We start from the raw sequence: 115,343 nt of genomic DNA on the forward strand, positions 1-115,343 counted from the left end.
AAGCTACGAGAAAACGGTATACTAGGCAAAAATCTCACGAATAAATGTAAATTCTTTGCCTCACACAAGCTTCTAATATCACATCAAAACTTGCTAAATGCGATCGCATTCCATACAAAATCCCAAAAATGCAAACTGCTCTCATCGCGCAAATTTCACATATCATCAAAAATACGATCAGAACAAGCTAAAATCAAAGACTGAACCTCTATATTTAACAACAAAATATCTAACCTATTAACAAGAAAATTGTGACTGACGAAGCCATACGTCCAGTTGCAGTTTTGATTGATTATCAAGATTGGCAAAGGATTGAGAAAATCTTACAAACCTATCAATCTGAACAACAATCAAATATTGATTTAAATCGATTTGCAGGGACAATAAATCTGACTCAAGACCCTTTAGAATATCAGCAAGAAATTAGAAATGAGCCGAGTCATAATCTACACCTTCGATTCCATAACCGACTGTGATGGTTGTAAAGATTGAGGCAAACTCCAATCAGGACGCAGATTCGCGGCTTTTCGCAAGTAAGTGTGATAAACGGGGACGGATGCAGGTAAATATGCATGAATAAGAAACCGGATGCAGCGCTCTAAACTGCCTGCAACATACATTTGCTGTACATCCAACATCGGTACACCATCCCATCCATGACGCTGACGAGCGATGGCAGCTGGGAAAATTGCGTCTAAATCCCGTGTCACCGAAAATGTGACGCTGATAATATCAGTTGGATGTAGTTGATTACGTTCTTCGAGTTCGTCTAAAAGTTCCATCACTGCTTCTTCCATTGCTGCGACTGAATTTTCAGACACCGTCGTCGCACCTCGAAGTGCCCGCATCCGCCACTCTGACTCCACGAAAAGTCCTCCTTAATTATTTGAACATTTATGTTGGATTATGACCAATTCACAATTAACCATTAACTACTAACTATACTGCGATCGGCTAAACACTTCATAGCAGTTGGAATAAACAACCTCTGCACAGGCTTTTGACTCCACCTCAGGTTAATTTGTATAACTTGCATCGAAAATAAGTGCCATTAAAAGCTAAAATCATGAAAATTTAGTTAATTTGTAGTTACAATTACAAAAAATTGTTACGCACAGAGAATAATACAGTGTTTCCAGCCTCCATAATCAAATTAGATGGCGGTTTGACCTTCATTCATCAAGAAATAACTACAACACCCGTCGTTGTGGCGGATATCTGGGTGCGAGCGGGAACTATCGAAGAGCCAAAATCTTGGTTTGGGATGGCTCACTTTCTCGAACATATGATATTTAAAGGAACTGCCAATTTAGCGCCGGGTGTATTTGACCAAAATGTTGAAAATCGTGGTGGAGTCAGTAATGCTGCCACTAGTTATGATTACGCACATTATTCCCTCACTGCTGCTGCTTCTTATTTAGAAGAAACTCTAGCACAGCTAGCAGATATGCTGTTAAATGCGGCAATCCCAGATGACGAATTTGTGCGGGAGCGGGATGTAGTATTAGAGGAAATTCGGTCTTGTTATGATGATCCAGACTGGTTAGGATATCAGCATTTAATTACTAGTATTTACCCGCAACATCCCTATGGGCGATCGATTTTAGGCAGCGAAAGCGATATTTTACAACATTCGCCCGAAGCAATGCGTTGCTTTCATCGCAGTTATTACCAACCAGAAAATATGACGGTAGTGATTGTTGGTGGAATTAGTCAAGAAAGTGCGTTGAACTTAGTTGAAAAACACTTTAAATTTCCCCAATTATCATTAAATACTTCTGTTCCAGTATTTAATGCTCAAAATAATACTCAAAATGAGCAATACGTTTGTCCTTTGCGAGAACCAACTGTAGAACCATTAATTGCGGGTGTTCGCCGTCAAGAGATTGCTTTACCGCGACTAGAAACAGCCCGGTTAATCATGGCATGGACAACACCAGGAATCGAACAATTAACTACTGCCTATGGTTTGGATTTGCTTTCGGTATTGCTAGCAGAAGGAAGAACCTCGCGTTTAGTACGCAGTTTACGTGAAGAACTGCAATTAGTACAGGGTATTTGTTGTAATTTTTCATTACAAAAAGAATCGAGTTTATTTACAATTACTGCCTGGTTGGAACCAGAAAACTTAGCCAGAGTTGAATCATTGATTTGCTTATATCTGCAAGAGTTAATTGAATATGGTGTCACGGAACAAGAACTAGGGCGTTGTCAAAGATTGTTGTGTAATGATTATGCTTTTTCCACCGAAACACCTAATCAAATCGCTGGACTTTATGGTTATTACAACACAGTAGCCAAAGCCGAATTAGCAGTTGTATATCCGCAAAAGATTTTGTCATTTGATGTGCAAAAACTGCAAAAACTAGCGCAAGATTATCTTTCTCCTCATCAATATGCAGTGACAGTGTTAAAACCTGGATAATGAATGGTTGTTGTCGATGAATTGACGTAGCTAAATAAAGTTAATTACGTAGAATTAAAACATCAAACCCTTGTCTAGAATAGAAGTTGATGTGTAATAATTATTTGCTATTAATTAATAAATAAATCATAGCTTCAAATTCAGAAATCAGAATTAATTCACTATCAATAGTAACTATTTTCGTAATCTTTGATACTATTGCTCCGCCAATATAGAGGCTGGGAGTGGAGCTATATCGATTCTAGATTTATATCTATCATTTATATTATTTATATTGATATTGTGATGATAAAAAATTGATATTTTCACCTCTCCCAAAAAAGAGTTCTATTTAATTCCTAAATTTACTTCCTAAATTTACTTTCTAATTTTCAATCTTCTATTTCCCATCACCCAAGTAAAAATCAATGACAAACTCTATAAATCAATCTCAAGTTAAGCGTACATTATTGAATAATGGCATTGTGGTTTTGGTGACAGAAAATCCTGCTGCGGATATTGTGGCTGCAAGGATGTTTTTAGCTGCGGGAAGTTGTTATGAACGAACAGAAAAAGCTGGTTTAGCGCATTTGCTTTCTGCTGTCATGACAAAAGGGTGTAAGACAAATGGAAGTGGATACAGCCAAACAACACTTTCCAGCATGGAAATAGCGGAAGCGGTAGAATCAGTTGGTGCGAGTTTGAGTACGGATAGTACCAGCGATTATTTTGTGGTGTCAGTAAAGACTGTAACGGCTGATTTCCCAGAAATTTTGGCATTGGCGGGAAACATTATGCGGTTTCCGACTTTCCCCGAACTCGAAGTAGAACTCGAACGCAAATTAGCGCTACAAGACTTACGATCGCAAAAAGAACAGCCTTTTAGCATAGCATTCGAGCAGTTACGGAAAATTATCTACCAAAATCATCCCTACGCCATGTCAGCTTTAGGTGATGAAGACACAATTAGCAACTTAACTCGCGACGATTTAGTTGAATTCCATCAAACTTATTTTCGTCCTGATACTTTAGTGATTAGCATTGCCGGTCGGATTGATGTTGATTATGCAGTAAAATTAATCGAAGATATCTTTGGCGATTGGCAAGCTCCAACCAATCAACCCCCAAAAAAATTAAGCTTACCTAAAATTGCGATCGCACCCCAACAAGTCGCCACACATCAAAATACCCAACAATCAATTCTCATGTTGGGTTATCTGGCTCCATCGGTACATTCCCCCGATTATGCAGCCCTCAAATTACTATCTACATATCTTGGTAATGGACTTTCCAGTCGTTTGTTTGTGGAATTGCGGGAAAAACGTGGTTTAGCCTACGAAGTTTCCGCACTTTACCCCACCAGATTATTTTCCTCTTCCTTCATTGTTTACATGGGAACCGCACCCGAAAATACCGAAACTGCGCTGACGGGACTACGAACAGAAGTTGATTTACTTAGCACCAGCAAATTAGCCCCTGATGCCATCCAAGCAGCAAAAAACAAGATATTAGGTCAATACGCCCTTGGTAAACAAACAAACGCTCAACTGGCACAGGTATATGGCTGGTACGAGACTTTGGGGTTAGGAATCGCCTTTGATCAAGACTTTCAAGATGCGATCGCCGCAGTCACCGCAGAAGAGGCGATCGCATCTGCGTGTAAATATTTACGGGAACCTTACATATCGCTAGTAGGTCAAGAGGAAGCGATTAGAAAAGTGCTGACTCCTGATTCTTAATTCTTAATTTCTGACTCCTGACTCAGCACTATTCCTTTCACGGTTGTGTGTAGCACATTCGCGATCGTACTATTAGCAAGAGAAATTCCGGGGGCAAAATCCATGAAAGACAAAGATAAGTTAAGTATATTTAATTACCTGAAGTCATTCATTCCATTTAGCTTCTTTCATGAAAACCAGCTTTTTGGTTTGCTTTTGTGTTCTTCCGTACCTCTACTTGTTGCTTCTCCCTCAGTAGCATCAATTACAGTTGCTCAGGAAATTGTACAGGCTTCTCCCGCAGCTATGATTAATCGCCCTAGCCTGAAATCTGGTAGTCAAGGGGAAGCAGTCACAGAATTACAAGCAGCATTAAAGTTACTTGGCTTTTACAACGGTGCAGTCGATGGGAAATATGGGGACACAACGGTGGCTGCCGTTGCCAGTTTTAAGCAAGCTGCGGGTTTAACTCCAGATGGTGTAGTTGACACAACAACTTGGCAAAGACTGTTTCCTAGCCAGGAGAATATGCCAACAATTACCTCTTCATCACTGCCAGCGCCAACAACGAGCGCGACAAATCGAATCAACACAACAACCACCACCAACATCACAAGTAATAAATTTCCTGTTCCTAGTCAAACTACTGCCAATACTGCTGCTAATTTACCAAGACCTGTAGTAGTTCCGACTTCCCAGCCAAAACCAAATAATCAACAGTTAGAAACAGTAAGAACAACCTCCGTCACTCGCACCAATACAGCAAATAGCCTTAAACCCAGTAACCGTTCGACACCTGCACAAAATTCATCTTCGACGGCAAGTGCCCGTACCCGTACCACCACAACTAGTCGTTCTGGAGGGAACACAACATCGACATCAACCAATAACCGTACTGCCGCAACAACCAACCGTTACGGACGCACTACAATGTCATCAACATCGACAACAACTACCCGTAGTCCCAGAGTTCGCCCAGAACAACAAAAACCCGGTATCCAATATACCGCAATCGGATTTCCCATCTTACGCTTAGGAATGCGTGGTGAAGAAGTATACGAATTGCAAAGAAGATTAAAAAGTTTTGGATATCTTAAAAATGATCCGGATGGAGATTTTGGTGTAGTCACCGAAACCGCAGTAAAAGCTCTCCAACAACGCTTTGGGATTAAAGCTGATGGCATAGCAGGTGGAGAAACCTGGGAGATTTTAACTAGGCAACGCCAATAACCTGAGAAGGTACATGGTTAGGTGAGGCGGAAACTCTTGACTCAAGATAAAGATATGGGAAATATCCTACCGCTCCTTTTCTCTAGCTTGAAAGATTCATTCGTCATTCGTTATTTGTTATTCTCCTCGTCCCCGCGTCTCAGTCTCTCCGTGTCCGCCTTTCATGCCTGGCGATGAAATTTTTTCATCGGGACTGCCTCTCATCTTTTCCGTGTATATACTATCTACTTTTGAAACATAAGAATTTTTTTGCTTCCGGGTAGGAATGTAATATTTTTGTCAAGATAAAAGTTAACATTTAAAGCACCATGAAGTTATCGTGGTATCAATAACTTGCATTCTTTACGTTTTGGCTAAAATTCTTTGATATGTGGCTATGCCGTCCTTCCTCGTTAATTATTAGTTTTTTTGTCTTTCTGGGTCTTCCAAGTAGGGCAAATGCTGTAGCGTATGGTTATTCTACACCTGCGAGTAGCAAATTAGTACAGGTATTTTTACAAATCAACAATTCGACTGAATCGAGTAACCAAACTACTGATACCACTACTCCCAGTGCTGAGATTACAACTCCCTCAAATCCAATAGCTAGTCCAGCCAGTCAGGAGAAAATAATACTGAAACCGGGGAATTCTGGTAGTAAAGTCAAAGAACTACAAACTCAACTGAAGCAATTAGGTTTTTATAACGGTGAAATTGATGGTGGTTATGGTGCGGGTACTCGTGCTGCTGTGACTAAGTTCCAATCTGTGAATGGTTTAGATGCAGATGGAATTTTTAAAAATACAACTCAGGAAAAAATCGAAGCTGCAATCCAGCAGAAATTAGCACCAACTCCTAGCCCTACTTCAACTAAGTCCTCTAAATCTGCTGGGGAACGTGATATTTTTTGGTGGGTGTTGATTGCTATCGGTATATTGGGAACTTTAGGTGCGTTGGCATTTTTGATGCGCGAGTTTGGTAAGTCAAAATCTCAGAAAACGGGTTTTCAAGTTATTAATGCGGAAGTTATCACGAAAACAGAAGCAAATGTAATTACTCAATATCCAGCGCACGAAGAAACTGTTATTCAAGAATTTGAAAGATTTGTTCCTGATGCCCAAGTTATCAATGAATATCCAGAACACGAAAAAACTGTCATCCAGGAATTTGAGACAATAGGTAACGAATCGGATTTTCACAATCCATCTTTCCAAGATGCCCATAATTCAAATTCTCATAATCCCAATTCCCACAATCCCAATACATCTACAAGCGAATTACTCCCCCCCGAAAAAACTTCGCGTCTGGCTAAAGTCAACATTGTCGATGAATTAGTTAGGGATTTACGTAGCGCTGATACAACTAAGCGACGCAAAGCCATCTGGGATTTAGGACAACAGGGTGATTCGCGAGCAATTCAACCTTTAGTTGATTTGATGATGGATGCAGATTCCCAACAACGTAGTTTAATCTTAGCGGCTGTGTCAGAAATTAGTGTTCGCACCCTCAAGCCGATGAATCGGGCTTTAGCAATGTCACTACAAGATGAAAGCCCAGAAGTACGACAAAATGCAATTCGTGATTTAACTCGTGTTTATGATTTAATGGCACAGGTTAGCCAGATGTTGGTTCATGCCAGCCAAGATGAAAATCCCCAAGTACAGGCAACAGCCAAATATGCTTTATCACAGATGAATCGGATTCGGACATTGTCGGGACAAGATACGGATAATTCTTAATACTGTTTTCCTTAATCCTAAAACAAAGCCATATACTGCAACTCGATTTTGATATCAGTGGAGGCACCTGCCACAAGAAAGGCTGTTTCACTGAATTTCGGGGCGCGATCGCTAATTTCGGGGTTTTGTGAAAATCCAAAGCCTTCTAATGGCATTCCTAAGTCATTACGGTTGAATTTTTTATCGTTGTTTTCGTCGTGCATGACGACTACAGCATAACTACCTGCTGGTAAATTATTAAATTTAATAACTAGTGGTATTTCTGTAATTGTGACGCATTGCTTTTGGATGGCGCGTTTATCTTCTTGGGGAAATCCTTTGCTACTGGCAAATAGGTTTGCACAAACTTCTCCCTGCTTACTTCTCAAAGCATTAACTTCAACGTTGAGATTTCCCCTCAAATTTGCTTGGGAGTTCCCAGAGAAGAAAAAACTTCCAACTACAGTTGCGAGTAATGGCAACAATAATAAGCTGACTCGGAATCGTTTCGTCATAAGATTAATTCCTAACCCCTAATTTTATGTTAGCCGACCAAGTTAAGTGACTCCCATGCAAAATAATGTATCATCCCCACAGGCATTAAAATTACTCTTTGTTTCCACTCCTGTTGGAGGGCTGGGTACTGGGCTTGGTGGCGGAGTCGAATTAAGTTTGTATAATATTGCCAAAGAAATGTTGCGACGAGGTCATACGCTCCAAATAGTTGCGCCTACTGGTTCACTGTGGAATGAATTTGCGATCGCTCAAATTCCTGGTAATTTACAAGTCATTGCCCAAAGCCAAGAACGCCATGATCCAATTATTATGCCTAATAACTCGCTGTTGGCAAATATGTGGGCATATGCGAGGCAGGTACAAACTGAATATGACTTAATTGTTAATTTTGCTTACGATTGGTTGCCTTTTTACCTCACACCATTTTTTCAAACACCGATCGCCCATTTTGTGAGTATGGGTTCACTTTCGGATGCGATCGATCAAATTATTGCCCAAGTATCAAAATCATTTCCCCATACTATCGGTTTTTACACACCTTCCCAGGGTGCAACCTTTGCAAATTTAACCGCACCTTGTCACTATTTGAGTAGTGGACTGGATTTATCATTGTATCAATTCTGTGGGGAACCTCAGCAACAGCTCGCATGGCTGGGACGAATTTCTCCTGAAAAAGCTTTGGAAGATGCAGTCGAAGTAGCTGACAAAACTAACATTCCCCTGAAAATTATGGGGAAAATCCAAGATGAAAAATACTGGCAAAAAATTTGCCATGACTATCCCCATGCACCTATTGAATATTTGGGATTTTTATCAACTGAAAAAATGCAATCAGTGGTGCGGGAATGTCAAGCTTTACTGATGACACCCCGTTGGGTAGAAGCATTTGGCAACGTTGCGATTGAAGCGTTGGCTTGTGGCGTACCTGTGATATCTTACAGTCGTGGTGGTCCTGCGGAAATTATTCAGGATGGGAAAACAGGATTTTTAGTGGAACCCGATAGCGTGACTGGGTTAATTGATGCGGTGACTAAATTAGATATGATTAACCGTCAAGCTTGCCGTCAACAAGCGGAAACTGAGTTTTCTCTGGAAGCATTGGGTTTGAGATTTGAGAATTGGTTCCAGATGATTTTAGATTCGAGATATTAGCCTGTTTTTAGACTTGACTAGCGATCGCACAAAAGAATATATTTTTTAGACTTAAAGATGATTTAGCTAAATTTCATCACATAATCTGTCTTCCTATTTTGCATTTTGGAAAGCAGTAACTACTTATACAACACATTATAGTAGGAGCGAAGTATTTTTAATCAATACGGCGGTCTCAGACGGGCTAGTGTTATACAAAGAAATGAAGTTAACTTAATCATAATACTTAGGGCATTTTAAACCATGTCTTTACAAGAAGAAATTGACAAAACAAGGCAAGAAATTCGGACAGATGGCTATTCAATGTCTATTGGTGAGTGGATAAGCCTTTATGAGAATCATGAAATTGATATTCACCCAGATTTTCAAAGATTTTTTCGTTGGTCAGATCATCAAAAATCAACTTTTATAGAATCAATTCTTTTAGGTATACCGATTCCTCCGATTTTTGTTAGTCAAAGAGATGATGGAATTTGGGATGTTATCGATGGTTTACAAAGGCTATCAACTATATATGAATTTATAGGTATTTTTAAACCTGAGGTTTCAGAAGAAAATAAGTCATTTATCGCTTTACAAAAAACCACATATTTACCATCCTTAGAGGGGAAAAAGTGGGATGATCCAGATGATAAAGAAAACTCTTTAACTCAGGCACAACGTTTATTGATCAAGCGAGCAAAAATCGCAGTCAATATTATTGAAAAAGAAAGCGACCCAATGATTAAATACGAACTTTTTCAGCGACTAAATACAGGAGGCTCAATTGCAACACCACAAGAAGTAAGAAATTGCATTCTTTTGATGTTGGATAAAGATTTATATAAATTAATACGTTCACTTGCAGATCGTGAGTCGTTTAAAAGCTGTATTGCTTTGAGCGATAGACTTTATGAAGAACAGTATGATATGGAATTAGTATTGCGTTTTATTCTTCTATTTGATAAAGATGAAAATAGTATTCAAAGTTTAGGTGGAGATGTGAGTGTTTTCTTAACAGATAGAATGCGTGATATGGCTCTTAAAAAAGATTGGGATAGCAGCCATATAGAGGGAGCATTCGATGTGACATTCAATATTCTTAATGAAGTTATGGGGGATAATAGCTTCAAACGATATAAATTGGAGAATGATAGATTCCTTGGAGGATTTTTATTATCTGCATATGAGGTAGTAGCTCTAGGAATTGGATACAACTATCAAAATCTACCTTCAATAGATCAAATATCTGGGCGTATTAAAAATATTTGGTCAGATACAACTTATCAAAAATGGTCAGGAGCGGGAGTGAATGCGGCAAGACGTTTACCCTATCTTATTCCACTTGGTAGAAAAGTATTTTCACCGTTATGAGCATCCGAACTGCTGAACAACTAAGTGATAAGCTGTCTAATGATCTTGCTTGGCGAAAGAAAGAACTTTCAGAAATCAAATCTTTGGTAGAAGCGAAAAATGTTTCTGCCCAAAGACATCAAGTCTTACTTCGGAGTGGAGTATGTATTCTTTACTCTCATTGGGAAGGTTTTGTAAAATTAGCAGCAAACTCTTATCTAGAATATGTTAGATCAAAAAGACTGACTTATAAGGAACTTTCCAGTAATTTTTTAGCTCTGGCAATGAAAGAAAAACTTAAAGAGGCAAAAGAGACAAATAAACCATCATTGTATATACCTGTTTGTGACTTCTTTCTTTCCGAATTAAATCAAAGATGTACTTTACCTAAAGATGCCATATCTACTGCATCAAATCTTTCTTCCGAAATTTTAAAAGAAATAACTGATATTCTTGGCATAGATTTTTCGCTCTACTCAACTAAGTCTATATTAATTGACGCTAAACTATTGAAAACAAGGAACGAGATTGCACATGGTAATTATTCAGTATTTGATAAGGATGAATATATAGAGTTACACCTAGAAGTTATAGGAATGCTTGATATATTTCGTAACCAAATAGAAAATGCAGCTATTGAGCAAAAATTTATGCAGATGTCGCCTTGATAAAGTGCCGTATTTTTGGTTTTGCAGAACAGAAATATGATGAATTTTACTTCACGTCCCGCTATGTAGTTTGAATCATAATTTTTGATTATTTTGATTATGTTAATTGTTTAATCGGCAGTCTAATCTCGATTTTAGTTCCCTGGTTGGCACTGGAAGTACATTTGATAGAGCCACCATGTTGCTCAACAATAATTTGATGGCTAATAGACAAACCTAAACCAGTTCCTTGACCTACAGGCTTAGTAGTAAAAAAAGGTTGAAAAATGCTCCGGCTAATCTCTTCACTGATACCACAACCATTATCAGCGATTGAGATAGCGATTTGATTGTCTTGAGCATGAAATGTACGAATCCAGATAGTTGGTGTTTCATCTGTACTTTTACCAACAGTCGCGACTTTTTTAATCAATGCATCGATCGCATTATTAATTAAATTTAGAAAAACTTGATTTAAAAAGCGAGGATTACAAAAAATTGGCGGAATTTTATCGTACTCTTTAACTACTAAAATAGGTTTGCTAATACTGGTATTGAGACGATGCTGCAAAAGAGTGAGTGTATTATCAATACCTTGATGAATATCGGCTTTTTTATAGTCAGCTTCATTCAAACGTGAGAAATTGGAGAGCGATTCGACAATCTCACTAATACGAATTGCACCAACTTGCATTGAGTTCAGTAACTTTGGTAGGTCTTTCTGAATAAATTTGAGATCGCTGTTAGCAAGAGCCTTCACAATTTTGATATCTGGATTTGGATATACAGCAGCATAAGTTGCAAGAAGATTTAATAATTCATGGGTATACTGATGAAGATATTCTAAATTGCCATGAATAAAACTGACTGGATTGTTAATTTCATGGGCAACTCCAGCAACCATTGTTCCCAAACCTAACATAGTTTCCCGTTGGATTAATTGCATTTGAGCCTGCTGAGTTTCTTGTAATTGAAATAAAGCTGACTCTGCATTTTCTTTTGCTGTGCGGTATTTTTCCTGTACTATCAATAGTCTTTGCAATGTCTGGAGGTAGATAGTAATGCTCAAAAAGACGAATAATGCTCCGAAAAAGAAAACCATGCCCGTGAGTAACGGTATCCATTCAATTAACCTGTAAATTGTTAAATAGATGCATAATAAATAACCACTTAGAAAGAAAATCATTAATGAAAATATGATTTGCCAATTCAATTGTTCTGGTTTTGTCTTAAATAATTTGATAATTTTTTGAGTCTTGAGAATGGATAGCCACATTATCCAAGCTCCAAGAGCAATCAAGGTGACAATAAAAGCAAGAACAATTGAAGAACGTAACATAGTATTGAACTGAGGAAAAAGATTAAAAGAGACATCTTAAAAAAGACATCTGCCATCGGATGTAATCAGATAAGAAAAGATTTGATCAATCTAAGGATATGAGACTTTTATAACGGGAGAATCCCAATTTTGCAAAAATAAAGACATAAATATTATTCGTGATTATTTGCGAGTATTCATTGCAAATAATTCCGTGTCGGTTTTATCCTAATCATTGAGAGAAACTGAGATGACGATCGCCTCATCCAAATGTGACAAAATACGATCGCCCAATTCCTATTGTTCGAGCGATCGCATCTTCTGATTCAATGTTATTTAACTAATTTGACTTTGCCAATTCTTTTTCGGGAAGTGGTGTATATTCAGCAACAATCTGCCGGAATTGTTCACCTTCTATTGTTTCCTGTTCGATTAATAAATCAACCAAACGGTCAACTAAAGTGCGGTTTTCACGGATAATATTCCGGGCAATTTGGTAGCATTCGTTGGCAATTTCTCTAACTTTGCGATCAATCTTAATCGCCATTTCCTCTGAGTATTCGTTGCGAGTTCCCCAATCGCGTCCTAAAAATACATCCTGATTGTGGCTTTCCAATGCCAGTAGACCTACATCAGTCATCCCGTACACTGTCACCATTTTCCTGGCAATATTCGTTACTGCTTTCAAATCGGAAACTGCCCCATTTGTCACCTCAGCTTCCCCAAACACTTCAACTTCCGTAGCTTTCCCACCTAAAGTCACGGTGATATCATCTTTCATCCGAGCACGGGTATTAAGTCCGCTATCAATAACTTGTTCGTTGGGGATTTGCTGAGAGAAGCCACCAATCCCACCAGAACGGGGAATAATTGTCACTTTATTGAGGGAGTCGGAATGGGGTAATAATGTCGCGAGTAGGGCGTGTCCGACCTCATGATAGGCAATCAAGCGTTTTTTCTTGCTGTCCATTAATGGATTGAGTGTTAACCCAATCGTCAAACGGTCGATCGCATCGTCAATTTCCAGTGGGGTAATTGCTTCTTTGCGACGACGTGCGGTTAAAATTGCAGCTTCGTTGAGGAGGTTGGCTAAATCTGCACCTGTAAAGCCAGGAGTGCGACGGGCTATGACTTCTAAGGATACGGAGGGGTCAATTTTCTTGTTACGGGAATGAACTTGAAGAATCGCTAAACGACCTTTGCGATCTGGCGCATCAACAATGATTTGGCGGTCAAAGCGTCCCGGACGTAATAAGGCGGCATCAAGCACGTCAGGACGGTTGGTTGCCGCAATAATAATGATGCCATTGTTACCCTCGAAACCATCCATCTCCGTCAGTAATTGGTTGAGGGTTTGTTCCCGTTCGTCATTTCCTCCACCAATGCCAGCACCCCGTTGTCTACCAACTGCGTCAATCTCGTCAATAAAGATTAAACAGGGAGCATTATCTTTAGCTTTTTTGAATAAATCGCGGACACGGGAAGCACCGACACCAACAAACATTTCCACAAATTCCGAACCGGAAATACTGAAAAAAGGAACAGCAGCTTCTCCAGCGATCGCTTTTGCGAGTAAAGTTTTACCAGTACCAGGAGGTCCAACTAACAGTACACCTTTGGGGATACGTGCGCCAACAGCAGTAAATTTTTCTGGCTGTTTCAGGAAAGTTACAACTTCTTGCAATTCTTCTTTGGCTTCTTCAATACCCGCCACATCATCGAATTTAATCCCGGTTTTCGCCTCAATTTGGAAACGGGCACGGGTTTTACCAAAATTCATGGCTTGGCTGGAGGCATTTGAGGAGCGCCGCAGGAATAATAACATTAATGCCACGAGGGGCAAAATCCACATTAAATTAATTAACAATCCAAAGGCGGCGCGACTGTTAGCGGAGGAAACTGGCTCGATATCAACTTTACTTTGTCTCAGTTTGCCAATTAACTCGCTATTTTGATTTAACAGCCGCACCTGTAGGGGTTGTGCATCTGGTTTTTGACTCTTGAGAAAGACTCTGGCAATTTGCTCAGTTTCGTCAAGTTCAACTTTTTTAACCTCGCCGCTTTGGGCTTTTTTAATTAATTCACTGTAGCTCAATTCGCGATCGTTTTTTTGCTGTGCCATGGCTGGAGACACACCCAGCATTCCCGGCAACATCATTAAACTGGCAGCCAGCATCCCCGTTAGCGCCAGACGTTTACTTGGCTTTTGTTTAATTAATAAATTATTTGGCTTGATATTTTGCTGGATATTTGGCTCGAATTTTTCCATATTAATTTACCTTTGTGCAGCTGCTGTTCTTATCGCTACAGCTTTTAAGCTTGATATTGTAGCAAGTTGAAAATAATTGTTTCTGATCTAGTGTAACTAGGGAAAGGGGGAAAGTGCGGGGAGGGAAAACGCGAAGATGCCGAGAAAATTGTTGATCTCTTTTTTCCATATCCTAATTTTATGATTACTTTATGATTGCGATCGCGATTTTTCAGCTTCTGGCGGTAATTTGACAATATCCGTAAGAGATTCCTGTGGAATATTGCGCCTTTTTTTGGTTGTTTTTTTGCCTTTAAAGCCATAGCGGACAAAATCTAAAATCCAATTTTGAAAATTTTCAATATAGCTGAATAGGACTGGTACTACTAGCAATGTCAATAGTGTTGAGGTAGTAAACCCTCCTAAGATAGCGATACCCATTGGTTGACGCACTTCTGAACCTGCACCGATGCCTAATGCCAGAGGAATTGTACCTGCGATTGTTGCAAATGAAGTCATCAAAATTGGACGCAAACGCGATACACCTGCATCCAATAAGGAATGACGTAGGGATTCACCTTCGGCAAGATTAATTAATGTATAGTCAACTAACAAAATCGAGTTTTTGGTGACAATTCCCAAGAGTAAGACGATACCAATCAAAGCGTAAAGCCCCAAGGCTTTTTGTGTCACTAACAAAGCCACTAATGTACCCCCCAAACAGAAGGGTAATGCAGCCATAATGGCGATTGGGTAGAGAAAATTGTTGTATAGCAGTACGAGAATGCCATAAATCATCATTACTGCCACACCCAATGCCAATCCAAATTTGCCAAAAATATCTGCCATGATTTTGGCATCACCTGCGGAACGTCGTGTTACACCCAGAGGTAGATTTTGCAAAGTTGGCAGTTTCTCGGTTGTATTCAGCGCATCTCCCAAAGATATTCCTTCTAAATTTGCTTCCACTGACACTTGTCGTTGTCTGTCAAAACGGTTTATGGTTGCAGGACCACTACCAAAACGAATATCAGCAACGGAATTGAGAGGTATAATTCCACCACCAGTACGGGGAACTTGTAAATTCTTGATTGTCTCAATATCTTGACGTGCTTTTGGATCAATTTGCACACGGATGGGAATTTGCCGGTCGGGAAGGTTGAATTTTGCTAAACTTGCCTCATTATCACCAATTGTAGCTAGTGAAGCTGTACGTGCGATCGCTTGTACGGTGACACCCAAATCTGCGGCGCGTTGGGGATTGGGAATCACTAAGATTTCTGGCTTCACCAAACTAGCACTCGATGTCACCTCAACTAAACCTGGTATATTTCGCATTTCCCTTTCCAGATTATCGGCAACTTGCAGCAATTCTTGAGGGTTTTCGCTTTGTAAAACCACCGTTAAATCTTTTCTGCCACCGACGGCACTGGCACTCTGGAAACTGATTCTCGCACCGGGAACTTGAGCAAAGTCGGGGCGTATTTGCTGCTCAAATTCTGACTGGGAAATTTTCCGTTCTTCTTTGGGTTTGAGTTTGACTGTGAGAGTTGCTGAGTTAATTTCCTGGGTTGCTAATATACTTTCAACTGAAGTATTTCTACTCACTAAATTTGTTAATTGTGTTACAGCTTTATTGGTATCTGCCAAAGTCGAGCCAGGAGGCAGTTCGACAGCAATAGTAGATATACCGATATCCCCACCATCAACTAATCCTTTGGGAATCAAAGGAATCATCATCACACTACTAATAAAAAATGCTACCGCTATCATCATTGTAGTGATGCGATGATTTAACGACCATTTGAGCAGCGATTTATAGGGTTGAAAACGACGAGGTAAAACTTCTTTCTCCCCATTTCTCCCTGTCACTGCCTTCTGATGTCCCCATTTCTTCCTTTCACTTTTCCCCCGCTTATCCTTCAGCAAATAAGCGCCCATCATTGGTGTCACCATGCGAGCTACTAAAGTTGAGAAAAATGTGGACACGGCGACTGTAACGCCAAAAGGCTGAAAAAATTGACCCGGAATCCCACCCATAAAGGCAACAGGGAGGAATACAGCGATAATAGTAGCCGCAGAAGCAATTACAGCCAAACCCACCTCATCTGATGAGTCAAATGCTGCCTGACGTGGAGATTTACCCATTGCCATGTGCCGTTCCATGTTTTCAATTTCCACAACGGCATCATCAACTAAGTTACCGACTGCTAGCGCTAAACCCAGCAAAGTCATATTATTCAGGGTGTAACCGAGTGCTTGCTGAACAAAGAACGTCGGTAACATCGACAAAGGTAAGGCAACGGCTGTAATTAATGTGGCTCGCCAGTCACGTAAAAACAACATGATAATAATGACGGCGAGGACGGAAGCCTGGATTAATTCCTCGATTGTGCTTTGATAAGAATCACGAACAAAGGCAGCACGAGTAAAAATTAATTCAATACTAACGTTTTGATTTTTAAGTGTTTGATTTAATTCCTCAACAGCTTTTTGGACACCTTCTTCAACAGTGACGGTGACACTACCCGTACTCCGCAGAATTTGGAATGCAACTACAGGATTATTATTAAGTTGGGCGGTTTGACGCACATCGCCAAAGCTATCTTCCACAGTTCCCAAACTCGACAACGGAACAGAACCACCATTAGGGAGGACTATTTCATACTCGCCCAATTGTTTAACTGTTTGGGCACTACCAAGGGTACGAATACTTTGTTCGTTACCACCTAACTCTGCCCGTCCACCGGGCAAATTAATATTAAATGCCCGCAATTGGTCATTAACTTGGGTAGCGGTAATATTTAAAGCTTGCAAGCGTTCGGGATTTAAATTCACACGAACCTCCCGATTGACTCCACCAACCCTGTTCACTTGGGCAACACCTTTAACACCAAGCAAACGCCGACTAATAGTTTGGTCAACAATATTACTTAGCTCCTCAACAGAAAGCGTACTAGATTTGACAACGTAAGTCAGGATTGGACCACCCGAAAACTCCAACCTTTTCACAATTGGGTCATTAATATCTTGCGGTAGATTTTGACGAATTTGAGCGATCGCATTTCGTACGTCATTGGTGGCGCGGTCTGTATTTATCCCCAAATCAAAGGCAATGACAGTTGTGGAAATCCCATCGCTAATAGTTGAACGTAACTCATCAATATTACCTAAACCCGCAACCGCATCTTCAATCTTTTTTGTCACCTGGGTTTCTAGTTCTGCCGGTCCTGCACCCGGTTGCGTCACCGTCACCGAAACTGTAGGTATATCAATATTGGGGTTAGTATCAATTCCTAAAGTGATGAAGGAATACCAACCAATTACAGTCAAGAGTAAAAATAAAACTATCGTGGGAACAGGTTTTTTAATTGACCACGCAGAGAGATTGAAAGACATATATTATATTTCGGGTATTGGGTATTGGGTAATTATCTATAAAATTAAAGTTCCCAATTGAATGATTAGATCATGACCTCTAACTACTGACTAACTCGTACTGTATCGCTATCCTTGACGTAGCCAGCACCATCAATGACAATGCGATCGCCTACTTGTAGTCCGTTTTTAATCTCAACTCTGTCACCGTTCAAAATCTCCCCCAGTTCTACTTTTTGGGCTTTTACCTTGTCTACCTTAACGACACCCGTATTACCCGCGTCTTCACCCGATAGCATGAACACAACAGTGTCACCATTCGCTTGTGATTGCACTGCTTTTTGCGGTACAGCTACACCTGTTTGTGTAGTGGTTGTAATTGCGGCACTGGCAAACATCCCTGGCTTGAGGGAACTCTTTGCTGGTAAATCAATTTTCACCGTTGCTTCCCGTCGTTGCTGGTTGACAATTGGTTCTATCTCTCGAACTTTGCCCTGCAACTGCACAGAATTATCTCGATCAGATTTTACCTGGACACTCGCACCGACTCTGATTTGTGCTAGCTGGTTTTCAGGAACCTGTGCTTGTAACTCCAATTGCCCATCCTGAATAATCGAAAATAATTTTTGTGAGCCTCCGACAACCGTCACCACCTGCGTCTGTGGTGGCACACCCGTAATATCACCCACACGAGCAAGTTTTTCAGCCACAATACCTGAGACTGGAGCGCGGACTACAGTTTGTCTGAGTTGAGTCTTTAATTGTTCAACCCTGGCATTATTACTCTTAACTGTAGCCTGGGCACTATTTATCCCAGCCTCAGCAATCCGAATGCTAGCTTGGGCACTACCAATATTCGCTTTGGCACTATCAACATTCGCTTTGGCAGTACGAATATTGGCTTCCGCCTGCCTGACTGCTTCCCTCGCAGTCGCTAAATTAGTTTCGCCAGTATCCAATACTTGCCGACTAATTGCCCCCTGGGCAAACAGTTCTTGGTTGCGGCGAAAACTACGCTGGGCATCTAGCAATCTCGCTTTTGCCTGGGCTAAGTCAGCTTCTCGTTGCTGTACCACTGCCTGATTTGCTGCTACAGCTGCTTGACTCGATACCAGTGCTGCTTGCTTTGAGACTAAATCAGCTTGTTTTGATAATACGTCAGCTTGCTTGGACTCAACATCAGCCCTCGCTTGGCGAATTTGGTCTTGGAGGAGAGAATTATCGAGGATTGCCATTACTTCTCCAGCTTGAACCGCATCCCCCACATTCACCAGCACTTGCTTGACTTGCAAGCCGTTTGCCTGTGGTAAAACAGGAGTCAAATTCCGTGCTGCGACAGTTCCAGTCACATTCAAAACACGGCTAATGCTAGTGGCTTGGGCTGGCATTGCAGTCACTGTCATTGCTGGAGGTACTGATATCGCCACTTGGCTTGTAGATGGGGTTTTCTGTGGCTGCGATCGCTGGCTAATCAGCTTTGTGCCACCAATTGCGATCGTAATTCCCAAACCCAAGCCCAGTAACAATGGTGTTAACCATGCTCGTCCCTTTACCTCTGTTTGTTCAATCGCAGCATCGTCAACTGCTGACACCGAATCTTGTACCTCTATATCCGAAAAACTTTCCTCTCCCACAGCACTGCCTCCAGTTTCACTTCAGCATGACCAACAAGCTTTGTTTAAGAAAGATTGACAATTATTACCGTATATTAAATATGACTTATTTCTTCTAAATATGGTGACGATGCCCACCCAATTAGACATTCTTTTTAAGCACTACCAGTTATACTTGTGCTAACACCGTAGCAAATATAATTTCTGTAAAATAGAATACATAAAACTTAAGCTGTGTTCCTCCTCAAAAACCCAGATAGAATCAGTTTATATAAGCCTTAATCAAGACTTTCTCCAGACAATAAGTTTAATCAAAAACTTCAAATTTAAATTTTATTGCTACGTATAAACACTGATTTACCTAGAAACTTTGCATCTTATGTGAAGCATCGCATATCCTGTGATAGAGACAGAAATATTTTCTTTGTCCATGCAGTTAATCGTTGAAGTATCAAGAAAGCTTAGACTTTCTGGGATAACTTGAAGGAGAAATCTGCATCATCCTTCCAACTCATTGAGTTGCAACTTAATGAAGTAAATTTGCAAGAAGCCCATAAATAAATAACTGACTATTAAGAAGTAAGCAGTATGTTCAATACAACAGAAATTTTAATTGATGCCTTTGTAGATCAGATTCGGGAAGGGTATAGACGTACCTATGGGTGTTTGAAAACAGATTATCAAGATATTATTGCTTGGGCAGGTAGTATGGCTTTAGAAAATATTGCCAATAGCGATGCCCTGTATCACAATGTCGAACATTCAATATTAGTTACTCTCGTAGGACAAGAAATTCTGCGCGGTAAGCACATCCGCGAAGGTGGTGTGTCCAGTGAAGACTGGTTGCACTTTATTATTTCCTTAGTCTGCCATGATATTGGTTATGTCAAAGGTGTTTGTCGTCAAGACCTAGAAATAGAGGGCTTGTACTCCACAGGTAAAGAAGGAAAATTGATTTCCTTGGCACCAGGAGCATCAGATGCAAGCATGACACCCTATCATGTTGATCGGGCAAAATTATTTATCGACGAGAGATTTGGCGGACATAACCTCATTGATGCAGAGGTAATCAAAACTAATATAGAACTAACTCGCTTTCCTGTACCAGCCGCAGAAGATCATCAAGGAACCCAGAGTTTTGCAGCCTTAGTACGTGCCGCAGATTTAATCGGACAATTAAGTGATCCTCGTTATCTCAAAAAAATTACTTCTTTGTTCTACGAGTTTGAAGAAACCGGGATGAACAAAGTCCTAGGATATAAAACACCTGCGGACTTGCGGAAAAACTACGCGAAATTTTACTGGAATGGTGTATTCCCATACATTCAGGACGGATTGCGTTATCTATCGCTAACACAGCAAGGTAAACAAATTATGGCGAATTTATACTCAAACGTGTTTGTGGTTGAACACGAACGTCAAATGGAGGAAAAGCTGTATTTAGTTGAACGACTCCATGCTTAGTTGATTAATGACTGAGTAAATATTCTTTTTTGCTTTTAGACTTACGCACAAACAATGTCATCAAAAAATAACAAGATTTCACTGTTGAGCATAATAAAAGCTAGCTGTGCAGTCGCCGCAGGCTAGTCCTTACCGGAGGATAATCACAACTCTGATTTTGTTTGTATTACGAGTGCGTAAGTCCTAAGCTTGTTTGCTCAAAAGAATATTCCCCATTCTGACTCTGGCAACTAGGTAAAGAATTTTATTAATGATTGACAATTTGCCACCAAGCGTTAACTATTAACTATTAACTTATAACTATTAGCTATTGACAATTGGCTATTCAACAATTATGAATTGGTGGCATCGATTAAAGAAAAACCCCTTAGCAAAATTTGGGGCACTATTGTTATTAGTTTTCTACATAGCAGTAATTGGGGCTGATTTTGTTGCCCCGTACAATCCTTATACTGCTCAAACAAACGGTTCCCTACTTCCACCAACAAAGATACGTTGGATAGACAAATCTGGTAAATTTATTGGTCCCTATGTGTATCCGACTACACAGGGAAAAACAGATTTGGAAACAGGCGATCGCCAAATTATCGTAGACGACAAACAACCTTCACCTATTAGGCTATTTGTTCAGGGTGCAGAATATCGCTTGTTTGAACTCAAGGCTCCATTACCACCAAAATGGGAGGAAACTGAGATATTTTCCGGAATTCCTCTGAAATTACATCTTTTTGGCACCATCGGCGAAGGGAAAATCAATATTCTCGGTACAGATGACCAAGGACGAGACCAATTTAGTCGTTTATTATACGGTGGTCGCATCAGCTTATTTATCGGGATTATTGGTGTTGCCATTTCCTTCCCTCTGGGTATGATTATTGGGGGAATCTCTGGCTATTTTGCTGGCTGGACAGATAGCGCGATTATGCGACTTGTGGAAGTGTTAATGACAATTCCCAGTATTTACCTATTGTTGGCACTTGCTGCCGTATTACCGCCCAATCTCAGCAGCACTGAGCGTTTTTTACTCATCGTAGTCATTACTTCCTTTATCCGTTGGGCTGGTTTAGCAAGGGTTATTCGTGGACAAGTATTGTCGATTAAAGAACGCGAATTTGTCCAAGCTGCCAGGGCAATGGGAGGAAAACCGTTGTATATAATTATTCGCCACGTTCTTCCTCAAACAGCAACCTACATTATCATTACAGCAACTCTTTCGATTCCCGGTTTTATCGAAGCAGAATCGGTACTCAGTTTGCTTGGTCTTGGGATTCAACAACCAGACCCATCCTGGGGTAACATGTTATCGATCGCAACTAATGCTTCCATCTTGGTGCTACAGCCTTGGTTGATTATACCTCCGGCATCGTTAATTATTTTGACTGTGTTAGCTTTTAACTTGCTGGGAGATGGGTTGCGTGATGCACTCGACCCTCGCAGTATGCAAAGATAGAATTCATAATTTAAACATGGGGAAGTTGACGCTACAAATTTCCCCCTTGTTTAAATATCCATTTTCGTTGGAATTAAATATTCGTGTAAAAATAAATTGAACAAATTTAATAAGTAGTGTGGGCAGCCTTCGACTGAGCGCTTACGCCTAAGTCTTGCCTACTTTTGGGAAATAGCAAGCGAGACGCTTGCACTACTTATTTTTAAATAATTCTTAATTATCTGAACTGTAGGGAGATAATTGCGGAGCAATATTATTGTTGTTTGATATTGTTAGTGTTTTCTGAATACAGAATTGTCAAGATTGAGTCTAAATTCTGAGTTCTAAATTCTGAATTCTTAATTAATATATCTTAACTAAAGCAGGTTAAGGGTGTGAAGGCAACATGACAGCAACAGGTGAGGATAGAAGACATTCTCTGACAATATTCTGACAATGTATAGTCTGTGTCAAATACATCACTCTATCCTTGATAGTAACTTATATTTATTGGCGAGTCACTCTCTGAATTTGCACTTTTGCACACCCTTGAGACTAGTTAGTTCCTAATGCTACTTCACTAATAACACTTATTTAAAAAGTAGCATTGAGCCTAGTTATTCGTGAGCAGCGCTAGCTGAACCATACTTTTTCACTGGTGTACCTGAAGATTCGCGACGGGAAGAGCCACCACGCAATTTCGGTTTCGCCGAACCACCGCGTCCACCTTCGCCACGTTCAGAATCCCAAGAACGACGGGAATTCCGATCGCCGTAATCGCGATCGCGACGGGAGGAACCACCACCACGTAGTTTGGGCTTGGGAGTCGAAAGGTCTTCTTCGATCTCCGCTTCGGTTGATAACCACGCTGGACGGGTTTGATCGTAGGCTAATTGTAATGCTGCGGCTGCGATCGCATGGGCATCATATTGTTCGCTTAATTCACGCACAATTGGTAAAAATGAAGCTAAACGTTCTCCTGTTAAGGCTTCGCGTACTTGCTCCTGCAATTTTTGAATATGTCGCGCTTCAATTTGTGCCCTAGTGGGAATGGCAACAACTTGCCAAGATTGACGGACATGACGCTCGAAAGCTTGCTGTTTGCGACGTTCAAATGGTTGTACCAAGGAAATTGCTGTCCCTTCTGCCCCTGCACGCCCAGTTCTGCCAATCCGGTGAACGTAGGTTTCGACGCTATCGGGTAAATCAAAATTAATTACGTGGGATAACTGATCAACATCCAAACCACGAGCCGCAATATCAGTTGCTACTACCCAACGCACTTGGCGATTGCGGAAACGACCTAGTAAACGTTCTCTGGCTTGCTGTGATAAGTCACCGTGGTATTCATCGACACTATGACCAGCCGATTGTAATTGGTTGGTGAGTTCGGCTGCTGTTCGGCGAGTACGGACGAAAATCAATGCCGATTCGGGGTCTTCCATTTCCAAAATGGGTTGCAAGGCTCTAGCTTTGCTCCAATTACGGGGCACGACGTAGGCAACTTGGTTGATTTTGGTGGGTGCGGCTTTGGGCTGTTGGACAGTAACCGTTACCGGATCATTGAGGAATTTGTTGACCAACTGACGGATTGAAGGTGGCATTGTTGCTGAGAACAAAGCTGTTTGGCGTTCCGTAGGGGCTTGAGAGAGGATTCTTTCCACATCATCAATAAAGCCCATGCTCAACATTTCGTCAGCCTCATCCAAAACAAACCAGCGTACGGCATCAAGCTTGAGGCTACCACGATCTAGCAAGTCAATTACACGTCCGGGTGTACCCACAACTATATGAACACCACGCTTAAGCTGCATAATTTGCCGCTCAATCGATTGTCCGCCATATATTGCTAAGGTACGCAGTCCAGTTTCACCGACGAAAGTTGCCACCGCATCATGAACCTGAATTGCAAGTTCGCGGGTAGGTGCTAATACTAATGCTTGCACGGCACGGTGTCTAACATCTAACCGATCTAATATTGGTAAGGAAAATGCAGCAGTTTTACCGGTTCCTGTTTGCGATTGACCGACCATATCGCGCCCATTTAATAAATGGGGAATCGCTTGTGCCTGAATATTGGTTGGCTCAGTAAAACCGAGTTTTTCCAATTGTTGAACGCGCTCTTCTGATAGTCCTAATTCTGAAAAGGAAGGATTCATTAATTCTCCTAATGTTTTTGTTTGGTAATTGGGTATTGAATATTAGTCAATTGGTATTAATTATGATTGGGTCTGAGTTAATTGCTGAAGTCACTAAACCACTAAACCATAAACAACGAATTATTAATTGACTATTTGACCATATAGGTCATATGCATCTGCATTTTTGATCGCGACTGGGACGATGGTTCCTAATTTAGCAGTCCCTTGAACATACACAAGCCCATCAACTTCTGGGGCAAAACGGCTAGAACGACCGACTAATTCTCCTGTTGCCGGATTTTCCTGCTCAATCAGGACATCTACAACTCTATTGATTTGCTGTTGGTTTCTTTGGAGTGAAATCGGTTGCTGAAGCGCCATTAAAGCATCGCGCCGTTCGTCCATTACTTCTTGTGTGATTTGGTTAGGTAACGTGGCAGCTTTTGTTCCTTCCTCTGGCGAAAATGTAAATACTCCAACATGGTCAAATTGATGACGTTGGACAAATTCCATTAAATGGTCAAAGTGGATGTCGGTTTCTCCTGGGAAGCCGACAATAAATGTTGTCCGCAGTACCGCTTCCGGCAGTGCTTCCTTAATGTTCTCAATAATCGCATCGTTAACCCGTCCTTGCCAGGGACGGTTCATCGCGCGGAGAACCTCTGGGTGTGAGTGTTGTAGGGGTAAGTCTAAATAGGGCAAAACATTCGGTGTTTGTTGAATTGCCTCAATTACGTCGGGGGTAAGTCCTGTCGGATAAGCATAGTGCATCCGAATCCACGGTACGTCAACTTCCCTCAATGCTCGAAGTAATTCGGCTAATTGCGGCTTGCCATATATGTCTAAACCGTAATTGGTTGTGATTTGGGAAATCAAGATGATTTCTTGCACCCCTTGGCTGGCTAGTTGCTTTGCTTCTGCCACTATCGATTCAATCGTACGCGATCGCTGATTACCCCGAAGATGAGGAATAATACAAAATGCACAGCGATAATCGCATCCTTCGGCAACTCTTAAATAAGCTACACCTTCGGTAGTTGTGCGATAGCGCGGTGTAAACTCATCGGCAATATACGTTGGTTCGGCACTAACTTCTTGGACTCGTTCACCACCTTCAGCACGCTGAATGACATCGACTATCTTCTGATAATCGCCTGTACCAACTACAGCAACTGCTTCGGGCAACTCATCCAATAACTGACCTTGGAAATGTTGCGCCATACAACCAGTAATGACGATTTTCTTATTGGCTTCCGCTAATTCCACTAGGGTTTTAACGGATTCTTCCCGCGCTGCCTCGATAAAACTACAGGTGTTGACAATAACGTAATCTGCTAAATCTTCATTACTATCTACGCCGTAACCTGCTTCCACAAGCAGCCCCAGCATATGCTCTGTATCTATTCTATTTTTTTCGCAGCCTAAATGAGAAATTGCTATTGTTGGCTTATCACCCATATATTGAAAACATCTTCCGGTTTTTTCTTATGTGTCAAACAGTTCAGCATTATATCTACACGAATTATCCTTAAACATTTGCAAACAAATGAAAAGCAAAATTTCCCTGACAAATGCTTGCCTTAGTCATGTCTAAAACAGCTTTGAGAACATGCTATTATGTGCGTAACTTACTGCTTTCCAGAGGAAAAACTCAAGAATCTCAGGGTAAATTGATTCGCTCGTCACTTTTCTTCAAAAAAAAACTAGCTGTTGGTATTTTACATTACCGCAGCTACTGCGTTGTAAATCTACCCGTCGGGAAGTCGCCCTCTGGATGACATCAATAAAATCGCTGTTAAAGCGAATGTACAGATGTCTGTGGCGTATTCAAAAGGATGTCGCAACCCTGGGGAAATCGCCAGCGCTTTTAACTGCGCGAGCGGTAATGCAACCTTTGCTTAGGTAAAGCATGAAACTGCGGGCTGCTGGCAACCAACTCTTTTAATGACGTTGCTATCCTGTTAGAACATATCACACAGGATGCAATAGTTCCATGTCTAGCACTAAATTTGCGTCTAGCGAGTGGCAAGCTCCTCTTGTAGCCAGATTTCATCTTAACATATCTTATGGAAGATTTCACGCTAAATTCCTCCTTAAGAGGGAGGCACAAAGCGAGTCAATAGTAAAATAAATTTTTACTAATTTTTGCGATCGCTCCGAGTTCGGGATTAAGGGTTGGTAACAGTTAACAAAACCCTAACTAGTTCTAATCAAACCAACTCATAATTTAAGTTTAGGTGACAGAATGAGCTATTCGGCAGTGTCGATTTCCGTCCAGTCGAAGTAGTGTGATTTTGGAACGCTAGTCCCATTATACAAAACCCAAATGGTGACAAGCTCCTATGGACTCTGCAAAGCAGTTTAATTTAAAGACGTGGACTTATATCAGTTATTTAAAACCCGAACACCGATTATTGGCGTGGTTCACCTGTTGCCACTGCCAACCTCACCCCGTTGGGGAGGAAACCTCAAAGCGGTGATTGACCGTGCGGAACAAGAAGCAACAGCCCTCGCTAGTGGGGGTGTTGATGGGATTATTGTCGAAAATTTTTTCGATGCGCCCTTTACCAAAAATCAAGTCGATCCGGCAATAGTGAGCGCAATGACTGTAGTAGTGCAGCGCATCCAGAATTTAGTCACCCAGCCAGTTGGCTTAAACGTGCTGCGGAACGATGGTAGGAGTGCGATCGCGATTGCGAGTTGTGTGCGGGCACAATTTATCCGTGTCAACGTACTTACCGGAGTCATGGCAACCGATCAAGGACTAATTGAAGGGGAAGCACATGAACTATTACGATATCGACGGGAATTAGGTAGTGATGTCAAAATCTTTGCCGACGTGTTAGTCAAACATGCCCGTCCTTTAAGTTCTCCCAACCTGACAGTTGCCGTCCAAGATACCATTGAACGGGGACTTGCCGATGCCGTAATTTTATCTGGATGGGCAACGGGCAGTCCTCCCGATTTACAAGACTTGGAACTAGCAACAGATGCAGCAAATGGTACACCTGTATTTATTGGTAGTGGGGCAAGTTTGGACAATATTGCTACACTGATGCAGGCTGCGGATGGGGCAATTGTTTCGAGTTCGTTGAAACGGCAAGGAAAGATTGAGCAACCAATTGATCCGAATCGTGTCAGTCAATTTGTGGAAGCAGCCCGCCAAAGTCGCTCTTTTCAGGAAGGTGACAAATCGATTCCTTCTGTCAAGTTACATTCGTAAAATTGAAAATGGGTAATGGTTAATGGTTAAGGGATGATAGTTGATTATAGATAGTAGGAGATGGGTGATTTCTAATCCAGTTTTTTCTAGCTTACTAACTTCGCCATAATTACCAACTACCGTCAGCTACTAACTACTAACCATTAACCATTAACCAACAACTCTTAACGATTATGATTCGCCGACGTTCTACTCCTTGGATTCATCGCTATTCGCGCATTATCATCGCTGCGATCGCGGGAATCGGTGCCTTAACTACAGCTTATCTTACCTATGAGAAACTCAGTGGAGGCGCTGTCGCTTGCGTAGCTGAAACTGCTGGGAAAGCTGGCTGTAATGATGTTCTTTCTAGTCCTTGGGCAGAAATTCCCGTTGGTTCGGGTATCCCATTACCAATTTATGGATTTTTGGCATACTTGAGCATGTTGATATTTGCCCTGTCGCCCTTAGCAATTAAGCCAGAAGAAAATAAAGAGCAGCGCAAAAAAATTGAAAATGTGACATGGTTACTACTATTGGTTGGTGCATTTGCAATGACCGTTTTTAGTGCCTATCTCATGTATGTAATGGCATTCCGTATCCAAGCCCTTTGTCCCTACTGCATTGCCTCTGCCACATTTTCTTTATCCTTTTTGGTACTCACTATTATCGGTCGTTCCTGGGAAGATTTGGGACAAATATTTTTCACCGGAATTATTGTGGGGATGGTGACACTAATTGCGACTTTGGGTGTTTATGGGGGTATTGGCAAAGGTGCTAAACTTCAGATTGGTCAAATTTCCCCAGAAGCAGTCCGCATCGTCGAATCCGGTGGTGGACAAGGTGGAAAATTATTATTTGATGCTAGTCCAGGAAAAGTCGGAGAACCCAGCCCGGAATTTGGTTGGGAAGTGACAACCACCTCTGGAGAAGCGGAAATTCAATTGGCACAACATTTAGTGAAGGTTGGTGCTAAACAGTACAGTGCTTTTTGGTGCCCCCATTGTCATGAGCAAAAATTACTTTTTGGTAAGGAAGCTCAGAAAATTCTTGATGACAATAATGCAAAAGTCGAATGTGCTGCTCAAAGTCCAAAAGGCAAACCTCAAGATTGTCAAGCCGCAGGGATAAAAGGCTTCCCGACGTGGATTATTAATGGGAAGCAATATAGTGGTGTACAGAATTTAGACGAATTAGCAAAAGTCACGGGTTATACCGGAATCCGAAACTTTAAATATTTCAGGTAGTTTTTCTATTTCCTACTCCTAAGTCCTTTATCCGCCAGTGGGAAGGTATGAAATAGCTTGATTTTTTGTGCTTAGGGAGTAGATTTTAGCCCCTTCTTTTTGCAGAGAAGGGGTTGAATTTAGGTGTATAAAAATCACGTTAAGTCAACAACTTGTGAGCAAATTCACTCGCATCATGGGAGTCATGAATTTCTTGCGCGAGAATTTGTACAAATTCAGATTGGGAAACTCTAGGATTTTCTACTAGGGTTTCTTCAATAATCATGCTTGCCATTGGACCAATATAATAGGCTAGATATTGCTGACAGGATTGGAGAAATTCCGGTTCTAAAGATGGTAATTTAGTTGATTGATGTGAGTGATGATTACTTGTTTTTCTATTGATATTTAGACCAGTATTACTAGTATTATTAGTATTGTAAACTTCATCACCAGTAGTATTAGCAAATATATTTTCTATCGGTGGTAAATAAAATTCTGATGTTACTTCCCAAGGGTCAGGTTGATTAGTATAAATAGTAGGTGTAAGCTCGTCTACTTCTTCTATTACTGCTATTTCGGAAATGGTAGTTTCAGAGGTGTTTTTCGGTGTTTTTAGTTGTGTTAATAATTCTTCTAAATCATTCATCACTTCTTGTGATGTTTGATAGCGATTTTTGGGGATATCAGCCAGCATTTTATCAAGGATTTCGGCAAAGCGATCGCTCACATTTGTATATAGTCGCCATTTCCATTCTAAGGAATATAAATCCATCAAAAATGAGGGGTCACGACCTGTTAATAATACCACTGCGGTGACACCCAATGCATATAAATCACTGCTGGGAGAACACAAGCCAATACTAATTTGTTCGCGGGGTGCATATCCCACTTTTCCCACTAATGACATTTTGCCAACAAAAGTTACTTGTTGATTGGCATGTTCATTTAAATCAGCAATTTGTTTACCGACACCAAAATCAATTAAGACTGGTAAATCTTTCCCAGATGGCAGCATAATATTATCTGGGGAAATATCACGATGAATAATATTATGCTCATGAATATAAGTAAGTATTGGTAGCAGTTTTTGTAGCCAATCTATGACTTCAGCTTCCAAAAATACTTGGTTTTGCAGTTGGCGATCGCGCAATAAGGTAGAATAGGTTTTACCATCAACATATTCCTGCACCAAAAATAATCTACCTTCTCCCTCAAAACATGCCAAAAAACGCGGTATTTGCGGGTGTTCGAGTTGATGTAAAATTCTGGCTTCGCGTTTAAAGAGATTGCGGCATCTTTCTAAGCCATTTTCACCCGTACCCAGAGGTGCGAATTCCTTGAGGACACAGGGTTCGTTAAAACGACGGGTATCAAAAGCTAAATAAGTTCTTCCCAACCCACCCTGTCCAAGTAGTTTTTGAATTATGTAGCGATTATCAATCAAGGTTCCAGCTGCAATTTCTGAGCCTGCCAAGGGAAACTGAGACATAGCATTGAACTCCGCTATTTCAGGTAAATAACTGGTTCTTTTAACGATTAGCAGCCATCCAAAATGCTGAGTTTTAGAAGTTAGAATTCAGAATTGAGAATTTAGGAGCCACTAGCAGAGACAATGCTTACCACAAGGTGCAATTCCATCTCTAATCTAGCCATAACTAATAACTTATGACTAAGTTACACAAACTTCAATTACTAAACTGCTAAGTAGATCAAAAAATCTATAGCCAATTACTTATCTGGCTTCACAATACTTAATAACGCCGAGAAAAATTAAATTTTGTCGAGACAAGTTATTGAGTTTTTTCAACTTTCGTTTTTTGTGGGCTAGGAGTTCCTTGATTATTTAGTTGTTGATGAACCAAAACTGCGGGAACTTGTTTGACTTTATCTTCAAGTGGTCTCACTTTTTCTATTAGTTGAATAAACTGATCGTAGTTAGGTACTTTCGCCGCAGTGATGTACCCAGCGTCAGCCGCAACATCAGGAGAGGCTTCGCGCATGGCTTTTTCAATCTGCTGTTGGCGGTTTCTTTCTACTTTTGGTCCTAATAGTACCACTCCAGCAGGAATCCAACGACTAGTGTGTAATACTCGAAACTTAGTTGCTGGAAAATCACGTTTATAGATTTCAAAATCGCGTTCTGACATTGCTGCTGCATCAACAGTTCCATCATTAAGTCTGGCAAGTGCGACTTTAGGTGTTGGTACTTGTTGTATTTGTTTTAAAGTTAACCCATATAGGTCATATAGGGGTACATAGAAACCCGCAGCAGAACCAGTTTCCCCCAGTGCCACAATTTTGTTCTGTAAATCGCCAATTTTCTGGATTGGTTTATCGTCACGAACCAGCAATAAAGAACGTTGGGTACTCGTGACACCCTCCATCGAAAATAAAGGCAGATATTGGGATTTACCAATAGCAATTGCAGCTAGTCCGGGGGGTGCAAAAACGATTTCCCAATTTTGGCGCTGTACCTGTTCCACTGCCTGTAATTCATTGTAGGCAGGTTCAAGTTCGACAATTGATTTTGTTTGCTCGGCAATATAGTTTTTAAAGCGATCGTACTTTTCTAACGATACAGTGCCTTCTCCGTAGCTAACGACACCAATACTTAATTTTTCTGGATTGATTTGTTCCTGTTTTGTACCGCATCCTACTTCAATCAGTCCTAGTAATATTACTAGTGATGGAAGTAATAAAGTTTGCGGTAGCATTGTCAATTTCATAGCATAAGTGATTATATGATTCGCTCCATTCTAAATTATCCTATTTTTAGTAGTTTATAGATAAGCAAGAGCTTACCAAATCTAAATTTATACTAAGAACGGCTAGAATTTTGACTTCAAAAATAGGTATTAGCGCTTATTTTATAAGTATTTAGCTAACCGCTAATAGCTAATAGCTAACCGCTCACGTTATAGTATAACTTTGCTGTGTGAAAGACAATTATGAAATTAATATACTTTGCTTGAATTTACTAAAAAAGTGTTGAGAAATACTAATATGAGAAGTTTTTCAGTATCATTCTTGAGACATAAAACTGTTATTAGTCAACAAAAAAGTTACAAGTAATAAAATTTGACTTGTAGAAAATTGTCCAATGTTTTAATTGTCTTTTCTCAATTATGTTGCGATCGCATTTACTAAAATCTTCATTAACGTTAATTAATTAAGTCTTCTCTCATTCCGGTTAAATGATATTTATTTAAGTGGAATAATCCCGCGATCAAAAACTTGGTTGTCAGTACCAATAGCCTTGATTTCAATTCTATCTGTGTAGACTTCATAGGCTGCAAAACTCAACTTTTCTGCCGAATATGCAGTCCATGCATTTTTCCCAACAGGGCGGGTTCCTGCGCCGGCTCCACAGATTAAATATGTAGTACCATTAATAGACTTTGTTCGTTCGTAATGGTGTTCATGTCCATTAATATAAAGTTGAACATTATGCTTTTGAAAAATTGGTGTGAAATTCTTGATAAATTCTGGATTGCTCCCATAAGCCCCCGATGCATAAATTGGGTGATGTCCATAGACTATTTTCCAAGGTGCTTTGGACTTACTTAATTCTGTTTCTAACCAAGTTAACTGTGTTTTCATATCAGCATTACTATTCGTATCCAAGACGAAAAACTGTACTTGGTTACGAGTGTATGTGTAGTATCTACCCTGCATATTAAACCCAGTATACTTTACTTGCTGGTCGCCATTATTTGTGCGAATATCATGATTACCCAAACATGCATAGAATTTTACATTTTTTTTCAGTAATGCCGCATAAGGACGCTCAAAAACTGCATTAATTTTCTCAATTTCACCATTATTGTAAATATTATCTCCAGCTAAAACCACCAAATTATAAGGATTTTTACTATGGTAATTTGTCATTGCATTGGCAACTGCATACTGTCCTTTTGCACCCGTACCAGTATCAGCCACAGAAACAAATCTTAGTAGGAATTCACTTTTTTTGACGGTGGGAAGCGGTTTTTTATTAACTTGCTTGGTAATATTCTGACTAGCTTGAATAACTTGCGTAAAGCCTAAAATTGCCACACCAAGAGTAGTAGAGCCACTTAAAAATAAAAATTTACGTCGTTTGAGATTCATGTTTCCCCTTGTGAATATGTAGATAGCTTATCTGAACTCAACCCCAATGTAGTGATACATTCTCTAAAGCCACTTGTCATTGATTAGCTATCTCTGCTGAAAGTTCCATGTCTCAAGATAACCCCAATTCTCAACCCCCTTCTTCCCCAGAGCCGAGACGAAATCGTCGTCAGCCACGTCGTCGGCAAGAAGATGCCATGCAAACTAGTCAAACACGTTACCAGTCATCTCTCCCATTTTGGAAGGCAAAAATTATCGAATTTTTGCGAGGAACTATAGGAATTTTAGAAGCGACGGTTGATAAGCTGGAAACTGAACCACAGGATGCTGAGGTTAGACAGCAGGGGTGGTGGGGTGCGATTTTAATTAGTATTCGTGCTGTGTTACCGATACAGATTTCGTCGCAAATCTCAGATACAGTCTTGAGTGGAACAATTATTGTGATTGCGATAGTCACTGTCTGGACTACATCGTCGTTTTTTGTAAGTAAAAATACTGAAGTTGCTATCAATATACCATCACAAGAAGCACCTCCCCTAGTAGTTGCCACACCAAGCAAACCTGACGTACTCCCAACTCCATCTGTAGAAGAACAAGTAAAAGAGGAAATAGAACAAGAAAAAGAAAAAGAAAAAGAAGAAGAAGAAATAAAACCTCCCATAGCCGAGGAAACTGAGGAGAAACCACCAACGGAAGAAATTCCACCAGAAAAAACTCAAACTGTTGTAGAGCAAGTAAAACCCGAACCAACACCAGAATTTGTCCCTTTAACTCCAGAACAAACTCTAATTGCAGCAATAGAAAATCGAGTTGCAGAGGTGAGTAAAGGTGTTACATCTGGATTAGTAAAATCAATCCAAGCAAATTTTCGTAATAGCAGCTTAATCGTGACGATTAATGATGATTGGTATAGCTTGAAAAAGTCACAACAGGATAAATTAGCTGCTGATATATTTCAACGTTCTCAAGAATTAGATTTTAGCCATTTAGAAATATTGGATTCTCAAGAGAGATTGGTTGCGCGTAATCCTGTTGTTGGAGATGAAATGATTATTTTTCAACGTCAATCAATTACAGAAAATCAGGGATAATTCATCATTTAATTTATCAGTTATAGTGCTAAAAAGATAATTTCACATTACTAGTTACTCGCAAAACAGATTCTTGTTGAAACATTTGTTTATATTTTGCGATCGCTTCTTGAACCTGTACATTTTTAGTGGAGTGCTTTTGATGAATTAAAATCACTAATTTTGTATTTTCTCGAATTAGTTTCCCATTCCGGCTAAGATATTGTCCGTTTGCATTCATCACAGTAAAACCTTCTCGAAACCGAGGGCTAATCACATTATTTAAAAACCGTTGCCATTCCAGTTCAGATACGACTTTACCTTCTGGTTTTGATAACCCAAAATATAATTCTTCTTTGACAATAATGTCTTCCTGCCCACTAGCATTAGATGTTGAGGAAGATTGAGCCTGAACTAATCTTTTGATATCAACAGGAGTCATAAAAATGAATCCTCCCATCATCAAAAGACTGAGATTGTACTGTGTAATTCTAGTAAAAATAGATACAAAAGTCATGATATACTGAATCTCAATATTGCAGTGTCATATTTAATAACTACGGGCGAATGAATGAGTTTATGTATTTTCCCCAGTAGCCATCCCAATATCACATTTACTGGTTTTACTCTTCTGACTCAAGTCGAATTTAATATAAGCCGCTCTTTTGCTAGATTAATTAGGCGATTCTCAAAATAGATCAAAATCGTAGATGTAAACAGAAAGTCCTTAACGAAGAATTTACTCCTTCCTTCAAGGTACTGGATGGACGCAGATAGAAGGATTACCAACTGTCTGAATCAGCAAAGGATGTTAAAAAAGTTACTTTTGTTATAGAAAAGGCAAAGCTTGGGAATAGCGATCGCCACTTCAAAGTCCCTTGAACAAAAGTAAATTCTCAATCCTTTAATTTTGACATTTGGGAAAATCTACTCTACTAAGCTAATTTTATGGCAATAAAAATTACACCGCCCAAACAAGTACAATTTAGACCTAAGCCAACCCTTTCTACCATCGATGCTGGCGCTCTAATTATCGGCATGGTTGTTGGTGTCGGTATTTTTGAAACTCCAGCATTAGTTGCTGCCAACGTGGCTAACGCACAGGTTGCGATGTTTGCATGGCTTTTGGGTGGAGTTATCTCATTCATTGGTGCGCTTTGCTATGCCGAATTAGCTACAGCTTACCCAGATGCTGGAGGGGTTTATTACTATTTACAACGAGCCTTTGGGAGAAATTTATCGTTTTTATTTGCTTGGGCGCGAATGACGGTAATTCAAACGGGTTCTATCGCCTTATTGACATTTGTGTTTGGAGATTATGCTTCCCAATTGTGGCGGTTAGGGGAATATTCTTCGGCTATCTACGCTAGTATCGCGATCGCACTCTTGACTATCCTAAATGTTATCGGCATTGAGCAGGGTAAGTGGACGCAGAATTTATTAACTGTCGCCAAAGTATTGGGGTTGCTACTTGTGATTGCGGTGGGGATTTTCCTAGCTGCTGCACAACCCGCAATTAGCACGACAACACCAGTAACCCAAACCACTACCTTTGGCTTGGCAATGGTATTTGTCTTACTTACTTATGGTGGCTGGAATGAAGCTGCATATCTATCCGCAGAAGTAAGTGATTCTGGGCGCAACATGGTAAAGGTTTTATTAGGAAGTATTGCCATTATTACTGCAATATATCTCCTGATTAACCTTGCGTATCTGCATGGATTTGGCTTCGCAAGAATGGCAACATCTGAAGCTCCTGCGGCTGAATTGATGCGTCTTGTGTTAGGTGAAGGTGGCTCAAAGTTTGTCAGTGTCCTCATTGCTTTATCTGCATTAGGTGCAGCTAACGCCACCATATTTACTGGCGCAAGAACAAATTATGCCCTGGGACGTGATTTTTCCAAATTTGCATTTCTCGGACGTTGGAGCGATCGCAGTAGTCCAGCTAATGCTTTGATTGTACAGGCTGGAATTACATTTGCGCTAGTAATTATCGGGGCTATCAGGCGAAAAGGCTTTGAAACAATGGTGGATTATACAGCCCCCGTGTTCTGGTTCTTTTTCCTGTTATCGGGTATTGCTTTAATCGTTTTGCGCTACCGAGAGCCAAGTATTCCCCGTCCTTTCAAAGTGCCGCTTTATCCTGTAATTCCTCTACTGTTTTGTGCCACCTGCGGTTATTTACTGTATTCCAGTATTAACTATACGGGTATCGGTGGCAGCATCGGGGTCGTAGTTTTACTTACAGGTGTTCCCGTACTGATGTTCAGTCGGAAATAACAAATTGTCGAAGAGACGGAGAGGGTGAGAGTTAAAAATTTATATCTCTCTTCTACCCATGTCCCCAAATACCCTTTATCTCATTACCAACGGAGTTATAATGACATTACAACCAATGTTTTTGAAAGTTTTCTTGGCAACAGCAAGTTTGAGTGGTTTATTGCTAACAGGTTGTGCTGAACAAGTTAGTAGTGTCCAGGAGAGCAGCGCCACACCATCTCCAGCAATACAAGTACAAGAAACAAAACCTGCAACACAGACACAGCCACAGGAACGGACACCGGATGTTGTCTATGTACCGACACCGCAGGAAGTGGTTGATAAAATGCTGGAAGTTGCCAAAGTGGGCAAAAATGACATTTTATATGATCTAGGTAGTGGTGACGGACGAATTCCTATTACTGCGGCAAAGAAGTTTGGTACGCAAGGGGTTGGTATCGATATTGACCCAGAACGGATTAAAGAAGCAAATGCCAATGCCGCCAAAGAAGGTGTCACCGATAAAGTCAAGTTTTTGCAACAAGATTTATTTAAAACTGACTTTAGCAAAGCTACAGTTGTCACACTATACTTGCTACCAGAACTGAATGTAAGATTGCGATCGCAGCTTTTTGAGCAACTTAAACCCGGTACTCGCATTGTTTCCCACGCTTTTGATATGGGAGATTGGAAGCCAGAAAAGACTCTCAATGTCAACGGGAAAACAGTCTACTATTGGACTATACCTGAGAAAATTCCTACTAATTTAAGCAGTCCTGCACCCAGTAATTAATTTTTCAGGTTAATGATGGGGAATGAAGGAATAAGAGCCTTCTCTTATCCCCCATTCCTTGGTTTCGTCGGGTTTGCCTAAAATTTAGGATAAAGGGATGGGGAGAGGGGGAGATGGGGAGAGGGGGAGATGGGGGGACGCGGGGATGGGGAGAGGGGGAGAAATATGAATCTGAATGATTAGGGATGTGGATTAAATCAAGTACAAAAGTAGGGTGCTGTTAGCGGAGCGTAACGCACCATTCCCAATCAAATCGAAAGTTGCAAGTTATTAAATTCCCATTTCCAATCTGGATTGGCTGTGATAGTTCAGCTGCTTTTGGCTGCTAACTTGATTTGCTTACAGTTGATTAACCCAAAAATCAACCAAAATATCATAATTACAAATGACAGTAATAAAATTGGGAAAGCGCCAAATTCAACAATTAATGGTGGAGCCGCAGCAGTAAATAAACCTCCGCCTAAGATTGGCTCAAAAAATAACTGTTTGTAAGCAAAGCCTTCAAATGCCCCAGAATGATTATCTGGATCAGCCATTCGCATCAAGAGTATCCCCGTGGCTGTGACTCCCATCGATTGTCCCATGTCGCCAATACCACGTTCCAGCCAAAATGTCGGGAAAATTCGGGGTGCCAAGAAAAGAAATGCACAAATATTCCAGACAATCCCAGCGAATGAAAGTAGCAAAAATGGAACAAGATTATTACCAATTACTGCTAAGGAAATTGTGGCGAGGGCAGTAACAATTGTCACATCTAATGATACACCACCGATATTTTCAATTAAAGCGCGACTAATTAAATATCTACGTCCGGTACGTTCAACTATAATTTGTACAATTGCCCCACCAATTAAGGCGATCGGGAAAAGTGGTACATAAGGCATCAACTTCAAACCATTGACACCCCAAGTAACTGCCTCCAAAGTCCGCAGTGCTTCTAAAATTAACCAACCAAAAGCGATCGCTAATCCGACAAAACCAAAATTAAACGATAATGGATCAATTAATAAATCGCGAAACAAATTTCTGCGGGCTATTTGAATTTCCTGGGGTTCAGCAGCTGATGTTTTCTCTGTAGTCTCAGAATGTGCAGATGCCTGAATAATTTGCAAATTTCCAGTCCGATATCCCCAGTTAATAATCACTGTCCCCGCCACTACACCCGATATTAATCCCACTGTCGCCAACGCTAATGATAAATCTGCACCGGCGGGAAATCCTAATTTTTCAAAGGTCTTTGCCATTCCCGCAGCAGTTCCATGTCCGCCTTCAAAGGCAACCTCAATTAAACAGCCAGATATGACGGGTAAATTAAAAAAAGGTACTAATACGGTCATTGCCAGTATTAAACCAACTACGTATTGACCCCAGCCTAAAATTTGACCAAATGCAGCTTGGGGTGCAGCTTTACGCCAAATCATTTTCAAATTGGGAATTGTCTGACCAAGAAAAATAGTTGCAAATACGACATTAATAAAAATACCCGGAGACTGCTTCCAGATATCAACAATTGCCGGTGCAAAAATCCCATCCACTAAAGGAGATGTGGGATTAATTGCTTTGGCTATCATTCCAAAAACACCTGAGCCTAGCAATAGGGCAATAATACCAGCCACAACCGAACTAGGGATATAGAGCGATCGCACCACCCAAATTCGTTGCCGAATAAACCGTCCCACCAAAATCAATATCCCAATCAGAATGTAAGCCCAAAAAACATCAATCAGTTTCAGCATAACGGCGTTGTCATTGAACTACGGTTTTGATTAGGATACCTGGGGAAGGGCAACGCTTACAGAAAATCAGAAATTCTATTGAATTGACTTATTGCCACACCCAGCAATTAATTTGTCAGGTTAACAGGTGAGGAGTAAAGGAATAAGAGGTTTCTCTTATCCCCTTTTCCCAACTAAGGCACAATCAACACCGGACAAGGTGATAAATTAATCACGCGATTCGTGACACTATCGGTTAAACCTTCTTCGGTTAACCCCATGCCACGGCATCCCATGATAATTAAATTTGCCCCAATTTCGTCAGCGACATCGCAAATAGTGAAGGCTGGTTTACCCTCACGTTCGATGGTTTCGGTTTGAATCCCCTGCTGTTGGAATAAATTTTTCGCAGTTTCCAGTAACTTAGCGACAGCTTCAACTGACTTCATCGGATCTGCCGTCGGCGCTTCTGGATTTGCTTCTTCAACCACCGATAGCAGCACCAAGCGGCTTCCGTAGGTTTGAACGATATTGACAACAGCTTCAGCAGCTTCGCGTGTTTCGCGACTTTGATCGATAGGAAACAAAACAGTTTTAAACATTAATTCAACTTCGCCCCCGTGACTCGGTACAATCTGGATGGTTGTATTTATTCAAAACATAGCAAAAGGCAATCGGAGGTTGTGCCGTGTCAAAGAAAACTTTAGCAAATTTATCTGCATCGGACTTATCTGGCAAGCGTGCGTTTGTGCGGGTAGATTTCAACGTACCACTAGATGATGCGGGAAATATTACGGATGATACACGCATCCGTGCGGCACTGCCTACTATTCAAGATTTAAGCAAAAAAGGGGCAAAGGTAATTTTGGCTAGTCATTTTGGTCGTCCCAAAGGACAAGTCAATGAAAAAATGCGTTTAACTCCGGCTGCGAAACGTCTTTCAGAATTATTGGGGCAGGAAGTAGTTATTTGCGATGATTGCATTGGTGATGGTGTGGCTGCCAAAATCAGCGCCATGAGCAATGGGCAAGTAGCGATGTTGGAAAACGTCCGCTTCTATGCAGAAGAAGAGAAGAATGACTCTGAATTTGCCAAAAAATTAGCTGCAAACGCCGATTTGTTTGTCAATGATGCATTTGGTACTGCACACCGCGCCCATGCTTCTACAGAGGGTGTAACGAAGTATCTCAACCCCTCGGTTGCTGGTTACTTGATTGAGAAGGAATTGCAATATCTAGAAAATGCGATCGCCAATCCTCAGCGTCCTCTAGTTGCGATCGTTGGTGGTTCCAAAGTATCTAGCAAAATCGGTGTCATTGAGACTCTGCTGGAAAAATGCGACAAACTCATCATCGGCGGAGGAATGATTTTCACATTCTACAAAGCCCGTGGCTTGAGTGTGGGTAAGTCTTTGGTGGAGGAAGATAAGTTGGAGTTAGCCAAATCTTTGGAAGCAAAAGCCAAAGAAAAAGGTGTTGAGTTCCTACTTCCTACTGATGTTGTCGTTGCAGATAACTTCGCGCCCGATGCTAATTCCCAAACTGTCAGTATCGATAATATCCCCGATGGTTGGATGGGTTTAGATATTGGTCCCGACTCAATCAAAGTATTCCAAGATGCCCTAGCAGACTGCAAAACCGTCATTTGGAATGGTCCCATGGGTGTATTTGAATTTGATAAATTCGCTGCTGGGACTGAAGCTGTAGCACGTACCCTTGCCGAAATCAGCAAAAAAGGTGCTATCACCATCATTGGTGGTGGTGACTCGGTGGCTGCGGTGGAAAAAGTTGGTTTAGCTGACCAAATGAGCCATATTTCTACTGGTGGTGGTGCTAGTTTGGAATTACTCGAAGGTAAAGTATTACCTGGAATTGCAGCTTTGAATGATGCGTAATTAATAAGAATAAAGGGTCAAGGTTAAGGGGAAAAGCAAGTTTTTTTCTTTTTCCTTGTGCCCTTTTTCTTTTTTGAAAAATTAATTTTCTGGAACTGATTTTAGTAGAATAATTCGGTATAAATATCGTTTATCCAAAATCTGGCAACACATAAAATAAGTCTCCGTGTCTCTCCATCTCCGCGTCACCATCTGCTACTTTCTTTTGGAGAATTGGTATAACTACAACCAATTACCAATTAAGACAAATCCAGCCCAATAAAAAGGATGTTGAAAATCCTGATTTGTGTTTTTTAAAAAAGATATTTGAGTATTACGTAAAGCTTCAGCTTTAGAAATACCTGGTTGACGTAATTGCTTGTAAAATTCACTCATAAATTTAGCTGTTGATTCATCTTGGACAGCCCATAATGTCCCCAGAGTGCTGCGGGCACCGGAACGCACAGCCATCCCTGCCAAGCCCAATATGGCGCGATTATCTCCTTTGGCAGTTTGACAAGCACTGAGAACGATTAATTCAATCGGACTCGATTCATTTTCAGTACGGGCTGCTAATAATTCGTCCAGTTGTTTAACTTTTATTTTCCCATCCCAAGTAACAATAAAAGTTTCCTCCGATTGACTGCTAAATTGTCCGTGAGTTGCTAAATGTAGAACAGTAAAAGGTGTTGATTTAATCTCACTTCTAATTTTTGAGTTGGTAAAATCCTGATTTAACAGCGTCTTTGTTGATAAATTGGCTGTAATTTCTGCGATTTCTAATTCAACTCCTGGTAAAGGTTTAAAATCTTGGCGGGCTTCACTTAATCCGGCGGCAATGACTTTGAGATGCTTCCCTTGATTGGGTTGCGATCGCATGAGTTGCAATCCTGGCGATAGGGCGATATTATACTTTTCAATCAGATATTGTTTGCCATCATGTAATCCTGACATTGGCAGATTACGCAGCGAGCCATCCAGGACAAATACTAATGTTTCGATATTGCGCCGCGATAACTCAACTTCGGCGGGACGAATTAACCAATTATATAATTGTTGGGAAACTTGCGATCGTACCTGACTGGAAAATACGGGGTTGAGGGATTGTCGCATTAATCCAATCGTTTTTCCAATTTCGGCTTCCGGTAAAGCGATTCGATATTTGGAAAGCGATGCTTTTCCCGGAACTGATAGAATTACTTCTAGGCGATCTGGTAAAATTATTGGATAAATGACCGCAGCTGTTTGGTCGATTTTGTCGATGTTTTCTGGTTTGGTATCTATACAAACTTCGCGGAAAAAATTATCCAGTTCTGCCAGTTGTAATGCTTCAATCACTTTCCTGGCTTCTTGGAGTTTCTCTTCTCCTGGGTTGCTTTCTTCCAACAGCAATGATACATATTCACGGTAGACTGGTTCAACACTTTTCTGAAACGAAAACTGAACATCTGAGTTGATTGCGACTAAATCACTTCGTAATGATTTCAGAGTTTCTACTGAAGATTTGTAGGCAGAATATGCAGTATTTTTGTCACCTAAATGGTTGGATATACGTCCAATTTGCCAAGCCGCTTGGTAAAAAATATCAGCAGCATTTATTTCTTGGGCAACCTTTAGGGATTGTTGACTTAATTCTAAAGCCAGATGATATTTCTGGGACAGTGAATATAATTTACTTAATTCATTTAATACATAAGCTTTGGCACGCAAATCTCCTAATTCTTCAGCTTGATTTCGCGCCTTTTCTAAAATATTCTCTGCTTTTTGGTATTTTTGATGTTTTCCCAAATTATCTTTTTCTTTTTCTGCTAATTCGGAAATGCTCTTGGCAAAATTAATAGATGCATAAATTGAATTTCGACTAGGAGGAAGACTTGTTAATTGTGTTTCTATTGATGATATCAAAGATTTAGCATAGTCATTTTGTGAGATTTCTATATACAGACTCAGTTGGTTGAGTAAAGCTTCGACTTTTACTTGTAAATTAATGGTATTAGCCACAGCTTGTTGATAATAATTTAATGCAGTGGGAATATTTTGCACACTACGTTGAGTATTACCTAAACTCATGAGAATTTCGCTGCTTTCTTCTCTCAAATTCAACTTATTACTTATTTTTAAACTCTCTGCCAAAGCTGCTTCTGATTGATTAAAATCACCAACTACCTGTAATGTGACTCCTAAACTTCGCAAAGCTTTGAGTTTTAATGGTGAATCCTGTTGTTGTTGTAACTGCTGATTAATATCTATCAAGACATTTTTCGCACGACGATACAAACCCATTGCTTGTAATGCTTGTGCTTGGTTAATTTTACTACCTATTTCACCAAGCTTGTCACCTGTAGCTATATACGCACGTTCTGCTTCCTGCCAACTTTTTAAGGCTAATTCTGCTTTTCCAGTCGATAGATTTAACTTACCTTGAGTATTTAAGGCTACTGCTAATATTGCGTAATTAATGGTTGTATGGGAATGTTGTAAAAGTTTGAGACTATGATTAATTGTGGTTTGTGCTTTTTGCCACTCTCCCAAATGTTGATAAGCAAGAGATAGATAACTTAAACTCCATGCTTGATTGAGTTTATCTCCTTGATGTTCAAAAGCAATAGATGCTTTTTGCCAAAGATTTGCAGCCTCTAAAAACTGTCCATTTGCAAATCTAAGTTTGCCTTGCTCCAGCAAAAATGTAGTGTTTTCGGATTTTTGAGTGAGTAAAAAGAGATAAGGATAATTTTGTAGTGCAATAGGAGATTTATCCCAACTGTAAGCGACATTGGATGATGTAGTAGCAAAAAAAAATACTATTCCGAAAAAAAATAAATCTAAATATTTACTCATATTATTTTTTATGAAGTGAATGCTTCTTGGTAAAGATAAGATTAATTTTTTCTGTTTTTCTATTTTTCTATTAACTGCATTGGATATAAGCTGTCGCGTATTTAATTTGTATATGAGACGCGGGCTTTCCAGCCCTGGAGTTTTCCGTGAATAATATCTCCCCGGAAACTCCTCTCCGCACTACAGTCATTTGACATTTTTGTCTTAGTACAATTTAGCTGCACATCAGCTTAATACTAATAAATCCTAGCTTAAATTATTGATAATGACAGCAAATTTTGAACAAGTCGGTATATTTATTAATAATTGAATATTGAATAATTATTTTTATGAGTGTCTTTTGATATTACTAAATTTTATTTTTATATTAACAGGACTGACGCAAGCACTATTTATTATTGCGGCTGAAACGCGGCGAAGGGAAGTAATCTCAGAGTTTTTGACGAAGATATTTATGATATTCTGGGCTGAATAGTCAAAAATAATTATATTTCAATTTTTTTAAACTATCCTTAACTATATTTTAACTATTTTTTAATTGATTATTAATATTGGCAATGTTACTAATTTGCTCAATTTCTTCTGAAATTAAAAAGATAATTTCTGGTATTTTCCTGATTAACATATCTAAGTCAATCTGTTGAGCATTTATATCAATTTCTGCTTTGTTTTCAGGATATACTCGACGATAAATCTGAAGGTGATTAATGAGTTTGGAGGTATAGTCGGCTAAGTGAGATAAATTCCCTGTGAGTAAATTAGCAGGATTACTCGCTTCATGGGCAGTGCTAGTGTCTAATTTCCTTAAAGTTGCGCTTTTATCACTCGAAGCTAATTGAATTTGTGATTTGTTTAAATTTTGTAATGTATCAGTTAATTTATTTTTTTGAGCGGCATAATGCTGTTCTAAATCTACTTTTTGTTGTGCCAACTGCTTAGTTAAAGAAATTATTCTGAGATGTACGTTAATTCTAGCTACAACTTCTTCAGTATAAAAAGGTTTTGTCACATAATCAACAGCACCGATTGAAAAGCCTTTGACTTTATCAAAGGAGTCGGAAAGCGCAGTCATAAAAATTATAGGTATTTCGTCAGTTATTGGATTTGATTTGAGCTTTTCGCAAGTTTCAAATCCATCCATTTCCGGCATCATCACATCCAATAATATCAAATCTGGTTGAGCATATTCTGCCTGTTCAATAGCACTATATCCATCAGTTGCTACTAAAATTTCCCAACCAGAATCAGCGATAGAATCGCATAAAACTTGGAGATTATTTTGATTGTCATCTACTATTAAAATTGTCGCTTTTTCAAAAACTAATTCATTCATTTATTTCAACCTTCTGATTTTGAATATTTTGGATATTTTTTATATGGTGTCTAATTTTTTTTATTTCAAATTTGTTGGCTAATTGGCGAATCAAACTGGTAAAACGTATATATTTTTCATCTTGCTGTTCTATTTTATCTAAAATTAAATGAATACCTTTGATGTTGCCACGCATTGATAACTCTAACAATTGATTAATGTCTGATGCTGGTGGATAAATAATTTCTAAATTTGTAAATTGAGATTTTTTTGTTGTAAAAAATTCATCTTTTGAGATTTTTTCATTATAAATAAATTCAACTTGTAGATATTTTTTGAGTAACCTTAATAAATCATTTATCTGGACTGGCTTTGGTAAAAAATCATCACCTCCAGCAGCAAAACTATTATGGCGATCGCTTTCAAAAACACTAGCAGAAGAAATAATTATTTTTGTTTGATTTAAAGTGGGATGCTGTTTTAAAGCACGTGTGAATTCAAAGCCATTCATGCGTGGCATTGCTAAATCGCAGATAATTAAATCTGGTTTAAATTGTTCAGCTTGAATTAAAGCATCTTCACCATTAATTGCTTCATAGCAATGAAAACCAATAGGTACTAGGAGATTAACTATTAGAGAACGATTTTCTGATTGATCATCAACAATTAGGATTTTATTTGTTTGACTACGAATACCAATAATATTTTCGATTGGAGATGATTGAGTTGGTTTCAACCATTCCTGGGAAATTGTTAAATCTAAATCTAACCAAAACCTACTACCCTTCCCTAATTCACTTTCTAATTGAATTTTACTACCCATAAGTTCCGCAATTTTGGAACTAATCGCCAAGCCTAAACCAGTTCCTTGTGCTTGTTTATTTCTTGCCCCAACTTGTTCAAATGGTAAGAATATTTGGCTTTGTTGTTTCTGATTCATTCCCACACCAGTATCAATAATTTCAAATCTAAATTTTTGATTTTCTGACTGAGAAGCAATCATTGTCACTTTAAATAAGACTTTACCAATATCTGTAAATTTAATCGCATTACCAATGAGATTCAGGAGAATTTGTCGTAATCTTTTCTCATCAGCATAGATTGCAATTGGTAAATGTGAATCTAACTCAACGAAAAAAGCAACTCCTTTCGCCTCTGCACGGATACGACATATTTCCACAATCCCTGTCAAAAAGGAATGCAAATGAAAATTACTATTATCTAGTTCTAACTTACGCGCTTCAATTTTTGATAAATCTAAAATATCGTTAATTAGGGTCAGGAGATGGGAGCCACACTCATAGATGACGTTAATTCCGTTGCGTTCGGTTACGTTCATGTTGGAAGAACGCTGTAAAATTTGTGCGTATCCCAATATACCATTGAGAGGTGTACGTAATTCATGACTCATGTTAGCGAGAAATTCACTTTTCGCTTGGTTGGCAACATCAGCGACGAGTTTCGCCGAGGCTAATTCTTGGGTTCGTTCGCTAACTTTCTGTTCTAGGGTTAGCAAATATTCTTGCAATTGGGAATTTACCAGTTCGAGTTGTGTCTGTTTGTGAAAAATTGTAGTTGCGATCGCGGATAATAATAAAGCTAAAATTGGCGATACCGAAGGAATCCACCACCCTAAAAGAAAAGCTCCATAGCTACAAGCCACAATTGTCATTGTGATGCATATAATCCCAATTACAACCAGTCCGGGAATAGTTTTTTGTGAAGCTTTTAACTCCAGTAAATACCAACTAATACAACTACCAATTATTGACCAAGATAAAATCCAAAGCCATGCATTGAATGTACTCCAACCACGCAATAATGGTTTACCATCAATAGCTGCATTCAAAATTTGACTAGCAATATTGGCATGAACTATTACACCTGCCATCCTATCGTTTTCAGATTGCCAACTACGGCGAAATCCCACTAGATGAAAATCATTACTACTGGCTGCAATCGAACCAATAAAAACAATGCGATCGCGTATTTTTGCTGGTGATACTTTACCTTTACGTACATCTCGCAGGGTGACTGTTTCAAATCTTTCTGAGAATCCTTGAAAATCTAAGAAGATTTGATACCCTCCCATATCAACCGCACCATAATTAAATTCTTGTTTTTTTTGCAAGGGTATAAATATAGCTTTTCCCAATCGCAAAATGCTTTGACTGCTGTTGACATACTCTAGTTGAATTCCTTTGGGTTCAAGATATAGACGACTTAAGCGAATTGCTAAACCTTCGTAAAAGTTGCCATTATCATCTTCAATCCCCAATAAACTCCGCCTGACTTTACCATCACTGTCAAAAATCAAATCAGAAAGTGCAACGCGATCGCGTTTTGCCAAAGTTGGAGGAGGAGGAACTTTATCACCGGCAATTTTCTGAATCCCAATCAAATTAGTTGTATTTTTCATCACCTCAACTAATTTTTGATGCCCAGGTTCTACAGGCAAGTCACGGTAAAAATCCATACCAATGACGGCAGGCTTGTGAATGCTAATTTTTGTGATTGCATCAGCCAGAAATTCATCAGGAATTACAGCTTTACCAGTTTCAGTTATATCTTGCTCATCAACAGTAACTATTAAGATACGTTTGTCAATTGGTTTTTGGGGACGAATTGCAAAAAACTGCTCCAAGGTAGACCATTCGAGCAGTTGAAAGAATCCCAGCATACTGGCAACAATCACGCAAATGGCTACACTAGGAGAGGTAATTAAGAGAATACGCCATTGCCAAACTGGTTTTTTGAATCTAGACCACATTAGATATTGGGTTAATTTATCAGGGGTTCATTGGCGATCGCATTTAAGCCTACAGAATTGAGTAAATCTTGCCATGTTGTCACTAATGCTGGGTTATTTGGTTGTGAATGACGTAATTGTGCAAGTGTGGAGAGGACATCGTACCACAAACCTGAAGCTGCTAAATTAGCGACAGAATCCAAATTTGCTTGGAGATTTCGGGAGTTATGATTAACACTAACTCGACGAATCCATCCACTAATAAATGGACTGTCTGGCTCCAAGTCTGCTGTACAAATCATTGCTAATGACCATTTATATTTTTGCTCGGTTTTGAGTTCGGGAATGGAGCTTGGTAACTTGATTTGCATGATACCTGCTTGTTGAGGCAAATCAAAGCGACCCTGATAAATATTCTTCTCATTAGCATCTTCAAGGCTAAAAAATGCAGTTTTTGCCTTTGTTTTGGGAATATAAATAAATATTGTCGGATGTTCTGCTACAGTCAGACCAATATTGCTTCTTGGTAAGATGGGTGTAACATTTTCCTGGCTGCTGTTACTACTATTAATTCCACAAGTTGGTCCAGTTCGCGATGCACCCCCAGCAGAAGTTCTCGGCATGCGATCGCCTGGTGGTTTAAAAACGACTCTTGCTGCCAAACTAGGTATTGCCCATATGTAGACGGAATACAAGGTTATCGATAAGGCAGTTGCCAAATGTAAGTATGTAAATGAAAATTTATTCTTTATTAGCGGCATAAAAAACTAACTTCCGAGTATTTATGCAAATATTAAACTGATACTAACCAGAATATCAGCACTGGATGGAATATAGCTATTCTACGGATATTATTTACACATGCCAATTGTCAAAGTGGCACATTGTTAATTAAATAATCTAAAATACCCCTACTCAGGAGCAAGCTAGAAATAATTGTAAGTATACGGTGAGCATTAAAGTGAATAAAGGAAGCGAAGTATAATCTTTTTTAGGTTTATTTTGAATCAAATTAATTTAACTTATCTATAAAGTATTTACTCAAGATAAATGTAACGTGAATTTGACGAATAAATGTCACTCTCTCCATCGCCAAGCCCCTTCCCCAGTTTTCTAAGTATTCGTGTAGGAATAAATTGAACAAGTAGTGTGGAGAGGAGTTGCCGGGGAGATGTTCTTCACGGGAAACTCCGGGGCATCTTGCCCACCTTTGGAAAATAGCAAGCGAGACGCTTGCACTACTTATTTTTATATGATTCCTAAGGCTTTTCTCCTTTGACTCTAATTAATTCTGCAATTCCAGCGATAAATGCGGATATGGCAATAAGAATAACGCTCAAAGCATTAATATCTGGTTTGACTCCGGTGCGAATGCGGCTGAAAATCTCCATTGGCAGGGTATTTGAACCACTACCCGCAGTAAAACTAGCAATCAGAAAGTCATCTAAACTGAGAACAAAAGCCAGCAAACACCCGGCGACAATTGCAGGTACTAGCTGCGGTAATAAAACTAACATAAAAGCCTGAACTGGATTTGCGCCTAAATCAAGGGCTGCTTCTTCTAAATGCGAATCGAGACTCGTCAAACGCGACGATACCACTAAACCAATATAGGCAATACAAAAAACGATATGTGCTGCAATAATTGTCGATATATTCAGAGGAACGGCAAAGGCAGCCAGAAACACAAGTGTAGCAACTGCGATCGCAATATCCGGAATAATTAAGGGTAAATAAGCAACTCCTTGGTATAAAGATTTGCCAGCAAAGCGATAACGTGCCAAACCAACCGCCATTAAAGTTCCGAAAACAGCAGAAATTCCTACCGCGCAAACACCGACTACTAAGCTATTTTTTAAAGCCAGCAAAATGCGATCGTCGCTAAATAATTTCTCATACCAGTTAAAGGTGAATCCTTCCCACCCGGCACTATAAGGTGATTTGTTAAAGCTATAAAAAGCCAGTACCCCAATTGGCAAGTACATGAAAATAAACATTAGTAATGAGAAAACCGCCTGCCATGACACGACATACGGTTTTTTAGGGGATGAAGGTATATTCACGTCTTTAAATTTAAACTTGATTTATTTATCCAAAGTCGTTCATAGCACAAATATCAAATATTGTCAATATTAAGAAACTATTAATAAACTATTCAAAATCAAAGAATGGCATTAGATATGCTTACCATTTTTGATGTCAGCACGACGAGAATTATCACAGCGAGATAAACAAGATTCTAAATATTCACAGCTTTCACATGCAATTTCTTTTCCCGGATTCATGCAACCGCACACAGGATTTAAATAGCATTTTGAAGGCTGGCGATTCACATTTTTATCAGTAGACATTTTTAAGCAGAGAATCAAGTCTTTAATAAACACTTTAATCAACATATTTATCGTAGTGATTTAGGTGAAATTGATATAAATCTAAATATGGAGATAGAGCTTGGTTACTATCCATCAGCAGAAGTATCATCAATAAAAATAACACTTTAGTCAAGAGTCAAACTCTCTCCGATGAAGGAGAAAAGTTATAGTTAATTTTTTTAAATTGGAGGGAATGAACTCTAGAAAATGTTTCCATAACTTTATGAATACTGAACCTCAAAAACCTATTGAACAACCAGTAGATAATAAGCACCCTACACCTGACGAACCGAATGTCAAAGAACAAAATCTTACAGCTAACCCAGGCGATAGAATTGCCGAAGAAGCACAATCAATTGAAGAAAAAGCCCAACAAGTAGCTGTTGATGTTCCTGATATTACAGGTGATTGGATCAAAGTACCGACTTATTTTGTGGCAGAATACCCTGATGGGGAGACAAAAACCCTACATCACGTCAAGGATGCCGAAGAGATATCGGATGTGATTCGACAAGCACGAGTTGACGAAAATGGCGATCGCATTTGGTAATCAAAGGGATTAAAATATAGTTTCTAGCCCCTTCCCTGCCTGCGGGTAGACGCGAGAGTGAGGGCTGGGGTTAGGCTCCAAGTAATTTATCTCAATGTCAGTAATTTAGAAATGGCAGGTAATACCATCCGATATTCCGCTAGTTGATGACTTTCTAGGGGACGTTGGACAACTGTACCAATTAAAATTTTGATGGCGGTATTGGCTTTTCGCTGCCAACTATCTTCGCCAATCTTTTTACTGGCAAAGGCTAAAATAACTATTTGACTTCTAGCTTCGCTGATATCTTCAGCCGTTAATTTTGTTTCTGCTTCCACTAATGCATGTAATCTAATTAATAAATCTTTGAAATTTTGGTTATTTTCGGATATATTTTGTGACTGATGGATTGCAGCAAGTACATCTGAGGCTGATAGGAATTGGAGCGGATTTAGATGAGTTTCAATTTCAGCTACTAGTTGTTTTGCTCCTGTTAACATCATTGCTAGATGTTTAACTTTTTCTTCCAGCAGGGGAGAAGTGATTAAGAGATGATTTTCTGCGTATTTATCTAAATAATTTACTTGATTATCTTTGGTTCCCAATTCCATTTTATTAATCTTTTCTACAATCATCTGTGTTGTATCGACTTGATGAGGACTTTTCACAGTTTGTCTATAATCAATAATTTGTTGGTAAAGTTTATCTAAATCAATTGCTAAATTCTGTAAAATGCGGATTGATATACTTGGGTGGGTAGAAGTTATATTATTTTCATTAACAGCATCTCTAATTAAAGCTAGCAACAAATGCTTGGTATTGATTTTTGTTTCTGCCAATTGGTAAGCTTCTTGACGAGCTTTGAGCAAAATTCTTTTACTAGAGGGCGTAAAAGGTATTTGTTCACCAACTATTCCAGAACCTCTACCGATAATTTTATTCGCTTCTAGACGAATTTTGCTAGCATCTACGCCCATTGATTTTAATATTTTACTGGCAATTCCGACCTCAATTTCTACTAATCCTAAAAGAAGGTTTTCGACTCCCACAAAATGATGATTTAAAATGCGAGCTTCCTGTTGCGCCACAAGAATTGCTTGATTTGCTTCTTGGCTAAAATCATCGAACATAAACCTCCCTAAATTTACGTGGTGAATTAATTAATGATTTCTATTTGATGACTTGACTTTTGTTTGCAAGTAGGTCTTTTGTAAATTTAATGAAGATAAAAGTCAAGATTAATAGTCAATTTTTATACTAGATTTTGTACTGATTTTAGATATAGTCAACCTGAGGTAAATAAAAGGGATGAAACCGCAAATGTACGCAGAAACTAATGAATGTAGAATTTACATCTCTGGCGAAATTACCGAATAAATGCGGATGAGGAATCAAGTTGATACTAAGGCAAAGTTTTGTATATTCAGGCTTGTAGGGTTTCCCCTAGTTATATTTTGTTTTGTAATGAGAATGTAATAATTAACATTAATTAATAAAAACAATTAAATCATAATTAATCGTTTATAAAGTGAAAAAAAGTAACTTTAGATGCAAAATGGGCGATAATCAATTTGGAGAATGTCAGACGACTATTAGATTTGTGAAACAGTCAAGAATATTAGCGATCGCAGATAAATTGGGAATACATAGGCTCAGAATATCCTTTTCAGGAGAAGTTAGCAGCATCAGCAGATTTAGATAAAAATTAATAATTGTAAATCCCGCGATAAATCCTGAATTAGACGTAGGGCAAAATCCGTTTCTGTGTGATATACACGACATATAAGGAATAAAATTCCTCTCACCAGAGTGTATATTTAGGAGGTACGTGCTAAATGGTAACGATCGCGCCAAATATTCTATCTCAATCCTCCCAAGAACAATCTTTTATCCTCTGGTTTGATGATGTTGGTATCAAAGATATACATTTGGTGGGAGGTAAAAATGCCTCATTGGGTGAAATGTTACAAAAACTCAAACCACAGGGTATAAATATCCCCTTGGGTTTTGCAACAACAGCCTTTGCATATCGCTCTTTTATTGCATCAGCTAATCTGGAAGAGAAGCTCCGTAAACTCTTCTACGATTTAAATGTGGAAGATGTGAATAACTTAAAAAAACGGGGAGAACAAGCCAGAGAGTTAGTGATAAATACTCCCTTTCCCCAAGAATTAGAAAATGCGATCGCCCATGCTTACGAACAACTTTGCCAGCAGTATAATCAGGATACTGATGTTGCTGTGCGTTCCTCGGCAACTGCTGAAGATTTGCCGGATGCTAGTTTTGCGGGACAGCAAGAAACTTACCTGAATATTACGGGAGTTGAAGCGGTTTTAAATGCAACCCATCGCTGCTTTGCCTCCCTATTTACAGACCGCGCCATATCTTACCGCGAAATTAAAGGTTTTGACCATTTTGATATAGCCTTGACTGTGGGAATTCAAAAAATGGTACGTTCCGATTTAGCGACATCGGGAGTTATGTTCTCGATTGAAACTGAAAGTGGATTCCCAAATGTCGTCTTAATTAATGCTGCCTATGGATTGGGGGAGAATGTCGTTCAAGGTACAGTAAATCCCGATGAGTATTACGTATTTAAACCGACATTAAAAACGGGATTTCGAGCAATTATTGATCGGAAATTGGGTAGTAAAGCCTTAAAAATGGTTTACGAAGCAGGTGCTATTACCACTAAAAATGTAGCAGTAGAAATGAGCGATCGCCATAAGTTTGCTCTGAGTGATGAGGAAATTTTACAATTAGCAAATTGGGCATGTTTAATTGAAGATCATTACTCCCATGAAAACGGAACTTTTACCCCAATGGATATTGAATGGGCAAAAGATGGGATTACAAATGAGCTTTTTATTGTGCAAGCACGTCCCGAAACTGTACAGTCGCAGAAAGTCGGCAATATATTGCGGACTTATGAGTTTGTAGAAATAGCCAGCAAATCTGATGCTCCACGTCTCCCCCTCTCTCGCACTACCCTAATTAAAGGGCGCGCAGTTGGAGAAGCTATCAGTCAAGGAAAAGTAAGAATTATCGTCGATGCCGAGAAAATTAGCGAATTTCAGCCCGGTGAAGTGCTAGTCACCGATCGCACAGACCCCGATTGGGAACCGATAATGAAGAAAGCTAGCGCCATTGTCACTAATTCTGGGGGTAGAACTTGTCATGCAGCTATCATTGCGCGGGAATTGGGTGTTCCTGCAATTGTTGGCTGTGGAAATGCCACGGAAATCCTAGAAAATGGTCAAGATGTGACAGTTTCCTGTGCTGAAGGTGAGGAAGGACAGGTTTATCAAGGGATATTACCGTTTGCCGTCACAGAAGTACCCCTAGACAATTTACCCCGCACCCATACCCAAATCTTGATGAATGTTGGTAATCCCCAGGAAGCATTTAAATTAGCAGCAATTCCCAATGATGGTGTCGGATTAGCCCGCACAGAATTTATCATTGCCAATCAAATTCAAACCCATCCCATGGCTTTGTTACGCTTTCATGAATTAGAGGATGAAGTCGCCAAAGCGAGAATTGCCGAGATGACAGCAATGTACGCCGATAAACCCCAATATTTCATTGAGCAACTGTCCCAAGGAATTGCGAGAATCGCCGCCGCCTTTTATCCCAAACCTGTAATTGTCCGCATGTCGGATTTCAAGAGTAACGAATACGCAAATTTATTGGGTGGCAGACAATTTGAACCCCATGAAGAAAACCCCATGTTAGGTTGGCGAGGGGCAGCAAGATATTACGATGAAGGCTATCGCCAAGCTTTCGCCCTCGAATGTGAAGCCATCAAACGAGTGCGCGAGCAAATGGGTTTAGTTAACGTCATCCCCATGATTCCCTTCTGTCGCACACCTGAAGAAGGACGTTTAGTTTTGGCAGAAATGGCAAAAAATGGATTACAGCAGGGTGAGCGGGGCTTGCAGGTGTATGTAATGTGCGAATTACCCAACAATGTGATTATGGCGGAGGAATTCGCCGACATTTTTGATGGTTTCTCGATTGGTTCCAACGACTTGACACAATTAACATTGGGGATTGATAGAGACTCAACTTTAGTGGCAAAATTATTTGACGAGCGCAGTCAGGGTGTCAAGCGGATGGTGAAAATGGCAATTCAAGCAGCGAAGCAGAAAAATCGCAAAATTGGTATTTGCGGACAAGCCCCCAGCGATTATCCCGAATTTGCCCAATTTTTAGTCGAAGAAGGTATTGATTCGATTAGCTTGAATCCCGATTCCGTATTGAAAACAATACTGGCGATCGCTACAGTGGAAAATGAAAATGGTTAATGGTAATAGGTAAATAGGTAATAGTTAATAGTTAATCGGGACTGCTGGGGTGGGCAAGCAAAGAAGAATCATTAATTCGCCTATATTCCTAACTATTAACTACTAACCACTAACCATTAACCCATAACTAATTTACTAATGACAAAAAAGTGGTTTCAAATCGGCTTGGTGAGTGTGTTTTTACTAGCACTCGCTTTACGTTTTTGGGGACTGGAGAGGTTTAATACTCTTGTCTTCGATGAGGTATATTATGCGAAGTTTGGTAACAATTATCTCACTGGTGTACCGTTTTTTGATGGTCATCCACCACTTGGTAAATTAATTATTGCTGTGGGAATTTGGATTGGTAAACATGTACCTTGGTGGGACGATACGGTAAATGGGTTGACGGGCACTCTGATGTCGCCCCTCGCTTACCGTTGGATTAATGCTTTTTCTGGCGCGTTTATTCCCCTACTCATTGCCGGAATTGCTTATCAACTCAGTCACCGTCGTACTCTTGCTCTAATTGCTGGGTTGTTTGCTGCTTGTGATGGTATTTTCATTGTTGAAGCTCGGTATGCCCTCATTAACCAATACATAGTCATCTTTGGTTTGCTCGCTCACTTCCTGTTACTTCTCGCCCTCAATCACAAACAACAACGTAATTTGTGTTTAGCATTAGCAGGAGTCAGTTTTGGTGCTTCAGTTGGCACTAAATGGAATGGTGTATTTTACCTTGCAGGTGCATATGGGCTGTGGGTTGTCGCTTGGTTAATTCGGATATTACAAAATTCTCAATTTGCCGTTCCCGAAACAAACTCGTCATTCCCCAACGAAGTTCTTGTTGCTGATACACCTTTGACTCGGCAACAATTAATTTTCATGTGGAAAAATAAACAAAGACATGAGGGAGAAAATGACAACAAACCTTCACCTCTCGAAAATCTCACTCAAATAAATATCTTCCAAATAATTGTCTTTCTGGCAATTATCCCCATAATTATCTACAGCATTATTTGGATTCCTCACCTCATACTCGACACAAAATATAACTTCATCGAAGTCCACAAACAAATTTTTGGATTTCACGAACGCATGGGTGGAAATAATGTTAGCGTCCACCCCTATTGTGCAGCTTGGTACAAATGGCCCTTGATGATGAGACCAATGGCATATTATTACCAAACAGCCCAAACTTTTCAAGAACCATTACCAGTTATGGGACCTCCACTGCCACCAGGTGCGGGAAAAGTAATTTATGATGTTCATGCCATGGGAAACCCATTTTTATGGTGGTTGGGTGTTGTTGCCCTAGTAATTTTATTAGGAATATTGGTCTCAACTTTTATTATTCCGAGTATTAATAGAAAGCGGTTTGTTTTCCCCGCTAAAATTAACCCAGAAACCTGGATTGCAATTTATTTAATCCTCAATTATGTAGCGAACTTATTACCGTGGATTAAAGTCACACGCTGCCTATTTATTTATCATTACATGACTGGAGTCGTATTTGCTTTTATGGCGATCGCTTGGGTTGTTGACCAATGTTTGCATAGTTATCGGTTGTCATTCCGTGCTACCGGAGTTTCCGCCACTTTTCTGATTATTGGTGGTTTAATTTGGTGGTTGCCAATATATTTAGGTTTACCCCTAACAAATGAAACTTATAGACCTTTGCGAATGTGGTTTAATTCCTGGATTTAAATGTTTTTATATCAAAAATCGCGATCGCTTGGTTTGAAACTGGATTGCAATTGCCAGAAGTCAATATACTTAATATTTTAATGATTAAAGTTCAAATATTGATAAATAACAAAATATTACTTAATAACTAACACAGTGGCTTAATGTTTTTTTCACATTTCTTATCTGCGATTGTTGGAACAGACTGTTAGACTTTAAAGCGCAAAGTAAAAGTGTAGGTAAGAAAAATCTCACTAGCCTTTATCTTTATGGTTCTGACTAGTGCATTCTGAACGCTAGGTCATTTTTTTTAGTTCTCAAGTCAGATTTTGATGTTTTCTCTTCAAGTTGTTGATTAAATTTTTATATTTATTGATTATTCTTATTTGAAGAGAATATTAAACAAACGACAGTAAAAATAAAGACAAAAACCAAGTTAATTATTTTATGACTCGTCACACTTGTGTTCTTTATATTTTCTGCGTCAATACAGTCTTACTTTTTGATATTTCTGACTTTTTACTTCTGACATTTTGATGATTGAAAATCCTAAAAAATTAAGGGGATAGTAATGGTTAGTGAATTACATCGTGAATTACCATTAGAAAATATAAACGAAAATACACAGGTCATCCAACTCAAAGAATCACCAATTCATAGTTTTAGCCAGATTCAGCCCCATGGTGTTCTGTTTGTTTTACAAGAACCAGAATTAAAAATACTGCAAGTTAGTAGTAATGTATATAGCCAGTTTGGTGTCAGTGCGGAAACATTACTTCAAGGGACACTCGATGATGTCATTGATAGCTTTCAACTCGAACAAATTAGATTAGGGCTAAATTCTGAAAGCTTAGATTACATCAACCCAACTAAAATTTGGGTGCGAAAAAAAGGTGATGATTATGCAGTCTTTGATGCTGTTTTTCATCATAATTCCGAAGGCTTTTTAGTTCTCGAACTAGAACCAGCAATATCTCAGGAAAATATTGCATTTTTGAGCTTTTATCATTTAGCACGAACTTCAATTAATCAACTAGAATCAACTACAAATCTGCGAGAATTTTGTAAAATCATTGTCCAAGAAGTCAGAAAAATCACCGGATTCGATCGCGTGATGCTCTACAAATTTGATCATGATGGACATGGTTCTGTCGTCGCTGAAGAAAAACTCGCTAATTTAGAACCATATTTAGGTTTACATTATCCCGAATCAGATATTCCCAAACCAGCCCGAAAATTATTTGCTGCAAACTGGATTCGCTTAATTCCGAATATCCATGCCGAAGCAGTAGAAATCATTCCCGCAGAAAATCCTGTCAGTAATTCCCCAGCAAATCTCACTAACTCTATTCTCAGAAGTCCTTCACCCTGTCATATTGAATATTTACATAATATGGGTGTGGGTGCTTCGCTAACAATTTCACTCATCAAGGAAGGTAAACTTTGGGGATTAATCGCTTGTCACCATCAAACACCAAAATATATTTCCTACGAATTACGAAAAGCCTGTGAATTTTTAGGTAGAGTCATATTTTCAGAAATTAGTGCCCGTGAAGAAAATGAAGATTTTGACTATCGAATGCAATTGAATCATATTCAATCAAGATTAGTTGAATATATGTCACAGGAAGAGAACTTTATTGATGGTTTAGTTAAAAATCAACCCAATTTACTCGACTTGGCAAACGCACAAGGAGCAGCAGTTTTTTTTGGAGGAAATTACACATTAATTGGGGAAACACCCAAAGAAGAAGACTTGAATTTTTTAGTGCAATGGCTAAAAAATAATGTTGATGAAGAGGTATTTTATACCAATTGCCTGCCAAGTCTGTATTCAGATGCCGAAAAATACAAAAATATTGCCAGTGGTTTATTAGCAATTCCCATTTCTAAACGGAATTATGTATTATGGTTCCGTCAAGAAGTAATTCAAACAGTGAATTGGGGTGGTGATCCTAATAATGCATTTGAATTAAGCTATGATGGCAAACATGATTCCAGTCAAAGTAATTTAAATAATTTACGTTTGCGCCCCCGTAAATCATTTGAATTGTGGAAAGAAACAGTTCGTCTCACTTCTTTACCTTGGCAATCTGTTGAAATCAAAGCAGCTTTAGAATTACGCAAAGCAATTGTAAATATTGTGCTGCGACAAGCCGATGAACTCGCACAATTAGCCCATGATTTAGAACTTTCTAACGCAGAATTAAAAAAGTTTGCCTACGTCGCCTCCCATGACTTACAAGAACCATTAAATCAGGTTGCCAACTATGTGCAATTGTTAGAAATGCGTTACAGTCAGGCACTTGATGAAGATGCGAGTGAGTTTATTAATTATGCCGTTGAAGGTGTAAGTTTGATGCAAACGCTCATTGATGATGTCTTAGCATATTCTAAAGTTGATATGCAGGCAGCCGAATTTCAACTAATAGATGCCAACACCCCATTAGAACGCGCATTAACAAATTTACGTCAGCGCATTGGAGAAACAAAAGCAACAATTACCCACGACGAATTACCCACATTAATGGCAGACAGTACGCAATTAATGCAACTGTTTCTAAATCTGATTGGTAACGCGATTAAATTTCGTAGTCACCAACCACCAAAAATTCATATTGCCGCAACGCGACTGGAAGATGAATGGTTATTCTCAGTTGCCGATAACGGGATTGGTATCGATCCCAAATTTAGCGATCGCATCTTTGTGATTTTCCAACGCTTACATACCCGCGATGAATACCAAGGTACGGGAATGGGTTTAGCAATCTGCAAAAAAATCATCGAATGTCATCGGGGACGTATCTGGGTTGAATCCCAAGTCGGTGAAGGTGCTACCTTCTACTTTACACTTCCAGTTGGAGGACGCGATCGTGAACGCAGAAACGGACGTAAAACACAAAATAATCTTTTTGGTAGAGGACAATAAAGCTGATATTCGTCTGATTCAAGAAGCATTAAAACATAGTTCGTTTCCTCATCAAGTCATAACAGTTCGGGATGGGATGGATGCCATGTCTTACTTACGTCAAGAAGGGGAGTATGAAAATGCACTTCGTCCCGATTTAATTTTGCTAGATTTAAATCTACCAAAAAAAGATGGTCGCGAAGTGCTAGCAGAGATAAAAGCTGACCCTAACCTCAGACGTATACCGGTGGTGGTATTGACAACATCAAGGAATGAAGAAGATATTTTTCATAGCTACGATTTGCACGTCAACTGCTACATCACGAAATCTCGAAACCTGAGCGAACTGTTTCAAATAGTCAAAGGAATCGAAGACTTTTGGTTATCAATAGTTACTTTACCTGTAGAGTAGTGTACAAAGTGCTGAGTCAAGGAAGAAAGAAATAATCAAGAAACAGATTGATGACTTAATATTTCCCCAAATTCAGCACTCATTACTCAAAACTTAGCCCTCAGAAGTATATCTGTATATTTATGGTTAGCGCAGTCAAAATCTTGTTAATTGAAGACAACTTGGCGGAAGCTAGGTTTTTACAAGAGTTACTGACGCGAAACTCCACAGAAGCCGATACGCGATCGCAATCTACTGCGTTTACTTTAATACATGTAAAACGTTTACAAGATGGTTTAAAAGAGTTAAGCCAATATCAAGTGACAAATGACAAATTATGTCCCTATGATGCAATTTTACTTGATTTGACCTTACCAGATAGCGATGGTTTAGCTTCACTTTCGCCTTTAATTGCTCTTGCACCCAGTTTACCAATCGTAGTTTTAACTAATACGAATGATGATGAATTAGCTGTGGAAGCAGTCAGACAAGGAGCGCAGGATTACCTCATCAAACGACAGGTAAGCGATAAAGTGCTATTGCGATCGCTGCGATATGCTATAGAAAGGAAGCAGGCTTTAGAAAATCTTCGCGCAGTTAATCAGAATTTGGAAATTCGTGTTGAAGAGCGAACTGCGGAGTTAGTCAAAGCGCAGGAAATAAATCAGTTTAAATCAGAATTTGTCTCGATGTTATCGCACGATATTCGCAATCCCTTGAATACGATTTTACTGGCTGCGGGATTGCTACAAAATAATGACCATAAATTATCCCAAGAGAAGAAAACATCGCATTTTCAATTAATACGTTCTGCCGTTAAAAGTATGTCGCAGCTATTAGATGAAGTGTCGTTTATCGGACAAGCGGATACTGGTAGACTTGCCTATGATTTGATTGAACTTGATTTAGAGAAATTTTGCTCTCAAGTGGCTGAGGAAGCCCAACTTGCAGCTAATGAAAGTAAAAAAAACCTCATCTTTACAACTTCTGGAGATTTCTGTACAGTTGCCTTATGGGATGAGGTTTTACTCCGACATATTTTATGTAATTTACTGAATAATGCGATTAAATATTCACCAGAAAATAGCACTATTCTCTTTGATTTAATTAATCAAGAAAATCGCGTTATTTTCCAAATTCAAGATTCAGGTATTGGGATTGAAGAAGAAGATTTACCATATATTTTTCAACCTTTTCATCGTGCCAATAATGTTGGGAAAATTCCCGGTACAGGTTTAGGTTTAGCGATAGTGAAAAAATGTGTTGAAGCCCACCGTGGTGAAATATCCGTTTGGAGTGAATTAGATATTGGTACGACTTTCACAGTTAGTTTACCGTTGATTTTGGAATAGATTAGCCTGGATTTAAATTTAGTGACTGAGATTCCTGACTTTTCCCAGCAGCCAGGAATTTGTTTTTTGTGAATTTCTGAATTAGTTGAGACTTATAGCAATTCTCCAAAAGAAAGTAACAGATGATGACACGGGGATACGGAGATGAAGAGACATGAAGATTTATCTGTTGCCACATTTTGTGGAGATGGCATTACGAAAGTGAGATATCAATTTTTATTAGTATAGTGTCTTTTAAGCATAAATATATCAGATTTTTATATATCCATCTTCAGTTAGATAATAATAATTTTTTACCACTCAAATTAATGTGACTTTGGCTAGAGGAAAATACCAGTTTAGTCTCTTTATTATGGGTAATTGTTCCGCAATCTTTGCAGCCCAAATCAAGATTAAATCAGCAATTTTGAGCAGCAATTTGGAACTGCTTCGAGTTGAGCGATCGCAAAACAAGAATCAGACAACAACTACCTGAATTTAAATTAGAAAAAAATCCAGAGGAATAAGAAAATGAATCGACTAGTTGCTTTTGTAAAAAATATTCGTCCTTTGAAATTCATCGCTGTAGCATTTCTGAGCTTATGTTTGGTATTCTCACAAGCTGCTAATGCCGTAGCCGCAGCAGCAAAACCAAATCCTCTCAATAACTCCGAATATTACACCTCTAAAGAAGGAAATGCTCTGAGTAGAGACAAAAATACTCTTAACAAATATGAAGGTGGGATGAATAATTTTAGCGATTTAGACGCTCGTTCTCACAAGGCAGAAGCTAGAGCTAATGCCGAAGCCAAAGCACTCAAACAGCAAGCCGAAAAGAATGCTCAAAAACAGTCGGGCAATCTAGTCGAGAATGTTCGTCGTGTTGCCAATGATAGCGACAAATTAGGCAAAAATATTCAGAGTCAGACTGATTCTATCAAGGATAAACTCGGAGCCGAAACCGAAAGTTTTGCTGACAGTACCAAGCAAGGTTTACAAAATATCAAGAATAACGCTCAATCTGCCCCTGATTATGCTAGTAAAGTCAGCGATCGCACTGTTGGCAATCAAGTGGATAGATAAGATGCCCCTAGCCAGTAGACTTTGAGAAACGCTGACTAAAATTTAACGATAACTGACCCTTTCCCTTTAATTTAAGTGGATATTTTCAAAGGGTCTTTCTGTGTAATTATGATTTTTTTGATGCCATACTTGCAGGACATGTTGTTGAATTTGTCGCCACGGAATCTGATTTTTTCTGGCTAATGCGGCACAATCTTCATATTCAGGTTGAATATTAATTATTTTCTTGTTAATATCTTCCCCTTGCCAAGCAATTTTCACGCGCACCGTACCAAATTCAGTTTCTATCGATTGAATCTCGCGTTTGAGAGTAATTCGTTCCTGGATGGACGTACGTATTCCTAAAGTTGTGGTTTCACGAAATATAATTTCCTGAAGGCGATCGCAATTTTCTATTTGACAAATAACTGTGAGTAAAATTCCTGGACGACATTTCTTCATGCCGATCGCCTGTGTAAATACATCCAATGCGCCAGCCTCAAATAATGCCTCATACAAGTAACCAATTGCTTGAGGATTTAAATCATCAATTTGAGTTTCGAGAACTAAAACTTGTTCTAGATAAGGACTAGTTTGTGGGGAATTGAAGTTATTTGTAGATTTATTTGTGAACTTATTTATACTTGTCTCCTCAACTTGATTTGAGTCTGGAACCAAACCCAACCAAGCCTGTAAAATATTTGGCAAAGTTAAATTTAAATTGCCTGCACCAAGTCCAATTTGTTTAATTACCATAGCTGGAGGAGAACCAAATTCCTGCACCAGGGTAGTTGCGATCGCGGCACCAGTTGGTGTCACCAATTCCTTATCAATCCCATTACTATAAACAGGGCAACCGCGCATTTCCCACAGCTTTAATACAGCCGGAACCGGAACAGCCATTAAACCATGGGCAGCTTTTACTGTTCCCCCACCTGTTGGCAATGCTGAACAATATAGCAACGGCAAACCAAATTCATTACTGCTAATATCCAACCAATCCAAACACAAACAGGTGCCCACAATATCGACTATCGCATCTACCGCCCCCACTTCATGAAAATGTACCTTTTCTGGGGCGATTCCGTGAACTGCACCCTCAGCTGCCGCTAATTGTCGAAATACAGCCAAACTCCATTTTTCTGCCTTTTCTGGCAACTTCGCCTCTAAAATCATGGCTACAATTTCTGGCAAATGTCTTCCATGATGGTGTTTGTGGTGATTTTCGTGATGATGTTTATGTTTATGCTTATCATCATGGTGGTGGTGTTCAATCAAATCCACATGCAACTTCATCGCCTCTTGTCCATTGCGATGCACCAACTCTGTTCTTAAATAATATTCATTCTCAATTCCTAAAGCATTGAGTTTTTCCGTTAAATATTCGATAGGGACACCTAGATTGACTAAAGCACCCAAACACATATCGCCAGAAATACCCGTAGGGCATTGAAAATAAAGGATTTTACTCATGGATTTGTAAAGAGGTAGTGGTTAATGGTTAATTGTTAGTGGTTGGTGGTTAGTGGTTAGTAGTTAGTGGTTAGCAGTTCGTATGCCAAGCATTCACCCTTAATGATTAACGATTAACCATTAATAGCCCTGAACCACTTTTAAAAATTTATGGCAAAAATATTTTCAATCCATCCTGAAAATCCTCAAACTCGCAGAATAGAAGAAATACAGACAGAACTGCGTCGCGGTGCAGTGATGCTTTACCCTACCGATACAGTTTATGCGATCGGTTGCGACCTTAATGCCAAATCGGCGATTGAACGAGTGCGAAAAATTAAGCAGTTAGCAAACGACAAACCACTGACCTTTTTATGTTCTTCGCTTTCGGATATAGCAACGTATGCCTATGTTAGCGATAATGCTTACCGAACGATGAAACGTCTCATTCCTGGACCTTACACATTTTTGCTACCTGCAACCAAATTAGTTCCCAAACTGGTGCAAAGTCCCAAACGTAAAACTACCGGAATTAGAGTGCCCAACCATAAACCCTGTTTGGCATTGTTAGAAGCCTTAGGAAATCCGATTATCTCAACTTCAGCACATTTGCCACCCGATGAAGACGATGATGGCGAAGTTGATACGGAATATGAAACAGGAATTACCCAGGCGGAATTATTCGATCGCTTGGATGATTTGGTCGATATTATCGTCGATACTGGCGAGGAACCAAATAACGAAGTATCCACCATCCTCGACTTAACAGGAGACGAGGCTGTTGTTGTACGTCAAGGTATTGGAGATTTGAAGTTTTAGATTTGCAACTGAAGATTTGAAGTTTGAGATTTGACTGTCACAATAAAATCCCAAATCCCCAATTTTAAATCTAATCTCCAAAATGCCTATGTAGATTGTTTTTTTGGCTACAAAAGCAAAAAAGGCGATCGCACCACTTTTAAAAGTGTCATACTCGTGTGGCTGCAAATAGCCACTGATTAAAACTGTCTGAAGGCTTTATTTATAAACCTTTGAGCCAATTGGAGGTGGAAACTGTCATCATTGTGCCAGTCATCATGTGGTGCGTGTCGAAAAAGCGACACAGAGAGATACCCGTAACTTTTTTAGATTCTCTACAGTCATAAATGTGAGCGGTGCTTGAGGCAATCGCGAGGAACGCACCCAGATTCTCCGATGCTTCCCCCCAGTACGCTTGCACTATTAGTTACGGTGCTATCTCCCAGGAACAAAAATCATGAAAGCAAATTTCGCCAATATCTCTGCTGCTACCAACAGAATCCCTACCACTGCCCAGTTAACCGAAATTAACACTGCCAATACAAACGACAATGCTTTAGCTAATTTGCTTTACCAGGAATTGCAGGCACAAGTTAAAGCTTCCCCTAGCTGTGTTAAAGCCGTTGTTGAACGTATTGCCAAAGAAGTCGAACGCATTTGCGATAAAAGTTCTCGTATCCAAACGTCGGGAGAAATCAATTCTTGGTTGCTGACATTGGCTCGCCACCGAATTCAAAAATGTCTTCGTTACTACCAACTTGGTTCACGCCGAGGACGGATTGAGCTTCACAGTGGCTTAGGTGCTATGGTATACCGTCATATCTCAACTCCCAATACTCAGTTGGGTTTTGAGGGACGCTATAATCTGATTGAAGATTTTCTCCAAGCATTTTATATTGAAGCTATTAAAGCTTTTCGTCGCGAGACTGAATTAGCTGAAGATTATTCGCCACGTACACAACTGCAATTAGCAGAATACATGGCATTTACAGAACAATACGCAAAACGTCGCATTAATTTGCCTGGTGGTTGCAACCAACAATTAATCATTTTACGTGCTCAAAGCTACAGCCGTCGTCAACCTCAAGAAACCACCGTTGATTTTGAAGCAGCGCTGGAATCATCTCGTGGAGAGGATGCAGAAGCATACCAACGCAATTCCACAGTCCAACAACTGCGATCGCAAATGGTGGCACAAACAAACTTTGATGTGGCTGAAGATTCAGAACGCGATCGGGTCATTTGCGAATTGATTCAATATCTGGAAGCGCAAGGACAGCAAGATTGTGTCAACTACCTCACCCTCAAACTTCAAGATTTGCCTGCACCTGAAATTGACCAAATCCTGGGCTTAACTAGCCGTCAACGTGACTACCTCCAACAACGGTTTAAATACCATGTAGAAAAGTTTGCCCGTACCCACAATTGGCAATTAGTACATCAATGGTTAGGTGCAGGTTTAGAGCAAAAATTAGGATTATCTTCTCAGCAGTGGGAAAGTTTTGTTAACCAACTGAATGAACAGGAACGCCAAATTTTGCAACTCAAATCAGCACAACAAAGCGACCAAATTATTGCCAAAACAGTAAAATGTACTCCCAAACAACTCCAAAAACGTTGGACTCAACTATTAGAAATGGCATGGTCAATTCGCAACGGTCATGCGGAAGCACAAATCAGTTAAGCTGAAATTATATGTCCTCTTGAAATTAGGCATAATGTCTATTTCCGGCTGATACAAGTAACATAAATCCCTATTATCGACGATTTCACCCGTCATTTTATTTAACTCAAATGCTAAATTATGGCTCCCATTATTGCCTTACTCATCTTCCCACTTAGATACTTTACGCAAGTGAATTTATCTATTTTTGGGAAGTGAGAAGTGGGAGAGACCGCACAAATAAAGCCAATTCAATTCGGGTGAATTATGGAATATTTTAAGTCTGCTAGTAAAAGTAAATCAAAAAGTGAATAACCACGCGATCGCAATTCAATTTAATTGAAGTTAATTTCAAATAAAGAGAAATTCAATCCTTTGAGAATAAGATGTTTATTCGCAAATAATAGACTAAGATTTTGTGAAATATTTTCAAATTTGCTGTTTAATTACTTCTGCTAATAATCCTGAATTAACCATATTTAAATTAAAAGTGTAGTCAATATAATTAAACGTTTCTTCCAAAGGCTTTAACGTAGTTTTCCAACCTAAACCATCTGTAACCCAAATAAGTTTATGGTTTTGTGCTGATATAAAATCAAAAAGGTTTCTGTATTCTCCTGCGGTTGATTTAAGTTTTGATCCACCACCTCCATAAAAATTTACTTCGATAAGATAAAGCATTCCTTGATTATTAATCGCAAAATCAAATATTCTGCTTGACTTATCAACTTTAACGAATATGCCCCAATTGCTAATTATCTTCTCAGCAGTCGCTTGCTTGAGATAGAAAAAATTATTCTGAGTACATATATTAGAGACGATTTGCTCTGTAATCATCTCCATACTGCTCCCACCACGATTCTTACGTCCATTTGTATCTAATCCTACTTCAATACCTAAAACATAGTCAGGTATACTTTTAATAGTTCTATTAGAAAATAAATCTAACACCCCTGTTTCTTTCATAAACTCAACTGCCTCATCAATTTCTTGTAGACTTAAAGACTTAATTTGTTTGGAAAAATTATAATTTTTGTACTGAAAATTTCCATTCAAATAATTTGTCAGAATTTGAAAATTAGAAGTTCTACAAGCAATTAAAATAGGAATTACACTAAATATTTCTGGATAATTGTTCAGCAAATATTTCAGTTCTTGTTCAAGATTATTTTTGCCAATTAAAGTATTTAATATATTTAAGCTAATTTCAATCTTTCGGAAATTAGCAATAACTTTTTGCCAGTTGACATAATAAGTCCAGGGTGTGATTGAATCAGTCAGGGTATTTTTAAAGTAAGAAAAAACTTCCTCAGAATTAGAACAATGAATTAAATTCTTGAAAATCGGGTTAAACTTCATTTTAAGTTATTAAAATTTTATTAATAATTCATGATTAGAAGTTCTTTGATTTCTCCTCGTTTAGATGAGTTACTATTTATAGAGCGAGCAGCTTTGATTCTTTCAATTTTATATTCACTATAAATATCATCAAAAAAGTTATCATTTTGGTCTTGATTTTTGGGGTCTGAATTACTTAGCATCAATTTTACCCCAATAGCATCAAGCTGTTTAAATAGACGGCTTAACTTCAACTGCTCAGTATCACTGAAATTATTTTCTGAGTAAGAAGTAAAATTAGAAGTTTTACTAATAGGTCTATAAGGAGGATCAAAATAAGTAAATGTAGATGAATCTGAAAATTGTTTGCTCAGTTCAAAATCTCCTAACTTAATAACAGCTTTTTTTAATACTTCCGAAACAGAAAACAAATTTTCTTTATTGCAAATTTTTGGGTTTTTATATCTACCTACTGGTACATTAAAGTAACCTTTAGAATTTACTCTGAACAATCCATTATAACAAGTACGATTTAAAAAAATAATTTGTGCAGTTCTTTGTATCCAACTGGGAGAATAGTTATGAAAATCTATCTCTTGTTTTTGCGAATTAAAGTTAGTTCTAATTTTATAGAAATATTGTGTCTGCTCTTGTGAAGAAAGAGAAAAATATTCAGTTTGAAGACTAGATAATTCTTCTATTAACTCTTCTACGTTTTGTTGGATAGTTTGGTATGCTAGTATCAATTCTGGATTAATATCAAATAAATAAAATTCCTTGATATCCTCATAATTTGAAGCTAAGTAGAAAAAAACTGCACCCCCTCCTATAAACGGTTCTACATATCTCTTTATTGAGCCATCAATTAAACCTTGTGGGAAGTAATGGCTCATTTGTTCAATAAGCTTACCCTTTCCCCCAGCCCATTTCAGGAATGGCTTTGGCTTGGGTAATGAGGATGTTGATAATGATGACAGCAACACGTTTCGTTCCTTCGGTAGTAGTGATTTGTTTTGTCTTACTACCTTGATTGTTCTATCTCTATTATAGTTTATATGTACTACTGAAGACATGCTTTACAGAAAATTGGTAAAAACTGTTGTATCTTATACCAATTATTCAAAAAATACAAAATTATTGGTATGCTATCTCTTTTAGTCGCTAGTCACATCACTTAAATTTACATTTTTCTCTTCTGTTATTGTGGGTCTATAGTAAAAATAAATAATGTAACTTAATGTTTATTCTCAGATTATTACTGCTTGCTTTTGCCGTCTGAACGTTTGAAAAAATACTTATTTCTCAAGTCTCTGAAAGTAAACAGCCAATTAGCCAATTAGGTAAATAGACAAGATTATAACTTTCATAAATGATTTGGGAATGCTCTATGATTTTCTGGGCTATGTAGATTACAATTAGGTGTAAGAATTACATCAAGATAAACACATACCATATTACAGGGCTATTTAGATTCAAATGTTTGACGGATTTTGGGACAACGTTTTTCGCTACCCTCGCTACTTTATTACAACTCTTTTGGGTGTGTTGTTAAGTACCTTTGCACCGCTAGCACCCTTGCTTAAACGTCCAACGACTCTAGTCGCTATTATTAGTCTACTAATTAGCGGTTTTATTTTTGTCACATTTACTTTACGTGCAATGTTGGGCTTGAGTGCTGTCTAGTGGATGCAGGTAAATTTACGGCAAAGCATTCTAACTCAGAATACAATCACAATACAATATTGTTATTGAATTGAGTGCGAGCTAGAACAAAAACTACAATTTTGTCTCATACTACTCACTTTCACTAGCAAAGTTTTTTGTAACATAACCTCTCTTCAGGAGGCTTAATCTTTATGGCTACTAATCGTCGTGTTTCCCGCGTTGCTGAACTAATTAGACGCGAAGTCAGCCAAATGTTGCTGAGTGATATTAAAGATGATCGCGTTGGCGCTGGAATGGTTAGCGTCACAGATGTTGATGTGTCCGGCGATTTGCAGCACGCCAAGATTTACGTATCAATTTACGGTACGGATGAAGCTAAAGCTGAAACAATGGCTGGTTTGAAATCAGCTACTGGTTATGTCCGCAGCGAGTTGGGGGCGAGGGTTCGATTGCGTCGTACCCCGGAAGTAATATTTATTGAAGACCGTTCAATTGAACGCGGTACAAAAGTATTATCGCTTTTAAATCAACTGCACATTCGCGACGATGATGAATTGGCGGAAAATTCACAAGATGATTGATTTGTAGTTGGCTAATGGTGGCTTGAGGGCAATAGTTATCACCCTGCGATCGCTTTCAGTAAATTTTAATACTTGTTTTCAAACAGTCCCGAAATCATTGTTTTGACGCGAACAGCCGAGAAAACAATGATTTTAGATTATCCAGGGAGACAGGATATATTTGTATTGTTTGCGATGACAAACTACGACTGCATTAAAACCAATTCTTCTGTTTCCACCGCATTCATCTCATCCAAAATCTTCCAAACTTCTTGCATCAATTCATCCAAACCTGCACGAGTCGCAGCCGAAATTATAAAGACTTTATTCTCAGAAATACGATGAAGTTGAATTGCCAATTCATCTAAGTTAATATTTTCACGATCTACAGCGTCGATTTTATTCAACGCCAAAATATGTGGACGTGTAGCTAAATTTTTCCCGTATGCAGCCAATTCTCCCTGAATTGTTTGATAATCGCCGATAATATCTTCGCTGGTTGCATCGATTAAATGGAGTAAAACGCGGGTTCTTTCAATATGTCGTAAAAAATCATGTCCCAATCCTGCACCTTGGGATGCACCTTCGATTAATCCGGGAATATCAGCAAATACCGTACCATCGCCAGTAGGTTTCCTGACTACTCCCAAATTAGGTATTAATGTCGTGAAGGGGTAATCAGCAATTTTGGGACGTGCCGCAGATAACGCCGAAATTAAAGTTGATTTTCCCGCATTCGGAAGTCCAATAATTCCCACTTCCGCCAAAAGCTTTAATTCCAAACGCAGTGACTTAATCTCGCCATCTAAACCTGGGAGTGCATATTCGGGTGCGCGGTTACGGTTGCTCAAAAAATACTTATTGCCTAAACCACCTTTACCACCTGCGGCAATCAACACAGTTTCTTCGGGTTGTATCAAATCGGCAATGACATCACCTGTTTCCGCATTATAAATAATTGTTCCACAAGGTACATCAATGGTTAAATCTTTACCATTTGCCCCTGTACAATTGTTGGGACCACCACGGGAGCCATTGCCAGCTTTAAATTTATGGTTGTAGCGGAAGTCAAGCAAAGTTTGTAAATCTTCAACAGCACGAAAATATATTGAGCCACCTTTTCCCCCATTTCCACCTGCGGGACCACCTGCGGGAACGTATTTTTCACGTCGGAAAGCGACAATCCCGTCGCCGCCTTTTCCGGCTTCAACTTCAATATTTGCTTGGTCAATAAATTGCATAAGTAATAGTTAATGGTTTTTAAGAGTTATTAGTTAATGATTACGAGCTAGAAATTAAGAGCCATATAATTATAGACTCTTAATTTACTCTTAACTCGTTTCTTTGATGAAAACCCAAACTATTCTTGCCACTTCTTGCCTAATTTTCAGTTGTCATTCCGCAGATTCTGGGTAGATAGATATTTGCCGATGGTAACGCTGTACGCCGATGCAGGCTTGCTTTTTTATCAAGGGTAGACATTAGACGATCGCCTACTGTACTCTCTGGTTTCTAATTCTCACTATGTTTATATATAAGGCGTAATATCTTCTTTGCATTCGTCTGCGAGATAGGAAAGGGCGCGAAAACGCAAACCTACAAGCTGTTCATAGAGAGGATTGATTTTACATAATGGGGGAATGTGGACTATTTTGCGTCCAAATAATTTCACATCCCTTGCAAAGGGACATTGGGAAGGAATCATTTTACACAAGAAACGGGCAACGCTGGGGTCCTGAATTTCGAGTCCATCTAGCCAGTCGCGTAGGGGATGGAGTGGATCAACGGGACGTTTTAATGGTGTTGTTGTTGGGGCTGTTGTTGGGGTTACTGACGTTGAGGCTGCGGATGTTGATACTGCTGGTTTTAGTTCCTCTGGATGTTCGAGGGTATAGCGTAATGCTTCCAGAATATTGCCTGGTTCTCCCAAAGCTTTGCACAACTCGTGCAACATATAATCTTCGCTTTTAGTATAAATACCATCTGCGATCGCCACCATTACCGCAGTCCGCAAAAAGTTTTCTGCTAGGGGTGTACCTTTCCCTAATACATCAGCTAGTTCTTCTGGTGAAATATCCTCCAAAGTATCCATTTTCATGCCAGGAGCTAGCTCATTCTGGGTAATACTGGCAATTAGCTCCTGTTCTTGAGCATCGAAGTCACCATCTGCCCAAGCGATCGCTAGTAAACCCCGCAACCAAGCAGACACTTGTTCTTCACTATAGTTCGATTGAACCGCACTCGTCATAAACTCACGCCTCAAGCTATTTCAAGTCCATAGTAGCCTGTGGAGACGAAGGGGAAAACAGGGAGTGGATGACACGGACAAAGGTAGATGTGGAAACTACTAATCCAAATCGAATCCTGTTTTAAATTGCTACTAGGAAAATTTTACGCTAGAATTTTTTCTGGACGTATTGATAATTATTTTTAATTGCTAAAAATCAGTTTTGATCAAGTTATATCAAGAAGAAATTACCTAATTAAGTCACAATGTTTACTTTATAGAGAATATGAATGTATTCTCAGCAACTAAAAGTTCAGATTTTATTTGCTAAATTTTTGCAATAGTCTATTGCGAATTCTCGCTAAATCCTAAATTATTGAATCATCGCCCATTATCCACTTCAACACTAAAAGGTTATTAGTAATGTTTTATTTTGGCATTGAACATGAAGTCGCTTTCGTTGACTTCGCGGGAAATTTTGTGGATTTTTCACGAGCAAAGTTTGCTGATTTTAATCAAATTATTGCAGCATTACCTGAATATGCGAATGATTCTTTATATTTACATATGGGGGATGCTGGAATTAGGAAAAAACGATGGTATATTGAGGGTTTTGAACGTTTCGGATTGAATGAAGAATTTGTGGAATGTGTTCCCAAAGGGATTGAAATTCGCACTACAATTCATTCCAGTATTCAAAATACTATTTGGGAATTAAATGAGAGTTTTTGTTTACTCCGAGATGTTGCTGCTAAATTCGGACTTTTGCCTGTTTTGATTAGCTATAATCCTGCTCTCACAGCCTACGAGCCGCAACCACCATTAAATGCATACGAACTCAGTGAACTACAAGCTTATCCAGACGAGCAAACAGTGAATATTTACATGGTTTCCTATGGACCTGATTTGAATATTTCCCTTGCTGACTTGCCAGTAGAAAAAGTGATTCAAATTGGTCAAAAACTTACTTATTATAGTCCTTATATTGTTCCTTTTAGCTACAGTTCTCCCTTTTATCAAGGTAGTTTGTGGGAAGGATTATCTGTGAGAACATTTATCCGCACTGGAAAACGGGCAGCCACGAGAGTATTTGTCGAAAAGCCAGAGCAATTAATTTCCAGTATTCCAGCATTGACAAAAATTGCTCGTCTGCCGGCGGAAATTGGTAGGATTGAATTTAAGTCCTGCGATAGCTGCGATGATTTTTCTATATATGCAGGAATATTAGCTTTATTGAAAGGATTAATTCTTGATCATAGCTTACCAGGATATGCGATCGCACCTAATCCGGCAATGCATCAACTTTCGGCAAGGGAAGCATTTGATAATGAGGAGATTTATAATACAGCATCTCAGATTATCCAAGCTGCCGAAATTGCACTGGCAAATGATCCTGATATTAATCTGCTTACTCCTTTAAAAAACATGTTAGAAAAACGGCAAACCCCTGCCCATCAAATGATTCGGACTTTCAACAGTTTGGGTTCAATTGAACATACATTAATGCAAACATATTCCAGTTTTCGTTAATTTTTTATCTTGGCTGACTGGGGGGAATTTGTTCGGTAGTAATCAAAGCTTCCATAACAGATTTAGCAATTGGTGCAGCTACGGTTCCACCATAGGCATTTGCCCCTTTGGGTTCATCAACGATCGCCAAAACCACATAACGGGGAGATTCGGCTGGTAAAATGCTAATAAAGTTGGTAATTCTCGCATTACTTTGATAACCCCCAGAACTACTAGCTTTTTGGGCAGTTCCGGTTTTGCCCGCAATCCGATATCCAGGAATCCTGGCTTCTTTTCCCGTACCTTTGGCGGAAACTACAGTTTCCATCATTTCCACGACTCTCTGGGTGGTGATGGGTGAGAAAATTTGTCGAGGTTCTGCACGTGTTGGGGTATAGTGCATTTGTTCTTTGCTATCTAACAAGCCTTTGATGGCGTGGGGTGTGACTAATTTGCCACCATTGGCTAAAGCCCCAGTCATTTGTACTAATTGTAAGGGTGTTAAGGAAAAACCTTGACCAAAGGAAGTGGTAGCTGGTTCAATGGGTGTGGCGACAAATTCTTCTTGGTTTTTGAGTTGGCTGGCGACTGAAAAAGGTAAATCTGTTTCTAATTTTTGCCCTAAGCCTAACTTTTCTAACCAACCATAGTAAACACTAGGGCGCAAGCGCTGAATCATTTGCACCATGCCGATATTACTAGAGTTTTGTAAGATTTGGGCGATGGTAATATTTCCGTAGCGTTTGTTTTCAGCATTCTTAATCGTGCGATCGCCTACTTGAATAATACCCGAATCATTGAATGTATCATCTGGCTTGATAATACCAGCTTCCAGGGCGATCGCCACATTCAATGGTTTAAAAGTCGAGCCTGGTTCGTATAAATCGGCAACAGTCCAATTTTTAAACAGCGAAATGTCTGATTTAGAATACTCATTAGGGTTATAAGTTGGTTGTGTCACCATTGCTAGCAATGAACCATCATAAGCATCCATGACGATGACAGCACCACGTTTAGCACTGTACCGTTTCATCTGATTTTTGAGAGCAAACCGCGCAGCACGTTGCAAACGACTATCAATAGTTAGTTGCAAGCGCATGTCATCAAAATTGGGAAAACCTTCGGGTACATAATCTGGCATCAAAGCACCATTGCCAGCACGACTCAAACGCACTGTTTGCACAGAACGTTCCAACAGCTTTTCTTGGCTGTATTCTAGCCCAGCTTGTCCGCGACGATCCAAGTTAACATAACCGACTACCTCAGAAACTAAATCCTGCTGTGGGTAGAAACGTGCATATTTTTGGCGCAACTCCAACCCATTGAGAGATAATGCAGATACGCGATCGGCTAATTGTTCGGGTAATGTCGAATTTAATACAATACCACTCTTTTTAGCTGCAAATTTAGTTTCTAATTCACTTACTTCTTTATCTAAAATTGGCGCTAAGAGTTCCGCTACCTTATGACGTGGCTCGTTAAATTGCCTAGGATGGGCATACAAAGTATACACCTGTTGATCAATTGCTAATACATCCTTATTCCTATCAACAATCTGTCGGCGAGGCATATAGGGACGCAAATTCACCATTTGCTGCTTTCTTGCCTGTTCCGTTAACTTGGGACCACGCACAATCTGCAAATTGTATAAATTAAAACTCAAAACTACTCCCGCCGCCATTAGCACTCCCCAAACAGCGAACAAACGAATTTTCGGATTAGATATTTGTTCTGTTGCTGGTGGTATCAAAGTATCCGGCGATTTCCGCGCTGTCCGATTTCGCAGACTGGTTTTAAATTCTGACTTCCGAAAATTTCGGAATTTGATTTTGCTGGGAAACTTCTGCATGGGGAATACTAAATTATTGGGTGCGGTTAAGTATGTATTTTGCTGTAGATGCTTTGAGGGCTGAGTTTTGATACCAATTTGAAAAAAGAATGCGACAGATGAATTTTGTAGAGACGTGATATAGCGTCTCATCTTCTGGATGTGTTGCAAACATTTTTTTCATTGTTCTTTTCCTAATACCCAGGAATAGACTTTTGCTCTCGTGGAGTCACATGATTAGGTTCGTTAGGAGAAAGAGAATTGACAGAGTTGGTAGTTCCAGGCGCAACCTGTAAAAAAATCGTTCCGGCGGGACTGGGAGAAACTAGTCCTGCATTCGGTTGTTCTGCATCAGCAGCCATTTTACTTTTAAGTACACCATTTGTAATGGTTAATTGCCGCTCATGACGTTGCAAATTTTGCAACCTCCGATAAGATTTACCCCAAAGTTGTTGTGAGTATACTGTCCAGCCATAGGCAATTAGTGTTGCCATGACCAGTACAAATGATACCACTGCCGTTTGACGTTGCAACTGATGTAAACGCAGCAGCCACGCAGGCATTGCTTCTAATGCTGACATAACAGGAATTGTGCTGCTGTTTTTTCCTTGAGTCTCAGATTTTTGGGGCTGAGTGCGAGGTTGCACTTGATTTAACTTCCGTTTGGGAATACTTGTTGAAGTCATGGGACTCCTGATATTTCCCGAACCACCAATGGAAACAGATGTACGAGAATTTGCGCGAAGTCGAGAACGTCTACCTCCGAACCAACCAGCCTTTGTAGAATTATTAACGTCTGATTTACGAGCAACAGCCATAGGTTTTAGTTGAGAGTAATTTTTTTGAGAGTCAACTTGGTTGAGATTGAAAATACTGTATTGTAGTTTAAGTATTAACCTTGATGCAGGGTAAAATTTACCTTAGTGTAAGCACTAGTCTTTGCTAATGGCAAAATTTACTCAAAATGAAGTAGGAACTCTATCCCTGATGATTAGGGTTATATTGAGAGGCTTTTGTGAATTCAGCTAAAAAAAATTTAAAAAAAACAACAAATGCGGTATCTTAATGTTCAGGCTTAAAACTATTAGTGCCGCATTTGGTGAAAGAGGAGTTATGAAAATTAAAATCTTTGGTATTGCTCTTGTATTAGGTCTAGCAACAGTTCTTGGAGCTTGTGATAGTGGTGAAACCCCCCCCGCAGGTACCACAGCATCCCCAACAGGTGAACCAACAGACGCTGGCACTACTACAGCCACACCTACACCCACAGCTACAGGTACACCTGCCAAGTAAGGCGAAGCCCTGACCTTAAAGTTTCATCTCAGAACTTTTGGGATACAGATTTGGAGCTTTCTTGCTTCCAGCGAATAAATCATTACATCTTGAGCTAGTGATGAGTCCAGCGATCGCTAAGTAATAGCTGTAGTATCAGTAATTTGAATTTTGACAGCGTTAATAAATTTACGTATAGTCTCGCTGGAAGTAGCCCTTAGGCATTTTCTCTAGCATATTCATAGAATATAAAAATATTGACCTTGGCAACGCTTGCTGTCTTGCCGGGTCTTTATTTTATTTACTTAATGAACTTAAATGATGAATTATTGATATTAAAAGTTAATTGATTGATTATTAAATGTAATCAGATGAGTCAGTCGATTTGGGATTGATTCTACGAATTAAATTGGGAATTATTGGTTAGGGGGATGAAAATAAACAAACAACTTCTGCTAGCGGCGATCGCAGTCATCACCACTATTTCCATCTGGATAGCTGATAATTGCTTACAACCAGCATTATCTTTACCACCAGCCGACGATATACCTGAAGAAATCTTGCGGACAGAGATCATTACCGCCGCGCGATCGCCTATTGATGGGAAAAAACTCACAGCCGCAGAATATATCGAACTGCAAGCTCAACTACGGGAAGTTCCGCCACCCAAACTTGATTCCGGAATCCGCGAACGAATTTTTCTGCTTCAGATACGTAAAGCTTTACTGCAACTTTTCCCTTTTTTGAATTTTTAGGCTCAAATCAGCAACGCCGTATCCCCAATCCTGAATTCATCAGTAATTGTAATTGGTTATCGTTTTGTATCTTCTCTCAATACCCTATTACCCATTCACCCTTGATCCTTAGCCAAATAGGCGACAAAATTGCAAATAAATGTAAAGAATATATATAGACAAAGATAAAAAAAGAAAATTTACTTAGCCCTTTACTGCTGCACGTAGGTAGTTTCATGTCTATGACCACTCTTCCTTCCGAACAGGTTAACCGCATTATCTGGAACCAACATCAAGACCCTTTTGAGGTTCTCGGTTCCCATCTAATTGAGCAAAATGGTAAAAAAGTCTGGGCTGTGAGAGCCTATCTACCAAATGCTAGTGAGGTATGGGTAGTCCTGCCGGAAGAACGTAAAGAATACCCAATGGAAAGCGTGCATCACCCTCATTTTTTTGAGTGTACGATTGAGATTAAAGAACTAAACAACTACCAGTTAAGAATAAAAGAAGGCGAACACGAACGGGTAACTTATGACCCCTATGCTTTCCGTTCTGCCAGAATTACGGAATTTGATTTGCATTTATTCTCAGAAGGGAACCACCACCGCATTTATGAAAAATTAGGGGCACATCCGACCGAAATTGATGGCGTAAAGGGCGTTTATTTCGCAGTTTGGGCACCCAATGCTCGGAATGTCTCCTTACTTGGTGATTTTAATAATTGGGACGGACGCAAGCACCAAATGCGTAAAGGTCAGACGGGGGTTTGGGAATTATTTATTCCCGAAATTCAAGCGGGGGAACACTACAAATACGAAATCAAAAATATTGAGGGGCATATTTACGAAAAATCTGACCCCTACGGCTTCCAGCAAGAACCCCGTCCCAAAACTGCTTCCATTGTCACCGACCTCAGCACCTATGAGTGGAATGATAGTGACTGGATGGAGAAACGTCGCCACACCGAACCCCTGAACCAGCCAGTTTCCGTCTATGAGGTGCATTTAGGTTCGTGGTTACATGCTGCGAGTGCCGAACCCGCCACACTACCTGATGGTACATATGCAGCTGTCGTTCCCGTGTCTGAACTCAATCCAGGTTCGCGCTTTTTAACATACCGCGAATTGAGCGATCGCCTGATTCCCTATGTGAAGGAGTTGGGATATACCCACATTGAACTCTTACCCATTGCTGAACACCCGTTTGATGGTTCCTGGGGGTATCAAGTCACTGGATACTATGCACCCACATCACGTTTTGGGACACCGGAAGACTTCATGTATTTTATTGACCAATGCCATCAAAATGGAATTGGTGTCCTTGTGGATTGGGTTCCTGGGCATTTCCCCAAAGATGGGCATGGTTTAGCATTTTTTGACGGGACGCACCTCTACGAACATGCTGACCCCCGCAAAGGCGAACATAAGGAATGGGGGACATTGGTATTTAACTATTCCCGCAACGAAGTCCGCAATTTCCTGGTGGCAAATGCGCTATTCTGGTTCGACAAATACCATATTGATGGAATTCGGGTTGATGCGGTTGCGTCTATGTTGTACCTCGATTATTGCCGCAAAGAGGGCGAATGGGTTACTAATCAGTATGGTGGCAGGGAAAATATCGAAGCGGCTGATTTCCTGCGTCAAACGAATCATTTAATTTTTAGCTACTTCCCTGGTGCTATTTCCGTAGCCGAAGAATCAACCTCTTGGCCTATGGTATCCTGGCCCACATACGTTGGTGGACTGGGCTTTAATTTGAAGTGGAATATGGGTTGGATGCATGACATGCTCGATTATTTCAGCATGGATCCTTGGTTCCGTCAATTCCATCAAAACAACATTACTTTTAGCATGTGGTATCACCACAGTGAGAATTTCATGCTGGCACTGTCCCATGATGAAGTTGTGCATGGGAAGAGTAATATTATTGGCAAGATGCCCGGTGACAGGTGGCAGAAATTCGCGAATGTGCGGACTTTATTTACTTACATGTTTGCCCATCCAGGTAAGAAAACCATGTTTATGAGCATGGAATTTGGACAATGGAGTGAGTGGAATGTCTGGAGCGATTTAGAATGGCATTTGTTGCAATATGAACCCCATCAGCAGTTAAAGCAATTTTTCGCTGATTTGAATAATTTGTATAAGAACGAACCTTGTCTTTACAGCCAAGATTTTGCGGAAGAAGGCTTTGAGTGGATTGATTGTAGCGATAACCGTCATAGTGTGGCTTCGTTTATCCGTCGCGCCAAGGATACGAATGATTTTGTAATTGCAGTATGTAATTTTACGCCACAACCCCATTCACATTACCGTATTGGTGTACCTGAACCTGGTTTTTACACTGAGTTATTTAATAGTGATGCCCGTAAGTATGGCGGTAGTAATATGGGTAATTTGGGTGGTAAGTGGACTGATAATTGGTCGATGCATAGTCGCCAGTATTCGCTTGATTTGTGTTTACCACCATTGAGTGTGTTGATTTTGAAGTTGGATAAACAGAAGACAGCGCAGGTAATGGAACAGCAATAGGATTCTGTGATTTGTTGTCAATAAAAATTCTTGTGGAGGTGGGCAATAAAATAAATAATGCCCACTTTTTTTCGATTATTTTTGGAAAAATTAAATAATCTCAAACTCAATCTGGTGACTTTTTAGAAAACTATGGGTGAAGTGGTCAACAACATTTGTATCACTTAATTCCAAATTATAAAAATCCACCACATCATGGTTAAAATATGGTCCTGCGTGCCAAGTTCCCAGATTTAACTTAATAAAGCAATTGCCAGGAATTTGAAATGCTTTCATTTGTGATAAGTCGGGTTCACTCACCTCATTATTGGGTGGACAAACGGCGATTAACCAGTTTTTTCCTGCTAAAGAACCCAAACATTGTGTACATTTCACATGACGGGTAATCGTATGAAATCTTGTTCCTCGTTTTTGCAACTGCATAATATAAAAACGAGGTGTACCCTGATCTAAAATTAATTGAGCATCTGTGCTATCAAATGTTGCACCATCTTGACTGGCAAAAATTACTTGTCCGTAGGGAGCAAAGCTTTCTGGCGCGATCGCTTCTGCTGGAATTTGTTGTATTGTTGTTGAAGTTGCCATAATTATGAATTGAAAGGAAGGACATTTTAACCTTAGCTAATAAATTACACCTCGATAAATACGTTTTTTCAAGTCTTCTGGTTTACTCTCTGATGGAGCCTCAAGTAAAGTATTTTCATTGGTAATAACTTTATAAATGTTGCCTCGATAAGTCATTATCTTTTCTCTAGTATCTGACTGGAAATGTGTTTGAGAAACAGAGTTTTTTTCAACTATTTTCTCATCTTCAGGTGCTTCAGAATCCCCTTGATTTGTTGTTTGAGGAGGAACTAAGCTTGGGGGAGACGGGAGTGTTTGCAGCTCATTTTTAGAGGCTGTGCAGGGTTGCGATCGCCAGAGGGTGATTATATGTCTATCTTTCACCAATAAACACTTAATATTTTGTTGTTGATAGTCTTGATACATTTGTTCCGCAGCAGCTTGAACTCGTAGAGAAAATGAGGTATCTCGCGAGTACAAGACATCATCTAAAATCAGATGATTGATATCAGATTTTATTGCCCCCATCCTAGCCAAGTCTTCTGCTAGAATAAGCTCCGTCATCTTAGAAATCCTGATACTAAAATACATAGTCAGCATATCAGTTTTTATTCTCTCAGTAATATTAAAAAATGTATTCGGCACAATCATGCGTAATTCCTGATTGCCGGAATGAATCTATATTGGAGAACTTGAGGATTAGAGATAAACTACAAAATTTTTATTAAACTGTTTGAAGATTATTTTTTCAAATGGATAAATCGAATATGTTTAATTTAAAATGCTTGCTTGAAATTAAAAAATAGGACTAATTCAATCCAATGCAATCAACTCAAAAATATTTGCCGTCTCTTGCCCTTTCATTATTTTTATTGTTATCTCAGAGTAATATTGTTGCTGGGCATTACAGTACAAAAAATGATGATGATTTTAGAAATAAAAATGTAGAAAAAAAAGTTGATTTTATAGATAGTAAAATACTTAGTCATTTTCCAGAAAAATCGGAATTTATGGCAGAATTAGCTGTTGTTTCAGTAAAAGGAAATAATCGCAATCAAAGTAAAGATGTCGATAAATTAAAATTATTTGAAAAGGCGATCGCAATAGCCCAGGGAATACCTATTTATAGTAATAAAATTAATACTTTATCGGATATTGCTGTCAAATTAGCGCAAACTGGTGAGAAACAACGCTCTCTTCAAATATTTGACCAAGTAATACAGTTACTTCAGAAAAATAACAAAGATTTTAGTGAATATGAAAGAGAAGAAGCATTACGTGAAACTAGTATTAAATTAGCTCAAGCTGGATTTATTGAGAAAGCATTAGATTTTAGTCAAAAAATTCCTTCTAATTTAATCAAAGCTCAAGTTTTTAATGAGATATCCTTGATTTTGACAGAGCATGGAAAATATTCGCAAGCTCAAGAAATTTTAGGACAAGCATTACAATATACTCGGTTAATTACAGGTGATTATTACTATGAAGCCAACGGTAGTTGTGCTAACTATAAACACGAAATATTATCAAAAATATCGGCTAATTTAAGTTTACAAGCTCAACTAAATCAAGCATTATCAATTGCTCAAACTATTTCTGGTTGTAGTTCTGCAAGTGGTGACTATACACAGGATTATCAAGCTTGGGCTTTCTTGGGTATTTTAAATAATTTACGTCAGCTAGAACCGATAAAACAAACTTGGTATGCATCTCAAAAAATTCGTTCTCCCCAAGAAAAAGCACTAGTATGGTCGAAAATAGCAGTAAAATTGGCAGATATAGGAGAAACATCTTTTGCTTTATCTATAGCTAAGAAACTTGCTGCTGAAATTCCTTCACCAACAACAATTAGCTCAGGCTATGATATTGGCATTTTTTTTGTGAGAGGAAATAGCTTGGCGGAAATTGGCATTAAACTAGCACAAAAGCAAAAATTTAATAGTGCAATGGAAATTGCCCAAATCCTAACAGCAAATAAGCAATCACTGCCTGAGTTTTTACAAGATTATTTTTATTATCCCAAATATAAAATCAGCGTTTTATCAGCAATAGGTAAACAAATGGTAGCGACAAAACAGCTATCTCAAGCATTACAATTAATTAAAAATATTCCCGATACAACCAGTAGGATTTTTGTGCAAATTGCGATTGCTGATGAACTACAAAAAAATGGACAGCAAACCCAAGCAAAGCAACTTTTTCAAACCTTATCTCTGCCAAAAATACCTCTAAAAGCTACTAGTAGCGAGGATTATCAAATTTTTCATGATATTGTTATCGCTTTAACTGAAGCAAAACAAACAGAAACAGCGATGCAATTAGCTAATTCTCTGGAAAATGCTCTTGAGAAAGAGTCAACTTTAACTGATATCGCCATGCAACTAGCAGATTTTGGTGAAATTCAAGGGGCATTAAACTTGGTAAAAAATCTCCAGGGTGAAGGCTCTAAAAAATCTGTGAATGATAAAGTTACTGATAAGTTAATTGAACAAGGCAAACTCGAAGAAGCATTACAAATATTAAACAGGCAACCAGAAAGTGACTCCTTACTTCTAAAAAAAATCGCTGAAAAATTTGCCTCAACTGGTAAAAAAAAGCAAGCGATCGCAACGGCTGAAAGTATTACTGATAAAGAATTTCAAGCCAAAACTTTAGCGGCGATCGCCTTACTACTACGCTGACATTTACAAATTATTTCAAATTGCTTGAATCCACTCTTTAATTTCGTATTCAGTCCAAATTTGGTTTTGCCAATAAGGGTCATTTTCTACTAGCTGGCGGACGATTTCTTCGCTGTCAGCCTCATAAATTGCAAACACTTTGGTGACATCTTTAGTAGGACCAATTGTCATTAAAACTCCAGATTCTTTTTGTTGAGCTAATCCATCAAGATGTGCTTGACGATAGGGGGCACGTTTTTCTAAAACGTCTTCGCAATAGCTTCCCCACATGATGTATTTTGGCATGACGTAAAAAAGTTATGAGTAATGAATTTGAGAGAATTGGCAGATATCGCCTCTACATTTCTAACTTCTGAGACTAACACCAAATTTTTCTACCAGTGCTTCGCGAACTTTTTGATGTACTGGTTCGATTTCGCCATCGGTGAGAGTTCTGTCGTTGGCTCGGTATACCAAACGAAATGCTAAACTGCGCTGTCCTTGGGGGACATGTTCTCCTTGATACTCATCGAATAATTCTACCGATTCGAGTAATTCCTTGGCGGCTTTGTTGATTGCCCGCTCAATTTCGGCAACGCTGACTTTTACAGGTGCGAAAAAGGCAATATCCCGATCGCTTGCTGGATAAGTTGAGTAGGCTTTGAATGCGGGAATTTGGATATCGTCTCTATCTAGGGCATCTATAAATACATCTAAATCCAGTTGAAATACGTAAACGGCATCTGGTAAACCCTTATTATTACGTAGTTGTGGGTGCAACTGTCCAAAAGTTCCGAGTCGATTGCCACCTATCCATAACGAGGCGGTACGTCCGGGGTGTAAATAGGATTCGCGGCGATCTGGTTGATATTCAACTTGCAAACCCATTTGCCTAAAGACATTTTCTAAAATCCCTTTAGCTTCAAACCACGTCATCGGTTGGTCTTTGCCACCGCGTGACCATTTGCCAACAGTTCGATCTCCACCCATAATACCAGCGATCGCATCGGCTTCTTGTAAACCTGTTTCTTCTTGCCAGAAAATTCGCCCAATTTCAAACCCGTTCAAAGCACCGTTACCTTGTTCCAGGTTGTATTGGAAAGCATCAATCAAACCTGTAATTAAATCGGTTCGTAAAGCTGAATATTCCGCCAACAGGGGATTACTTAAGACTACCTGCCGTTCTTCCCCTGGTTTGACTAGGGAATAGTGGATGATTTCCGTTAAGCCAGCACCCCGCATAGCATAGCGTAACTTGCGAGTCACTTCTTGCTCAAATGGGAAATAGCCCCCTTCTGCTGTTTCTGGGAGAGTATCACAGAAGCGATCGTAACCGTAAAGACGGGCAATTTCTTCAATTAAATCAACTTCTCTTTCTAAATCGCGGTAACGATAGGGAGGAACAACCACAGTCCAAGTTTGCTCACCAGTAGGCGTTAATTGACATCCCAAGGCTGTGAGGGTACGTTCCACATCCGCAGCTTCAAGTTCCCCGGCATCATCATCACCCAAACGCACAGGTCCAAGTAATTCATTAACACGCTTTAACCGTAATTCTACTGAACGATTCCAAGTCGTCGGGTGAGGACGAGTATCGGCGACTGTTTGCGTAACTATTGTGCCACCAGCGAGTTCGACAAATAAACTTAAAGCGCGATCGCCAGCAATTTCCAATCCGGCAAAATTAACCCCACGTTCGTATCGTGACGAAGATTCACTACGTAAGCCAACACTGCGGGAAGAACGGCGAATGGCGACGTTATCGAATAATGCGGCTTCTAAAATCAGATTTTGTGTACCTTCGTGAACTTCGCTTTCGGCACCACCCATGACACCAGCTAAAGCCACGGGTTTGTCATTGCAAGTAATTAATAAATTTTGGCTGGCTAAGTTGCGGGTTTGTCCATCGAGGGTTTTTAGGGTTTCGCCAGCATTGGCAAAACGTACCCCAATAGTCAGATTTTCTTTGCCACCAATTGCTTGTAATCTTTCTCTATCAAAGGCGTGAAGCGGTTGTCCCCATTCTAACAAGACGTAATTCGTAATATCCACGACATTATTGATGGGACGAGTTCCGGCAGCACGTAATCGTTGCTGTAACCATTCGGGAGATGGCGCAATTTTGACATTTTCTACCACCGTACCCAAATAAGCAGGACAAGCTTTGGTTTCTTCTATTTTTAAATTGAGACTAGTATTCTCAGAAGAGAGAGACTTTAAATTGCTGAGGTTCGTTTCGGGAATTGATAATTTTCCCCCTGTTAAAGCAGCAACTTCCCGCGCAATTCCCACCATACTTAAGGCATCAGCACGGTTTGCAGTTGCAGTCACATCCAAAACCACATCATCCAAACCCAAAAATGGACGGACATCGCTACCCAATTGTAGATTTTCTTCGGTAAAAATGTGGATTCCGTCAACATCGGTAGGTAAACCCAATTCCTTTAATGAACAAATCATGCCATTGGAAGGAACACCCCGCAGTTTCGCCGGTTTAATTTTTAAATCGATATTAGGTAAATATGTGCCGACAGTTGCCACGGGTACAACTATATCCGCCCGTGCATTTGCAGCTCCACAAACAATCTGTAAATTCTCACCCTTACCAATATCAACTTGGCAAAGACTTAATTTGTCAGCATTGGGGTGTTGTTCGCGTTGGACAATGCGCCCAATTACCACACCATTAGCCCAAGTGCGACGGTCTTCAATATCTTCTACCTCAAACCCCGCCATCGTCAAGGTTTCAGCCAATTCTTCAGGGGTTAGTTTTATTTCTACTAGTTCCCGTAGCCAATTTAACGAAATACGCATGAATCTTAGTGTTTGTGCGAATAGCAGCTTAAATATATTAATGCACAGTTGAAGTTTGCTCCGATTGAGCATCTTTCCTTTTGGTGGCTCTAGTTTGTCAGGATGGAAACCCACCCCCGGAACCCGGTTTCACCTGCAACTTTATATTTTAGAGCTAATTGTGGAATGATTGAGAAATGCCAATACCTAATAATCCTCATAATATTGATTCCCTACATGTTTGCTACAGACAATGAATACGAGGATATGGGAACGCGAAAATTAATTGTCAAAAATGATATTTTTTCACAGTGTTACAAATAATTTTTTCTATTTAGTGACAAGAAAAAATGAAATTTTATGTTACTTTAAATAACAGTGACAATCGGGTTTTTCAATTATCCATTCTGTTAAAGTGTTTAAGACAGTTGCGGCTAATAACCCGCCCCCAATAGTCCCTTCAATTGTCATAAATGGAATTCCTGAATGCATTAATTGTCTCTTGGCTGCGGGAGCGTGACTAAAACCAATTGGCATTCCAATTACTAATGCTGGTTTAGGAATTTGCTGTTGTTTAATTGCGGCACAAATAGATAATAAAATTGCCGGCGCATAACCAATGACAAGGATACTATTTGCAGGAATTTTTTGCAGCTTATCACGCCATTTTTCCTGTTGCCAAAATTCTTGTTCGGCTTCTATGGCAGTAGTAATATGGGGATTATCAATAAAAGTATCAATGCGACAATTTAAATGAGTTAGTCGCGTGTCGTCAAATGCTGCTGCAACTGAAGAAATATCTGCAATAATTTGACATCCCGATTTTAGTGCTTCTCGACTTGTTGCCAAAGCATTATTTCCGAAGCGGATAAATCCAACTAAACTCACATCTCCGCAGGCTAAAACCAACTTGGAAATTAAATCTTGTTCAATTTCCGAAAGGTGAGAAATATCTGGTAACAACCCTTGTAATGATTCCTGAAAATTTTCGGGATGTGCATGAACTTCTGTATCTAATCCAGCCCACAATTCTTGAAGTCCTTCTAATCCCGATTGAGTTTCGACTTCGATTAATTTGAGTTGTGCTAAAACATCAGCTTGGACAATTTGACAGTGTTTATCACGTCCAAGTAATCCTTCAAGTGCGGATGCCGTTTGTCGCAGTTGGGCTATTTGCTGCATGACAACTCGATATTGACGTTGTAACTGTGCTGTGAGAGTAGGGCTGTCGTCGTTTTCTGGTTCAGCGTCGAGTAGTTGTCGAATGTGGTTGAGTTGAAATCCTTGTTGTTTGAGGGCGACTATTCTTTGCAACCGACGGATATCTCTTTCAGTATAAAGGCGATAGTTACCATGCGATCGCATTACTTCTGGTAATAATCCTAATTGGTGGTAATGTCTCACCATTCTTGGTGTGATACCACTGCCGACTGCGTCTGTTAGTTCTTTGATGGTTAAGCATTTAGTATTCATTGATTCTGTCTGTTCCGGGTTTATCAGGGTTTATATTTAATTCAACCTACCTACTTCATCTTGAGATTAATACTTGAATTGATACTTGGATTAATTTGAATTAATACTGATATTAATACTTAGATTATTAGTGCATAATTGCGAGATAATTTTGAAATTTGCATAAAAATATTCTCCCCATCCCCCCATCCCCGCGTCTCCCCATCTCCCCATCCCCATATTCACATCGGATAGCGTGCATTAATCTGGCGTGCGATGCGACAAACAAAAACGCGGTTAAAAAACTCCGTCAGCGTAAACAAAGATTCCACAAGCCCTTCGCTATGATGGCACGCGACATCACAGTAATTGAACAATACTGCACTCTCAATGCCCAAGAGAGAGAATTATTACAAAGTTCGGCTGCACCAATTGTTTTAATCAAAAAAAGAACCGGAAAGATTAACCCAGAAATTTCTTATCCTCCAATTTCTGATTTTGTTGCACCTGGACAAAATAGTCTTGGTTTTATGCTACCTTATACACCCCTACATCATCTCATTCTCAAGCGGATGAATCGTCCAATTGTGTTTACCAGTGGTAATATTTCTGATGAACCGCAATGTATTGATAATGATGAGGCACGGGTAAAATTAGCAAAGATAGCTGATTACTTTTTGTTGCATAATCGAGAAATTGTCAATCGCGTTGATGATTCTGTAGTCAGGGTAATTGCCGATAAAATTCAAATAATTCGTCGTGCTAGAGGTTATGCACCAGCAGGAATAAAGTTACCAGATGGGTTTATCCAAGCGCCTCAAATTTTAGGAATGGGTGGAGAATTAAAGAATACTTTCTGCCTCTTAAATTCCGGTAAAGCGATTCTTTCCCAACATTTAGGTGATTTAGAAAATGCTGTATCATTCCAAGAATATCAGCAAACATTAGATGTATACTTGAATTTATTCGAGCATAAACCTCAAGTGATTGCCATTGATAAACATCCCGAATATTTATCAAGTAAACTAGGTCAAAAAATAGGCGATCGCAATCAAATTAAAGTTGTAGAAATACAACATCATCATGCTCATATTGCCGCTTGTATGGCAGAAAATAATTTGCCTCTGGATACAGAGAAAGTTTTAGGTATTGCTTTTGATGGTTTAGGTTATGGGGATGATGGAACACTTTGGGGTGGAGAATTTATCTTAGCTAACTACCATGATTACCAAAGAGTGGCAACATTTAAACCAGTGCCAATGATAGGAGGTAAACAAGCTATTTATCAACCTTGGCGTAATACTTATGCTCATTTAGCATCACTATCAAATTGGGAGGAATTAAAGGAAAAATACCAAGATTTAGAATTATTTAAATTTTGGCGATCGCAGCCATATCAACTTCTCAATCAAGCCATGACTAAAGGTATCAACTCACCTTTGACATCTTCAGTTGGCAGATTATTTGATGCTGTAGCTGCGGCGATAGGAATTTGTCGTGAAGAATGTAGCTATGAAGGACAAGCTGCAATCGAGATGGAAGCATTAATTGATAGCTATAGTTTTGGTACATATGAAGAATCAATAAGTTATGACTTTGAAATTATTAAGTCGAATAATATTAAATATATAGATTCACAACCAATGTGGATTCAACTCCTTGATGATTTGCAGCAAAATTTACCACCACAAGCGATCGCTACTAAATTTCATCAAGGATTAATTAATATCATAGTCAAAGTTGTTGCCAATATTCTCCAGCAATACAAGGCTAACCAACTAGTAATATCAGGTGGAGTTTTCCAAAATAGTATTATCTTAGAAAAACTTCAACGGCAATTAACAGTCTTCAAAATTCCAGTGCTAACCCACAGTCTTGTACCAACAAATGATGGAGGCATATCTTTAGGGCAAGTCGTAGTTGCCGCAGCAAAATCATTAATTTAGCTAATTTAAGCTAGTTTAAAAAGTTAGTTTAAAATTAATTAAAAATTAATTTGAATTAATTCATCTTGATAGTATATTTTAAATATCTAAGAAATATATAGAAATACTATTCTCACGCAGTCAGCATCTTGATACAAAGATACACTCCTAAAATTCGCACTTCCCACGACTAACTACTAACTTCTCTTTTATACTCTACGGATAAATAAATGTGTTTAGGTATTCCTGGTCAAATAGTTGAAATAACAGATATAAAAAATAAGCTAGCAACTGTTGACGTTGGCGGTGTAAAACGTCAAGTAAATATTGCTTGCATAGTTGACGAAAACCATCCGCCAGAATCATGCGTTGGAGACTGGGTATTAGTTCACGTCGGCTTTGCTATGAATCGAATTAATGAAGAAGAAGCGGCTGAAACCTTGCAAATCTTGCAAGAACTAGCAGCCGCACAAGCAGCACTTAGCAATTAATTGGCTGACAATTATCATATCGAAGTGAATTGATTTGGTCTATTAAAAAAATCTAAAATCACAAATTACTATGAAATACGTTGATGAATACCGGGAACCACAAAAAGCGGAAACACTGCTGATTGAGATTGCAAAAATCTCGAAAAATTTAAATAAGCATGTCAAAATCATGGAAGTATGCGGCGGACATACCCATTCAATTTTTAAATACGGAATTGAGGAAGTTTTACCTAGTAATATAGAACTCATTCATGGTCCCGGTTGTCCTGTCTGTATTATGCCCAGAGGAAGACTAGATGATGCCATATCCATAGCAAAACATAGTAATGTAATTCTGACAACATTTGGTGACACAATGCGGGTTCCTGGCTCAAAATTCAGCTTATTACAAGCAAAAGCTGAAGGCGCGGATATTCGTATGGTTTATTCACCATTAGATAGTTTAAAAATTGCCAAAGAAAATCCCAATAAAGAAGTAGTTTTTTTTGGGATTGGGTTTGAAACAACAGCCCCCAGTACAGCTTTAACTATCCTCCAAGCCGCAGCCGAAAATATTCAGAATTTCAGCATGTTTTGTAATCATGTGCTTGTAATTCCGGCATTAAAAGCATTATTAGATAACCCCGATTTACAACTCGATGGTTTTATTGGTCCTGGACATGTCAGTATGGTAATTGGTTGTCAGCCATATGAATTTATTTCGCAGCAATATCATAAGCCAATTGTCGTCTCCGGTTTTGAACCAATCGACATCCTTCAGTCAATTTGGATGTTATTAAATCAATTAGTTAACAATCATTACCAAGTTGAAAATCAATATATTCGCACAGTTCAATATGCAGGTAACAAAAATGCCTTGCAAGCAATGAATGAAGTATTTACAGTGCGAGAAACTTTTGAATGGCGAGGCTTAGGGAATATTGCTCATTCGGGTTTAAAAATTTGCGATCGCTATGCTATATTTGATGCTGAATTAAAATTTACAACTGCAAATATTCAAGTTGCTGATAATAAAGCATGTCAATGTGGAGAAATTTTAAAAGGTGTTTTAAAGCCCTGGCAATGCAAAGTTTTCGGCACGGCTTGTACACCAGAAAACCCGATTGGTACTTGTATGGTTTCCTCCGAAGGGGCATGTGCAGCATATTACAAGTATGGTCGTTTTGCTAAGGCTTTTAGCCAATTACAACATGATGAAAATAAGGTTATCGCCTAATTAATTATTAGATATTTACCAGAAATTTAATTCTATAAAAGTTAGACTAGTTTTAACACTAATAAGGAGAAATAAATGCCATTCATTACAGTACAAATTGCCAAAGGGCACTCAGTAGAAAAAAAGAGAGAACTCGCCAAAGCAATTACAGATGCTTTAGTCACGACAATGGGTACTAAGCCGGAATGGGTGACAGTTCATATTGATGAATTTGAACGCGAAAATTGGGCTGTTGGTGGTCAATTACATATTGATAAACATGCTGGTAGACATATTGAGAAAGGAGTTTAATGAATATTAACTATTAATTAAAGCAGGAATAATATGTTGAATAAATATATTGAATTCTAGCTCTCATTCTGCTAGCTTTTTGAACAGCCATGTCATAAACACTTAGTTATTAATCATGACTCAAGAAGCTATTTTGGGGAACATTAGTCCGTTAATTCCTGCTGCTGGAGATGTCGAAAATTCAGTTAAATTCTACGAAAATAAACTCGGTTTTCGCATCACCCACAAAGAAGGTAATCCAATGCGTATGGCTATAGTCAAACGCGACTCCGCAGAAATATTTATTGTTAAAAGTGACTATATACCTTTAGCAGAGTCTATAGCCTTGCGTATTTCTGTGAACCAAATCGAAAAATATTACGACGAATTACTAACTAAGGGTGGTGAAATGATTCACCCAAATGGAAAACTCGAAACTAAGCCTTGGGGAGTAAAAGAGTTTGTTGTCATCGATTTAGCGGGTATTTGTATTACATTCTACGAACTAGTTAATAGTTCGTCTAGCTAAATTTTAACTATAAATCTCAAATCTAAAACTAAAATCTAAAATTATAATGGGGTATCATGCCAGAAAATCCTCTGTTTCAAAACATTGGAATTCAAAAGATGGGAAACAATCATCGTCATTCGGCTAAAGTACGAGATAAATATATTACTTTAGCCCATGGAAGTGGTGGAAAAGCCATGCGTGATTTAATCGATGATGTCTTTGTTACTGCCTTTGATAACCCTATTCTTGACTCACTTGAAGACCAAGCAACTTTCAATATTTCCAGTTTAACTCAATATGGAAATAAACTTGCTTTTAGCACTGATTCCTATGTTGTAGACCCATTATTTTTTCCAGGTAGTAATATTGGTGAATTAGCTATTAATGGCACAGTTAATGATTTAGCAGTCGGAGGTGCAAAGCCTTTATATTTAACTTGTAGTGTGATTTTAGAAGAGGGATTAGCAATTGAAACACTGCGTCGTGTCGTTACAAGTATGAAAGTTGCGGCAACAAAAGCTGGTATCAAAATAGTCACTGGTGATACTAAAGTAGTACAGCGTGGTGCTGCTGATAAACTATTTATTAATACGGCTGGAATTGGTATAGTACCCGATGGCGTAAATATTTCTACGCAAAATATTCAACCTGGTGATGTTGTTATTATTAATGGTGAAATTGGTAATCATGGTACAGCTATATTAATTGCCCGTGGGGAATTAGCTTTAGAAAGTAATATTGAAAGTGATTGTCAGCCCTTAAATGATTTAGTCGCAAAAATTCTTGAGGTTTGTCCTCATATCCAGGCAATGCGAGATGCTACACGGGGAGGATTAGCCACTGTTTTAAATGAATTTGCTTTGAGTGCAAATGTTGGTATTCGTATTCATGAAATAGCTATCCCTGTACGGGAACAAGTGAAAGGTGTTTGCGAAATTTTGGGTTTAGACCCTTTATATTTAGCGAATGAAGGTAAATTAGTAGTAGTTGTCAAACGGGAATCTGTTGATCAAGTTTTATCAGTGATGAAATCACATCCAGCAGGAGAAAATAGTTGTGTCATTGGAGAAATAATTGATGCACCTACGGGAGTAGTTTTATTAAATGCTGGCTTTGGAGCAGAACGTATAATTGATATGTTAGTAGGTGAACAATTGCCAAGAATTTGTTAGTATTTAATCTTTAATAGCTAATAGTCTTGATAATTCATAATGAATTTTAATCATACATAGCAAATTACCCAATGCTCTATAAACAATGCATGAACTAGGTATTACTCAAAATATTGTTGCGATCGCATCTGAACATGCACAAGGTAAAAAAGTACAACGTGTCTTATTAGAAATTGGTAAACTTTCGGCTATCATGCCTGAGGCAATCAGATTTTGTTTTGATATTTGTTCTCAAGGAACTGTTTTAGAAGGAGCAATATTAGAAATTAATGAAATTTCTGGTTTAGCAAGATGTCGCTGTTGTGGTAATAGCATTGTTTTGGAACAATTATTTGGTAGATGCACTTGCGGCAGTGTCGATTTAGATTTAATTGCTGGCGAAGAATTAAAAATTAAAGAAATTGATATTGAAGAACTATGTGTGTAACTTGTGGATGTTCTGATGATGGTGATACAAAAATCACTAATTTAGAAAAAGGTGATGTTGCTACTATGGATTTACACAACAATGACGAGCATCATACCCATATTTTAGCTGATGGTACAGTGATAACTCATTTGCATCATCATTCTCATCGTCACGAACAGGTGAGTCATGAGAGCGCAAATACTCATGCGAAACTACATGGAACTACTATATCTTTAGAAGCTGATATTTTAGCTAAAAATAATTTAATTGCTGCTCAAAATCGGGGTTGGTTTAAAGGTAGAAATATTTTGGCTTTAAATTTAATGAGTTCTCCTGGTGCAGGAAAAACTACATTATTAACTCGAACAATTAATGATTTAAAGGAAAAATTATTAATTAGTGTCATTGAAGGTGATCAAGAAACAATCAATGATGCTAAAAAAATTCAAGAAACAGGCTCGAAAGTTGTTCAAATAAATACAGGTACAGGTTGTCATCTTGATGCGGCAATGGTGGATAAAGGCTTACAAGAATTAAACCCACCTTTAAATTCCCTAGTCATGATTGAGAATGTTGGCAATCTTGTTTGTCCAGCTTTATTTGATTTAGGTGAATCAGCCAAAGTAGTAATTCTTTCGGTGACAGAAGGCGAGGATAAACCGATTAAATATCCGCATATTTTTCGTGCTAGTCAGGTGATGATTATTACAAAAACTGATTTATTACCCTATATAGAGTTTGATATCGAGAAATGTGTTGAATATGCACGCCAGGTAAATCCGCAAATTAAAATTTTTCAAGTTTCAGTGAAAAATGGGGAAGGATTAAATTCTTGGTATGAATGGTTAATGATTAATATCTCAGGGACTTTCAATCAATAGAAATTAATGAAAATTAATTTCTCAGATTATAAGTTGGTATTAACCATTAACTAATAATTAATTGTGCCTACAACCAATCTCGATATGCTGATATTTCATTTACGCTAATTTCAAATGGCATTCCCTTGCCTGCTGGCGGGTAAACACGAATTTTTGCATTTTTAGAAAAGCGCTCAAGTTGGTTACTAATTTGAGGTATATTGCTGACTATATGCCAATAACTCACAATATCAGGGCAATCAATTACCAATCTCAATATTGATGCTTCGCTAGTCAGATACCACTGACAATTTGATAATAATGCTCTTGTAATTTGGTCGCAACCTTCATAAACACATCTACCAATCGAACGTTCGAGTTCTACCTGCATCATTCTATCAAGCTGCGTCACTTGAGCAGGTGGCATATCGTCGGGAGAAAGAGAAGATTTGTTCATAATCAAAACCCCTTCCAGCCTATGGCTAGCTAAGAGATATTTTAGATTTTCGATTTTTTAGATAAAATCTCAAATCTAAACAGATAATTTTAAAGATAGTTCTGCAATCAAAAAAATATATTTCTACTCATTAAATTTTCGTAAATTTTGGCTGCAAAACTATCCCTTTATCGCCAATTATCGCTAGATAAAGTGGGATTTGTTGCTGTAATCGCTAGAGATAAATTATCATGCGATCGCATTTATAGCATTGCCCGTTAAAATTCATTAATTTCTTGGAAATATTCTGATTTTCTGTTGTTTTACACAGATGCAATCAACATAAATATAGATATACTCTTGGAAAAGTTGTATGCCCAAGAATACACACACCATCTCTCTTTATGCTGCTATCAAGTGTAGTTCTAACCACAAACGTGGGTCTGCATTTTTTAAACTTGATTTGGGGTCGCGTAATAGTCTTGATGCATTTAAAAAGACAACTTGCATTAACCCCATATTATCTGCTATTTCCCGAAAAACCTCTTTTTTAGCTTGGATGTAAGGCATAATTTCATCCGAAGCATAAATCCCTACATATCGAATACGTTTTGGTGGTCTTCCCCAATAAGACACAATAACTTTGACGTAACAGCCGTCTAATAATTCACCGACTGTTGGGTAATATTGTTTTATGATTCTCGTAAATTCTCTAGCGAGAAGGTCTTCAGTAATCATAACAAAACTGATTTTATGAGCATTGTTCGCACTACAAAATATAACATATATAATGTCATCTAAACCTGACATTTTAAACATGTTTATAAATCTTTAATGATGATGATTCTAACCATTACAAAAAAACCTGCTTTGAGCAGGTAAGTTAACAAGTTTATTCAGTAATAATACTTTGTTTTTGTCAAAGTTTAACGCGAATTTCGCTCTGAAACTACTATTTCCGCTATGATTGAAGGCATTTCTTTCAAGTCCATATATCTCTCCAAACCACGGATAGGTGAAGAAAAAGTATAATTGGGATCGCATTCTCCAGTATCGTAAACTTGAATAAACCACTTATCTGGTAGTCCTTCAACACCAATTTCAACTACATACCAGTAGGGACCAAGCATTCGCGAACTCAAAACCACAAACCAGTCTTTTTCGTCTGTGGAAATACTCCACTCCTCCATTAGAAAATCTAACGCTATTTTGCCAGCTTCTCTTGCAGACAAAAGCATTATTACTCCTTTGCTGAAACGTCTGGATATAAACCAAGTTGCTTGGATAATTCGCGAGCAACGTAAACTAAAAATTCTGCGCCTTCTTGATTATCTTCATGCACAAATATTGCTGCGACTTTTAACATGGTGCGGATTAACCCTGCATCTAGTAATTCTGGATGTGCTTCTATTACTTGTGGCTCTTCGCCATTAGGGCAAGTAATTAATTTATCAATTAAGCCAAAATATTCATTTAATCTTTCTGGCGATTCTTCTTGATTGATTTTTGTAGTTGCTTCGTTCATAGTTGTTAGGTGATTAGTGACTGCTTATTGATTACTTGTGCTGAACTAATAGTGCTTAATTTATCTCTCCTTCGCATAAATTTTTATAAATTTATTTCTCTTTTTTATCTATGTCATAGTGCCAAATTTTTTCTAATAGTTCTACCCGTTGTTGATAGGAAATATTCCGATGAATCAAGTATCGGTCATAAAGAAAAAATATTAATACTAATCCCATAGGAAGAGAAAATAATAATAATTCGAGAAGCAAGATAATTTTAAATGTATCTAGCCAATCTATAAATCCATGGTTTTCTCCATTTGAAATCGGTATTTTTTCAACATCTGTTGTATTTAACAAAATATTGTTGACATAATTATTATGTAAGCTATCACCTGAGCTAATTAGAGAATTATTTTGCTCGAATTGCAAATGATTTTGCCAAATAAATCCAAATACTAATATTTCTGGAACAAGTACAGCAAAAGTGACCAAACTAACCGTGAGAATATTTATTAATTTGGCATTCATCCTAGTTATCCTTCACTTGGCAATGTTAAGATAAGCGCTGACAATTAAAACTAATAAAGAGAGTATAGTCTGCTCCCTCTGGGTTTGAGATTTAATTAAATCTACTTACTAAAAATAAAAAACAATCACACGTATGTAATTGGTAAATGCTTTTACATTTTTACAATGTGGATATGCTAGAATATCGATTTTTATGGTTTATTCAATCTGGATATTTGAATTTCAAAAACTATAATTAAAAAAATATAAATCTTGTGAGCTAATTTACACAAACTTATTTCTTATCTCTGAGGGGTTAAGAAGTCCCCCCTTTGCAGGGGGGTAGAGGGGAATCTCTGCGTAAATCCTATTGCTTTTATATCAGTCACCTGCATCAACTACATTTTCAAAGCCTCGAATTAATATTATTAAAATTATTACTTTAGCACTCAAAGCTGTAAACTCTTATTTGATAAGTAATACAAGAATTTATGTGGGTAGGGGTTCTAGTATTTTTGAGGTGAGGAACTAGTATTTTTAGAGTAGGGGACTTGCATTTATGTACTCAAAGTTAATTCATAAAAATTAATTCTCGTCTGCATTTAGAGGTACAAGAGATAATTCTCTCTAAATTGCGATCGCTCATTTAAATATAATGTTATCCACGGACAATTATTCAAGATCATAAATTATGAACTATATCGAAAAAAATAGATAAAAGTGATAAATTAATAATTAATGATTCTCTAGACTTGAGGAAGTAAATAATCTCAGAGTTAAATCTATCCAATATAGAGGCTAATCAATCTAATTGCTGGATAAATGATTGATTATTGGTATCAATGATGATGAATTATAATTACTCACTTCTAATTTCCGCATAATTAGATTGTAAATTTGCACATAGGATACTAAAACTAAGTTTAATAAGTTATTTACTCTAATTATCAGTGGGTATTTAAAGCTTATTAGCTCAATAAAAGTATGAAAAATCGAGATTGGCTTGTAACTGGAAATGGTCAGTATCAAGCCTGTAAAACTGCTCGTAATTGGGATTTACTGCGTGAAAACTATCGTGTTCATAGGTTTTTGACAGAATTAGAAAATCTACTTATGGATGCGGAAGATGAGTCAAAATATCTCCCTGATATTCGGATGTTAGTCAGGCGATTAATTATTAATTCTTACTGGGTGCAAAGTCAATATTTAGAAGCATCTTCACAAACAGGTACTTCGGTTTTAGTTTTATATGATGAGTTAGGTTTTCCTTTTACTGTACAAACAGTAACATTTGCACCAGGAACAAAATCAAATATTCATAACCACGGTACTTGGGGAGTGATAGCGATATTGAAAGGAGAAGAAAAAAATACATTTTGGAAACGTGAATCTCATCCAGACTCGGAAGTTAATATTGAATCAGACAAAATTGAGCAGACTGGAGAATTAACCCTATTTCCAGGTGATATTATTAGTTTTACTCCTGATGCTATTCATTGTGTAGAAGCGGTAGGAAATGAACCTACAGTAACTTTTAATGTTTATGGTGAAACTGATCCGACACGGAGACTAGAATTTGACCCAGTTAATCATATTGCTAGAAGGTTTTAATTACTAGTTAATAGCTAATAACTAGTAACCAGTCAGCAATCACAAAATAGGAGGAAAGTAATGGCAAAGGTAATTTTCTACGAAAAACCAGGTTGTAAAAATAATACTAAGCAAAAAACACTGTTAGTGGCTGCGGGACATGAGTTAGAAACATACGATATTCGCACTTATGCCTGGACACCTGATACATTACGACTATTTTTTGGAACTCGTCCGATAACAGATTGGTTTAATAAAGCTGCTCCCAGTATTAAGTCAGGTGAGGTGGTTCCTGAAAAAATTGATCCTGATACTGCCTTAAAGTTAATGATACAAGACCCTTTGCTGATTCGTCGTCCCTTGATTCAAGTTGACGATCGCCGGGAAGTTGGTTTTGATATTGATAGGATTGACGCTTGGATTGGACTTAAACCTGTTGATGCTTCGCAGCAAGCCATTAGCGAGGAATTAATGCGTCAAGATTTGCAAGGTTGCGCTCACGGGAATGAGCATCATCACGAACCTGGAAAATGTAAACATTAATTTCTACAGGATATTGCTAGCACGGTGGAGGTTTGTAGAGAAGTGGGATGTAACTTCTCTACATGCTATCACTCATAATTTATTTGATACTCATTCATAAGTCACCAAAAAATACATAATATTCCTAATTATTTGTTTGTAAGTTTCTGCAAGACTCCTGAAAATAAACTATTTTGCTTATTTTTAATTTACACAGAAAATTAAATTATCACTTTTTTATACATTGATTTTAATTAAATTTATGAGAATATGATTGTTGTTACTGCTTAATATGAAAACTAATATCTCTGGCTGCTGGAAAAAGTCGGGGATACGCATCAGGATATCTAAAAATATTTGGCGAATTTGAAATAAGTGGTTATACTATGTCTTAACTGTATTACCAAACTGTGAATCTTCACTAGTGCTTGATTGCTGGAAAATACAGTTACATCCATTACATTAGTGAAACTAAAAACCAATATTAATATTCCAGCAAAATCTTGTTCTGCTTTGATTTGAGCTTGTTAGGGTGCATTTTAGATGATGTAAAGCTCATATTTAAGTAATAGGTTTTTCATGAATTGTCTATAAAATTTATGTGAATCTTATGTAAATTTTTAATAAGTTTACTACTATTTTTTGCTGGATATTCTACTGTCGGTAACTTGCACGTATAAGTTGAAGTAAGCATCGAGAAAATTTCATCATTAATTAATAATTTTAATCGCGACAAAATTAGCGATCGCCATTAGAATGAGATTTTTGTTTTGCCAAAAAATTTATTTTATCTACAGAAAATATATAAACTCTGTAACTGCGACTGGGGAAATACTCTGCTAAAGGAGGAAACAATGAAAAGCGATATGGCTGTCGAACAATTGCGTCGCTATAAAGAATATGGAGAATCAATACTTCAATGCTTGCATCTAGTTTCCGAAAATCCTCCACCTCCACAAGCTTGGGTGCAAACGACAATCAATGAATTAATCCAAAATCTTGGTTATCATGCTCAAAAAACGGTAGAAATAGCTGCTTCGCCGGTAAAAATTGGTATTATGGGGGAGTTTAGTAGTGGGAAAACCTTGCTCCTGGGTAGTTTGATTGGCTATGCCGATGCGTTACCAGTTAGTGAAACCCCGACGACTGGCAATGTCACCGCTATTCATCTGGTACAGCAAGCTAATTTACAAACAACTAAAATCGGACATTTCATCGTTCAGTATTTATCCCACGATGGTGTGCGTGAGTGTCTGCGCTACATGCTCAAGGAAGTCGAACAACGGGCGATTGCCGCCAAGTTTCCTCCTTCTCCAATTGCGACATTACGAAGTTTGCAACCGACGACTTTTGTGGATACCAAGAGTATTTTGACTTGGTGCGAATTGGCTTGGAATCAAACCCAGAGTTTAGAGTTGCGCTCTTTATTACGGGAAGTGGTGATTTTTGTCCGTACTTATATGTTATATGGTACAGATATCTGCGATCGCAGTTACCAAGTGGAACATCTGACTGCGAAAAAGGGCTTGCGACTGGCGGAAGCGCCAATGAATATCCTTGAACTTGAGTTTGAAAGAATACCTATACCTTATCGACGTTGGAATAATTTATTGGAGCCGACGGCGGAAGATTTGCAACAGACATTCTCATTAATTGCCCGGATTGATGTGACGGTGGAGGTGTCACGGGAAATTTGGGATTTGTCGTCTTTACAGGGGACAAATGAGTTTATTTTGTTGGATTTTCCCGGTTTGGGTGCGGCTGATTCGAGTGTGCGGGATACTTTTTTGTCATTGCGCGAGTTGGCGGAGGTGCAAACAATTTTACTGCTGTTGAATGGGAGATATCCGGGGGGAGCGACTGCGGCAAAAATTCGCAGTATGTTGGAGCGCCACAAGGGTGAGGATTTGAAGGATAGAATTATTGTTGGGGTGGGCAGGTTTAATCAGTTACCGTTATCTACTAGTGATGAACGCGCCCTGGATACTTTGGTACAACAGGTGTCGGAGCCGGGTGATGATGCCGCCATATTTTCGGTATTTAACGAACCACTTTCGGAAGAGATGGTTTTGGAGCAAGTGCCGATTTTGCAGTTGATTATGGCAAGTTCTGGGAATTTGACGACGGAGAAGAAGAATATTGTTTTGCTGTCGCAGTTGTATGGCTTGAATAAGTTGGCGGAGATTTCACGGGTTGTTCAGGTTTGCTCGCCGGAATTTTTACCAGATTTAGAGATACCTAATAAATTAGACGAATTGCGATCGCGTGACAAGTGGCAACAGTTGAGTGAACTTTTACCAGCGAATAGTACCCTATCGAAGCAGTTGAGTGATTATGTTGATGATGGTGGTGTGGGCAGGTTGCGTTCTTTATTGAAGGAACATGTTGCTGTGCATGGGATGAAGCAGTTGGTGGAGGATGCCCAGAGGAGTGCGGAGGTGCTACGGAAGCAGCAAATGAATCTGGAGCATTCTTTGCAGGAAATTACTGCCTATATGCCTGTGGTGGAAAATCCGTCTTTTGTGACGCTGCGACAAGTCATTGAAAATTTGGTGACGATTTATAGGCAGTTTCAAGATGATTTGGAGAAACAACCGATAATTAGCAATCGTAGTGGGATTGCGGTAAGCGATATTGTCAAGGATGAACTCACCAATAAGATATTTTTTGATTGGAGTGAGTGGACTTTATTACTTGATAGGACTAAAAACGGGATTATTTCTTTGACTAAGAGTGAGCGGTTTTTTGAGGAAGATGATTTTGATGATTTGATACCGACTCAAAGTGAGGATTTTTACCCGGCGTTTGTGGAAACTTTGCGGGAGATGCAAGCTTTTGCCCATGACAGGATGACGGAAGCTGTGATTGATTTATTTGCCAAAATCTCACGTAATGTTGAACTTGAACGTAGTAAGCTGAATTCGATTATTTTGCCGGAGATGGAACAGTATATTCTCCATAATTTTGGTAATAAGCAAGCTAGAGTTTACAGGAATTTACTCCGGGCAATTGAACCTGCCAGTAAATGGCAAAAATTAGTTGTTGAGCGCAGTGGTTTAGGGGGAAGTATTACAGCCATTGATGCCCAGGCACTATTTCCTCTGGCACAGAAGGATGGGAATCATCATCATGGTCAAATATTTGACTGGAGTCCTCAAAAAAGGTACACAGTTACCGCTCGCCCTTTCAATCATCAAATTGCGGTTTTGAGATTGCGCGACGAAATTACCGCCAGTTCGGGATTACATTTGGTTCAGTATGTCAGTCAGTTAACTAAGCAAGTCAAAAGCTCATTTAACATTGCCACTAAAGAAATTGTCGATAGTTTACAGGATTTACTCAAATCCAAAAATGAACCCCTACTTCGATATATTGCCGCCGGAGAAGAACGCACTACATCCCAGCAACCGCCTTGGTTAGATGCACTTTCGCAAATTGTGACAATTTCCTATCCCCATAATTAAAGACGCACAGGGGAGACTCCCCCAATTCGCAATTCGCAATTCGCAATTCGCAATTCGCAATACTCGCAGAGCGAGAAGCTAAAGCTACGCAATTCGCAATACTCGCTCCGCCAGAAGCAAGCTACGCAATACTCGCTTTCAAGGCGACGCAATTAAGAACTCTAGACGCAGCAATGCCTACCATTACTCAACATTCTTAAAAATGCCCATTAAAATCGAACTCTTAAATCGCTACCAATTGCGTGCCAAGGAAAATAATCTCCTAGTTTTGCCTGTTATTGAAATCAAACCCGATGAAAGCAATAATTTACCCTTTATTTCCCGGATTCAAATTACTGTCGCCGGGATGCCAGAGGATTTAGCGATCGCAATTCAAAATTCTTACCGAAGTGTCACTTTTAGCACGAATAACCTGTTGAGATTAACTAGTCCACAACGGCTAAAACAGTCAGAATGCTCTTGGAATAAGCCTTTGCCTGCCGGAGTCAATTGTACATTGGTGGTGACTGTGGAGTATTTTGACTCCGACATGACAGCAAATCCCCTCATGACTGCCATGAAAAAAACCACGACGGAGTGCAATATTTGGACTTTTGCCAATGAATCTGCTCGGTTTCAGATGACTGCACAATTGATTCCTGCCGAAGTGCCACCAATGAAGTCTAATATTACTTATCCGGGTTGGTTTGCCATTGATTTCGGGACTTCCAATTCGACAGTAACACTTTATGACCCTAAAGTTATAGTTACACCCGACACATTACCCAGAGAACAGGAAGCACGATTGCGCGATCGCATTTCCTTATGGTTAAATTATCGCCCAATTGAGGAAGTTCCAGGTACAAATCGGGCGGCTTGGGAAACTGAGTGGCAGAAGTTTTTGAGTGAGTTGGGTAAGGATTTTCCCAATACTCAGCACGCAAATCGTTATAATTTTGGCGAACTTTTGCTGCGGGGGATTACTAGTAACCAGTTACTCGAAGTTATCCGCCAAATCGAAATCTGTTTAGGTAAGCGCTTAGATTGGTTTCGACGTACAGCCAGCAAAAATTTAAACCAGATATATCATGAAGTTTTTCGCGTTCCTGCCTTAGAATGGCAAAGTTTAATACCCGTAGAGTTAGATAAAAATCGCCGTCAACACGAAATTCCCAGTGAGTTGGAGGTGATGAGTTTGGCGGAAGGTGTATTTAAAAATACATCTACTCAAGTTAATGTTGTTTTGGGGGAGCAAGCCAAGCAGCACCGTTTAGATGCAATTCGCCGGGGTGAAGATGATATTGAAGGTAGATTTCTGCATTCGCCGAAACGTTATTTTGGACAAGAGCGAACCTGTAAAATTACTTTGGATGGGAATGTGGAATCCATACCCATCAATACATTATTGCAATCGGCATACGCACACCTAATTGAATTAACTGAAAAGTATCGTCAAAGCAACCCTGGTAAATGTTCCGAGGGTAATTTTTACCGGGCAGTGGTGACATATCCCACAATTGCTTCCCCCTTTGTGAGACGGGAAATCGAGAACTTAGTGCAAAAACTCGATATTGCGGATGTACAAATGGCTTATGATGAAGCCGTTTCGGTGGCAATATTCTTTTTGTGGCGGGAATTTGGTGGTGATTTGAATGTGGGAATTGAATCCTTCAAAAGTCGCTGTCGCAAGGATGGTGAAAGATGGTGGCAAAATGTCTTGGTGTTGGATGTTGGCGGCGGAACTACAGATTTAGCCTTGATTCGCCTGACTTTGGAAGAAATTAATCCTTTTGAACCGGGAGAAGATAGGGGAGATGGGGGAAGATACTATAAACTCACACCCAAATTACTCGGTTCCTCCGGGCATTTGCAACTGGGTGGCGAATTAATTACCCTGCGATTATTTTTATTATTAAAGGTATCTGTCGCCGATTGTCTATTGAGTGCAGTTGCCGACGAAAGACTATCTAAAGATATTTTAAAGGTACAACCAGAAGAATTGAGCGATCGCTTTCTGAATAATGGTAAATTTCAACCATATTCGTTATTGGAATGCGTCGATAAAGAAATTCGCGAAGACGACGCTTACAAAGAAGCACTCAACGCCGCCGAAAAAATCATTCCTACCCGGTGGAAAAACTCACCCACCCGTGCCCAAACCTTCTACACCCTGTGGGAACATGCCGAGGATGCCAAATTAACATTAGGGCAAAAGCGCCAGAAAGACGCACCCGAACCTTTATATGTTCTCGATGGACATAAAATCGCCGACATCCTTGCCCAAAACGACATTCAGTTACCAAATGCCATCTTAGATAACTTGAGTGTCACCATCACCATCGAACAATTTGAAAAAGCAACCCTACCAGTCATCAAAGAAGCAGTTGCGATCGCTCAAGGATTGATCGAAAATGCTCTTGGGGATAAATCGCCCACATCTCCCCAATATCACCATAGGCACACAGAAAAAAATCAAGAACAAGTCGATTGGTTAATTCTTTCCGGTAAAACCTGTAACCTCGAATTAGTTCAGCGTGAACTTTACCGTGTATTTAGCCAATCAGATTACTTTATTTGGAACCACGAGCGAGTCACCTTTGAACCTGAATATACCAAACTCGCGACATCAGCAGGGGCATGTTTTGCCGAAAAATTGCGTCAACTTGGTTTTGCTCCCAAAGAATCAAAAGAATTGCTGCGAAAAGGAGCCAACCAACTATATATAGATGTTAAAAACCTCTTTTACTTCCTACCCTGTTCCTTTACTCGCGAAGTTATCAGTGCTAGTCCCGAACCAATATTTCATGCTGGACAACAATTATACCAACTGGAAGCTGGGGATGGCATCGCCAAATTTCGTAGTGCTTGGCAAGGAATGCAGTTAACCAACAACATTATTCGTCAAGATTTTGAAAATATCAAACCGCAATTGTGGGGTAGTTACAACGGTGATGCCCTCCGCAAAAGCTTGGGAATGGGTGAAGATGCCTTCAAAAATCAAATCAAAGTTCAGTTTGAAATTAATCAAAAGCTGGAAATAGATTTATTACTCTGTCGCGGCACTCCCCATTACTTCATCTCCAAAGATATTCCCTATATTGACGCAGCCAAAACTATAAATATCACAGCCGTTATTACTGAAGATGGTAAAGTCGCAGGTGATATTGCTGTAAATGTTGTCGAATCTGCCAATGCCTTAAAAACTGATGCCCATACACTCTTATTTGCTGGCGAAAAAGATTACAGCAACCTCCTACAAATCTTTCGTGATGAAGAAGATAGCACATCCGAATTTACGGGATTAATTGCCGAATTACCACCCTTTCCCGCGAGTGGCAAACACACATTTTACTTTCAATATCACAACCCGAAATCAAACCAGTGGGAATTAATTGGAGAACTCAGCCAACCCCAAGTGAACAGCGAATATCCCTGTAGATATTACGTTTCCCTCACATCTAAAGGATTATTACGTGTCCATGCCTTTGAAATACCCTATTGGACATCAGATAATTGCGACTGTCTTCTCCAAGCCGGATGCGTATTTAGAGACATACTGCAACCACAACCAAATGATATTGAAGCAAAACGCGATCCATTTTCAGGAGAACATTAAATTAAACTCAGCCATCAGCAATCAAAACTTTTATGGAAAATCTCCACAAGTTATTAGCACTTGAAGATTCCCGTCTCGCTTGGGTTTTACGCTTAGGTTTACAGGGTTTACGCACTCAACTCCAACAAGCGCTGCAATCGATTGATGCTGCTGAGTTGGGTACTGTTGTCTGTGCAGAATTAATTGCAGAATTGGATTTGCTATTACTTACGGAAAATCTATCTGCAAATCTCCCTTCCGCATCAGCAAGCAATTATTTAGATGAAAAGTCATGCATTGAAGAAATCAATGACATCGACACACCAAACACAATAGATACTGCCACTCAAGATTATCTCAATTGGGAAGATGCACTCGAACCAATTACTGAAGCTAGCAGCGAAAATATTCATCTCGAAATTACAAAACAATTCAAACTACAAAATATAATTGCAGCATTACAAGCAGATAAAGAACTCCTACAATATATCGGTGAATACGAATTTTATAGCGATCGCGATGGGGATTTGTGGAACGAAATCCAACGCCTACTCCTCAGAATACCAGAAAAACAAGCTCAAATTTGGCGCGATCGCACTTTGAAATTTGCGACTGATGTTGGGGCTACGGAAGAAAAAGACCTGTATAGACAAATACCATTTAATCGTAGTGAAATTATGTATCCAGGTTTAGCTGGAAGCATTAACAGTAATGGATTATGCCTCTCAGATCACATTCCTATATCATCCCAACTAGTCACAGAAGATACAACAGCCGAAATAGAATTTCTCGCAGGCATTGTCTCAACGTGGATAAAATTGATACATCTCGACCCACTACTACATCATGCCCTCAAAAGTGTCGATAGATTTGGTGTGCGGTCATTACAATCCGATTCCGAACGCTCAAAATATGCAACCGCATTACTGGAAAGATTTCGCCGCGTGCAAATTACCACCAAAAATGCCGACCCCATTGCCACCCTGCGCGCCAGACTAGACTTAGACGAAGCGATTCACTCATTAGTATACTTGCCGCCATGCGATCGCTACTCATGGTGGGGTAAATTGCAACAGGAGACTCGTCGCACCCTCGATACAGTCGTTGATAGAGTTCGTAATGCCGGGTATCAAATTCAAATTCGCCCTTTGTGGGGTACTTACGCAGATATTTACACCTATTCAAAAGACGACTTACTACTTAACATTGGTGGCATACCCGGCGAAGTATCTGCCTGTTTGCGAGTCTACGCCAAAATTAACGACGAAGTGCTGCCAGGAAGAGTTTTATTTCGTTCTTCCTAAACATATACTGTGAGCAGTTAGCTATTAGCCATTAGCAGCTAGCTAAATACTTATAAAATAAGCACTAATAGCCATTTTTGAAGTCAAAATTTCAGCCGTTCTGAGTATAACTAATATCGTTTCTCCAAAATCTGGTGACTAAAATACATCCCTGCCTCTCTTCATCTCCGCATCTCCGCGTCCCCGCATCCCCGCATCCCCGCGTCACCCTGAGGCTACCCCTTCTTTCTCTGAATTTTCCCCTTCATCTCTTCCAAATCAGTATAGGCATCAGCAACATTAATTAAACTATCACTCGTCATTGACCCCAAACTGACAACTTCCACCTGTACCCCTTGATAGGCAATGGAATTGACAGCATAAGCAAGGTCGCCATCTCCACTGAGAAGCACGATAGTATCACAAGACTTAGATAATACCAGCATATCTACGGCAATTTCCACATCCAGATTGGCTTTTTTGGAACCATCCGGAAATTGAATCAACTCTTTGCTAATTACCCGGTAGCCATTGCGACTCATCCACAATAAAAATCCCTGTTGTTTATCGTTACTGCTATCACAGGCTGTATAAAAATAAGCTCTAATCAACTGGCGCTCTTTAGTTAAACAGCGTAGTAATTTCGCATAATCAATTTCCAAATTTAATTGCATTGCTGCATAAAACAGGTTAGCACCATCTATAAAAATAGCTACACGATCGCGATCGCTTCTATTTTGGGGTTTTCTCCGCCTGCTGCGGGAAACCTCAGGCTCATCACTAAGCTGAAGAGATGGTGGTTCTACTTCTGTCTCAGATTCCAATTGCAAACGTAATTGGTTATTCATCTGAGGTCGTGGAAATAACTGCATTTTTGATACGGCTCCTCAGTAAGTAATTATTATTTGATTGAGATTTAAATTGAGGGTATATGGGTTGGAATTGGGTAAATTTTGCGATCGGTAGCTCTTTCCTAAAAGTTGTTTCTTCATCAGATAATTCGCACTTAGCACAAATCAATGAACTTCGCCAAAAATGAGCGATCGCATTTAGCATCTGTCAAGAAATACTTAGTTAGATAAAGTTAGCCTCAAAAGGATTTCCCCCACAGTTTGTCCCCAAAATATGACTCACGAATTTTCCCCACCAATTCCAAAAATATAAAATCACTAGATTTTGATTCACCAACCTTTGCGGAATTCGCCTGCCTATCCCGCCTCAAACTGGGATTTATCTAATTTCAATGATGGATATATTCCCCAAGCCTAGCTCAACTATCACTTAAGCATTAAAGGCTGTAGAGTTGATGCCCTGTATATACGGCACAAAACTAATTTTATATTTCCTTTATTGTTTACAGCCTTTCTGAGTAGAAACTACGTTTTTGTAGGAAAATAAACAAATATTTATTTTTTGCAATATTTGGTATTTTTAGTTATTAAAAACGAGAGTAATATTTCTTCAGCAAGCTCAATAATTCGCTCAACAATTAAAGATATATTTACTTATCTCTATCTCTTATTCTACATATTTCTTAACTTTTTCTTGGAGATATTGTTTAATATTTTTTTTAGATTATGCTATTGTAATTTGTAAGGCACATAACAATTTACTTCATGACGACGACGAGTGTCTCCTGTCGGAGTCAGGCACAGTAATCACTGTGTTTTTGTTCACCTTAGTTCTAATTACTATTAATTTGTAACCAGAATCGCACATAAATACAAATGATTGTGGAACGTAATCATCTACCCAATTACAAAACACAATTAACGTAATTAATGGCGACCTTAAATATTTTTCTACAGCCCAGTAGTCTACCCCTACTGGGCTAAAATTATGAATAAAAATGGGTTCGTTTTAGCAATCGCAGGGTTTACACTGAAGTTCCAGCGAATAGATAATATCAAGAAATCAATTAATCAATGAATTTATTTAACTTGTCGAATACCTTCGCATGATAGTGCCAAGGTAAACTATCTACTGACAAAGTTGCTTTCCCCGTCACTCCATCAACCGCTAAATTATTCCTAACAATTGTTTCTAAAATATTCAATTCAATCTCTAAATTTAACTGCTCTCTGATTTCTGTCTTCCAGCCGCTATTTACCAAAGCTAGCGCCACCAATAAAGCAGTTCCTCCCCAATTAGAAACACCACAAACTATCAGATAATCACAACTAGTAACGCAAGCTATTTTTTCACCATGTCGGATATTATCATAAATAATATTTCTGGGAATTTTTCCCATGCCTAACTCATTCCCACCATCGCCAATGCCAATATAAGTAATAGGCGATAAATTATTAATGGAATTAAATAATAAATGTAATGGTGCTGTGTAGGGAGTAATATCTTGTCCGCGCATATTCCGGATAATACCATCCCGACTGGGACCCGGACGTTCTATCGATATCACATGGGTAACAGGAATTGGTAAAGATTCCCAGGAATTTAACAACGAAACAACCTTTTCATCACTTCCATTTGGATTGATGGGCACAATATCAAAATTTAGATGAGACGGATTGATTGGAAACGGCATCACTGCGGCGAAAGCAGCACTTCTAACTGCGGGAAAGCACAATGAATCTGTAACTATTCTCACCATGACACCAACACGTAATAATGCTGCTGCTAATTGAACACTACCTATAATTCCATCCGTTTCTGCTGCTGGTAAGTCACCGTGAGGCAAATAAAAACCAGTAATAATAACTACATGAGGTTGTGAATGCTGGCATATCGAATAGACAGCACCTAGTAAACCACCTTTTGCAGCCTCAACAAGTGGTTGAATCCCTCTACCTACATCTTGCCCGCAAATTAATTCTAATTGGGTTATTTTATCGATAATTTGTTGTGAATATCGCACTTTGGATGAATGGGAAAATGGGGAGACAGGAGGATGCAAAGAAAAATTAATGATAACTGAATTAACCGAACTTAATATTACTAATTAGTCAAATCTTCGTCCTTGATATCAGTAATAAACATATGTCCAGGTGAATGGGTAATGGCTATCTCTGGTTTTGCTTGCAGTAATGCCACTTGAGGAGTCACCCCACATGCCCAAAATAGGGGGATTTCGCCAGGATTAATTGTGATTGCATCACCAAAGTCTGGTTGGTTAATATTAGTAATGCCTATCTCTTCTGGATTTCCCCAATGTACTGGTGCGCCGTGGGCTTTGGGGAAACGACTGGTTATTTGGATTGCTCGGATTGCATCGCTGGCAGGCAGGGGGCGCATAGAAACAACCAGAGAACCGGAAAATATACCTGCTGGTTGACAAGAAATATTTGTTTTGTACATGGGTACGTTTTTATTTTCTTCGATGTGACGTACCGGGATATTTGCAGCCAACATTGCCGATTCAAAGGAAAACGAACAGCCAATGAGAAATCCGACAAAATCATCTTGCCATAAATCCTTGATGTGAGTGACTTCTTGTATCAGTTCTCCATGGCGAAAAATCCGGTAGCGAGGTAAATCAGTCCGCAAATCTGCATTTGGAGCCACCAATCGAGGTTCCGGATTACCCACTTCAGTTACATCTAATACCGGACATGGTTTGGGGTTACGGTGACAAAATAGTAGAAAGTCGAATGCGACTGCATGGGGTAAGATGACTAAATTTGCTTGGTTATAGCCTGCGGCTAAACCGGGTGTTGGTGTTGTTATATCTTCTGTTCGACAGAGTTGACGGACTTCAGAAGGTGTGAGGAATTTGTTCACAGTAAAGGTAATCGACGAAACAATTTATATTTGTATATTTTGGTTGGATGATAGAAGAAGTGTCTGTCAAATACTTAACCTATGGTTTATCACTAAAAACACTGGTAAAAGTACATGATTAGCTATGATGAGTTGCTACTCAAATTAATAGCAGAAAAGATAGAGGTAAAACTTAATACTTCAAAACTACTTCAGTACAACTTCAGTGCGATCGCAACTGATACAGAAATTATCGTCCAAATTCCACTCAAACCAGCTAAATCATAAAGGTTGAAATTATCAAAAATATGACTTAATATTTTCCCCTTTCGCTGGCAACTTGACCTTTTACCCCTTTCTCATTTTCCCTTTCCCCCATTACCTTTCTACCAAAAATCAGAGGTTGCAGGCTTAGATAATCTGCTATACTAGCTTTCTAAGATTTATATTCGGTTGTGAAAATCATTTTAGCTTTTAAAAGGGTTTCTCCGAATCTAACTCTCTACATATCCCGGTTTTGGAGATTCCTCAATGTCAATTTATGTCGGTAACTTATCTTACCAAGTTACAGAAGATGATTTAAAGCGTGTATTTGAAGAATATGGTCGAGTTAGCAGTGTCAAATTACCCACCGATCGCGAAACAGGTCGGATGCGAGGATTTGCATTTGTAGACATGGAGAGCAGTGCCGACGAAGACAAAGCCATTGAAGGGCTAGATGGCGCAGAATGGATGGGACGGGATTTAAAAGTTAACAAAGCTAGACCTCGCGAAGAAAGAAGTTCCTCACGTGAAGGTTGGGGTGGTGGCAACCGTGGTGGTGGTCGCCGTTTCTAAAATCCGTTTTCAAAACCAAAATTTAATACTTACAGCAATTTGGAAGTAAATAAAGTACAGTCATGGGCTTGAAAGCCACGGTATCAAGCCTTTTTACTTCTGACTACTAAATTCTGCTGTAATTACTTTCCAGCAGTTTCCAGCGATTGCTAGCAACTGCTTGGTCTTTCTTGCCTGCTAAAGTTTAAGTATCCACACTAGTGAAAAGGAGTCATACGCATGACACAAGTAGTTTTAGGCGAAAACGAAGGGATTGAATCTGCTTTGCGAAGATTTAAACGTCAAGTTTCGCAAGCTGGTATCCTCCAAGATGTCAGAACCAAGCGTCATTTTGAAACCCCTTTGCAAAAGCAAAAGCGTAAAGCTGTAGCTCGCCGCAAACAAAACCGTAGAATGCGAGGACGTTTCAAATAAGGTAATAGGGAAAAGGGAAATAGGAAATCGCGCTTAGGAGATTACCAATTTTTCCCCATACCCAATCCCTAATCAGATTTTTGTTGCGTAAATCTACCTCTCTAGATGTATCTTTAATTTGGACACAAATTAACCCTTTGCAGGTAGTATTTACTTGCAAAGTGTGCATTTAGATTGAGAGGAGAATTTTTTTGAGAGTCTATCACCTATTAATCGCTCTTATTTTGTTGGCGCTATCGCCACTTATTTTTAAGTCTGTTTTCAAGAAAGCTCCCAGTAGCAACGATACGAAACCACCAGTTCCATCCCCAACGGTTTCACCTAACCCCAAATCGGAAATTACCCCACAAGTGCAAACTGTTGCAGCTTTTAAGCCAATAGAAGGTAATATCTGGAAACATATTTTGGGGAAGACATCAATACCGACTGGCTGGAATGTTGCACCCTTTCTGTGTGTCTCTGCTAAAGGTAAAAATTTAGGTTCGGTGGAGATGTTGATTTATCCACTGCAAACTCAGCCAAAGTTACAAAGCCTACTTACTATTAACAGTATTAATACTGACAAAATTATAGATTTCCCAAATCCCACTTCCCAGGGAAAAGTCTTACTGGCTCTAAACACTTGGATTACAGATGATTATATAGCAATTTCCAAAGACCGCCAAAAAGAATACACTCAACAAGAGGTGCTTAATTCGCCATATATTCGACCTGGTAAACTGAAGGCATAGATTGGGCTAAGTTAACATATGTCCATTGCAACCGACCGACCAATACAACAGAAACTACTCAGCTTTGATGAGTTTCTCTTCCTTTTTGGTGGTAATAACCGTTATGAACTGATTGATGGAGAGGTGTTTGACTTGGAACCAACAGGTTCGCATGTTCGCGAAGCGTCTCTGAAAGAGATAGAGGTAGCAGCCTTCATTACTACAAAGGTCTGTGTCCAAATCGACGGAATCGGGTTGCCTTGCTTTGTCCTTCAGAGGGCACTATTGCGACCTTCTAACATGGGCATAACAGCATTTCGACCTGATGTTGCAGTTGTTGATCGAAATGAACTCACTAAAGAACTGCTGTGGTCTAACCAGTCGATCCTGACTCTGGGCAGTTCGATTAAATTTGTAGCGGAAGTGGTGAGTAGCAATTGGCAAAACGATTATGCCCGCAAGGTTGAAGACTATGCAACTTTAGGTATCCCCGAATATTGGATTGCAGACTATGCAGGCTTGGGTGGTACTAGACAGATTGGGAAACCCAAACAACCCACCCTCTCTATCTGTACGTTAGTAGATGGAGAGTATGAAATTCAGCAGTTTCGAGGCAATCAGACTATTAACTATTCAACCTTTCCAGGGTTGAAACTGACGGCTGAACAAGTGTTGAGGGCTGGTGGGTAGCGATCGCATATCCACAAAATCTTATTCTTTTTTTATTTCTAAGTTTCTACATTTCTACAAAAAAAGTCAGCTGTCAGTTATCAATAACTTAAAAGTAATCACTTTATCAACCTAATGATGACTGACCACTGACTGAAAACATCGAATCACAAATCTTCACGTTGAAATGTTATTGGTGGAGATTTTTCGCCTAAAGTTCGGCAAAAGCGCGTTCAATTAAACGCCGCGCCAAAGTTTGCGTACCCGTATGTTCGTAGTAATTTGTGGAAACATCAAGAAACGCCGCCAAGTAATCTAGCTTATCGTCAGCAATTTGCATAAAGTTACTCAAATTACCCACGACTGACTGCGGAGACAAATTTCTGGAAACAACCAAATCACTCATCCAGCCTTTAACCGAGTCAAAACTTTGACCGATAAAATCAAGTTTCCCAGCAGCATTATTACCAGGAATTACATTCTTCATATCCTTGAAGGTGGAATTTTGTTCCAAATCGCTAGGAGTCATGCTATTGATACCAGATATTGCTTTCTGAATAAAATCTGGTCCCAGGGGTATCAAGCCATCAACACAAACTAAGGCAGCCATACGAATCATGGACTCACCACTGTATTCTCCCAAGGCAGCGACAAAATCGCCAATGCTATCGCCAGGAATACCATTGATTTGGCAAAAAGCAACTAATTCTGCAACGAGTTTGAGAGTCAAATCAATCGTTTGCGCTTTATCGGCTTTGGGAGTGAGTTTATCCAAAAAACCCAAAAACGAAATGTTTTCGCCAATTTTATTCGCTAAAGCTGCCGCACCCAGAGCTTTATCAGTTGCATCAACAGTTTGGTACAACCACATTGCAGTTTGGTAGCCTTGGGATTTGTCATTATAAAGATAAATTGCCCGTTCTCCGATTTGTTGAATCAACTCATCGTCTGATTCACCTGTCACATGCTTAATGGTATTCACAAAACCAGTAATATTTTGCCACTGACCTGGTGCAGCAAAATCTAAGGCATTCAACATCGACACAGTTAAACCACCAGTTGGTAACTCATCAACTAACTGAAAAATTGATTTACTCACAAAAGTTTCTCCGATTGAGTTATTTGTTAATAGTTAATATTTGCTGGTTAATAGTTAATAGTTGATAGCTAGTTAGTTAATTAATTAATAGATTCATTCACAGTTGATCGGCGATCGCGATTTCTGACTACAAGTAACGCTGTACTTCATTTACTTGCAAAATGCCGTCAATCATCACTAAATAACTAACAACCAATAACTGAAAACCAAAATCTTACTTCAATTTTGATAAACCATTCAGGTTAAATTTCTGAAGCCAAGTTTCGCGATCGCTTACAGTAAAGGATGGGTCTTTGGATATTGCTGTCACTTGGTACTTACCCACCAAAATCGATGTTTTTGTATTCCCTAAATTTTTAGCTGGGTATCCACCAATTTTTTTGGTGCTATTGGAATAACTAGCTGCGGTTGTTGATGTGCTAGAAGTATCAGAAATTGCCAACTGTGCCAACACTTTACCATCTTTTTTCAAATTAGCTTCTGCGAAACCCTTCTTCTCTTGGGTGAAAACGCGCTCATACCCACCACTAGTAGTCGGAAAAAACTTATTGAACTCGCTGCCTTGAGTCGCATTCTTGACAACAGCCTGACCACTTTTCTGACGGCTACTTTCTTGTTGGACTGCATCAAAACGCCCAGGTGCTTTGGCTGCACAACCAGAAGTCGTGAGGATTAATACAGACAGCATCAACGCCGCCACAATTGAACGAATACGGGGAAATTTCATGATCATTATCTCCATTTGGTTGAAGCTGAAGAGTAGCTAATAAAGCATCACCCCGAATTTAACCTGTCAGCGCATAATTTTGTAAAACTATACATTTTTATAAAAAGAAAATGGGGTATTAGGTTATTGGGTATTGGCTATGAATAAATTTCCTTTTCCCCATCCCCTTCTACCCTTTCTCCTTATTCCTTATACGCCACTACAGCATAAAATGGGTCGCCTGCACCTGCGCCGAGCCATTGTAAGAAATTAGGAACCGAACATTGGCGCGAGATGACTTCAGGGGTGCTAAAGCCAGATACACCACTAAAATAGCCTTTGACTAATTCAACTCGACCAGATTCAGACGCATCTCGCCAAGCTTGAATTGCTTTTTGATAA

The 115,343-nt window shown here is 39.0% G+C and carries 95 protein-coding genes and 1 pseudogene (1 of these 96 only partly in view); 51 read left to right on the plus strand and 45 right to left on the minus strand.

All coding sequences use genetic code 11. The annotated features are described in order from the left end of the window. Positions 1 to 251 precede the first annotated feature (251 nt). A complete protein-coding gene (locus VB733_RS02930) occupies positions 252 to 476 on the plus strand; it encodes a hypothetical protein (RefSeq protein WP_323338608.1) in 225 nt (74 codons plus the stop codon). Here VB733_RS02930 and aroH read toward each other — a convergent pair. Then, positions 447 to 848 (minus strand): chorismate mutase, encoded by a 402-nt coding sequence (aroH, locus tag VB733_RS02935; RefSeq protein ID WP_323338724.1) that lies wholly within the window; start codon positions 846 to 848, stop codon positions 447 to 449. The two genes, VB733_RS02930 and aroH, sit on opposite strands and share 30 nt — an antisense overlap. Before the next feature lie 281 nt (positions 849 to 1,129). Between aroH and VB733_RS02940 the strand changes: the two genes are divergently transcribed. The 4 genes from VB733_RS02940 (at position 1,130) to VB733_RS02955 (ending at position 7,070) form a co-directional block, all read left to right on the plus strand. Then, a complete protein-coding gene (locus VB733_RS02940; protein WP_323338609.1) occupies positions 1,130 to 2,425 on the plus strand; it encodes a pitrilysin family protein in 1,296 nt (431 codons plus the stop codon). Between the two features lie 407 nt (positions 2,426 to 2,832). After that, positions 2,833 to 4,143, plus strand: coding sequence for a pitrilysin family protein (locus tag VB733_RS02945; RefSeq protein WP_323338610.1), 1,311 nt, complete (start codon positions 2,833 to 2,835; stop codon positions 4,141 to 4,143). Between the two features lie 45 nt (positions 4,144 to 4,188). Continuing rightward, entirely contained in the window at positions 4,189 to 5,352 is a 1,164-nt protein-coding gene (locus VB733_RS02950; protein ID WP_323338611.1) for a peptidoglycan-binding domain-containing protein, read from the plus strand. Positions 5,353 to 5,720: 368 nt separating this feature from the next. Continuing rightward, on the plus strand, positions 5,721 to 7,070 hold the full coding sequence (locus VB733_RS02955; RefSeq protein WP_323338612.1) for a peptidoglycan-binding protein: 1,350 nt from the start codon (positions 5,721 to 5,723) through the stop codon (positions 7,068 to 7,070). A gap of 17 nt (positions 7,071 to 7,087) precedes the next feature. Here VB733_RS02955 and VB733_RS02960 read toward each other — a convergent pair whose 3' ends face one another. Continuing rightward, positions 7,088 to 7,564, minus strand: coding sequence for a DUF2141 domain-containing protein (locus VB733_RS02960; RefSeq protein ID WP_323338613.1), 477 nt, complete (start codon positions 7,562 to 7,564; stop codon positions 7,088 to 7,090). A 55-nt stretch (positions 7,565 to 7,619) separates the two neighbouring features. Between VB733_RS02960 and VB733_RS02965 the strand changes: the two genes are divergently transcribed. The 3 genes from VB733_RS02965 (at position 7,620) to VB733_RS02975 (ending at position 10,717) form a co-directional block, all read left to right on the plus strand. Then, entirely contained in the window at positions 7,620 to 8,717 is a 1,098-nt protein-coding gene (locus VB733_RS02965; RefSeq protein WP_323338614.1) for a glycosyltransferase family 4 protein, read from the plus strand. 243 nt (positions 8,718 to 8,960) lie between these two features. After that, positions 8,961 to 10,070 carry a DUF262 domain-containing protein gene (locus VB733_RS02970; protein WP_323338615.1) on the plus strand — a complete coding sequence of 370 codons (1,110 nt, stop codon included), beginning with the start codon at positions 8,961 to 8,963 and terminating at the stop codon, positions 10,068 to 10,070. Continuing rightward, complete coding sequence (locus VB733_RS02975) at positions 10,067 to 10,717, plus strand: MAE_28990/MAE_18760 family HEPN-like nuclease (RefSeq protein ID WP_323338616.1); 651 nt, start codon at positions 10,067 to 10,069, stop codon at positions 10,715 to 10,717. Before VB733_RS02970 ends, VB733_RS02975 begins: the two co-directional genes overlap by 4 nt. A gap of 97 nt (positions 10,718 to 10,814) precedes the next feature. Here the strand turns inward: VB733_RS02975 and VB733_RS02980 are convergent, their stop codons facing one another. The 4 genes from VB733_RS02980 to VB733_RS02995 all read right to left on the minus strand — a co-directional run bounded on the left by VB733_RS02980 (position 10,815) and on the right by VB733_RS02995 (position 19,274). Continuing rightward, a complete protein-coding gene (locus VB733_RS02980) occupies positions 10,815 to 12,035 on the minus strand; it encodes a sensor histidine kinase (RefSeq protein WP_323338617.1) in 1,221 nt (406 codons plus the stop codon). A gap of 319 nt (positions 12,036 to 12,354) precedes the next feature. After that, the gene (gene ftsH, locus VB733_RS02985) at positions 12,355 to 14,283 is read right to left on the minus strand and encodes an ATP-dependent zinc metalloprotease FtsH (protein ID WP_323338618.1); all 1,929 of its coding nucleotides are present in this window, start codon (positions 14,281 to 14,283) and stop codon (positions 12,355 to 12,357) included. A 189-nt stretch (positions 14,284 to 14,472) separates the two neighbouring features. After that, positions 14,473 to 17,661, minus strand: coding sequence for an efflux RND transporter permease subunit (locus VB733_RS02990; RefSeq protein WP_323338619.1), 3,189 nt, complete (start codon positions 17,659 to 17,661; stop codon positions 14,473 to 14,475). A gap of 83 nt (positions 17,662 to 17,744) precedes the next feature. Continuing rightward, positions 17,745 to 19,274 (minus strand): efflux RND transporter periplasmic adaptor subunit, encoded by a 1,530-nt coding sequence (locus VB733_RS02995; RefSeq protein WP_323338620.1) that lies wholly within the window; start codon positions 19,272 to 19,274, stop codon positions 17,745 to 17,747. A 567-nt stretch (positions 19,275 to 19,841) separates the two neighbouring features. Between VB733_RS02995 and VB733_RS03000 the strand changes: the two genes are divergently transcribed. Both VB733_RS03000 and VB733_RS03005 read left to right on the plus strand, forming a co-directional pair. After that, positions 19,842 to 20,717, plus strand: a complete 876-nt coding sequence (locus VB733_RS03000; protein WP_323338621.1) for an Npun_R2479 family HD domain-containing metalloprotein — start codon at positions 19,842 to 19,844, stop codon at positions 20,715 to 20,717. 334 nt (positions 20,718 to 21,051) lie between these two features. Beyond that, a complete protein-coding gene (locus VB733_RS03005) occupies positions 21,052 to 22,167 on the plus strand; it encodes an ABC transporter permease (protein WP_323338622.1) in 1,116 nt (371 codons plus the stop codon). Positions 22,168 to 22,763: 596 nt separating this feature from the next. Here VB733_RS03005 and VB733_RS03010 read toward each other — a convergent pair. After that, positions 22,764 to 24,305, minus strand: coding sequence for a DEAD/DEAH box helicase (locus tag VB733_RS03010; RefSeq protein WP_323338623.1), 1,542 nt, complete (start codon positions 24,303 to 24,305; stop codon positions 22,764 to 22,766). Positions 24,306 to 24,428: 123 nt separating this feature from the next. Then, positions 24,429 to 25,745 carry a 30S ribosomal protein S12 methylthiotransferase RimO gene (rimO, locus tag VB733_RS03015; RefSeq protein WP_323338624.1) on the minus strand — a complete coding sequence of 439 codons (1,317 nt, stop codon included), beginning with the start codon at positions 25,743 to 25,745 and terminating at the stop codon, positions 24,429 to 24,431. A gap of 916 nt (positions 25,746 to 26,661) precedes the next feature. Here rimO and btpA point away from each other — a divergent pair. Beyond that, positions 26,662 to 27,510: a photosystem I biogenesis protein BtpA gene (btpA, locus tag VB733_RS03020; RefSeq protein ID WP_323338625.1), complete on the plus strand. Its 849-nt coding sequence runs from the start codon at positions 26,662 to 26,664 to the stop codon at positions 27,508 to 27,510. Between the two features lie 173 nt (positions 27,511 to 27,683). Continuing rightward, positions 27,684 to 28,736, plus strand: a complete 1,053-nt coding sequence (locus tag VB733_RS03025; RefSeq protein ID WP_323338626.1) for a vitamin K epoxide reductase family protein — start codon at positions 27,684 to 27,686, stop codon at positions 28,734 to 28,736. Positions 28,737 to 28,875: 139 nt separating this feature from the next. On the opposite strand, the gene VB733_RS03030 is transcribed toward VB733_RS03025, so the two are convergent. The 3 genes from VB733_RS03030 to VB733_RS03040 form a co-directional block, all read right to left on the minus strand. After that, positions 28,876 to 30,207, minus strand: a complete 1,332-nt coding sequence (locus VB733_RS03030) for a serine/threonine-protein kinase (protein ID WP_323338627.1) — start codon at positions 30,205 to 30,207, stop codon at positions 28,876 to 28,878. A gap of 301 nt (positions 30,208 to 30,508) precedes the next feature. After that, the gene (locus VB733_RS03035; RefSeq protein WP_323338628.1) at positions 30,509 to 31,444 is read right to left on the minus strand and encodes a phosphate/phosphite/phosphonate ABC transporter substrate-binding protein; all 936 of its coding nucleotides are present in this window, start codon (positions 31,442 to 31,444) and stop codon (positions 30,509 to 30,511) included. 475 nt (positions 31,445 to 31,919) lie between these two features. Further along, positions 31,920 to 32,828: a metallophosphoesterase family protein gene (locus VB733_RS03040; protein WP_323338629.1), complete on the minus strand. Its 909-nt coding sequence runs from the start codon at positions 32,826 to 32,828 to the stop codon at positions 31,920 to 31,922. 107 nt (positions 32,829 to 32,935) lie between these two features. Between VB733_RS03040 and VB733_RS03045 the strand changes: the two genes are divergently transcribed. Beyond that, positions 32,936 to 33,919, plus strand: coding sequence for a hypothetical protein (locus VB733_RS03045; RefSeq protein WP_323338630.1), 984 nt, complete (start codon positions 32,936 to 32,938; stop codon positions 33,917 to 33,919). Between the two features lie 28 nt (positions 33,920 to 33,947). Here the strand turns inward: VB733_RS03045 and VB733_RS03050 are convergent, their stop codons facing one another. Further along, on the minus strand, positions 33,948 to 34,340 hold the full coding sequence (locus VB733_RS03050) for a DUF3574 domain-containing protein (RefSeq protein ID WP_323338631.1): 393 nt from the start codon (positions 34,338 to 34,340) through the stop codon (positions 33,948 to 33,950). A gap of 506 nt (positions 34,341 to 34,846) precedes the next feature. Between VB733_RS03050 and VB733_RS03055 the strand changes: the two genes are divergently transcribed. Together VB733_RS03055 and VB733_RS03060 are read left to right on the plus strand one after the other, a co-directional pair. Beyond that, entirely contained in the window at positions 34,847 to 36,178 is a 1,332-nt protein-coding gene (locus tag VB733_RS03055) for an APC family permease (RefSeq protein WP_323338632.1), read from the plus strand. Positions 36,179 to 36,278: 100 nt separating this feature from the next. Next, a complete protein-coding gene (locus VB733_RS03060; protein ID WP_323338633.1) occupies positions 36,279 to 36,950 on the plus strand; it encodes an SAM-dependent methyltransferase in 672 nt (223 codons plus the stop codon). 308 nt (positions 36,951 to 37,258) lie between these two features. Here the strand turns inward: VB733_RS03060 and VB733_RS03065 are convergent, their stop codons facing one another. Continuing rightward, positions 37,259 to 38,686 carry a sodium/glutamate symporter gene (locus VB733_RS03065; RefSeq protein ID WP_323338634.1) on the minus strand — a complete coding sequence of 476 codons (1,428 nt, stop codon included), beginning with the start codon at positions 38,684 to 38,686 and terminating at the stop codon, positions 37,259 to 37,261. Positions 38,687 to 38,859: 173 nt separating this feature from the next. Then, positions 38,860 to 39,267 (minus strand): universal stress protein, encoded by a 408-nt coding sequence (locus tag VB733_RS03070; protein ID WP_096612091.1) that lies wholly within the window; start codon positions 39,265 to 39,267, stop codon positions 38,860 to 38,862. An 86-nt stretch (positions 39,268 to 39,353) separates the two neighbouring features. On the opposite strand from VB733_RS03070, the gene VB733_RS03075 reads away from it, so the two are divergent. Then, the gene (locus VB733_RS03075) at positions 39,354 to 40,559 is read left to right on the plus strand and encodes a phosphoglycerate kinase (protein WP_323338635.1); all 1,206 of its coding nucleotides are present in this window, start codon (positions 39,354 to 39,356) and stop codon (positions 40,557 to 40,559) included. Between the two features lie 222 nt (positions 40,560 to 40,781). Here the strand turns inward: VB733_RS03075 and VB733_RS03080 are convergent, their stop codons facing one another. The 6 genes from VB733_RS03080 to VB733_RS03105 all read right to left on the minus strand — a co-directional run bounded on the left by VB733_RS03080 (position 40,782) and on the right by VB733_RS03105 (position 49,833). Further along, positions 40,782 to 43,376 carry a CHAT domain-containing protein gene (locus VB733_RS03080; protein ID WP_323338636.1) on the minus strand — a complete coding sequence of 865 codons (2,595 nt, stop codon included), beginning with the start codon at positions 43,374 to 43,376 and terminating at the stop codon, positions 40,782 to 40,784. A gap of 523 nt (positions 43,377 to 43,899) precedes the next feature. Further along, a complete protein-coding gene (locus VB733_RS03085) occupies positions 43,900 to 44,709 on the minus strand; it encodes a response regulator (protein WP_323338637.1) in 810 nt (269 codons plus the stop codon). Further along, positions 44,702 to 47,458: a CHASE2 domain-containing protein gene (locus tag VB733_RS03090; protein WP_323338638.1), complete on the minus strand. Its 2,757-nt coding sequence runs from the start codon at positions 47,456 to 47,458 to the stop codon at positions 44,702 to 44,704. Before VB733_RS03090 ends, VB733_RS03085 begins: the two co-directional genes overlap by 8 nt. 11 nt (positions 47,459 to 47,469) lie before the next feature. Beyond that, a complete protein-coding gene (locus tag VB733_RS03095) occupies positions 47,470 to 48,198 on the minus strand; it encodes a DUF928 domain-containing protein (RefSeq protein ID WP_323338639.1) in 729 nt (242 codons plus the stop codon). Positions 48,199 to 48,696: 498 nt separating this feature from the next. Next, the gene (locus tag VB733_RS03100; RefSeq protein ID WP_323338640.1) at positions 48,697 to 49,422 is read right to left on the minus strand and encodes an ABC transporter permease; all 726 of its coding nucleotides are present in this window, start codon (positions 49,420 to 49,422) and stop codon (positions 48,697 to 48,699) included. A 189-nt stretch (positions 49,423 to 49,611) separates the two neighbouring features. Further along, positions 49,612 to 49,833: a hypothetical protein gene (locus tag VB733_RS03105; RefSeq protein ID WP_323338641.1), complete on the minus strand. Its 222-nt coding sequence runs from the start codon at positions 49,831 to 49,833 to the stop codon at positions 49,612 to 49,614. 199 nt (positions 49,834 to 50,032) lie between these two features. On the opposite strand from VB733_RS03105, the gene VB733_RS03110 reads away from it, so the two are divergent. Continuing rightward, a complete protein-coding gene (locus VB733_RS03110; RefSeq protein ID WP_323338642.1) occupies positions 50,033 to 50,359 on the plus strand; it encodes a hypothetical protein in 327 nt (108 codons plus the stop codon). Between the two features lie 86 nt (positions 50,360 to 50,445). Here VB733_RS03110 and VB733_RS03115 read toward each other — a convergent pair whose 3' ends face one another. Continuing rightward, positions 50,446 to 51,468: a Clp protease N-terminal domain-containing protein gene (locus tag VB733_RS03115; RefSeq protein ID WP_323338643.1), complete on the minus strand. Its 1,023-nt coding sequence runs from the start codon at positions 51,466 to 51,468 to the stop codon at positions 50,446 to 50,448. Between the two features lie 705 nt (positions 51,469 to 52,173). Here VB733_RS03115 and ppsA point away from each other — a divergent pair. The 6 genes from ppsA to VB733_RS03145 all read left to right on the plus strand — a co-directional run bounded on the left by ppsA (position 52,174) and on the right by VB733_RS03145 (position 62,023). Further along, complete coding sequence (gene ppsA / locus VB733_RS03120) at positions 52,174 to 54,645, plus strand: phosphoenolpyruvate synthase (protein ID WP_323338644.1); 2,472 nt, start codon at positions 52,174 to 52,176, stop codon at positions 54,643 to 54,645. Between the two features lie 138 nt (positions 54,646 to 54,783). Beyond that, positions 54,784 to 56,331, plus strand: coding sequence for a dolichyl-phosphate-mannose--protein mannosyltransferase (locus VB733_RS03125; protein ID WP_323338645.1), 1,548 nt, complete (start codon positions 54,784 to 54,786; stop codon positions 56,329 to 56,331). 550 nt (positions 56,332 to 56,881) lie between these two features. Beyond that, positions 56,882 to 59,239, plus strand: coding sequence for an ATP-binding protein (locus VB733_RS03130; RefSeq protein WP_323338646.1), 2,358 nt, complete (start codon positions 56,882 to 56,884; stop codon positions 59,237 to 59,239). Beyond that, positions 59,184 to 59,630: a response regulator gene (locus tag VB733_RS03135; protein WP_096612121.1), complete on the plus strand. Its 447-nt coding sequence runs from the start codon at positions 59,184 to 59,186 to the stop codon at positions 59,628 to 59,630. The genes VB733_RS03130 and VB733_RS03135 overlap by 56 nt, the downstream gene beginning before the upstream one ends. A gap of 122 nt (positions 59,631 to 59,752) precedes the next feature. Next, positions 59,753 to 60,961, plus strand: a complete 1,209-nt coding sequence (locus VB733_RS03140; protein ID WP_323338647.1) for an ATP-binding protein — start codon at positions 59,753 to 59,755, stop codon at positions 60,959 to 60,961. Positions 60,962 to 61,471: 510 nt separating this feature from the next. Beyond that, the gene (locus VB733_RS03145) at positions 61,472 to 62,023 is read left to right on the plus strand and encodes a hypothetical protein (protein ID WP_323338648.1); all 552 of its coding nucleotides are present in this window, start codon (positions 61,472 to 61,474) and stop codon (positions 62,021 to 62,023) included. 66 nt (positions 62,024 to 62,089) lie between these two features. Here VB733_RS03145 and larC read toward each other — a convergent pair whose 3' ends face one another. Then, positions 62,090 to 63,475: a nickel pincer cofactor biosynthesis protein LarC gene (larC, locus tag VB733_RS03150; RefSeq protein WP_323338649.1), complete on the minus strand. Its 1,386-nt coding sequence runs from the start codon at positions 63,473 to 63,475 to the stop codon at positions 62,090 to 62,092. 150 nt (positions 63,476 to 63,625) lie between these two features. On the opposite strand from larC, the gene VB733_RS03155 reads away from it, so the two are divergent. Continuing rightward, positions 63,626 to 64,273 (plus strand): L-threonylcarbamoyladenylate synthase, encoded by a 648-nt coding sequence (locus tag VB733_RS03155; RefSeq protein ID WP_096612129.1) that lies wholly within the window; start codon positions 63,626 to 63,628, stop codon positions 64,271 to 64,273. A gap of 30 nt (positions 64,274 to 64,303) precedes the next feature. Continuing rightward, positions 64,304 to 64,456, plus strand: a complete 153-nt coding sequence (locus VB733_RS03160; protein ID WP_323338650.1) for a hypothetical protein — start codon at positions 64,304 to 64,306, stop codon at positions 64,454 to 64,456. 19 nt (positions 64,457 to 64,475) lie between these two features. Here VB733_RS03160 and VB733_RS03165 read toward each other — a convergent pair whose 3' ends face one another. Continuing rightward, positions 64,476 to 64,673, minus strand: a complete 198-nt coding sequence (locus VB733_RS03165; RefSeq protein ID WP_323338651.1) for a hypothetical protein — start codon at positions 64,671 to 64,673, stop codon at positions 64,476 to 64,478. A gap of 36 nt (positions 64,674 to 64,709) precedes the next feature. Between VB733_RS03165 and VB733_RS03170 the strand changes: the two genes are divergently transcribed. Beyond that, positions 64,710 to 65,936 (plus strand): HetZ-related protein, encoded by a 1,227-nt coding sequence (locus VB733_RS03170; protein WP_323338652.1) that lies wholly within the window; start codon positions 64,710 to 64,712, stop codon positions 65,934 to 65,936. A gap of 408 nt (positions 65,937 to 66,344) precedes the next feature. On the opposite strand, the gene VB733_RS03175 is transcribed toward VB733_RS03170, so the two are convergent. Beyond that, positions 66,345 to 67,274 (minus strand): type II restriction endonuclease, encoded by a 930-nt coding sequence (locus VB733_RS03175; protein ID WP_323338653.1) that lies wholly within the window; start codon positions 67,272 to 67,274, stop codon positions 66,345 to 66,347. Between the two features lie 20 nt (positions 67,275 to 67,294). Then, on the minus strand, positions 67,295 to 68,236 hold the full coding sequence (locus tag VB733_RS03180) for a DNA adenine methylase (protein ID WP_323338654.1): 942 nt from the start codon (positions 68,234 to 68,236) through the stop codon (positions 67,295 to 67,297). Positions 68,237 to 68,729: 493 nt separating this feature from the next. On the opposite strand from VB733_RS03180, the gene VB733_RS03185 reads away from it, so the two are divergent. After that, on the plus strand, positions 68,730 to 68,936 hold the full coding sequence (locus VB733_RS03185) for a DUF751 family protein (RefSeq protein WP_323338655.1): 207 nt from the start codon (positions 68,730 to 68,732) through the stop codon (positions 68,934 to 68,936). A 173-nt stretch (positions 68,937 to 69,109) separates the two neighbouring features. Further along, complete coding sequence (gene rbfA / locus VB733_RS03190) at positions 69,110 to 69,499, plus strand: 30S ribosome-binding factor RbfA (RefSeq protein ID WP_323338656.1); 390 nt, start codon at positions 69,110 to 69,112, stop codon at positions 69,497 to 69,499. A gap of 182 nt (positions 69,500 to 69,681) precedes the next feature. Here rbfA and obgE read toward each other — a convergent pair whose 3' ends face one another. Both obgE and VB733_RS03200 read right to left on the minus strand, forming a co-directional pair. Then, positions 69,682 to 70,719, minus strand: coding sequence for a GTPase ObgE (obgE, locus tag VB733_RS03195; protein WP_323338657.1), 1,038 nt, complete (start codon positions 70,717 to 70,719; stop codon positions 69,682 to 69,684). Between the two features lie 287 nt (positions 70,720 to 71,006). Next, positions 71,007 to 71,726, minus strand: coding sequence for a Mo-dependent nitrogenase C-terminal domain-containing protein (locus VB733_RS03200; protein ID WP_323338658.1), 720 nt, complete (start codon positions 71,724 to 71,726; stop codon positions 71,007 to 71,009). Positions 71,727 to 72,128: 402 nt separating this feature from the next. Here VB733_RS03200 and VB733_RS03205 point away from each other — a divergent pair, with 402 nt between their 5' ends. After that, positions 72,129 to 73,235 carry a glutamate--cysteine ligase gene (locus tag VB733_RS03205; RefSeq protein ID WP_323338659.1) on the plus strand — a complete coding sequence of 369 codons (1,107 nt, stop codon included), beginning with the start codon at positions 72,129 to 72,131 and terminating at the stop codon, positions 73,233 to 73,235. A gap of 4 nt (positions 73,236 to 73,239) precedes the next feature. On the opposite strand, the gene VB733_RS03210 is transcribed toward VB733_RS03205, so the two are convergent. Beyond that, a complete protein-coding gene (locus tag VB733_RS03210) occupies positions 73,240 to 75,063 on the minus strand; it encodes a penicillin-binding protein 2 (RefSeq protein ID WP_323338725.1) in 1,824 nt (607 codons plus the stop codon). Between the two features lie 173 nt (positions 75,064 to 75,236). Next, positions 75,237 to 75,860: a hypothetical protein gene (locus VB733_RS03215; RefSeq protein ID WP_323338660.1), complete on the minus strand. Its 624-nt coding sequence runs from the start codon at positions 75,858 to 75,860 to the stop codon at positions 75,237 to 75,239. Positions 75,861 to 76,155: 295 nt separating this feature from the next. On the opposite strand from VB733_RS03215, the gene VB733_RS03220 reads away from it, so the two are divergent. The 3 genes from VB733_RS03220 (at position 76,156) to glgB (ending at position 79,582) form a co-directional block, all read left to right on the plus strand. Then, the gene (locus VB733_RS03220; RefSeq protein ID WP_323338661.1) at positions 76,156 to 76,335 is read left to right on the plus strand and encodes a hypothetical protein; all 180 of its coding nucleotides are present in this window, start codon (positions 76,156 to 76,158) and stop codon (positions 76,333 to 76,335) included. Positions 76,336 to 76,745: 410 nt separating this feature from the next. Then, a complete protein-coding gene (locus tag VB733_RS03225) occupies positions 76,746 to 77,069 on the plus strand; it encodes a hypothetical protein (RefSeq protein WP_323338662.1) in 324 nt (107 codons plus the stop codon). A gap of 221 nt (positions 77,070 to 77,290) precedes the next feature. After that, a complete protein-coding gene (gene glgB / locus VB733_RS03230; RefSeq protein WP_323338726.1) occupies positions 77,291 to 79,582 on the plus strand; it encodes a 1,4-alpha-glucan branching enzyme in 2,292 nt (763 codons plus the stop codon). Positions 79,583 to 79,672: 90 nt separating this feature from the next. On the opposite strand, the gene VB733_RS03235 is transcribed toward glgB, so the two are convergent. Together VB733_RS03235 and VB733_RS03240 are read right to left on the minus strand one after the other, a co-directional pair. Then, complete coding sequence (locus tag VB733_RS03235; RefSeq protein ID WP_323338663.1) at positions 79,673 to 80,167, minus strand: ureidoglycolate lyase; 495 nt, start codon at positions 80,165 to 80,167, stop codon at positions 79,673 to 79,675. Positions 80,168 to 80,203: 36 nt separating this feature from the next. Beyond that, the gene (locus VB733_RS03240) at positions 80,204 to 80,710 is read right to left on the minus strand and encodes a hypothetical protein (RefSeq protein WP_323338664.1); all 507 of its coding nucleotides are present in this window, start codon (positions 80,708 to 80,710) and stop codon (positions 80,204 to 80,206) included. 257 nt (positions 80,711 to 80,967) lie between these two features. Between VB733_RS03240 and VB733_RS03245 the strand changes: the two genes are divergently transcribed. Next, positions 80,968 to 82,827, plus strand: coding sequence for a hypothetical protein (locus tag VB733_RS03245; RefSeq protein ID WP_323338665.1), 1,860 nt, complete (start codon positions 80,968 to 80,970; stop codon positions 82,825 to 82,827). Positions 82,828 to 82,842: 15 nt separating this feature from the next. Here the strand turns inward: VB733_RS03245 and VB733_RS03250 are convergent, their stop codons facing one another. The 3 genes from VB733_RS03250 to VB733_RS03260 form a co-directional block, all read right to left on the minus strand. After that, entirely contained in the window at positions 82,843 to 83,112 is a 270-nt protein-coding gene (locus VB733_RS03250) for a YciI family protein (protein ID WP_323338666.1), read from the minus strand. A 60-nt stretch (positions 83,113 to 83,172) separates the two neighbouring features. Further along, positions 83,173 to 85,620, minus strand: a complete 2,448-nt coding sequence (gene pheT, locus VB733_RS03255) for a phenylalanine--tRNA ligase subunit beta (protein WP_323338667.1) — start codon at positions 85,618 to 85,620, stop codon at positions 83,173 to 83,175. 342 nt (positions 85,621 to 85,962) lie between these two features. Continuing rightward, positions 85,963 to 87,072: a precorrin-8X methylmutase gene (locus VB733_RS03260; RefSeq protein WP_323338668.1), complete on the minus strand. Its 1,110-nt coding sequence runs from the start codon at positions 87,070 to 87,072 to the stop codon at positions 85,963 to 85,965. Positions 87,073 to 87,302: 230 nt separating this feature from the next. Between VB733_RS03260 and hypF the strand changes: the two are divergent. The 8 genes and pseudogenes from hypF to hypB all read left to right on the plus strand — a co-directional run. Then, positions 87,303 to 88,997: pseudogene (gene hypF, locus VB733_RS03265) on the plus strand (carbamoyltransferase HypF); the annotation flags it as partial. Positions 88,998 to 89,206: 209 nt separating this feature from the next. Beyond that, positions 89,207 to 89,467 (plus strand): HypC/HybG/HupF family hydrogenase formation chaperone, encoded by a 261-nt coding sequence (locus tag VB733_RS03270; RefSeq protein WP_323338669.1) that lies wholly within the window; start codon positions 89,207 to 89,209, stop codon positions 89,465 to 89,467. Positions 89,468 to 89,537: 70 nt separating this feature from the next. Continuing rightward, complete coding sequence (gene hypD, locus VB733_RS03275) at positions 89,538 to 90,683, plus strand: hydrogenase formation protein HypD (RefSeq protein WP_323338670.1); 1,146 nt, start codon at positions 89,538 to 89,540, stop codon at positions 90,681 to 90,683. Between the two features lie 75 nt (positions 90,684 to 90,758). Next, a complete protein-coding gene (locus VB733_RS03280) occupies positions 90,759 to 90,974 on the plus strand; it encodes a 4-oxalocrotonate tautomerase family protein (RefSeq protein WP_323338671.1) in 216 nt (71 codons plus the stop codon). 115 nt (positions 90,975 to 91,089) lie between these two features. Continuing rightward, entirely contained in the window at positions 91,090 to 91,482 is a 393-nt protein-coding gene (locus tag VB733_RS03285; RefSeq protein WP_323338672.1) for a VOC family protein, read from the plus strand. A gap of 56 nt (positions 91,483 to 91,538) precedes the next feature. Continuing rightward, positions 91,539 to 92,636 (plus strand): hydrogenase expression/formation protein HypE, encoded by a 1,098-nt coding sequence (gene hypE, locus VB733_RS03290; protein ID WP_416336284.1) that lies wholly within the window; start codon positions 91,539 to 91,541, stop codon positions 92,634 to 92,636. Between the two features lie 85 nt (positions 92,637 to 92,721). Beyond that, on the plus strand, positions 92,722 to 93,063 hold the full coding sequence (hypA, locus tag VB733_RS03295; RefSeq protein WP_323338673.1) for a hydrogenase maturation nickel metallochaperone HypA: 342 nt from the start codon (positions 92,722 to 92,724) through the stop codon (positions 93,061 to 93,063). Then, on the plus strand, positions 93,054 to 93,926 hold the full coding sequence (hypB, locus tag VB733_RS03300) for a hydrogenase nickel incorporation protein HypB (protein ID WP_323338674.1): 873 nt from the start codon (positions 93,054 to 93,056) through the stop codon (positions 93,924 to 93,926). The genes hypA and hypB overlap by 10 nt, the downstream gene beginning before the upstream one ends. 67 nt (positions 93,927 to 93,993) lie before the next feature. Here hypB and VB733_RS03305 read toward each other — a convergent pair whose 3' ends face one another. The 5 genes from VB733_RS03305 to VB733_RS03325 form a co-directional block, all read right to left on the minus strand. After that, positions 93,994 to 94,362, minus strand: a complete 369-nt coding sequence (locus tag VB733_RS03305; RefSeq protein ID WP_323338675.1) for a hypothetical protein — start codon at positions 94,360 to 94,362, stop codon at positions 93,994 to 93,996. 381 nt (positions 94,363 to 94,743) lie between these two features. Beyond that, the gene (locus VB733_RS03310; protein WP_096618548.1) at positions 94,744 to 95,079 is read right to left on the minus strand and encodes a hypothetical protein; all 336 of its coding nucleotides are present in this window, start codon (positions 95,077 to 95,079) and stop codon (positions 94,744 to 94,746) included. 188 nt (positions 95,080 to 95,267) lie between these two features. Next, positions 95,268 to 95,579: a hypothetical protein gene (locus VB733_RS03315; RefSeq protein WP_323338676.1), complete on the minus strand. Its 312-nt coding sequence runs from the start codon at positions 95,577 to 95,579 to the stop codon at positions 95,268 to 95,270. Between the two features lie 2 nt (positions 95,580 to 95,581). Beyond that, positions 95,582 to 95,866: a hypothetical protein gene (locus VB733_RS03320; RefSeq protein WP_323338677.1), complete on the minus strand. Its 285-nt coding sequence runs from the start codon at positions 95,864 to 95,866 to the stop codon at positions 95,582 to 95,584. Between the two features lie 91 nt (positions 95,867 to 95,957). Beyond that, complete coding sequence (locus tag VB733_RS03325) at positions 95,958 to 96,377, minus strand: hypothetical protein (RefSeq protein WP_323338678.1); 420 nt, start codon at positions 96,375 to 96,377, stop codon at positions 95,958 to 95,960. Positions 96,378 to 97,340: 963 nt separating this feature from the next. Here VB733_RS03325 and VB733_RS03330 point away from each other — a divergent pair. The 5 genes from VB733_RS03330 (at position 97,341) to VB733_RS03350 (ending at position 106,810) form a co-directional block, all read left to right on the plus strand. Further along, complete coding sequence (locus VB733_RS03330) at positions 97,341 to 97,967, plus strand: cupin (protein ID WP_323338679.1); 627 nt, start codon at positions 97,341 to 97,343, stop codon at positions 97,965 to 97,967. 60 nt (positions 97,968 to 98,027) lie between these two features. Further along, entirely contained in the window at positions 98,028 to 98,489 is a 462-nt protein-coding gene (locus VB733_RS03335; protein ID WP_323338680.1) for an ArsC/Spx/MgsR family protein, read from the plus strand. A gap of 833 nt (positions 98,490 to 99,322) precedes the next feature. After that, entirely contained in the window at positions 99,323 to 101,932 is a 2,610-nt protein-coding gene (locus VB733_RS03340) for a dynamin family protein (RefSeq protein WP_323338681.1), read from the plus strand. Positions 101,933 to 102,134: 202 nt separating this feature from the next. After that, positions 102,135 to 105,527, plus strand: a complete 3,393-nt coding sequence (locus tag VB733_RS03345) for a molecular chaperone (protein WP_323338682.1) — start codon at positions 102,135 to 102,137, stop codon at positions 105,525 to 105,527. Positions 105,528 to 105,559: 32 nt separating this feature from the next. Next, positions 105,560 to 106,810 carry a hypothetical protein gene (locus VB733_RS03350; RefSeq protein WP_323338683.1) on the plus strand — a complete coding sequence of 417 codons (1,251 nt, stop codon included), beginning with the start codon at positions 105,560 to 105,562 and terminating at the stop codon, positions 106,808 to 106,810. 215 nt (positions 106,811 to 107,025) lie between these two features. On the opposite strand, the gene VB733_RS03355 is transcribed toward VB733_RS03350, so the two are convergent. The 3 genes from VB733_RS03355 to VB733_RS03365 form a co-directional block, all read right to left on the minus strand. Continuing rightward, the gene (locus VB733_RS03355) at positions 107,026 to 107,661 is read right to left on the minus strand and encodes an NYN domain-containing protein (protein WP_323338684.1); all 636 of its coding nucleotides are present in this window, start codon (positions 107,659 to 107,661) and stop codon (positions 107,026 to 107,028) included. 1,046 nt (positions 107,662 to 108,707) lie between these two features. Further along, positions 108,708 to 109,664, minus strand: coding sequence for a DUF4392 domain-containing protein (locus tag VB733_RS03360; protein ID WP_323338685.1), 957 nt, complete (start codon positions 109,662 to 109,664; stop codon positions 108,708 to 108,710). 80 nt (positions 109,665 to 109,744) lie between these two features. Beyond that, positions 109,745 to 110,527, minus strand: a complete 783-nt coding sequence (locus tag VB733_RS03365) for a putative hydro-lyase (RefSeq protein ID WP_323338686.1) — start codon at positions 110,525 to 110,527, stop codon at positions 109,745 to 109,747. A 114-nt stretch (positions 110,528 to 110,641) separates the two neighbouring features. On the opposite strand from VB733_RS03365, the gene VB733_RS03370 reads away from it, so the two are divergent. The 5 genes from VB733_RS03370 to VB733_RS03390 all read left to right on the plus strand — a co-directional run bounded on the left by VB733_RS03370 (position 110,642) and on the right by VB733_RS03390 (position 113,157). Next, complete coding sequence (locus tag VB733_RS03370; protein WP_323338687.1) at positions 110,642 to 110,794, plus strand: hypothetical protein; 153 nt, start codon at positions 110,642 to 110,644, stop codon at positions 110,792 to 110,794. A 243-nt stretch (positions 110,795 to 111,037) separates the two neighbouring features. Then, positions 111,038 to 111,343, plus strand: a complete 306-nt coding sequence (locus tag VB733_RS03375; protein WP_096617836.1) for an RNA recognition motif domain-containing protein — start codon at positions 111,038 to 111,040, stop codon at positions 111,341 to 111,343. 219 nt (positions 111,344 to 111,562) lie between these two features. After that, positions 111,563 to 111,757, plus strand: coding sequence for a 30S ribosomal protein S21 (rpsU, locus tag VB733_RS03380; RefSeq protein ID WP_095722724.1), 195 nt, complete (start codon positions 111,563 to 111,565; stop codon positions 111,755 to 111,757). A 191-nt stretch (positions 111,758 to 111,948) separates the two neighbouring features. Continuing rightward, positions 111,949 to 112,488 (plus strand): hypothetical protein, encoded by a 540-nt coding sequence (locus tag VB733_RS03385; RefSeq protein ID WP_323338688.1) that lies wholly within the window; start codon positions 111,949 to 111,951, stop codon positions 112,486 to 112,488. An 18-nt stretch (positions 112,489 to 112,506) separates the two neighbouring features. After that, on the plus strand, positions 112,507 to 113,157 hold the full coding sequence (locus tag VB733_RS03390) for a Uma2 family endonuclease (RefSeq protein WP_323338689.1): 651 nt from the start codon (positions 112,507 to 112,509) through the stop codon (positions 113,155 to 113,157). Positions 113,158 to 113,347: 190 nt separating this feature from the next. On the opposite strand, the gene VB733_RS03395 is transcribed toward VB733_RS03390, so the two are convergent. From VB733_RS03395 to VB733_RS03405, 3 genes are all read right to left on the minus strand, one after another. After that, on the minus strand, positions 113,348 to 114,235 hold the full coding sequence (locus VB733_RS03395; RefSeq protein ID WP_323338690.1) for a hypothetical protein: 888 nt from the start codon (positions 114,233 to 114,235) through the stop codon (positions 113,348 to 113,350). Positions 114,236 to 114,449: 214 nt separating this feature from the next. Continuing rightward, on the minus strand, positions 114,450 to 114,962 hold the full coding sequence (locus VB733_RS03400; protein WP_323338691.1) for a hypothetical protein: 513 nt from the start codon (positions 114,960 to 114,962) through the stop codon (positions 114,450 to 114,452). 182 nt (positions 114,963 to 115,144) lie between these two features. After that, positions 115,145 to 115,343: the 3' end of a class I SAM-dependent methyltransferase gene (locus VB733_RS03405; RefSeq protein ID WP_323338692.1), read on the minus strand. It continues 446 nt past the right edge of the window; 199 of the gene's 645 nt are visible here — the last part of the coding sequence; the start codon falls outside the window, past its right edge — the gene reads right to left on this strand; the stop codon is at positions 115,145 to 115,147.

Source organism: Calothrix sp. UHCC 0171 (genome assembly GCF_034931845.1).
Lineage (GTDB): Bacteria > Cyanobacteriota > Cyanobacteriia > Cyanobacteriales > Nostocaceae > Brunnivagina.

What these genes read in the sequence shown, in the direction of transcription:
- aroH (WP_323338724.1), bottom strand. Translation starts at nt 848, where the DNA reads ATGCGGGCACTTCGAGGTGCGACGACGGTGTCTGAAAATTCAGTCGCA.
- VB733_RS02945 (WP_323338610.1), top strand. Translation starts at nt 2,833, where the DNA reads ATGACAAACTCTATAAATCAATCTCAAGTTAAGCGTACATTATTGAAT.
- VB733_RS02955 (WP_323338612.1), top strand. Translation starts at nt 5,721, where the DNA reads ATGTGGCTATGCCGTCCTTCCTCGTTAATTATTAGTTTTTTTGTCTTT.
- VB733_RS02960 (WP_323338613.1), bottom strand. Translation starts at nt 7,564, where the DNA reads ATGACGAAACGATTCCGAGTCAGCTTATTATTGTTGCCATTACTCGCA.
- VB733_RS02965 (WP_323338614.1), top strand. Translation starts at nt 7,620, where the DNA reads ATGCAAAATAATGTATCATCCCCACAGGCATTAAAATTACTCTTTGTT.
- VB733_RS02970 (WP_323338615.1), top strand. Translation starts at nt 8,961, where the DNA reads ATGTCTTTACAAGAAGAAATTGACAAAACAAGGCAAGAAATTCGGACA.
- VB733_RS02975 (WP_323338616.1), top strand. Translation starts at nt 10,067, where the DNA reads ATGAGCATCCGAACTGCTGAACAACTAAGTGATAAGCTGTCTAATGAT.
- VB733_RS02980 (WP_323338617.1), bottom strand. Translation starts at nt 12,035, where the DNA reads ATGTTACGTTCTTCAATTGTTCTTGCTTTTATTGTCACCTTGATTGCT.
- ftsH (WP_323338618.1), bottom strand. Translation starts at nt 14,283, where the DNA reads ATGGAAAAATTCGAGCCAAATATCCAGCAAAATATCAAGCCAAATAAT.
- VB733_RS02990 (WP_323338619.1), bottom strand. Translation starts at nt 17,661, where the DNA reads ATGTCTTTCAATCTCTCTGCGTGGTCAATTAAAAAACCTGTTCCCACG.
- VB733_RS03000 (WP_323338621.1), top strand. Translation starts at nt 19,842, where the DNA reads ATGTTCAATACAACAGAAATTTTAATTGATGCCTTTGTAGATCAGATT.
- VB733_RS03005 (WP_323338622.1), top strand. Translation starts at nt 21,052, where the DNA reads ATGAATTGGTGGCATCGATTAAAGAAAAACCCCTTAGCAAAATTTGGG.
- VB733_RS03010 (WP_323338623.1), bottom strand. Translation starts at nt 24,305, where the DNA reads ATGAATCCTTCCTTTTCAGAATTAGGACTATCAGAAGAGCGCGTTCAA.
- rimO (WP_323338624.1), bottom strand. Translation starts at nt 25,745, where the DNA reads ATGGGTGATAAGCCAACAATAGCAATTTCTCATTTAGGCTGCGAAAAA.
- VB733_RS03025 (WP_323338626.1), top strand. Translation starts at nt 27,684, where the DNA reads ATGATTCGCCGACGTTCTACTCCTTGGATTCATCGCTATTCGCGCATT.
- VB733_RS03030 (WP_323338627.1), bottom strand. Translation starts at nt 30,207, where the DNA reads ATGTCTCAGTTTCCCTTGGCAGGCTCAGAAATTGCAGCTGGAACCTTG.
- VB733_RS03035 (WP_323338628.1), bottom strand. Translation starts at nt 31,444, where the DNA reads ATGAAATTGACAATGCTACCGCAAACTTTATTACTTCCATCACTAGTA.
- VB733_RS03040 (WP_323338629.1), bottom strand. Translation starts at nt 32,828, where the DNA reads ATGAATCTCAAACGACGTAAATTTTTATTTTTAAGTGGCTCTACTACT.
- VB733_RS03045 (WP_323338630.1), top strand. Translation starts at nt 32,936, where the DNA reads ATGTCTCAAGATAACCCCAATTCTCAACCCCCTTCTTCCCCAGAGCCG.
- VB733_RS03050 (WP_323338631.1), bottom strand. Translation starts at nt 34,340, where the DNA reads ATGACTCCTGTTGATATCAAAAGATTAGTTCAGGCTCAATCTTCCTCA.
- VB733_RS03055 (WP_323338632.1), top strand. Translation starts at nt 34,847, where the DNA reads ATGGCAATAAAAATTACACCGCCCAAACAAGTACAATTTAGACCTAAG.
- VB733_RS03060 (WP_323338633.1), top strand. Translation starts at nt 36,279, where the DNA reads ATGACATTACAACCAATGTTTTTGAAAGTTTTCTTGGCAACAGCAAGT.
- VB733_RS03065 (WP_323338634.1), bottom strand. Translation starts at nt 38,686, where the DNA reads ATGCTGAAACTGATTGATGTTTTTTGGGCTTACATTCTGATTGGGATA.
- VB733_RS03070 (WP_096612091.1), bottom strand. Translation starts at nt 39,267, where the DNA reads ATGTTTAAAACTGTTTTGTTTCCTATCGATCAAAGTCGCGAAACACGC.
- VB733_RS03080 (WP_323338636.1), bottom strand. Translation starts at nt 43,376, where the DNA reads ATGAGTAAATATTTAGATTTATTTTTTTTCGGAATAGTATTTTTTTTT.
- VB733_RS03085 (WP_323338637.1), bottom strand. Translation starts at nt 44,709, where the DNA reads ATGAATGAATTAGTTTTTGAAAAAGCGACAATTTTAATAGTAGATGAC.
- VB733_RS03090 (WP_323338638.1), bottom strand. Translation starts at nt 47,458, where the DNA reads ATGTGGTCTAGATTCAAAAAACCAGTTTGGCAATGGCGTATTCTCTTA.
- VB733_RS03095 (WP_323338639.1), bottom strand. Translation starts at nt 48,198, where the DNA reads ATGCCGCTAATAAAGAATAAATTTTCATTTACATACTTACATTTGGCA.
- VB733_RS03100 (WP_323338640.1), bottom strand. Translation starts at nt 49,422, where the DNA reads ATGTACTTGCCAATTGGGGTACTGGCTTTTTATAGCTTTAACAAATCA.
- VB733_RS03105 (WP_323338641.1), bottom strand. Translation starts at nt 49,833, where the DNA reads ATGTTGATTAAAGTGTTTATTAAAGACTTGATTCTCTGCTTAAAAATG.
- VB733_RS03110 (WP_323338642.1), top strand. Translation starts at nt 50,033, where the DNA reads ATGAATACTGAACCTCAAAAACCTATTGAACAACCAGTAGATAATAAG.
- VB733_RS03115 (WP_323338643.1), bottom strand. Translation starts at nt 51,468, where the DNA reads ATGTTCGATGATTTTAGCCAAGAAGCAAATCAAGCAATTCTTGTGGCG.
- ppsA (WP_323338644.1), top strand. Translation starts at nt 52,174, where the DNA reads ATGGTAACGATCGCGCCAAATATTCTATCTCAATCCTCCCAAGAACAA.
- VB733_RS03125 (WP_323338645.1), top strand. Translation starts at nt 54,784, where the DNA reads ATGACAAAAAAGTGGTTTCAAATCGGCTTGGTGAGTGTGTTTTTACTA.
- VB733_RS03130 (WP_323338646.1), top strand. Translation starts at nt 56,882, where the DNA reads ATGGTTAGTGAATTACATCGTGAATTACCATTAGAAAATATAAACGAA.
- VB733_RS03140 (WP_323338647.1), top strand. Translation starts at nt 59,753, where the DNA reads ATGGTTAGCGCAGTCAAAATCTTGTTAATTGAAGACAACTTGGCGGAA.
- VB733_RS03145 (WP_323338648.1), top strand. Translation starts at nt 61,472, where the DNA reads ATGAATCGACTAGTTGCTTTTGTAAAAAATATTCGTCCTTTGAAATTC.
- larC (WP_323338649.1), bottom strand. Translation starts at nt 63,475, where the DNA reads ATGAGTAAAATCCTTTATTTTCAATGCCCTACGGGTATTTCTGGCGAT.
- VB733_RS03155 (WP_096612129.1), top strand. Translation starts at nt 63,626, where the DNA reads ATGGCAAAAATATTTTCAATCCATCCTGAAAATCCTCAAACTCGCAGA.
- VB733_RS03170 (WP_323338652.1), top strand. Translation starts at nt 64,710, where the DNA reads ATGAAAGCAAATTTCGCCAATATCTCTGCTGCTACCAACAGAATCCCT.
- VB733_RS03175 (WP_323338653.1), bottom strand. Translation starts at nt 67,274, where the DNA reads ATGAAGTTTAACCCGATTTTCAAGAATTTAATTCATTGTTCTAATTCT.
- VB733_RS03185 (WP_323338655.1), top strand. Translation starts at nt 68,730, where the DNA reads ATGTTTGACGGATTTTGGGACAACGTTTTTCGCTACCCTCGCTACTTT.
- rbfA (WP_323338656.1), top strand. Translation starts at nt 69,110, where the DNA reads ATGGCTACTAATCGTCGTGTTTCCCGCGTTGCTGAACTAATTAGACGC.
- obgE (WP_323338657.1), bottom strand. Translation starts at nt 70,719, where the DNA reads ATGCAATTTATTGACCAAGCAAATATTGAAGTTGAAGCCGGAAAAGGC.
- VB733_RS03200 (WP_323338658.1), bottom strand. Translation starts at nt 71,726, where the DNA reads ATGACGAGTGCGGTTCAATCGAACTATAGTGAAGAACAAGTGTCTGCT.
- VB733_RS03205 (WP_323338659.1), top strand. Translation starts at nt 72,129, where the DNA reads ATGTTTTATTTTGGCATTGAACATGAAGTCGCTTTCGTTGACTTCGCG.
- VB733_RS03210 (WP_323338725.1), bottom strand. Translation starts at nt 75,063, where the DNA reads ATGCAGAAGTTTCCCAGCAAAATCAAATTCCGAAATTTTCGGAAGTCA.
- VB733_RS03215 (WP_323338660.1), bottom strand. Translation starts at nt 75,860, where the DNA reads ATGGCTGTTGCTCGTAAATCAGACGTTAATAATTCTACAAAGGCTGGT.
- VB733_RS03220 (WP_323338661.1), top strand. Translation starts at nt 76,156, where the DNA reads ATGAAAATTAAAATCTTTGGTATTGCTCTTGTATTAGGTCTAGCAACA.
- VB733_RS03225 (WP_323338662.1), top strand. Translation starts at nt 76,746, where the DNA reads ATGAAAATAAACAAACAACTTCTGCTAGCGGCGATCGCAGTCATCACC.
- glgB (WP_323338726.1), top strand. Translation starts at nt 77,291, where the DNA reads ATGACCACTCTTCCTTCCGAACAGGTTAACCGCATTATCTGGAACCAA.
- VB733_RS03235 (WP_323338663.1), bottom strand. Translation starts at nt 80,167, where the DNA reads ATGGCAACTTCAACAACAATACAACAAATTCCAGCAGAAGCGATCGCG.
- VB733_RS03240 (WP_323338664.1), bottom strand. Translation starts at nt 80,710, where the DNA reads ATGACGGAGCTTATTCTAGCAGAAGACTTGGCTAGGATGGGGGCAATA.
- VB733_RS03245 (WP_323338665.1), top strand. Translation starts at nt 80,968, where the DNA reads ATGCAATCAACTCAAAAATATTTGCCGTCTCTTGCCCTTTCATTATTT.
- VB733_RS03250 (WP_323338666.1), bottom strand. Translation starts at nt 83,112, where the DNA reads ATGCCAAAATACATCATGTGGGGAAGCTATTGCGAAGACGTTTTAGAA.
- pheT (WP_323338667.1), bottom strand. Translation starts at nt 85,620, where the DNA reads ATGCGTATTTCGTTAAATTGGCTACGGGAACTAGTAGAAATAAAACTA.
- VB733_RS03260 (WP_323338668.1), bottom strand. Translation starts at nt 87,072, where the DNA reads ATGAATACTAAATGCTTAACCATCAAAGAACTAACAGACGCAGTCGGC.
- VB733_RS03270 (WP_323338669.1), top strand. Translation starts at nt 89,207, where the DNA reads ATGTGTTTAGGTATTCCTGGTCAAATAGTTGAAATAACAGATATAAAA.
- hypD (WP_323338670.1), top strand. Translation starts at nt 89,538, where the DNA reads ATGAAATACGTTGATGAATACCGGGAACCACAAAAAGCGGAAACACTG.
- VB733_RS03280 (WP_323338671.1), top strand. Translation starts at nt 90,759, where the DNA reads ATGCCATTCATTACAGTACAAATTGCCAAAGGGCACTCAGTAGAAAAA.
- VB733_RS03285 (WP_323338672.1), top strand. Translation starts at nt 91,090, where the DNA reads ATGACTCAAGAAGCTATTTTGGGGAACATTAGTCCGTTAATTCCTGCT.
- hypE (WP_416336284.1), top strand. Translation starts at nt 91,539, where the DNA reads ATGCCAGAAAATCCTCTGTTTCAAAACATTGGAATTCAAAAGATGGGA.
- hypA (WP_323338673.1), top strand. Translation starts at nt 92,722, where the DNA reads ATGCATGAACTAGGTATTACTCAAAATATTGTTGCGATCGCATCTGAA.
- hypB (WP_323338674.1), top strand. Translation starts at nt 93,054, where the DNA reads ATGTGTGTAACTTGTGGATGTTCTGATGATGGTGATACAAAAATCACT.
- VB733_RS03305 (WP_323338675.1), bottom strand. Translation starts at nt 94,362, where the DNA reads ATGAACAAATCTTCTCTTTCTCCCGACGATATGCCACCTGCTCAAGTG.
- VB733_RS03310 (WP_096618548.1), bottom strand. Translation starts at nt 95,079, where the DNA reads ATGATTACTGAAGACCTTCTCGCTAGAGAATTTACGAGAATCATAAAA.
- VB733_RS03315 (WP_323338676.1), bottom strand. Translation starts at nt 95,579, where the DNA reads ATGCTTTTGTCTGCAAGAGAAGCTGGCAAAATAGCGTTAGATTTTCTA.
- VB733_RS03320 (WP_323338677.1), bottom strand. Translation starts at nt 95,866, where the DNA reads ATGAACGAAGCAACTACAAAAATCAATCAAGAAGAATCGCCAGAAAGA.
- VB733_RS03325 (WP_323338678.1), bottom strand. Translation starts at nt 96,377, where the DNA reads ATGAATGCCAAATTAATAAATATTCTCACGGTTAGTTTGGTCACTTTT.
- VB733_RS03330 (WP_323338679.1), top strand. Translation starts at nt 97,341, where the DNA reads ATGAAAAATCGAGATTGGCTTGTAACTGGAAATGGTCAGTATCAAGCC.
- VB733_RS03335 (WP_323338680.1), top strand. Translation starts at nt 98,028, where the DNA reads ATGGCAAAGGTAATTTTCTACGAAAAACCAGGTTGTAAAAATAATACT.
- VB733_RS03340 (WP_323338681.1), top strand. Translation starts at nt 99,323, where the DNA reads ATGAAAAGCGATATGGCTGTCGAACAATTGCGTCGCTATAAAGAATAT.
- VB733_RS03345 (WP_323338682.1), top strand. Translation starts at nt 102,135, where the DNA reads ATGCCCATTAAAATCGAACTCTTAAATCGCTACCAATTGCGTGCCAAG.
- VB733_RS03350 (WP_323338683.1), top strand. Translation starts at nt 105,560, where the DNA reads ATGGAAAATCTCCACAAGTTATTAGCACTTGAAGATTCCCGTCTCGCT.
- VB733_RS03355 (WP_323338684.1), bottom strand. Translation starts at nt 107,661, where the DNA reads ATGCAGTTATTTCCACGACCTCAGATGAATAACCAATTACGTTTGCAA.
- VB733_RS03370 (WP_323338687.1), top strand. Translation starts at nt 110,642, where the DNA reads ATGATTAGCTATGATGAGTTGCTACTCAAATTAATAGCAGAAAAGATA.
- VB733_RS03375 (WP_096617836.1), top strand. Translation starts at nt 111,038, where the DNA reads ATGTCAATTTATGTCGGTAACTTATCTTACCAAGTTACAGAAGATGAT.
- rpsU (WP_095722724.1), top strand. Translation starts at nt 111,563, where the DNA reads ATGACACAAGTAGTTTTAGGCGAAAACGAAGGGATTGAATCTGCTTTG.
- VB733_RS03390 (WP_323338689.1), top strand. Translation starts at nt 112,507, where the DNA reads ATGTCCATTGCAACCGACCGACCAATACAACAGAAACTACTCAGCTTT.
- VB733_RS03400 (WP_323338691.1), bottom strand. Translation starts at nt 114,962, where the DNA reads ATGAAATTTCCCCGTATTCGTTCAATTGTGGCGGCGTTGATGCTGTCT.